Source organism: Priestia sp. YIM B13552 (assembly GCF_042787775.1).
Classification (GTDB): Bacteria; Bacillota; Bacilli; order Bacillales; family Bacillaceae_H; genus Priestia; species Priestia megaterium_E.
In genome coordinates this window covers 691,787-807,129 of sequence record NZ_JBHZOU010000001.1, presented here as the reverse complement: position 1 = coordinate 807,129, position 115,343 = coordinate 691,787, and the positions used below count along the sequence as shown (strand labels likewise).

Genomic DNA, 115,343 nt, shown 5'->3' with positions numbered 1-115,343 from the left:
GCGGTTTGAAGGGAGCTGCTTGCTGTCATGCAAAGGCAGCATTTTAACGGAAGTTCCAGAAGTGTTTGATGTTTATAAAAAAGCATGTGAAAAAGAAATAAAGCATATCCAGTGGGCAACACAGCGAGTATCATCTGCTAAAGGAGCTTATCAGCTGTTCATGAACGAGTATAAATAGAGAAAAAATGATGGTGGAAAAGGCAGGGGATCACAGTGAACTTAAATCATATCTTAACAGAAAAACGCAATCCGCAAACCTTAAACATTGATGAATTATCAAGTCTGGAAATTGTAAAAAAAATTAATGAAGAAGATCATCAAGTGCCTCAGGCAATCAATAAGGTGCTGCCCGTTATTGCTTTGTTAGTAGATGAAATTGTCAGTGCTTTTAAACAAGACGGACGTCTTATTTATATCGGAGCAGGTACAAGCGGGCGGCTAGGTGTGTTGGATGCATCTGAATGTGTACCAACATTCGGTACACCTGCCGAACAAGTAATTGGGATCATAGCCGGGGGAGACAAAGCGCTCCGGCATGCGTTAGAAGGAGCAGAAGATAATAAGAAACAAGCGATAGAAGATTTGAAAGCGATTAATTTATCAAATAAAGATATTCTTGTAGGTATAGCTGCAAGCGGAAGAACTCCGTATACACTCTCAGCGCTTGCGTATGCAAACAGCCTGGGGACAGTAACGGGCTGCGTTGTCAATTCTCCTCAATCACCTATGGAACAAGAAGCAAAATATGCAATAGTAGCAGAATCAGGGCCGGAAGTTGTAACAGGTTCAACAAGAATGAAAGCCGGAACTGCCCAAAAGCTTGTTCTTAATATGCTGACGACCGCTTCTATGATTCAAATTGGTAAAGTCTATAGCAATCTAATGGTAGACGTACAGCCGACTAACGATAAACTCGTACAGCGTGCTAAGAATATTATTGCGGAACTAACAGGCGTCTCATCAGAAGAGGCAGCGGAAAGTTTACAAACCTACAAAACGCCAAAAGCCGCCATTCTTGCGCTTCTTACTTCTACAGAAGGTGATGAGGTGCATCGGCTGCTTGATAAACATGATGGACATTTAAAAAAAGCCATTGGAGAAGCAATGAAACAGCAGACTAAAGATTAACCCTTAAAAGAAGTGCATACAGCACTTCTTTTTTTATTGAGTACATTTTTTGCACAATGTATGTGGGTGAATTCGGTCTAATCATTTTGTAAGACCCGTAGTATAGTAGAAACATAAAGGATAGTAAGTATTTCAATTTGTGCACGAATTGGACTGAAGGTGATTCATTTGTTAGACAAACGCAGTACGGCCGTATTGCAAGTTTTGCTTCAAGCCGCAACGTTTATATCAGTACAAGAGTTAATGAAGCAGTTTCAAGTGTCAAGGCGTACCATCTATTATGATATTGAGAAAATTAACGATTGGCTGTGTCAGCAAGAATTAGAGTTTGTTCAGTACACATATGGGAAAGGCTTTTTTCTAAACGATCAAGCAAAGGACCAAGTTGCTAAACAAATTTCTCATGTTATGCCATCTGCTTACTTATCAGTTGAGGACCGGCAAATATACGTTGCTTTGATGTGTATACTTCGAGGCGGGAAAATCGGAACTCAGCAGCTCATGGATGAAACAGAAGTTAGTCGCAACACTGTCTTACAAGATATTAAAGACTTAAAAAACAAGTGGATAAAGAAAGGCATATCTTTAACATATAGCTATAAAGATGGGTACGAAGTAAAAGGATCTGAAAGCGACATTCGAAATTTGCTTTATATACACATCACAGAATTATTAAGTCAACATCAAGAAGAATTGCTGAAAAGGGTCATGAAAGCAGATTACGAATATTCAATGATTTATAACTGGCTTGTAGAGTGTGAAGATAAACTGGGAATGGCGTTTACAGACAAGATGCTGACGCAATTAGCCTATATGCTCACGTGCTGTATTCAGCGTATTGGAGGCAAGCGCTATGTAGACGCCTCGATTACTAGAAAAGAAGAATTAGAAAAAACCAGGCAGTACAAAGCGCTCCAAGAAATTGAAAGCGTTTTAGAGTTTGATTTTCCACCTCACGAAAAACATTATCTGGCCACGGTTTTACTAAGTGCAAAAGTAAATGTAGTAAATCAAGCAGATAGTGATGATTGGATGAGAAGCATTGTAAAAGAAATGGTATCACGGTTTCAAGCATATGCTTGTGTGGTATTTGAAGATCGAAATCGTCTTGAACAAAATTTATATATTCATTTGAAGACGGCTTATTACAGGCTTCTCTATAATATTCACCTCCCTAACCCTATGCTTTCGGCTATTCAAACAAAGTATCAGGATATAGTGGAACTGACAAAAAAAGCGTTGCTTCCTTTGGAAAACAGCCTTCAAATACGTATTAATGAAGACGAAATTTCTTATTTTGCTCTTCATTTCGGAGGGTGGATGAAAAAACAAGAGGGAAGTCAAAAACAAAAGCGTATTGTTATTGTTTGTGCCAATGGAATTGGAACGTCCCGTATGCTTCAGTATCAGCTTGAACAACTGTTAACAGATGCTGAATTGATAGGGCCAATGACGGTAAGAGATTATGAGCAGTTTAAAGAAACCTATGATTTAGTTATTACAACTACGCCATTAAAAAAGCGAATGAATGTGATGCTTGTGAATCCTATTTTAACGGATGATGAAAAGCAGCGGTTAATCGACTTAGTTGAACCAGCTTCTTCTCAGCTAACCACGCAAGCCATCATGGGTATTATTAAGCAGCATGCAAATATTCAGGATGAACCAGCTCTGTTAGCTAATTTAAAACTAGTGATACAGCAATCTAAAAAAATGGTAAGAGAGGATAAAAAGCCAATGTTGCATGAAGTATTGCAAGAGCCATTCTTGCAGCTTACAGATTCAGCAGATGATTGGAAATCAGCTGTTAGGCTGGCTGCCAAGCCTTTGTTGAACTATGAATATATTGAACCTTCTTATGTAGAAGCAATGATCAAAAGTGTAGAACAGTTAGGCCCTTATATTGTTATTGCGCCAAAAGTGGCGCTCCCTCACGCAAGGCCGGAACAAGGTGTAAATCGTGTGGGTATGAGCATGCTTCGTTTAAAGGAGCCGGTCTATTTTTCTACTGAAAAACAGCACGGAGCGCAGCTTATTATTGTACTTGCTGCTACTGATAATGAAACCCACTTAAAAGCACTGTCACAGCTTTCAATGATGCTATCTGAAAACGATAATATTGACAAGCTTATTGCTATGAATACAAAACAAGAAATGCTTGCATTAATTGAAGCGTACTCAAATTAAAAGGAGAGATAAAAAATGAAAAAGATTTTAGTTGTATGCGGAAACGGTTTAGGAAGCAGTTTTATTGTGGAAATGAATGTAAAGAAAATTTTAGTAGAGCTTGGTGTTGAAGCACAGGTATCTCATACGGATTTAACAACTAGTAAAACGGAGCAGGCAGATATCTATTTAGGATCTGCAGATATTGTAAATCAATTGGATGATGGCACTCGCACGGTCGTGGCACTGCAAAACATTTTAAATCAAGCGGAAATTAAAGGAGCACTGCAAAAATACTTCGTGGAGGCGTAAGCCATGTTTGATTTAATTATGAAAGATATATTAGGAACACCCGCTATTCTAGTAGGGTTGTTTGCACTGATCGGTTTGTTGCTTCAAAAGAAAAAAAGTGCAGATATTGTATCGGGCACCTTAAAAACAATTATGGGTTTTCTTATATTAGGAGCGGGAGCTAACATATTAATTGCTTCACTTGAAGCGTTCGGAAAAATGTTTAATAAAGCGTTTTCCGTTGAAGGCATCATCCCTAATAATGAAGCAATTGTAGCTGTAGCTCAACAAACTTTTGGTACAGAAACAGCGATGATTATGCTTTTAGGTATGATTGTAAATATCATTATCGCGCGCATCACGAAATTTAAGTATATCTTTTTAACTGGGCATCACACCATGTTTATGGCTTGTTTGATTGCAGCAATTTTGTCTACAGGCGGGTTAACGGGAGCACCTTTGGTTTTGATCGGTGCACTATTATTAGGTATTTTAATGGTTTTATTTCCTGCACTGCTTCAGCCGTATGTACGTGAAATTACAGGGTCAAACGATATTGCCGTTGGTCATTTTGGTTCCTTAGGCTATTTAGTAGCAGGGTTTATCGGCAAGCGAGTAGGAAATCGTGAAAAAACAACAGAAGAAATTAAAGTTCCTCAATCCTTAGGATTTCTTCGGGATACATCCGTTTCTGTCTCACTGACCATGACCGTTTTATTTATTGTTGTTGCTCTTTTTGCAGGTCCTGCATTTATCGAAACAAAATTAAGCGGGGGTCAAAACTTTATTGTGTACTCGCTAATTCAAGCAATCACCTTTGCAGCAGGAGTATATGTCGTGCTGGCGGGTGTTCGTATGCTTTTAGCAGAAATTGTACCAGCATTTAAAGGAATTGCTGACAAAGCGGTACCAAATGCCATTCCAGCTCTAGATTGTCCAACGGTGTTTCCGTTTGCTCCTAACGCAGTGGTCATTGGATTCTTTTCAAGCTTTATCGCAGGTCTCATTTCAATGTTCTTTTTGCCTCTATTTGGTCTAAGTATTATCGTGCCAGGCCTCGTTCCGCACTTTTTTACGGGAGCAGCTGCCGGAGTATTTGGAAATGCGACGGGGGGAAGAAGAGGAGCAGTGGTCGGGTCATTTGCCAATGGAATCTTAATTAGTTTTTTACCGGCTATTTTACTGCCTGTTCTCGCGTCGTTAGGTTTTAAAGGCACAACATTTGGAGATTCGGACTTTAGTGCGGTAGGTATTCTTCTTAGCATGCTAATTAAATTATTTACGTAAAGATAAAAAACTCATGTTACGCTAGTAGCATGAGTTTTTTTATGATATTGGAAGTGGAGGAGCAATGAATGAAAATTGGGTTAGCGCAAGTGAGATTTCCAAAATCAGCCTCAGAGGGTGTAGAAACGGTAGAAAATTATATGAAACAAGCAGCAGAAGAAGGGTGTAACCTTGCATGTTTTCCAGAATCAATTGTGCCGGGACTTAGAGGAGTGGGTTTTGAAGTTGAGACATACAATCACGAAATTCAACAAAATACGCTTTATAGAGTTAAGTTGCTTGCCAAACAGTTAAAGCTCAACGTAATTTTACCACTGGAGTGGCGCGACGAACTTGGTATGCATTTAACTGCTTTTGTAATTGATGAAAATGGAAAAGAATTAGGGTATCAAACTAAAAATCAAATTGATCCAGCAGAAGATCAATTTGGTTATAAGCCTGGAAATGGCCGCCAGTTGTTTGAAATAAACGGCGTGAAATTCGGTATTGTCATTTGCCATGAGGGATGGCGCTATCCTGAAACTGTCCGATGGGCTGCTATAAGAGGAGCAAGCATTGTGTTTCATCCACAGTTTACTGGTGAAGTACCAGATCCGAAGTTTTATGATTATGCAATGATTGCAAGAAGTACGGAGAATGGTATTTACTTTGCAAGCGTGAATTATGCCTTAGAGAACCAAAAAAGCACGACTTCTCTTCTTTCTCCAAAGGGTGAATGTTTGATAAAAGCGAAAGCTGAAAAGCAAGAACTACTAACGTATACGCTAGAGCCCGGTGAGGCTAACCGGCTGTTAGCTCAGCGTCTGTTATCAAATTTACTATTGTAAAAAAGTTTATTTTCTCTAGTTAAATTAGCATGTGCGCTCATATAACCCTTTGGTTATTTCTCCTTATGACGACATAAACGTCAATATGGTATTATCAAAAGTTAAAGGGGTATTAAAAGGTGTGTGGAAACAATGGATCGAAAAAAAGTCGCATCAGTAGCCGGAGCATTGGTTATTGCCGTAGGAATTTGGCTATTTCAAAGCGGGAAATTTAAAAGTGAAGCGCAGGCAGATAAGTTTACGAGTACATTTTTGGTCGATCATGAACAAACAGACAATGGATTTGAATTATTTACTTCGGATACCAATCAATATAGGATGTGGTTTCCGCTTCAGTATGTTATTCATAAATCTTCTTATAAAAGCAGTGAAGATGAAAGTGAAGTATGGACAGCATCAACGAAGGAAAATGATTCATACAATGCTGGGAAAATAACGGCTTTATTTTCTAAGAAAAAAAGCAAAGCAGCTCAAAATAAAATAGATGCGTTTCAGCCTGATTACATGTTAAAAGGTAAAAATGCAACGATTTATGTGAAAAAACAAACAAGAGATGGAAAGCATAGCATTTATCATGCTTATGTGAATGATGATTATTCAGACAAGTATATTTACTATACGTTTGAACTAAAAAGCAGCGAACAGACAAACAGTACAAAACAGCAGTATTGGGTAGAAAAAATTCTTCTAAATACACAGTTTCAAAAAAACTCAGCTGAGTAGTCAGCTGAGTTTTTACGTAAGGGTTCATAATGCTTTTGCTTTTTTATGTAAACGGGTACAATATGAGTAAGGAGGCCTTTGTATGATTGAAAAACAAGCAGTTGGTGAAAAAGCAGCACAATTTGTTGAAGATGGAATGATTGTAGGGCTAGGGACAGGTTCAACAGCTTATTATACAATTGTAAAACTAGGTGAACGAGTAAAAAATGGATTACACATCAAAGCGGTTCCTACTTCTCAAAAAACAGAAGAGCTGGCAAGGAAACTAGGTATTCCCATTGTTACTTTAGCAGATGTTGAATATATTGATATAGCAATTGACGGAGCAGATGAAGTAGATAGCGAACTTTCTTTAATTAAAGGAGGAGGAGGCGCGCTGCTTCGAGAAAAAATGATTGCGTACGCAGCGAAGCGGTTTATCGTGATTGCAGATTCTAAGAAAATAGTGAAGACGCTAGGAGCTTTTCCTCTTCCTGTTGAAGTTATACGTTTTGGCTGGGAAATGACGGCGAAGCACATTCGCAGTGCAGGTTGTGTACCGCAGCTTAGGCTTTTAGATGATCATACGCCGTTTATCACCGATAACGGAAATTACATTCTAGACTGCCATTTTTCAGAAATTGAAAATCCTGCTGAGTTGGAAAAACAGCTGATAAGGATCCCAGGCGTAATAGAAAGCGGTTTGTTTGTAGGTATGACGGAGGAAGTCATTACCGTACAAAACCAAGATGTTCATATCATAAAAAAATAGAAGCTTTGGCGTCGGGCCTAGGCTTCTATTTTTTAATTGGAAAGAACGTTCCAATTTTTCTCTAATTGATATATGTATTGAGACGCGTTCAGTACATTTGGATGAACGAAAGTATCAATTGTTTTTTGCGGACAAGCAAATCCGTATAATGAAAAAATGATAAGCTTGCTATGCTCGATTGGTGATACAACGTGAGATAAACAGCGATAAGAAGGATTTATTAAGCTTTTTACCATCTCATGGATATCTTCTTTGTCGTAAAAATCGACTTCAATTTCCGTCTTTACTAAATAACGGCTTTCAATGGCGCTGCTTCGGTAATAATTGTAGCGTGCTCCTATGAAGTAGGACGGATCTGATGTTGAAACGTCCAAATTCGTATATGTTTGATCCTGCTTGCTTTTATAAAAAATAGAATCATGAGTATGCTTCATGAATTCTTGATAAGTTGTTCCATCTTCCCACAGAGCTAGAATACACGCATCTGTTTCATCTTCCACGTTCCAACCCCCTAATTGGCCAATGAAACCATTCACGTGTGCAAGAGCAGCCCAATGCTGTTGCGTATATGAAAAAGATGCTTTTTTATCAGTCGGTATGCTGCATTTCACAATTTTTGTCAACATTCTCCCATCACCTCAATTAATTACTTCGATAAATGAAGGAAAAATCCTTCTAAAAAGAGGAAAATCATAGACATATCCCCCCTTTAAAAGCCATACATTTCAAATAGGACAATGTTAGGGAAAGAAGGGGAAATGAATGAAAGTTTTTCGTGCAAAAGCCTGTCAATCTCCTATGCGAAAAGGCTGGTCAATTATGTTTCAGCATCCGTTTAAAAAAGATGAAAGAGGAAGATCCCACCCGTTTGTTAAACGGTTTATGTATACAGAGCAACACGATGAAATTGACATTCTGGTTGAAGAGATGAATGAACTGCTGAGAGTACAGGATTTTTGGACAAGTACTGCAAAAGGAAGAGCAAAAGCAAGATATGATGAACGAGTAGTGAACGCTTTTTATAACGATATTGAAAAAAGGACGAGCGAACAAATTGACAGCGAGTATGAGTACATTCATGTAATCGGAGAACAAGGAAGCGGCAAAACAGCCTTAATCCGCCAGCTTCTTGGTATAAAAAAGGAATGTGGCTTTCTAGGAATAGGCAGTAAAGGCGCTTATTCTGCTACGTATAAGGTGAAGGATTCCCAACACTATGAAGCTGCCGTCTCTTTTTTTACGCGAAGTGAAGTGCAAAGGAAATTGGAGAATATCCTACTAAAAAGCGCTGAAGTGTATGCTGAAGGAGGCACGGATTATGACTTGGTCTTTGAGTTGTTACACGGAGATTCCTCTTTTAATCTGCGCGCTCTTTTGGGAGATATCCCATACAAAGCCCGTTATTTTAATGATGATGTTCCTTTAAGAATGAGCGACGAAAATAGTTCATTCAAACAATTTGTAGATGCAATTAAACGAGAAAGTGAAATAGTAAAAGACGCTGTTGATCAAGAAGGAAGAGATTTTGCAGAGGGATGGCACAAGCGGCTTGAATGCAGGAAAATCACCGAGCAAATGCTTCTTGCAATCGAATCCCGGTTGAAAGAATACAAGGAAGGAACATGGGAAATAGGAGAAGACGACTGGCCAATATCCTGCCGTCTCATAGCAAAAGAGCTGTCTTCCTTTGGGGCGCTAACAAATGAAGAAGAAGAAAATAACGGACGTCTTATTTATCCATTGTTTCGTAGAATTGAAGTTTGCGGCCCTTTTTCTTTTAAAAAAGGAGTAGCGATTTGCGAGCATGCGTGTTTTGAATATACGAGCACCATCCACGATTCTTTTAAACAAGCAGCTTCTATTTTATACGTACATCATGGGCTTAAAGAATTAGATATTCAATTTCTTCAACAGCTCATCGTACATGGTCACGGTGCTAAGGTAAACGTTTGTGTTACACACGGAGATTTGCTGACCTCTCCAAGCTGCCGTACGGATTATGCTAAAAAACATGCCATGGCTAAAATGATAGATTATGGGCTTAAAAGCGTTTCACCTCTTATGAAAAAGCAGCTTCACTATTATTTAACAGTAGGGAATACGACTATTTTAGAACGTGTACACGAGGAATTCAAAGAGAGTCACCTTCTGTATAAAGACTTAAAGGCAGCTTTAGTATCAGAAACGAGAAAAAAGCAGCAAGAGCTGCATCCTATTTATTTAAACTTGACTGTCTCTCAGGCTTTTTATGAAGCGATGGAGTCGCTAAACATTCCTTATATGGATAGAGAAACATGTTTGAACATTTCCTTAGGAGAGCATGAAGGGCCTGTGCCAGTCATTGCGTCCGCTTTTATTTCATCTGTCTACGAGCATTTTCTAATCCAGCCGTCTGGGTGGTCAAGTACCTATCATTCGGTCACCGACCGACAGCAGGTTATTCAAGAATTGGCAGGTGAGTTTGCATCCGTTGTTTATTCCTATTTCAACGAACAGCTGCTTGAAAAATCTCGTAATGACTGGCTCGCTCTTTATAAACAAAAAGAAGACGATCAAGCCTACAAATATAGCAGACTGATAGAAAACGTAATTCCTGTCAAAAATGATATCTATCAGCAGCAAATTCTTATGAGAACGGTTTATCAGCTGATTAAGTATGTCATAGAAAAGAAAGACGGCGTACTGGTTCATTAAGGAGTCAAGGCGCGACTTAAAAAAGGTTTATCAATAAAAAAACAGAGCCTGAAATCAGGCTCTATTAGCGTTTAGAAATAGCAGTTAAAGTATTAGGTCCGGCAATGCCGTCCACTGCTAGCTTATTGTCTTTTTGAAAATTACGTAGAGCTGCTTCCGTATTAGCACCAAAGATACCGTCCGTGCCTTTTGTATCATAGCCAAGCGACGTTAATTTCTTTTGAAGAGCTTGAACATTGCTGCCTTTGCTTCCTTTTTTAAGCGTTTGTTTTGTGTTAATTGTTGTATCTGCCGGTGGATTTGTTGGCTTTGGATTTGTTGGGTTTGTTGGTGTCGTCGGGTTCGGTTTCGTTCCTGAACTTCCTAAAGCTTTATATGTTGATGGGCCAACAATGCCGTCAGCCGTTAAGCCGTGGTCTTTTTGGAACTTACGAACAGCTGAATCTGTATTAGCACCGAACACACCGTCCGTACCTTTTGTATTATAGCCAAGTGAAGTTAGTTTCTGCTGAAGTTCTTTAACTGCATTTCCTTTGCTGCCTTTCTTTAAAACAGTTCCTGTAGAAGGAGCTGGAGTAGAACCTGAGTTTCCAGAAACGTTGTATCCGTTTGCTGCTGCAATGTCATTAAATGATTTAGAAGAAGTTGTAATCACAACCGGTGTACCGACGGTCACTTTACTAAATAACCATGCGACTTCTTCATCGTACATACGAACACATCCGCTGCTTACATATTTGCCAATGGAAGCAGGATTGTTATTTCCGTGAATAGCATACGTCGTGCCGTATGTACCTCTCGCATTTAGACCTAGCCAGCGATTGCCAAGAGGGTTTCTAGGATCTCCACCAGGAATGTTCCCTGAGTAATAAGGGCGATTGACAATTTTATTCACTACTTTGAAATGCCCTTCTGGTGTAAGAGACTGCGTGCGCCCTGTTGCGACTGAAAACGTTCGGACAAGTGAACCATTTTGGTAATAAGCGAGTTTATTTGTTGCTTTGTTAATGATAATTAAATGAGATGGTGTTGAAGCAGCTTCTGTTTTTGGAACTCCTACAAACAAGCAGGCTAGAGCTAAAATAGCCGCTATGAGTACGATTGTTGTTCTTGATATTCTATTTGCCATGTGCTGCGCCTCCTTAGGCTGCATTAATGAAAAACGTATGGTGCGGCAGTGCTATAAATTCTTCACTAATAAAATAAAAGACGAATAGCTGCATTTTCTATACCTGTATGTATGCGCTTAATAAGGAAATCATTAAGTAGAAAGACTTTACTAGCGGGAATTTATAATAATAAGAATAACTAAGTTTTTCTTGATGTTTTGCATAATTTTACTAATATAAGTTTACTAATCTAGCGGATTTATATTTACATAAGCAGCACATCCTTTCCAGTTCTTCATTTTCGTGTAAAGAAATGAAAGCGTTATACAGATTGTTTTGTAATCATATTGTAACATAGTTGTATTTTTTATACCATAAAAAGACATAAAATAGTATAAAAATACTTTATATGGGTTTTATGTACAAAAAATTCAAAAGTTCAGGAGAACGAAGCTATTATTAGATATACGAAACTGGAAAAGAAGTATGCGTAGTTTTGCGGAAATAGATAAATATTCTTATTCGAATATAGGGAGGAACAGAGTAAAAAAACTACTTGCAAAGAGACAAGTAGTTTTTAAACCGTTATTTTTGAGCATACATTACAACAAAATTAAAAAATTTATAAATGCAATCCACTGTGCTGAACCCGCTTGCTGTTAACCAATTTAACTGATCATGTAAAGTTGCCATTTTATCTAACTTCGTACGTTCATGAGCAGCCTCAATTTGCTCATGAGTTAATCCGCTTGCGGCAATTCTTTCACTCCAGTCTTTTTTATATAACTCTTCAATAATAGAAGAATGGCCTAATACTTGATCGGCATTAATAAATATTCCTCCTGTATGCAGCAAATTATGAATTTGTTCATACAGCTTTTGTTTTTGTTTGTCTTCTAAATGATGGATAGCAAGTGAAGAAATCACAATATCAAATGAGTGCTCAAATTTGTAGCTTGTTATATCTGATACGATAAATTCTATATGCTGTTCATTTTTAAAGCGTTCCTTTGCTTTTTCAAGCATTTGATCTGAGACGTCAAGCAACGTGAAATGCGCATCTGGGTACTTTTCTTTAACAAAAGAAGAAAACAAGCCTGTACCTGCTCCGATATCAAGTATGCGAAGCGGCTTTTTTGAAAAGTGAAGAAGCGAAACGGGAATAGAATAAAAATCAAAAAAACAAGGAATGAGTTTGCGGCGCTGCTCATCATACTGAGAAGCATGAGCATTAAATTTTTCTTTAACGTTATTTTTCATTTTTACAGCTCCTTTATTTGGTAATATTGAGATACATATATCGTATAGAAGTTTGGTAGAAAAGAAAATAAACAAAAATAAGCAGTATTGATTCCAGTTTGTTATGAATAGAAAGAGATGGAGAGAAGAAAATGGAGATCAAATGGTTAAAAACATTCATCATAGCAGCTTCTTATGAAAATTTCAGGCAAGCGTCTGAAGATTTATTTTTAACGCAGCCTGCTGTATCAAAGCATATTCAGCGACTGCAGCAAGAATTAGGAGATGAGCTTTTTGAAAAAAAAGGTAAATATATCGCGCTGACTGAGGCAGGCCGCTTTTTTTTGCCTCATGCTCAAAAAATGGTGAGGGCATACGAAGAAGGAGTAGGAGATTTTAAGTTATGGAAGCAAGGATATAACCGAAAATTGACTATATCCGCTGCTCCTCAAATAGCAGCATCTGTTTTACCAAGCCTCATCAAACAATTTGTAGAGAGATATCCCCATATTGAAGTCACGGTTAATATCACAAATTCGTTTCAAGTGGGAAAAGACATCAGCGACAGAAGGTCAGATATTGGATTAACAAGGATGCTTCCGGGTCAGGCAGACGTTTTTTATGAGTTAATTCACAAAGAAAAAGCAGTCTTAGTTGCCCCGTTTTCTGCAGAGGCACGTACGGAACAGGAGCTGTTATCTTCCTACCGGCTGCTTACGAATAATCATCCTGTTTATTGGGAAGATTTACTCCTTCAAATCAAGGCTTGTTATCCTCACATTCAGCTGCTTCCTGTGACGCAAGTAGAAATTACAAAGCGCTTTATTGAAGAAGATTTAGGCGTATCTTATTTGCCATTTTCTATGGTGAAAAAGGAAGTTGAAAATCAAACGTTAAGCGTCATTTTACAGCAAAAAATTATCCGGCCTTCTTCACACACGTATATCGTAACAAAAGGGGAAACAGAAGAAATAAAGCAGTTTAAGCACTTTGTAGCTGAGACCTTAACAGAAATGAGCTGAAATAATACCATAAAAAGGAAGGGGAGATGACGATGTATATATTGATCATGCTAGTAGGAGCAGCAGTCGTAGTAGATTTTATTTTAAGAAAAGTGCTTGATATACCTCGCAGCAAATTTTGGGGCCAATATGAGTATGAAAGTCTAGCTTTACAACGTTGGGATAAATATGTAATGGTAGCTTTTGTTCTTTTTCTGATATTGGATATGATTTTTATGGTTGTAGAGCCTTATATCGTATCTTTCCTATTCTTAGTCGTGAATATTTTGCTGAAAAGTATAGATGAATGGAAATATAAACAAGAAACAAAAGAATACGTAACAAGCTTTGTACAGATGGGATTCTTCTTTACGGCTTTTGTTCTATTAGCCAGCGGAAGGATATAGAAAAAGAGGTGAGACATAACTACATTAATCCAATCTAAAAACGAACAAATTGGATACCTGAGCTGAAACGCTTGTGACACCGCTGTTGATTTCCGTGCAAGGCTTCGCTTTCCGCGGGCGGCTGGTGAGCCTCCTCGTCGCTTACGCTCCTGTGGGGTCTCACCTATTCCGCTTTTCCCGCAGGAGTCTTCGTCTTACCCTCCAATCAACAGCTAGAAGCAGTTAAACGTATGAACTCTACGTTCACCATAACAATAAAAAATTCGAACAATCAATTGTTTCGATTGATTGTTCGAATTTCCCTTCAGCTATTTTGTCCGAGCCTCTTTATATTATTTGAAAATATGATCAATGTCTTTAATTTCGGAAGAAGTGAGCTGAACAGCTAATGTTTTTAAGTTATCAAGTACTTGCTCAGCGCGTTTTGCTCCTGGAATTAATACATCAATTGAATCGCGGGTTAAGTACCAAGCCAGAACAAGATGAGCTACTTCTACGCCTTTTGCGCTAGAGATTTGACGAAGACGCTCTACTTTTTCTAGATTTTGCTGAAATGCTTCCCCGATAAAATGAGGCATATCTTCGCGCAGGTCATTAAACTTTGTGTTTTTATCATATTTCCCAGCAAGTAAACCAGCAGCTAGCGGAAAGTATGGAATAAATGAAATATGATTTGCAGCCGTATAAGGTAAAATATCGTTTTCTGCTTCTCGCTGAATTAAGTTATATTGGCCTTGTACCACGTCTACATAACCATCTTTATTTGCTTCTTTTAACTGATCTAACGAGAAGTTTGATACGCCAATAGAACGGATCTTTCCTTGATCTTTTAATTCTTTTAACGCACCGACCGCTTCGTCTTTAGGTGTGTTTTTATCTGGAAAGTGAATATAATATAAATCGATATAATCTGTTTGAAGGCGTTTTAAGCTATCTTCAACCGACTGTTTTAAAAATGCAGGAGAATTGTCTAGCAGTACTTCATCTCCAACAATTTTATGTGCTCCTTTTGTAGCGATCACCGCTTCTTCACGATTTCCGCGTTCTTTTAGTACTTCGCCAATTAATTCTTCAGAACGTTTAGGACCATAAATGAACGCTGTATCAAGTAGGTTTATGCCATTATCTAGCGCCTTATGAACAAGGTCTTTGCCGACTTCTTCGTTTAGGTTAGGATATAAGTTATGTCCTCCTACAGCGTTTGTTCCAAGTCCAATAGGGTTAACATATAATTCGGATTTTCCAATCTGCACTTTTTCTGCCATGTCTAACGTCCATCTCCTTTTTTATATCTTCTTTTTTACTATAGCAAAATATACCATGAATCGAAAATAGTACGCTCATATGAAAAGCAGCTTTAAAAAAATATGTGAACTTGAGTTACATGTAAATAAGGAGTATATTCTACAGGGCTCTATTTCAATAGCAGAAATAAAAAAAGAACCTCTTTTAAATAAGAGACTCTCTTTTAGTCATGGTAATATGATAGCTTTTTGACAGCTGAAATGTTTCAGCGAGCTGCCTGCGTCCTTGCGCTCCTTGTTCGCGCACATAGTCTAATTCGTTTGGTGTAAGAAGCTTCATGCTAATCAGTTTAATAGATTCGTAAGGTAAAGAGAGGCTAGCTGAAACAGAAGGAGACTGAACGCCTAGCAATACACCAATTTCTCCATTTTCATTTACAAAATGAGATGGTACGTCCAAATCAGTAAATTCAATTGAAAGAATATCGTGCTTCATAAATAGTTCTAGCATATTAGGGTGAGCGGCAGCATTTTGACTCATTTGATAAAGAAGGTCAAATGCCCAGTGATCCTGAATATCAGATAAAGGTCCGCGCAGAGATTCATCATCGCATTCGATATAGAATTCTAAACCTTTTCCTTGCTTTCGGCTCTTTTCTTCGGGGGATTGAAACGGATCGGACAAGCCGTCGCTTGCTAAAATAACCGTCTCTGTTTTTTGGACGCGAATAAATGTTTGACGTCCAGATGGCCAAGCAGGCCCGCCAAAAAACATGGGATTTAATAAATGAGTTAATACATCTCCGTCTACATGTCCAATTGTGTTCCAGTAGTCTTTTCTTTTTGAGATTGATTCCTCAAGAACACGCTCTGCTTCTTTTTCCTGCTTCTTTTGCTTCCACTTTAAAAATAATGACAAGTATCCCACACCTCTTTACGACTTCATAGTACCCAATATATACCTCATTAAGGGAACTCGTAAACCATTATTTAGTGCATGAAAGTAAATTATCCCTTTAAATTATAAAATTTCCAAAGTTTTCTTAGGAGATTATAAAACTTTGTCTTTAATAAATCAGTTGAAAAATCAAATAAGCCACATAGACGGCCTGTACGAAAAATAAAAAACCCCAAAAGCGTGCTGAAAGATGGGTAAGCTGCTTTAAACTCGTAGCATCACCTGCATCGTTTGGATATTTGATGCTTAACACAAAAATAATAAAGGCAGAAAATAGAGATTCTACAAGTAACAGCGCACCAACAAACATCATGCTGTAGCGCGTAAGCAGTGGGTCTTGTAAATAATAAATACCTCCGAGGATCAAACCGATAGAAAAAAGCCATACAATTCCGTATCCGTTCCGTACCCAAAGCAGTAAATTAATAACAACAACACTTCCTAACCCGTAAAAAAGCCAGTCGTAGTGATGGTGAACGAGCAGGTAGAAAAACAAATAAGCCATTGCCGAGCTGAACGGGTAGCCGGCTAAAGCAATAATGACGCGCGGCAGCCATCCACGAGATCCTGCGTAGGTGGCAGTCACAGCTACGCCTTCATTATTAGTATAAAGCTCAATGCGATTGACGCCTTTTCCGACAATAAGCCCCATTAACGCGTGGCCATCTTCATGAAACATCGTATTTAAATTTGAAAAATAACGTCCAATATGCCGAAGCAGCTGATTAATGCTAGGAGCAAATGAACCTATAAATGGAATGCCTCTTGTTAGCACAAAAGCTAATAAAATAAATAAGAAAAGCGTAGTAGATTGTTCCATCGCGATAGTCCTTTTCGTAAAATGATATGTTTCTACTTTACTCGCAAACGTGCTAAAAGGGAAATGAAACGGTTAGTTTCTCTAGGAAAAGAGAAGCTGGGAGATTTACATAATATTAATGTTAATAGACCTGACACATTCATTGACCAGCTTATTCCAAATTTTATATTCTAAACAGATATAAGAAATGAGGAGATGGTTGAATGAAAGATACGTGGAACGCATTTGTAGACAGTGATCTTTACGTACCTCCCACGGGAACGGGAATGTTAAATAACTTGAGTTTTGCTTTAAAAGACGTATTTGATGTACAAGGACATATATTAAGTGCGGGAAATCCAGATTGGCTCGCCACGCATCAGCCTGCAAGCGAGCATGCAGACGTAGTAGCCGCTCTTTTAAAAGAAGGAGCCGCACTAAAGGGAGTTACGCATACTGACGAGCTTATGTACGGATTAAATGGAGAAAACGTGCATTACGGAACACCGGTAAACCCAAAAAGCGCAGATCGAATTCCAGGAGGTTCTTCGAGCGGATCAGCGGTTGCTGTCGCAGCAGGAATAACTGATTTTGCGATTGGAACAGATACGGGAGGATCGGTTCGAATTCCTTCGAGCTACTGCGGTATTTTCGGGTATCGTCCTTCTCACGGACGCATTTCTACAAACGGTCTGATTCCACTTGCTCCAAGCTTTGATACAGTGGGTGTAATGGCTAGAGACGGCCACACTCTGCAAAAAGTAGGAGCGGTTTTATTGAATTCAACGTCGCGTGCTAGTGGATTTACACGGCTGTATGTACCAACAGATGTGATGGAACTTGTGGATGAACAAAGCATGCGAGCTCTTGCGCCGTCTATCAACCACGTAATGAAGTCTTTCTCTACTATAGAAGAGATAGCGATTGCTCCTCAGGGTTTTTCTACATATATGGAAACCTTCCGTTTGCTGCAAGGAAAAGAAATCTGGCAAACGCACGGAGAGTGGATTCAAAAAGAAAATCCAACCTTTGGAGAAGACATCGGAAGCCGCTTTCAATGGGCGAGCACTCTTACATTATTAAATATGAATTATATAGAAGAAAAGCGTCGTGAACTTCGCTATTTTATGTACTCACAGCTTGGGGAAGAAGGAATATTAGTACTTCCTACAGCTCCAGGACCCGCGCCTGTAAAAGATGCAAAAGGACCGGAGTTAGAAAACAGAAGATTGCGAACACTTCAAATGACGTGTATTGCCGGTCTAAGCGGTCTTCCACAAGTTACGATACCTGCAGGAGAACTAGACGGTTTGCCAATCGGCTTATCTTTTATTGCAGGATACAACCAAGATGAAAAATTATTAAATTGGGTAAAAGAAAACAGCGGTCGTATCATTCAAGCATCGGTAAGGAGCGTATCATGAAGTTAGTAAATATAATAGAGCAAGGGAAAGAACAAGCAGCCATTTTAGACAATGACAGCATTCTGCTTATAGAAGATATTAATACTAAATATTTAACAAACTGGTCTACAACGATTTGGGCTCTGATTCAATATAAAGAACTTCGCCACCTTGAAACATGGTACGCCCATAATAAATTTGGTATGAACAGCTCTTTTCCTGTAATGCACTTGCAGGGCAGAAAAACAGCTCCTATCATTAGTAATCCGTCGAAATTATTAGGCATTGGGTTTAATTATGCCGCTTCTGAAGAAAAACTAAAAGACTACGACCGTGCCATTGATCCAGTTAGTTTTTTAAAACCCGCAACCGCCATTATTGGACCAGACGACAGCATTCGTATTCCAAAGCAGTCCTACAAAACAACGGCTGAAGCGGAACTAGCGGTGGTAATCGGCGAAACGTGTAAGGATATAGAGCCAGATGAAGCCATAAACGTAATTGCTGGTTATACGTCAGCCATTGACGTAACCGCAGCTGATATTCATGCGGCGAATCATCGCTACTTGATGCGAGCGAAAAGCTTTGATACCTTTTGCAGTATAGGCTCAGAATTTATCACAAAAGAAAGTATATCAAACGTAAAATCACTTCAAGTGCGCACATTGCTAAATGGAGACATGCAGCATGAAAATACAGTGTCTAATATGATTTACGACATCGCATACTGTGTTTCATTTTTCTCAAAAGTCATGACGCTGCATCCAGGTGATATCATTCTAACAGGAACGCCGGGACCGGCTGTTATTGAAGACGGGGACTCTATTGAATGTCATATTGAAGGGATGCTTCCATTAAAAAATAAAGTAAAAGATATGAAGAAAGTGCCTCAGCAAATCTAGCAGCGTAGCCCCTGTTTTTGCAGGGGTTACGCTGCTGTTTACTTCGAAACTGGAAGCGTTTGTCCGCTGTCTTTTTTTGGAATGGGAAACGCACCCAAAAATAATGCGTTAGTAAGCAGAAATTGTTTGAACAATAGATGAAACATTAAAGGAATCAATGTTCCCATTACTATGTACAAAAAGACAGTAGATATGCCAGTATATTTTTCTATTAAAATAGTAACCGGTACGTGCAAAAACATAATGGTAAACGAGGATCTTCCTACGTATTCGAAAGGTTTACTCCACTTTGTTAAGCTCATTTTTTTGCTTATGTATACAAGGATGCTTGCTGCGCAAAGAGGAATAATCAAATCAAGCAGCCATGTATAAATGTTTGCTTTAATATCTAATGTATAAGAAAGAACGTTGAGCTTTTCTAAAGCTACAATCAATAAGATGATCAAGCTGCTCAACATTACAGTGCTTTTTCTCTCAACAAACGAAAAAGCTTGTCTGCTGTAATATCCAATTGCGTAATAACAAATGGATAGCAAAACGGAATTGGCGCTCCATATAATGTTTTTTTGCTGAAGAAATGGAAAGCTGACATAAATATGAGCGATAAAATAGCATAGAGCTAAGAAAAGAACCATTGAGCTTTTTCTTTTAATCAGTAGAGCTGCATAGGCAAAAATAAGGTGAGTTAAGAATAAACAAGTGACAAACCAAAAAACGCCGTAATAATATCCGAGAGTTCTCCCGCCAATACATAAATGGTAGATGTTCAGTAACACTTCCCGAACATTAAATGTTTGAAGAAAAATAAGGGCTGCTATTAACAGGCCAAAAGAAAAATAAGGAACGAGTAAACGCATCCATTTTTTCAAAATCCATTCTCGTACTTCTTGTATTCGAGAACGTGGGTGAAACAGATAGCCGCTAATCATAAAAAAGAGAGGCATGTGAAACCAAAAGAAATAATGATGAAAAAAAGGGCTGCCAGAATGTCCTGCCACTACTGTAAGGATACATAATCCTTTTAGCGCATCTAGCCATGAATGGTGTTTGCTCATTAAGCTTTCATTCCTTTAATAAGTAAATTAGTTCCTGCTATATTATCTAATTCTCTGTAAAAAAGAGCAATAAAAATTTACTTCACTCTTCTTCATAATGAGTTCATATTGATTGTCTATACTAATAAAAAATATAATCGTATCGCTGCAGGAGACTGAAAAATGAAATATTTACAAATGGAAAAGAAACGGGTACGATATCTGTAGCGACACTTAATAAAAAGGAGCTGACTGACAGTATGATTTTAGTCATCGGAGGAGCAGGCTATATCGGAAGCCACCTAGTAAAAGAATTAGTGAAAACAAATGAAGTTGTGGTACTTGATAATCTATCAACGGGTCATCGCTGGGCAATCGATGAGAAAGCGGTATTCGTAGAAGGAAATCTAGGTAATGAGAAAGATTTAGAAAGCGTATTCACAAATCATAAAATTGATGCTGTCATGCATTTTGCTGCTAATAGTTTAGTAGGGGAGTCAGTAACAGATCCTCTTAAGTATTATCAAAACAACGTAGCTGCCACGTTAACCCTTTTACAAACGATGATGAAGCACAATGTGAAAAAGTTTATTTTTTCATCTACTGCTGCTACATATGGGATTCCTTCTGTAGATATCATCACAGAAGATACGGCAACAAACCCAATTAATCCGTACGGACGTTCAAAGTTAATGATTGAACAGATTTTAGCTGACTTTGCAAATGCTTACGATATGGAATATGTGGTGCTTCGTTACTTCAACGCAGCGGGTGCTTACGAAACAGCGGAAATTGGCGAGTGCCATGATCCTGAAACGCACTTAATTCCAATCATTCTTCAGCACCTTCTTGGTGAGCGTGAAAACATCTCTGTATTCGGCTCAGACTACGATACTGCAGACGGAACGTGCATCCGTGACTACATTCACGTAACGGACCTAGCCAACGCTCACATTTCAGCGCTTCAAGCACTGTTAGACGGCACGAAGAAAACAGCAACGTACAATCTTGGAAACGGCCTTGGCTACTCTGTAAAAGAAGTGATCGAAACGTGTGAAAAAGTAACGGGTAAAAAAGCGAATGTTGTGATGGCAGACCGCCGCGCTGGAGATCCGGCACGCTTGGTCGCATCTTCTGATAAAATTCACGCAGAATTAGGCTGGAAAGCGCAAATTTCATTAGAAAAAATTATCGCATCAGCTTGGAACTGGCACCAAAACAGCGCAAAAGTAACAAATTAATAAAAAGGCCTCTTTTTTCTTTGAAAGAGGCTTTTTTATTACGATTAAACTGATTTATGTTCTAAATAATCATTTTTAAAATCCAGTGTTTTAGCCCACAAACAAGCCTTCTTCTTTTCGGACATTTTGGCTAAACAAGCACGACTTTTATTCTTTTCCATATGATGTAGGTAAATATACCATTCACAACTATCCCCGTTTATAAAATAGTCCGCAAGGAGGTTATGATATGTATTACTGTGTAAGATGCTCCAAATTTCATGACGAACAGGAAAAAGAAAACATCTTTCAAAATGGTTTTTACATTGATCCCTATTTGCTTCAAAAAGTTCATCTGGGCATGTGCGTACACAAATCCCCATCAATCAAACAAATGAGAGCTGTAGAACGATTCGAAACGAAAAAGATGTAGAATTCACATTCATTAATAAGAAGCTAGATCTAATCAGGTCTAGTTTTTTCAGTGAATAACAGCTTTCTTCAGCTATCTTTCATGTAATATTAAGAGAAATTTAAGACAAGCCCGCTATACTAGTTAGTAGACGTATACATAGGATATGGTACGTTAAGAAATTGAAACAGCAGTCCGTTTTATAAACTAGAAAGGATGGCGTCAAATGATTTCTGAAAAACGATCTCTTTTGTTGAAAGAACAAGCAAAGCTTCTCGCATTAAAAGAATATAAAGGTATTGTCAAATCCATATCGCTGAGTAAAATACTCACTCTTCCTATTTATACAGTAGACATCCTTACGTTAAACGGAGAAGAGCACAAAGTAAAAATTAACGCCGAAACCGGCAATGTTTTGAAAGAAAAAACGATTCCTTTAACTAAAAGCCGTGCAAAAGCATATGCATTAAGACAGCATAAAGGTATTATCGAATCGATTGTCCTTGCTAACAAGCAGTACGAAATTGTGATTCTTGGACTTGATGGAAAAACCCACAGCGTGAAGATTGACGCTGAAATTGATGTGCTAGCGCAAGAAGAGCGAAACATTCAGTAAATGGCCTATATTATGTAATCAACCTCACTTTTTTGAAAGTGGGGTTTTCTTTATTGAGAGAAATCATTAATAACGGTAACAATGATAAAAAAAGAAACGATTATTTTTTTAATAGAAAGGGTAAGTGATAGTAAAAAATAACCACTTCCTAATTATGGTTCTTTGATTCGTTCTGCTTATGACTCTCCCATTATAAGTATGATAGTATCGAACATGTATAAAACATAGGTTATAACATAACTAAAAGGGTGTGCGACAATGAAAAAACGTACGAAGACCATTATTGCAGTCATTGCAGGAGCTGCTATTTTAATAGGAGGAATATGGATGATAAACGAAAGCCGATACCCAAACGTCCCTGCTTTTGATGATCACTTTACGCGTGAATTCTTAAACAAAGATAAAAAAGTAGACGATGGTTTTTATGAGTTTAAGTCGAAGACAGGACAGTATACGATGTGGTTTCCGGAGGAGTATCAGTTGTTGCATGAAAATGAGCAACAGTATGTAAGGGATGGAGATTTTTATGAAAGATGGAAAGCTTCATCCGTTAAGAATAAAGAAGAAAATCAGTTGAACTATTTACAAGTAAAGTTATCAGAGAGCAATCCTGATGATGAATCTATTTACGTGGAGAGTTTATTTAAAGATGAGTTTGGAGTAAATAATCCTCAAAAGTGGGAAACAGCTAATACACGTATATACTTTGATACAGGATATCTTTATTTTAAGGGAACAGAAGAACATGTTATCTATGATAAAAATAAACATGCTCCTAATACATATATAGCATACGTAGCAGATAAGAAGTCTAGTAAAGTAATAGAATTATGGTTCGATGACAGCCTAAATAATCAAGTTGGTAGGGAATCTGACAAAAAAGATTGGTTTGTAAAAGTACTGAATAGTATTCATTTTAAAGAGGGAAAGAAGCATGAATGATAAATGCATTTTAGATGATAGTTTAAGAAATAAAATAACTCAACTTGAATATAAAAACTTATCTAATAAAGAAAAAGAAATTAAAGAGATATACAAAAAACATACAGGGAGAGAAATTCCTAATTTTGAAATTTACAGTAGCTCAGAGATGGGGATTGGAAAAAAGTCTGGATTTGACGGAGCTGCTATTCATTTTTATGATAAACAAAGAAATATTAACGAAGTCTATTATATTTTTAGAGGCACTGAGCCGTCTAAGGACTTTGGAGATGTTGTTTATGATGCTTTAGGTGTTGGAGCTGGAAAAAATAATGCACAGATTAACGATGCAGTAAAGATGTATAAAAAAGTAGAGGCAAATTTAAAAGGCTCCAATGTGAAAGTAAAAAGATATGGCGATGGGCATTCTTTGGGAGGCCACCTTATAGTAACATTGAGCTTGATAACGAAGAATTTTACAGGTGTAAGGGGCCTAAATGATGCACCTGTTAATGTAAAGCAACTAGTGGAGCTTGATCAGACCTTTGCAAGGTACGTGGAGCATCAAGTAGGCAGAGAAAATAAAATATCTGCTAAAAGGCTAACAGAACTAGCCAACATCTACTATGAGAGACAAAAAGCTGCTATCAGCCATACTTGGGTGAAAGGTGAACCAATGCATGCACAATCGTTTCCTGGCAGCTGGTATGCAGGTAACAAAGTGACGATGCTTGGAGATTTAGATACAGAAGAAATGATTAACATTGGGAAATATCCTTTTCAGACAGAAGCAAAATGGAACCCAGTGTATATGATAGACCAATTTCGCTATAATCTTGGAGTAAAAACGATACTAGGTGGCTTAGGCTTTGTTAATGGTCATGTGAAACAAGAAACGTTGCTTAACCTGCCAGAAACACGTGATCAATATCTTGAGAGTGTAAAAAGATATCCTTTTCTTCATTTTGGAGAGATTAAAGCAGGTATAGGAGTAGGTGCAGCAGCAATGGTAAATACATTTACTAGCCCTGGAGCAACATTTCAGCTTATTAAAGGAATATCTCAAAGTAAACAAGCAAAACTCCACGGAATTAATTATGTTGTCAAATGCACAGAAGCTAATGCTATGAAGACATATTATCAGGTTTTTGATTCAGGATCTCAGGAAGAAATCTTGCTAGATTATGAACAAATGAAGAAGTTTGTTTATTACTGTGCTAATGCTATTAAAGACAAAGAAGCAAACTTAAATACACTAAAGCAGTATTTACATAGTGAAATTAACGAAGTCTTCGAAGCTAAGAAGAAAAAGTTAAAAATGAAAATATCCAGAGAAGAAGCTTCTCCCCAGTCATTTATGGAAAAGGCAGATAAAGACGGCGCTACTCTCGCATGGTTTGGACAAAAGCGTGTGGCTGAAAAAGTGACGTTTGATAAAACGTTTGACCCGCTAGACGATAGTGTATTTACCCCTGTTGAAGAGATTATTTCTTCTATTCAAGAGGAAGTTACATACTATCAAAAGTTTCTTGAAGCGTTCTTTCAAAATTTCGAGAAGATGATGGAAGCAGACGAATCGGTAGCTTCAGATATTAAAAGCATGAAAGAAGTAGTAGGGGGGATTTAATTGTTTGATTTTGATTTTACACACACAGGAACAACGAGCGGTAAATACACGTTTGAATTTGATGGTGATGACTTCAAAGACGAGCAGGCAAAAAGGATTAAAGAGTTAATCAAGAAGGATCAAGAAGTAAATGAAAAGCTTTGGCATGCTAAAAGCTATTTAGAAAACCAAACGGGTGAGTTTGCGGATGCGGTTAAAAGTAAATTAGAAGCAGCTGAGCGGGGATATACGCTACGAGCTCAGCAGTATGATACTGGAGCATTTCAGCATATTATGAGTTTTATGCATTCTGTTAAAGATATGCATAAGAGAGAGTACGAAATTCGATATAAAGAATCAATGGATGAAAGTGAATTAACATAAGGGATACTGCTATTCCTCAGACAGTGGTCTGAGGGATTTTTATATGTTGAACAATTTACATTAAGTCCCGTTTATTTCAAAAGAGTAATAAAGGGAGTGTAGGACAATGAAAAAACGTACGAAGACCCTTTCCGCAATCATTATAGGAGTTGCTATTTTAATAGAAGGAATATGGCTGATAAACGAAAGCCGCTACCCAAACGTCCCTGCTTTTGATGATCACTTTACGCGTAAATTCTTAAACAAAGATAAAAAAGTGGATGATGGGTTTTATGAGTTTGAGTCCAAGACAGGGCAGTATACGATGTGGTTTCCGGAGGAGTATACATTACTGAGTGAAAATGGTGATTACGCTAAAGATAATAAAGATTTTGAACAATGGGAAGCTGTTCCCTCAAGTGAAACCAAGGCGCATAGAGGAGCTATATATGTCAGGATGGCTAAAGATCACAAGGGAAATTACCAAGATTATCTTGAAAGCTTTTTTAAAGATCATTTAATTTCTGAACAGCCAAAGCTTATTAAAACAGGTAAAACTGAAATTTATTTTTCAAGTGCTCATTTTGAGATAAATGAAAAGAATCAAGTAGTAGAAGATATTAAGCAAAAACCCAATAGCTTTTATGCATATATTATAGATAAAGCTTCTAACAAAGTAATTGAATTTTCTTTTGAAACGAGCGGATTTAAAAATAAACAATTTGAGGAAGAGAAACAGAGAAAATGGTTAATGAAAATCTTAAGAAGTGTTCAATTTTACGGTTAAGTTAGCTATACATCACGAAGCAATTTCGGGTAATAGTATTCGGTAAAAACTATTTAATAAATAGGAAAAGAAGTTTGTTTCAAATAATGAGGAAGGGTGTGCAGCTATGAAACAGCATACAAAGACTATTATCGTAGTAATTACAGGGGCAACTATTTTAATAGGCGGAATATGGATCATAAATGAAAGCCGCTACCCAAATGTTCCAGCTTTTAAGGATCATTTCACTCGTGAGTTTTTGAATAAAGATAAAAAAGTAGACGATGGGTTTTATGAGTTTAAATCAAGGACAGGACAGTATACGATGTGGTTCCCTAAAGGCTATCAGCTTATAAAGGAGAACGGAGAAGATTACGTAATAAACGGTAATTCTTATGAAAGGTGGATAGCCAAAGAGGGGAATAACAAAGCTGGAAATGCTGGGGGAAGTTATATCGAAATGACATTTTCAAACGCAAGAAAGGCTGAAAATGAATCCTTTACTGTAGAAAATATGTTTAAAGAACAGCTAAATATTACTAAGCCTAATGCGTTTGAAACTTCTAGTACAAGAATCTACTATGATTCAGCTTATACATATTTTAAAGGAACACAAGAGGTAAGTATGCATCCTAATAAAGAACATGCTTCAAATACATATATAGCATATGTAGCGGATAAACATTCTAACAATGCAATTGAACTGTGGTTTGATAAAAGTGAAAAAAGCAGAAAGAATGATGAAGTAGTAGAGAAAAAATGGTTCCTAACAATATTAAAAAATATTAAGTTCCCTGAGGGAAATGAGGCTTAATAAAGCTCATGTTAAACGATAATTTAAGAAATAAATCAATTTTAACTTAAATACCAAAACCTATCTAGTAGAAATAAAGAGGATGTGCAGCTATGAAAAAAAGGACGAAGACCATTATTGCATTCCTTGCAGGAACGGTTATTTTAATAGGCGGAATATGGCTAATAAACGAAAGCCGTTATCCAAATGTTCCAGCTTTTGATGAGCATTTCACGCGTAAGTTCTTGAACAAAGATAAAAAAGTAGCCGATGGTTTTTATGAGTTTAAGTCGAAGACTGGACAGTATGCGATGTGGTTTCCAGAGGAGTATCGATTAATACATGAAAATGATGAAGATTATGTCGTAAGTGGAAAAATGTACGAAAGATGGGTAGCAGCTTATACCAAAGAGCATAAAAAGGAACATCAAATTAATTCTATCAGTTTAAAATTTTCAGAAGGAAGAGATCCAGGAGATGAATCTTTTAGCGTAGAAAGTCTTATGAAGAATCGTTTTAATGTAAGTGAACCAAAGGTAATAGAAACTTCTAATACTAGAATTTACTATCAATCTGCTTACATTTATTTTAAAGGGCCCGAGAAGCATGTGATAAATGACAGTAAAGAACATGTCCCAAATACATACGTAGCTTATGTGGCTGATAAGGAATCGACAAAGGTCATTCAATTATCAATGGATCAGGTTGGAGATTTTATAGAAGATAGTAACTTGGAAAAGAATACATGGGTTTTAAATATGTTAAAGAGTATCCATTTTAGAGCAGAAAATAACGGAGATGCCAGAAGATGAAAAAGCATACTAAGACTATCATTGCACTCATTATAGGAGTAACTATTTTAATAGGCGGGGTATGGATAATAAATGAAAGCCGCTATCCAAATGTTCCGGCTTTTAATAATCACTTCACGCGTAAGTTCTTGAACAAAGATAAAAAAGTGGACGACGGGTTTTATGAGTTTGAGTCAAAGACAGGACAGTATACGATGTGGTTTCCAGAGGAGTATCAAATCATACATAAGGATGCTTCGGATTATGTTAAAGATGATACATATTATGAATTTTTGAAAGCCTCTAATAATAGCCGCGATGGATATAAAGGATATATTAATATTGAGCTGTCTGAGAAAAAAACTAATAAAGAAAAGATATATGTAGAGGGCTTATTTAAAAACCGTTTTTATATTAATGATCCTCAAAAATTACAGACAGATACAACAAGAATTTATTACGATAGCGCGTATATCTATTTTAAAGGCACAGATAAAAGAGTAATTACGGATTTTAATAAACGTACCCCAAGTACATATGCTGGCTATATTGCGGACAAAAACTCTGAGCGGGTAATTGAATTTTATTTTGATAGTACAGAACACCTTTCTGAAAAATCAGCAGAAGAACGTGAGGAATGGATTATAAAGATATTAAAGAGTATTACCTTTAAAACAGAATAAAAACAAGGTCTACTCATTCTGTTTTAAACAATAGCTGAAGAAAATTTCTTAATTTTAAAGTTTGTACGAGCAAGGGCAATAAAGGATGTGTGGAATGATGAAAAAACGTAAAAAGACTATTATTGCAGCAATCGTAGGGTCATCTATTCTAATAGGTGGAATATGGCTGATAAACGAAGAACGTTGCCCCAATGCCCCAGCTTTTGATGACCGCTTTACACGTAAGTTCTTGAATAAAGATAAAAAAGTAGACCACGGGTTTTATGAGTTTGAGTCAAAGACCGGGCAGTATACGATGTGGTTTCCAGAGGAGTATCAGCTGTTGCATGAAAATGAACAGCAGTATGTTAAAGAAGGAAAGTTATATGAGCGTTATAGAGCTGTATCTAATAGCAATGAATTAGAATATATGACAGTTGAATTTTCAAACAAAATAAAAAAAAATGAATCTATTTACGTTGAACGACTGTTTCAAGAGCAATTTAATTCAAATAAACCTTATAAAATAGAAACTAGAAATGTAAGTATTTATTATGATAAGGCCTATACTTATTTTAAAGGTACTCATAAGCAAGTAAATAGAAAAAAAGAGGGCTACGTACCTAATGAATATGTAGCCTATATAGCAGATAAACATTCTAATTCAGTTATTAAATTTTATTTTGATAACGTAAAAGCAGAATTAAACGAGAGGCAAGGAAGAGAGCAAGATAAGAGGATTATGAAAATCTTAAAAAGTGTTCAATTTGATGATTTTAAAGATACTAGAAATTAAAATCTTTTTTTGTGGAATAAGAGCGAATCAAAAAAATATATACTATCCAATTTATAATAAGTCCCGTTTATTTCAAAAGAATGAAGGGAGGGTATAACGATGAAAAAGCGTATAAAACTCATTACTGCAGTTATTGCAGGAACAGCTATTTTACTAGGAGCCATATGGCTGATAAACGAAAGCAGCTACCCAAACGTCCAAGCTTTTGATGATCACTTTACACGTAAGTTCTTGAACAAAGATAAAAAAGTGAACGACGGGTTTTATGAGTTTAAGTCAAAGACAGGGCAGTATACGATGTGGTTTCCAGAAGAGTATCAAGTTTTACATAAAAAGAGAGAGGATTATGCTGTAAATAATGATTCTTACGAGAGCTGGTGGGCTGTTTACAATGAAAAAGTTGAAGGTAAAACACAAGCGAATTATATAAAAACTGAGTTTTTAAGCAGTAATCCTGCAGATGAGAGTATTCACGTTGAGGCTTTATTTAAAAGAAGATTTGGATTAAGTGTTCCTAATAAGATTGAAAACTCACAGACGAGGATTTACTACCAATCAGCTTATATTTATTTCAAAGGAACAGAAAAGCGTGTAATAGTAGATAAGAAGAAACATATTCCTAATACATACTTGGCATATGTAGCAGATAAGCGTTCTAATAAAATATTACAGATTTCCTTCGATAGCAGCGATAAATATAAAAGCGGTGATGAAGAAAAAAAGCAAGAATGGTTTTTAAAAATGCTGAAAAATATTCGTTTTAATGAGGGCAAATAGTAGAGAATTTATAGAGAGGAAGAGGTAACAAGTTAGATGAAGAAAGTTATAGGATTTGCTTAGCTGTAGGTGCAATATTTTTTGTAATGTCTTGAATGGGCTGTTATCCTTGGTTTTCCAACTAGCATCTATTTATCAACATGAGCAATTTGTCTATGATTACAAACTAACGATAACAGGTTATTGTGCTAAGTATCTGGTAAACGTAAATTTCACATATTAGATGCTTCTAGCGGTTTATTGGAGGGAAAGGCGAAGACTCCTGCGGGAAAAGCGGAACAGGTGAGACCCCGCAGGAGCGTAAGCGACGAGGAGGCTCAGCGGCCGCCCGCGGAAAGCGAAGCCATGCACGGAAATCAACCGCGGTGTCACAAGCAGTCCAGCTCCTTTATCCAATTTGCTCATCTTTAGATAGGGTTGAGTTACTTATGTCTCAATCTCTTTTTTGAAACATCCTTTACAGCCTATCTATCAAAAGCATAAAATTCTCTAAAACACTTCTTTGTTGCTATCATAAGCCTCCAGCAAGTCTCAAAATACCTAAATCGCCTAATGGAATATCTTCCTTTTAATGGACAATTATCTGTTTTTAGGATATATTTTTATAAGTTTAAGTTGTGGAAGAAATAGTATATTGAAAATGAAAGGTGATTAAACGAAAGAATGGATGCTCATGTTTTAAAGGAACTGACGTATGAAGACTTTCAGTTTGTATATCAGCCTATTTATGCATTGAATTCGTGGGAGACGCTGGGTTTTGAGGCTTTGCTGCGCACGGCTTTCGCAAAAGGGCAAATTGAAGAGTTGTTTTCACTGGCAAGACGCCATAATTATTTGTACAAGCTTGATACGATGGCAATTGAAGGAGCGATCAAGCACTTTCCGTTTGATGTGTTGAAATCAGAGGATGTATTTATCAATGTGTTTCCATCTACTCTTCTCCATCCGCGTTTTCAATTGTTTTTAACGTATCTGTTAAACACCTATAAAAACGCGAAGCATCGCATTGTATGGGAGTTAAATGAAACGCTTCATGAAAAGATTTTATGGGAATCGCCTGCTCTTTTTGCTCGAGTAATGAGTTTGAAAGAGGCCGGTTTCAAAATTGCGATTGATGATTTTGGAGCAGGGGCTGCAGCGATGAGACAAGTGAGCATGTACGAGCCTCACTATATGAAGCTGGATCGAAGCTATGCTGAAGGGCTAGCCGACTGCAAGCAAAAGAAAGATCTGATTGATTTGCTTGTTAACTATTATCCGCATACGAATCTCATTTTAGAAGGCGTTGAACGAGATAAAGATTTAGCCGCAGCGATTTCGTTAAACCTACATGCTGCTCAAGGCTATTTGCTGGGCACGCCGCAGTTGATCTCTTCCTACTTAACTTATAATAAGTACCGCAGTTTATTCAGACGAGAAAGGCTGCTGAACTCTTAAACCATACACTTCACTAAATAGATAATTTATCGTAATATGAGAACGGGTAATTAGACTTATATGCAACGCAGATGTCTTGAATTTTTATAAAATTATGTGATTTTGTGCGATTGTTAAAATATTTTAAGGGGTAAAGAAGACGCGTTGGTTTGGGAGAATGAGTGAATTGCATATCAAAACAAGACGTTTAGTGAAATTCCAAAGGCAGATGGAGGATATTTAGTATGTATAGTGAAGGGGTATTCCAATTTTATTTTATGAATATGCCGCAGCCTGTTATTTTAATTCAGCAAGAAAAACATCAGCTATATTATAAAGAATGTAACAAAGCAGCTCAGCAATTCTTTGACAAAATGGAAGACAAGATAATCAATAAAGAAGAAAATCTGCTTTTTTACACACTTTGTGAAAAAGCTATTGCCATGAAAGAACCGATTCAATATCAATACATACAGCTTTTTCAGCCCGACCGGCATGCATATGAAGTAACATTTACCCCTCTTTTTAATCAAGCGACAACCCCTTCACATGTCCTTGTCATGGCTCAAGAAATTCATTATAAAAAAACGCAGGAAGAGAGCACGCGTTTACTCGATGCGTTTCTAGAAAACACGGTAGACGCCATTCTAATTGCTGATTGTGATGAGAAGGTCTTAACAGTCAATGGTGCATTTGAAAAGCTATTTCAGTGGAGAAAAGAAGAAGTTATAGGAAAAAGCCGTCAAGAGATGAACATCGTGTCAAAGAAAGAGGAAAAAGAAAACCTTAAATTAATAGCAGAATTAAAAAATGGCAAGACGCTGCCTCCTTATGAAACAGTCAGGTACACAAAAAGCGGCGAAAGCGTGTGTGTATCTGTGAGCTGTTCACCGATTTATGACTATCAAAATCAACTGGTCGCCTATTCGGTGATTTACCGAGATATCACAGCTATTAAAAGATTAGAATTGGAGCTCATAAAAAGTAAGCAGTGGTACAAATCGCTATTTACCAACCACCACCACGCGGTTTGTATGCTGAATTTGGATGGCACGATTTTAAATATCAACAGCGCATTCTTAGAAACGCTGCAGCTTTCTGCAAGCGATGTGCTGCATCAAAATTACCGAGATATTGCTAAAAGACTGGGAGCCTGTAATTACAAGTCTTGGAATGTATATGAAGAAATTAGCTATAGTACAGAACTAACATTCCGCAGAAGCCAACATTCTATACAACATGTGTATATTACAACGATTCCTGTTAAAGTAAATAATCAAACGGTTGGCGCCTATGCAATCTTACACGATATTACGCCTCAAAAAGAAGCAGAAGAACAGCTGGCTTATACGCTGAAAGAACTTGAAAATATAAAATATGCGCTTGATGAATCAGCTAGCGTTATGATTATAAATGCAAGTGGAATTATTACCTATGTAAATGATATGTATGTACAGTATTCAGGTTATGAAAAAGAAGATTTAGTAGGGATGTATTATCGAGATGCAGAGCTTCATCATGACCACCATGAGCTGCTTGAAGCAATAAAAAACGGAAAAGTATGGCGAGGGCAGCTTGAAATGGAGACGAAGCATCATCAGTCATACTGGGTATCGAAAACAATTGTGCCGTTAAAAGATATAGACGGAAATATTACTCATTATGTATCCATTCATAATGATATTACTGAACAAAAAGCGCTAGAAAATAAACTTCATTTTGAAGCCACTCACGATAGTTTAACAGGTCTTCCCAACCGGGCGATGCTATTAAAAGAGTTAAACAAAGTAATTGAAAATGGGCAGCGGAAAAGCGATGAGTTTTTTGCGCTTTTGTTTCTCGACTGTGATAATTTTAAGCAGATTAACGATGAATATGGCCATCATATAGGCGACGAATTTCTAAAAGCATACACGAAGAGATTAAAAAGCTGTGTACGGAAAGGCGATCGCATCTATCGGTTGGGCGGAGACGAGTTTATCATTATTTTAAACGTCACAAATGGACGGGAAATTGAACAAATTGCTGGGCGAATTCACGTATCTCTTCAGCAAAGCTGGAATGTACGGGGCTATTGTTTGCGCACAACAACTACCATCGGGGTGTCTATTTATCCAGAGGACGGGGAATCGGCTGCTTTATTATTAAAAAATGCAGATGATGCGTTATACAAAGGAAAAAGAGAAGGGAAAAATAATTATATCCTCTATCAAACGTAAAAAAAGCCTCGCTGGAGGCTTTTTTATTTTATCCATGTTTTTGCCCACTTACTGACGGGCCCTAGGATCATACCAAGCTCTGATCCTTTTTTGGTTAAGATATATTCAATGCGAACGGGACGTTCAGGAATAACGTGCCGGATCACAATTCCTTCTTCTTCCAGCTCTTTCATTCGTTCGGTTAACATTCGTTTACTTAAAGAAGGAATGCTGCTGTGAATTTCACTAAAGCGTTTAGGACCGCTCATCAGAACATAAATAATTAGTCCGTTCCATCTTTTTCCGATTATATCAAATGTTTTCCATACTTTTGGACATAACTCATCAAAATCATTCATTCATGCCACCTACTTTATCGTATATAGGATATTAAAAGTAACCACTATAATGTTATTATATACTAACATTTGGATAATGAAAAGGCTATCTTTTTTTATTTTCAAAACTTTCAGTAGCTTGGAAACGCTGTATTGTAAAGTATTTAAAAAAAGTCACAAAATCGACATATTATTGTTGACGTATCAATAAAAAAGGTCTAAGATTGGTTACATAAAGTTACCTAGTTAAATAAAAGGTACTTTAAATTTACAATTACATCAAGAGTTTGAGAAAGAAGGTTAGTATCAAATGGATATCCTTTTGGCTATTCTTCCTGCGATTTTCTGGGGAAGTATTGTCCTGTTCAACGTTAAATTGGGCGGAGGTCCTTACAGTCAAACGCTTGGGACTACAATTGGTGCGCTGATCTTTTCAGCCGTTATTTACTTCGTAGTTCATCCCGTATTGACGCCGCTTATTTTTATTGTCGGAATCGTTTCAGGATTATTTTGGGCAGTTGGGCAAAGTAATCAGTTGAAAACGATTGATTATATTGGTGTTTCAAAAACCATGCCAATTTCAACTGGTATGCAGCTTGTGACGACATCATTGTTTGGTGTTATCGTATTTCACGAGTGGTCAACAACAACAACCGTTATTTTAGGCGTGTTAGCTCTTATCTTTATTGTTATTGGTATTGTGTTAACATCACTAGAAAGCGAAAAAAATGCAGAGCAATCTGGACAATTCAAAAAAGGGATTATTACCCTTATTATTTCAACAATTGGATACTTAGTGTATGTAGTTGTCGCTCGTTTATTTAATGTAGACGGATGGTCGGCGCTATTCCCACAAGCTATTGGTATGTTAATTGGTGGACTTATACTTACTTATAAACACAAACCGTTTAATAAATACGCAATTCGCAACATTATTCCAGGGCTGATTTGGGCAGCTGGTAATATGTTCTTATTTATTTCTCAACCTAAAGTAGGGGTTGCAACAAGCTTCTCATTATCACAAATGGGAATTGTTATTTCAACGCTTGGCGGTATCTTCTTATTAGGAGAAAAGAAAACAAAGCGTCAGCTTATTTCAATTACGATTGGTATTGTGCTCATCATTTTAGGTGGCGTATTCCTCGGAATGGCTAAAAGTTAACGTTTACGTAAAAGTTAATAATAGTATGTATGAATAAATGAAAACACTAGGAGGATTTTATTATGTATACAGATTTAAAAGATAAAGTAGTTGTAATTACAGGTGGATCAACAGGTTTAGGACGTGCAATGGCTGTTCGTTTCGGTCAAGAAGAAGCAAAAGTTGTTATTAACTATTACAACAATGAAGAAGAAGCTTTAGATGCGAAAAAAGAAGTAGAAGAAGCAGGCGGACAAGCAATCATCGTTCAAGGCGACGTAACAAAAGAAGAAGACGTTGTAAATCTTGTTCAAACAGCTATCAAAGAATTTGGTACATTAGACGTTATGATTAATAACGCTGGTGTTGAAAACCCAGTTCCTTCTCATGAGCTATCTCTAGATAACTGGAACAAAGTTATTGATACAAACTTAACAGGCGCATTCTTAGGAAGCCGTGAAGCGATTAAATATTTCGTTGAAAACGACATTAAAGGAAATGTTATCAACATGTCTAGCGTTCACGAAATGATTCCTTGGCCATTATTTGTTCACTATGCAGCAAGTAAAGGCGGTATGAAACTAATGACGGAAACATTGGCTCTTGAATATGCGCCAAAAGGTATCCGCGTAAATAACATTGGACCAGGTGCGATGAACACACCAATTAACGCAGAGAAATTTGCAGATCCAGAACAACGTGCAGATGTAGAAAGCATGATTCCAATGGGTTACATCGGTAAACCAGAAGAAGTAGCAGCAGTTGCAGCATTCTTAGCATCATCACAAGCAAGCTATGTAACAGGTATTACATTATTTGCTGATGGTGGTATGACGAAATATCCTTCTTTCCAAGCAGGAAGAGGCTAATATAGTTTAGAATCGATGTAGAAAAAAAGACATGGCAAAATCGGCCATGTCTTTTTTTCTATACCTAAGCGAATGCCACCCCCCTTGCGGGGTTGGTGGCATTCGCCTAGGTAAAACCTTTTAAGAACTTTTTAAAACCTTTTTGAGAAGAGTAAAGGGAGCTTTTTGATCCCTTATAAGTTTGTTATATTAGCCAGCCATTTTTTTATCAGACGATGGCTGGTTTTTGTCTTTTAGTTTGCTGAAGATAAAGGCTAGAACTGAGCCTGAAATGTTGTGCCAGACGCTGAAGATGGCGCTTGGGACAGCGGCTAGCGGCGAAAAGTGAGTGGAAGCGATAGTGACGCCGAGCCCTGAGTTTTGCATGCCAACTTCCATTGCCACTGCTTTTTGTTTAGCTAGATCCATTCCGCATAAGCGGGCAAAGAAGAAGCCGATTGTGAAACCAAGAATGTTGTGAAGAACAACTACGGCAAAAATGATACCGCCTGTTTTAGCAAGCTGTGCTTGGCTTCCTGCCACAACGGCAGATACGATCAAGACAATCGCGACTACTGAAACAAGGGGAAGAGCTTTGGAACTTGCTTCTGCAGCTTTTCCAAAAAACTTTTTGATCGTAAATCCAAGAGCAAGCGGAATGATGACAACTTGTATAATGGAAATAATAAGAGACATGATATCAATATCGACCCACTTGCTTGCAAATAATAAAATGAGAAGCGGTGTAACAATCGGTGCTAAAATGGTTGAAACAGAAGCGATAGCAACTGCGAGCGCAACGTTTCCTCGAGCCAAAAAGACCATTACGTTTGATGATGTGCCGCTTGGACAGCAGCCTACTAAAATAACGCCCACTGCTATTTCTTTTGGTAAATCTAAGCCAATCGCCAAACCGAATGCAAGAAGCGGCATAATGATAAAATGTCCCACCACGCCTAGTGCTACTTCTTTCGGTCTTCGAAATACTTCGCTGAAATCAGACGCTGACAGCGTTAATCCCATTCCAAACATGACAATTCCTAAGAGCGGAACGATGTACTTTCCAATCCATACAAAGTGCTCTGGGAATGAGTAGGCAATAACGGAAATTAAAATAACCCAAAGCGTAAACGTTTTTCCTGCAAATGTACTGATTTTCTCTATTGTTTTCATCTGTACGATACCTCCTGCGAACTATAAGAAGAAATTATACTATTTATTCAGAAAAATGAAAACAGTATTTTTGTAAAATAGTACAGAATATTTTATCTTTTGGAGATTATTTCAGTTTAAATGCAAGCATTCCTTCATTGAATACACGGAATATGTGGTAATATAAAGAAGTTAGTTTTAGAAAGTCGGAGGAGTTTAGTCATGAAATTTATCTATATTTTGTCTGTCCTTCCGTTCGTAGGCATATTAGGTTTTCTCCCTTTTGTTAATCGAGTCACTCCGTTTGTTCTCGGTATGCCGTTCAATATGTTTTGGATGGTGATATGGGTGGTGCTTACGTCCATTATTTTAGGGGTTATGTATAAGCTTGATCCCAGAAATCGGGAAGGGGAAGAAGAATGAATAGTGCACTTATTATTATTTTACTATTTTTAGTGGCAGCTATTTTTCTTGGCATACGATCAACCAAAGGCAAGGATATGAACTTGGAGCAGTGGACGGTAGGCGGACGCGGTTTCGGGGCGGTTTTAGTGTTTGTGCTGATGGCCGGAGAAATTTATACAACGTTTTCGTTTCTAGGCGGAAGCGGATGGGCTTATGGAAAAGGAGCTCCTGCACTTTATGTGTTAATTTATATTAGCTTATCATATGTCTTATCATACTGGCTTCTTCCTGTTATTTGGAAGTATGCAAGAGATCATAAGCTCGTCTCGCAGCCTGATTTTTTTGTAAGCAAATATAAAAGCCCTTACCTTGGTGTGCTTGTAGCTGCTGTAGGAGTGATTGCTGTCATTCCTGTTATTGTTGTGCAGTTAAAAGGATTGGGGATTATTGTATCACAAGCATCATACGGCGCCATTTCAATGCCGGCAGCCATTTGGATGGGAGCTATCAGTTTAACGCTGTATGTTATGATATCCGGTATCCACGGTTCTGCATGGACGGCCGTTATTAAAGACATTATGATGCTTGCTGTGATTGGATTTTTAGGCATTTATTTACCTTTTCATTATTACGGAGGATACGGTCCGATGTTTGAAGCGGTGAATACAGCGAAGCCAGGGTTTTTAAAGTTTCCTGAGCAAGGATTGAGCGTCTCGTGGTTTATTTCGACCGTTATTTTACTAGTACTTGGTTTTTATATGTGGCCGCAGGTGTTTAGTTCAAGCTATACAGCGAAAAATGCAAAGGTATTTCGTAAAAATGCAATCATTAGTCCTCTTTATACGCTGATGCTGCTCTTTGTATTTTTTGTTGGATTTGCAGCTATTTTAAAAGTTCCTGGTTTAAGCGGAGGAGACGTGGATCTTGCGCTATTACGGATCTCAATCCAAACTTTTGATCCTTGGTTTATTGGAATTATAGGAGGAGCGGGTTTGCTGACAGCGCTTGTGCCGGGGTCGATGCTGTTAATGAGTGCGTCAACGCTGCTGGCTAAAAACATATACAAACCGTTTGCGCCTCAAGCAAGCGAAGCGCGTATTGCTCGTTTAGCCAAAAGCTTTGTACCGGTTGTGGCTCTCATTTCTGTTTACTTTACCCTAAACGGAGGAACGACGCTGTCAACGATTATTTTAATGGGCTATAGTCTAATGACACAGCTGTTTCCATCTCTGCTTTTCAGCTTGAAGAAAAATAACTTTGTAACGAAACAAGGAGCAGCGTGGGGGATTGTTGCTGGAATTATTGTAGTGGCCTATATTACAATCAGCGGATCTACTATTGGTACGTTGTTCCCGTCACTGCCTCAGCAAATGAAAGATATCAACGTCGGATTTATTGCGCTGCTTATCAACTTTATCGTAATGTGGGGAGTCAGTATGCTCACAAAGCAAAACGAGGCTGGGACAAAAGTATGTTAGACGAAGTGAAAAACGAACCATTGATCAACACGTTTGATTAGTGGTTCGTTTTTTTGTTAGGGTCAACGTTAGATCCTTCTAGCAGTTGATTGGAGGGCAAGACGAAGACTCCTGCGGGAAAAGCGGAACAGGTGAGACCCCACAGGAGCGCAAGCGACGAGGAGGCTCAGCGGCCGCCCGCGGAAAGCGAAGTCTTACACGGAAATCAACTGCGGTGTCACAGGCAGTTCAGCTCATGTATCAGCCTAGTTTTTTCTAATCAAACAGCAAAGAGCCAAAGGAACTGGATCATCCTTTGGCTCTTTATGTGGCTTTTAACCAATAATTTGTAAAATTTCCTACATCAACTGATTTACGCTAAAGCGGGAACTCGGTCGTTATAGTAAATAACTTCCGATAGGATCTTACACCCTTTAATCTCCTGAAACGTCTTTTTTGCCTCTACCTCTGATTCAAATTCAAACATAGTCGGACTTTGGTTTTTCGAGTAAACGGTAATGATCCACATTGTAAAATAAGCTCCCCCTGTAAAATAATAGTTTTCCTTTTTAGTGTAGCTATCAGGTGATGTAATAATAATTGAATAGTTGTGATACAGCCTCACATTTTAAAAGGTACTTCTACTATACAACAAAAATTACAAAATAAAACAAGAAAATCTAAAAAACTACAGAGAATAATGAAAGAGAATAAATAACCGTTTATATATGGGCTATATTTATAAATGGAAGTAGGGATGTAAAAAAATATAGAGAAGAGCGATTGTCTTTTAGATTGCTAAACTATATACTTATGTTCAAAAAGTGCAGGAAGTGAACGATGAAAGTTGATACGGTAGTAAAAAAAGATGTTTTACTCATTCTGGTAATGATAGTCGTTGTGCCGCTAGCAGGAGAGCTTAAATATTATCCTTTTCATGATACGTATAGAGTTAGCTTTGCTGTGCCCATTTTTTTCTTTTCACTGCTGCTTTTAAGAAAGGTATCTCCTGTAATACCAGGTATTTTAGTTGCGAGTGCTATAGTGGGCTTTCGGATGTACCTTGACTGGTATAACTACGAATCATTTGATTTTCTGCATTCTTTGCAGATCAGGTGTTCAGCGGGGATTTATTATCTCGTTTATGCCATTTCTTTTTCGTGGTTTAAAATTAACGATTTTCATTCAAAGCCTTGGATTATTGGCATATGGAGCATCATTATCGAAACGGTTTCAGGCGGGATGGAATTGCTTTGTATGTATGTGATGGTTCACCATCATATTGTGTTTCCAGAGTTCATGCAAATTTTTATTGTAGGCGTCTTTCGAAGTTTCTTTGTTTTATGCCTGTTTAGCATGATCAAACTTTACGAAGGGCAGCTGAGAGAACGACAAATCTCTCAAAAAAATGATCAGCTGCTTGTTGTGCTTTCAAATTTATATGAGGAATCCATTCATTTGAAAAAAACGCTGCAGGACGCTGAAAGAATTACGAAAAAGTCGTATGATTTGTATGAAGAATTACACGAAGCGGATATAAATCAGCTTACTTCACTGCACGATTTTAGCCAAAAAGCATTACAAATTGCAGGAGAAGTACATGATATTAAAAAAGACAACCAGCGGATATCAGCAGGACTGTCCAAGGTCATTACAAAAGAAGAATTTTCTGAGTATATGGAAATCGAAAGTCTGCTTCAAATCGTCATGCGCAGCAACGAAAAATATGCGGCGATGTTAGCAAAAGATATTCATTTTTCATATTCGATTTTAGGAGAGCATCCTCGCTATCACGTGTACTTGTTTTTATCATTAATTAATAACCTAGTAACGAATGCGGTCGAAGCGATTGAAGAAGAAGGCGCGATTATTATCGATGTATGTCGAGAAGAAGACCGCATTTTATTGTATGTAAGAGATAGCGGTCCCGGAGTGAAAAAAAGGCATGAACGTCTCATTTTCAAAGCGGGATTCACATCCAAATATGCAAAGGACGGAACGCCTTCTACGGGTCTTGGGCTTGTCTACGTTAAGCAAATGACCGAGCAGCTGGGAGGGAATATTCAATTTGTTAATCTGTCTCCAAGCCCCGGTGTTCAATTTGCTATAGATTTACCTATTTCTACGTTAATGGGGGATAAGGACTAATATGCGATTTTATATCATAGATGATGACGAAGTCTTTCGTTCAATGTTAGCCGAAATTATTGAAGATAATGATCTAGGGGAGGTTATAGGAGAAGGAGAAGACGGGATCGTGTTAAATGATCAAGTTTCTTTATTGCAGCAGATCGATATTTTATTTATTGATTTATTAATGCCGATTCAAGATGGAATCGAAACCGTGCGCAAAATAAAGGATAGTTTTAAAGGGAAAATTATTATGATGTCACAGGTAGAAACGAAAGATTTGATTGGAAAAGCCTACTCGCTTGGCATTGAATACTATATCACGAAGCCGCTTAATCGTATGGAAGTGCTCATGGTCATTCAAAAAGTAATTGAACGAATTCATGTTCAACAATCAATGGAGAAAATTCAAGAATCGTTAAATACCGTACTTAATATAGGAAATCAGCAAAAAACGCCTTCTTTTGGTAAAAAAGAAAGCGATCCGGCAGAAGCGTGCAGGTTTCTTTTAAGAGAACTTGGGATTTTAGGAGAAAGCGGAAGCAAAGATTTGATTGAAATCATCAATTACTTGCATCAAACGGAAAAAAGCACGATGTATGAACAGCATTTTCCTTCTCTCAAAGAGATTTTTGAGAAAATTACCGTGAGAAAGCTTGGTTCATCTTTTTCAGAAGACGTGCTGCAAAAAGAAATGAAAGCAGCTGAGCAGCGAGTAAGAAGAGCTATTTATCAGTCTTTAAATCATTTGACTTCTCTTGGTATGGTTGACTTCTTTAATCCTAAATTTGAAAATTACGCTTCTAAGTTTTTCGATTTTTCAATGGTGCATCAGCGCATGAGAGATATAGAAAAAGGGACGGGAAAAAGCAGCACTCCGAGTCGTATAAACGTAAAAAAATTTATTCAAATGCTCTATTATGAAGTCAAACAAACGCTGTAGTAAAAAAACTACAGCGTTTTCATTTTGTAATTTTCTAAAAACTTTTTGTTAGTTTCAGTAGGTTTTTGTTAGATTTTGTGATGCCTATGATAATGTAATCTTATGAATAAAAGAACTACTTAATAAACAGTTCTTAATGGAATTGTATCTGTTGAATACATTAAGTGCAAATAAACAGCTTTGAGCTGTTAGAAAAAAGAAGGAAGGTGCAAAGATATGTTCAAAAAGCTTGGATTAGCAGGACAAATTCTAATTGGTTTGATTGCAGGTATTATTGTAGGGGCTATTTTTTACGGAAATCCTAAAGCAGTTGAAGTGCTCCAGCCAATTGGAGACGTATTCATTCATTTAATTAAAATGATCGTGGTGCCGATTGTTATATCTAGTATCATTGTGGGCGTTGCAGGTGTTGGTGATATTAAGAAGCTTGGTAAATTAGGCGGAAAAACAATTCTTTACTTTGAAATCATTACAACGGTTGCCATTGTTGTAGGCTTATTAGCAGCTAACTTGCTTCACCCTGGTACTGGTGTGGACCGCAGCGGTCTTGAAAAATCAGATATCAGCAGCTACACATCAACGGCAGAAGCTACAGAGCAAAAAGGATTTGTAGAAACATTTGTTCACATCGTTCCAACGAATGTATTTGAGTCAATTGCTGCAGGCGACATGCTGCCAATTATTTTCTTCTCGGTCCTATTTGGACTTGGAATTGCATCAATCGGTGAAAAAGGCAAGCCGGTTTTAAGATTCTTTGAAGGCACGGCAGAAGCGATGTTTTGGGTAACGAATTTAGTTATGAAGTTTGCACCGTTTGGCGTATTTGCATTAATCGGTGTAACCGTATCAAAATTTGGACTAGCGTCTCTGATTCCGCTTAGTAAGCTTGTAATTGTTGCTTACGGCACAATGATTTTCTTTGTGTTAGTTGTGCTAGGACTTGTAGCTAAATGGGCTGGCGTTAACATCTTCCACTTATTAAAAGTGCTAAAAGATGAATTGCTGTTAGCATTTTCAACTGCAAGTTCAGAAACAGTATTGCCGCGTATTATTGCGAAAATGGAAAAGTTCGGATGTCCTAAAGCAATTACATCTTTTGTTATTCCGACGGGATATTCGTTTAACTTAGACGGATCTACTCTTTATCAAGCGCTTGCTGCGATTTTTATCGCGCAAATGTACGGTATTGATATGAGCATCACACAGCAAATTTCACTGATATTAATTTTAATGGTTACATCTAAAGGAATTGCAGGAGTTCCAGGCGTATCGTTTGTTGTACTGCTTGCAACGCTTGGATCTGTAGGACTTCCGGTAGAAGGGCTTGCTTTTATCGCTGGAATCGACCGTTTGTTAGATATGGGACGTACAGCGGTAAACGTAATTGGAAACTCACTTGGTGCGATTGTCATTTCGAAGTGGGAAGGTCAATTTAACGATAAAGACAAGGAAGCTTACATTAACGAAGTAACAAAAAAAGTATCGTAACAACAAAGAGTCTGGGACAAAAGCATTGTAGTTGAAGAAAGATCCGAACGATTATTCGTTCGGATCTTTTTTATATTGATGTAGATTTTATCTGTGCAGTTGCTTCTAGTTGTTGATTGGAGAACAAGGCGAAGACTCCTGTGGAAAGCTAAATCTTGTATGGAAATCAACGGCAGTGCAACAAGCTATCCATACCAGCTCATTTATCCAACTTATTCGGCTTTAGATGGGATTTATTTCGTTATGTCTCAATCTTTTTTCGTTTGAATTTGCTTTGGGAAATTGGGAATAGTAACTAAAGATGAAAAACAAATGATTGATACAAGGAGGTCTCAACATGGGAAGAGCAAATAATCACAAATCATCACATAACAACAAAGGGTCACTGCCTCAAACACCAAAAGAGTTAAAAATTGCTCCGGATCAAGCAAATGAAGAATTTTCACGCGAGTTAGCGCAGCATCATGATGCTAAAGCAAAACAGGACTTAATTTTGAAACAACAAAAAGAAAAGTAAAAGAAAAAGAGTCTGGACAAAAGTGTTTTAATTGAAGGGAAATCCGAACGATGAATGGAGATTCTTGATGGAGAATCCAACTCGTTCGGATTTTTTATTGGCAGAGTGAACGAAGGTTTCATTTCTATAGTTGCTTCTAGCTTGTGATTGGAGGGCAAGACGAAGACTCCTGCGGGAAAAGCGGAACAGGTGAGACCCCCCAGGAGCGTAAGTGACGAGGAGGCTCACCGGCCGCCCGCGGAAAGCGAAGTCTTGCACGAAAATCAACTGCCGCGTAACAAGCGATTCATACTAGCTCGTTTATTCGTCTGTAGATTCGATTGACTTAGGTATGTTTCAATCTCTTTTATACATATCTAAAGATAAAAATACCTCAGTAACCATTTTGTAACATTATTTAATCATAGCGTAATAGTTTTTGAGGCTTTTTTCATTATAATTAAACCGAACATATTGAAAAATAAGTTCTATAGAAACGTAACGTTCGGTTACATAATGGAGGAGAAAAATGAAAAAAGCCATCATTGGGTCTATAGCGGCAGCGGCAGTCTTATTTAGCGGAGCCAGTCCGTTTATTGCACCTGCTCAAACAGTAGAAGCAGCGTCATATTCATACAAAGACACGGCTATCGCTACTGGTAAAAAATTAATGGGTGTTCCTTATAAATGGGGAGGTACAACAACAAAAGGTTTTGACTGCTCAGGATTTATTCAATACATTTTTAAAAAGGCTGGAAAAACACTTCCGCGCACAACGGAACAAATGTATCGAGTAGGGACAAGCGTTTCAAAAGCAAAGCTTCAAAAAGGAGATTTAGTTTTCTTTCAAACGTATAAAAAAGGTCCTTCACATGTAGGCGTGTACTTAGGAAATAATCAGTTTCTTCAGGCTTCTACGTCTAAAGGCGTGACGATTACATCTCTTAGCAACAGCTACTGGAAAGCACGTTATATCGGTGCAAAACGGATTTAACTATCCGTCATTTTTTTGGAAAACAACACTACATTATGTAGTGTTGTTTTTGTTTGCATATACATAACATATTGCCAACATTATTTTTAACGTTTTATACAAAAAAATCCATATTCTATGAGATAATAACGTTAACACATTTTGTACTTTAACATAAGGAATATCCCACTCTATTCGAAAGTTTGGTGAGCGAAGATGAAGCGCTTAGTATGGAGTTATGGAATAGGTATTGTTGCAATAGTAGCAGTACTCTCATTTTTCTTTATGATGAAAGGTCAAACAGAGAAAGCTGTCGTTAGCGGAAATGTACCAAAAGCTCATGCGCAGGGAGAAAGAGTGAAGCAGCCCATCTCACAGTTTCAAGCAGTACAGCCTCATGAAGCAGATAATGAAGTGAAAAATGTAAAAAACAACATGCCTGAAAAAGCGGATCCTCCTCCTTTTTTAGTCTACATTGACCCTGGTCATCAATCTCAGGCTAACCTAGAGAAAGAGCCAATCGGACCGGGATCAGCAGAAACGAAAATAAAGGTTTCCGGAGGCACATCAGGCGTAGTGACCAAGAAGCCGGAATACAAGCTGACGTTGGAAGCCTCTATAATATTAAAACAGCTGCTCGAAGAAAAAGGCATAACCGTAAAGCTTACTCGGAGTGCTGATAATGTAGATATCAGCAACCGGGAACGAGCGGAGCTTGCGAACAATTCAAAAGCTGATCTGCACGTACGTATACATGCAGATGGTTCTGAAAATGCTTCTGTAAAAGGATTTTCTGTGCTTACTCCTGCAGAAGATAATTCCTATACAAAGTCTATTTATCAAAGCAGTCTGCAGGCATCTCAAGCTATACTCACAGAGGTGAAAAAAGATCAGTTTGTCGAAGCAGACGGCATTCGCTATCGCAGTGATCTTTCAGGATTTAACTGGTCGACTGTACCTGTAACGCTAGTTGAACTGGGATATATGACGAATCCAGAAGAAGACCGGAACCTGTCTGATCAGGCTTACCTTACAAAGCTGATGAATCATATTGCAGATGGTGTAGCGGCATATGAAGAAATGAAAAAATAAAAGGTGAAAAGACCTATAAAAGCGTGTGACTAAATCAATTGATTTATGTCACACGTTTTTTTTGTCGTTCATATGATATAAAGAAGCGTTTTTTCGACAAAAAAATGGACGAGCAGAAAAGAAAACTAGGTAAAATGCTTTAATTTTTATAAAACTGTGTCGATATAACGAGTGATATTAAAATGCGTTAGACAGTACATGAAAATGGGGGAACAAGATGAGAAAGTTAACGGCATTTGCTTTAGTACTAAGCATACTGCTGTTTCAATTCACGCCGCTTGCTAGCGTGAAAGCTGAAACGGTAGAACCAGTTGTGTCTGTAAAATTAGTAAACTATTTAGGAGATCATCATGCAATTACAATTAAGCCGTCTTATTTATACACTATTAAAAACTCGGATTTGGTCTTAAAAGCAAATACAGAGTATACGGTAACAGCAACAACTCAAGGTGTCACTCTAAAACAAGGAAGCACTGTATTAGGTGATTTTACAAGCTTTGAAATTACACCGTCTCTTTATAAAAATCCCATATCTATTAACGGCAGACAGTACTTAGGAGACGTTGCGTTTACAAATGAAAAAGGAACGTACGTCAGACCTATTAATACGCTGCCGATTGAAGACTATTTAAAAGGCGTTGTGCCAAATGAAGTCTATACATCTTGGAATCTGCAAGCTTTAAAAACTCAGGCAGTAGCAGCGAGAACATACGCAATGAGCTATGCAGGAAAAGTAATCAATGACACGGTAAGCTATCAAGTATACGGTGGCTATACGTGGTACGACAGCACAAACAAAGCAGTAGATGAGACATTCGGACAAGTAGTCACCTACAACAATAAATTAATCAACGCCGTTTTCTCATCAAGCAACGGGGGAAGAACCGAATCAAACAGCAACGCCTGGGGAGGAACTCAGCTTTCTTATTTCCCGGTGAAAGAAGATCCATACGATAAGCAGACGCCGTGGACGTTAGCTGTTCAAAAAACGCAAATTGATTTAACCGGAAAAGATTTAGCTAACTATAGCGCTTGGTGGAATACGGTTTCTGAAAAAGATAAAACCGTTACGGATAATTTGAAGTCATGGTTAGTAGCCAATAAGCATCCTGGTAAAACGATTAAAATTACCTCTATTCCAAAGGTGAGTTTTTATGCTCCTTCATCAGGAGGACGTGTGACTAAAGGTGCGATTACAGTGGACTACCTTGTTAAAGGAGATGTAGACAGTGCGCAAAAACTAGTGGTTCATCATTTGGAATTAACGGATTTAACATCGACGAAGCTAAAATCGATGTTAAACAGCCGTGCGATGCTTAGCCTGCTTGTAACGGAAACAAATGAAACAAGCACATCAACAACTTTTAATGGCAAAGGAAATGGCCACGGTGTTGGAATGAGTCAATACGGTGCTCAAAAAATGGCAAGCCTAGGAAAAGACTATCGTGAAATTTTAGATTTTTATTATCCAACAACTACTCTTTTAAGTTTTTATACAACAAAATATCCGCGAAAAGAGCAGGAGCAAGAACCACCGAAAGATACGGTTGCGCCTGATGCACCTTCAGTTAATGCACTAGGAGACAACGAAACATCGCTTACGGGCGTGACAGAACCAAATGCTTCTGTTATTGCAAAAGTGGAAAATGAAGTAATTGGAACGGGTCTTGCTGACGAAGCTGGAAAATTTGCAATTACGATTGCCAAGCAGCCAGCAGATACAAAAGTATCGGTGACGTCTAAAGATGCAGCTGAAAATGAAAGCACGGCCACAGTAGTGACCGTAACGGATCAAACGCCGCCTTCTGTTCCAATTGTAAATGAAGTAAGTGACCAAGATACGACCGTAACAGGCGTAACAGAAGCAAACGCTGCCGTGACGGTAAAAGCGGGGGACGCAACGTTCTCTGCAGTAGCGGATGGTAACGGTACATTTACTGTTTCAATTCCAGTACAAATAGGTGGAACAACAATAGCGGTAAGTGCAAAAGATAAAGCAGGAAACGAAAGCCAAGCGCCTTCTTTTGCGGTTAAATCTACGTTAAAAGCACCGCTTGCACCAAAAGTAAATGAAGTAAGTGATCAAGACACAATGCTTAAAGGAACGGCTGAAGCAAATGCGACGGTCATCGTTAAAAACGGAAGTCTTCAGCTTGCAGCAGGCAATGCAGATGCCAAAGGAAATTACAGCATCTCAATTGTGAAACAAAAAGCGGGAAGCACGCTGTCTGTAACGGCTCAAAATGCAGGTGGAACAAGTTCAGCCACTGCGGTAACCGTACAGGATAAAACGGCACCAGCTGCGCCAAAAGTAAACGCAGTAAGTGATCAAGATACAAAAGTTACAGGTACAGCAGAAGCAAATGCGACGGTTACTGTAAAAGTCGGAACAACAACCGTGGGAACGGCTAAAGCAGGTGCAAATGGAGCGTTTTCTGTTGCCATTTCTCTGCAAAAAGCGAATACAAAGCTAAGCTTACAAGCAAAAGATGCAGCAGGAAATAGCAGTACTGTATCGACTATAACCGTTACGGCAAAGCCAAAAGCTCCGGTCAAACCAACAGTTAATGAAGTGAGTGATCGAAGTACAGCCGTTACGGGTACCACAGAAGCAAATGCGGCGGTTATCATTAAAAACGGAAGTCTTCAGCTTGCAGCTGGTAAAGCAGATGCTAAAGGAAATTACAGCATCTCGATTGCGAAACAAAAAGCAGGAAGCAAACTGTCTGTAACGGCTGGAAACGCAGCGGGCGTAAGTCCAGTTGTAACGGTAACCGTGCAGGATAAAACAGCACCCGTTACACCAAAAGTGAACGCTGTAAGCAATCAAGATACAGTCGTAACGGGAAGCACAGAAGCAGGCGCGGAAGTGCATGTGAAAATTGATAAAAAAGTAATTGGCAAAGGAAATGCCAAATCGGATGGAACGTTCAGCATCACCATTCCAAAGCAGCCTGCTGCTACAAAATTAGCTGTTATTGCAAAAGATGCAGCTAATAACTACAGCTCCAATGCGTTTGTAACGGTTAGTGCCTTACAGACAAAACCAGCGCTTCCAACCGTTAATACGCTTACTGAAAAAAGTACAGCAGTAACGGGAACAGGAGAAAAAAATGCGTCTATTTATATTAAAGTAGGCGGAAAAATTATTGCGAGTGGGAAAATTGATGGAAACGGCAAGTTCAGCGTGAAAATTCCTGCTCAAAAAGCAGGAACAGAAGTAACAGCCGTTTTGCAAAATAAAGTAGGATACAGCCCGTATAAAATTGTAAAAGTACAAGACACAACGCCGCCGGCACCTCCGGCGGTTGATGCTGTTACGTCTTTGTCCACATTTATCTCGGGAAAAACAGAAGCAAATGCTGTGATTACGATTAAAAATGGTACAAAGCTGATCGCATCAGGCAAAGCAGATAGCAAAGGGCAGTTTAAAGTCACTATTCCAAAACAAACACCAGGCGTAAAACTGGCTGTGACGGCAAAAGATGCAGCCAATAACTACAGCTCCAACACGTTTGTAACGGTTAGTGCCGCGCAGACAAAACCAGCGCTTCCAACCGTTAATACGCTTACTGAAAAAAGTACAGCGGTAACGGGAACAGGAGAAAAAAATGCGTCTATTTATATTAAAGCAGGCGGAAAGATTATTGCGAGCGGAAAAATTGATGGAAACGGCAAGTTCAGCGTAAAAATTCCTGCTCAAAAAGCAGGAACAGAAGTAACGGCCGTGCTGCAAAATAAAGTAGGATACAGTCCGTACAAAATTGTAAAAGTGCAAGACACAACGCCGCCGGCACCTCCGGCAGTGAATACCGTTACGTCTTTGTCCACCTTTATCTCTGGAAAAACAGAAGCGAATGCCGTGATTACGATTAAAAGCGGTACAAAGCTGATCGCATCAGGCAAAGCAGATAGCAAAGGGCAGTTTAAAGTAACTATTCCAAAACAAAAGGCAGGCGTAAAGCTGGCTGTGACGGCAAAAGATGCCGCTGGAAATACAAGTTCAGCAGTCAATATAAACGTTAAATAAAAACAAAAAAGAATTCTCTGCGGAGGATTCTTTTTTTAGTGATTTTTAAGTGGGATAGCAGGTTACTAAAAAGTTACCTTAGAACTTTGAAGTGCCTAACTTACTTTAAAGTGGGTTCTATCTTTTTCTTTTTTTCTGTTTCATAATAACAAATGTAAAGAAATTAGCAGGGGGTTTTTTATAATGAGTAATCATTTGCAAGATACAGTAACACTTCACAACGGAGTCAAAATGCCTTGGCTTGGACTAGGTGTATTTAAAGTAGAAGAAGGGCCTGAATTAGTGAACGCGGTGAAAACAGCTATCGTCAAAGGCTATCGCAGCATTGATACGGCAGCTATTTATGGAAATGAAGAAGGTGTAGGAGAAGGAATTCGCCAAGGTCTGAAAGAAGCAGGTCTTTCACGCGAAGACATTTTTGTTACATCAAAAGTTTGGAACGCAGATTTAGGCTATGAAGAGACGCTGGCTGCTTACGAAACAAGCTTACAAAAGCTTGGCTTAGAATATTTAGATCTATACTTAATTCACTGGCCGGTAGAAGGTAAGTATAAAGCAGCGTGGAAAGCATTAGAAACGCTTTATAAAGAAGAAAAAGTAAGAGCCGTGGGCGTAAGTAATTTTCAAATTCATCATTTAGAAGACTTAATGAAAGATACAGACGTTAAGCCTGTTATTAACCAAGTGGAGTATCATCCTCGTTTGACGCAAAAAGAGCTGCATGCTTTTTGTCAAAAGCATGATATTCAGCTAGAAGCATGGTCTCCTCTTATGCAAGGAGAATTGCTAGATAACGATGTGTTAAAAGAAATTGCTGAAAAACACGGTAAATCAGTTGCTCAAATTATTCTGCGATGGGATCTGCAAAACGGAGTTGTAACGATTCCAAAATCGACAAAAGAACATCGTATTGTTGAAAATTCATCGTTATATGATTTTGAATTGGATGCTGAAGATGTAAGTAAAATTAATGAATTAAACCAAAATCACCGAGTAGGTCCAGATCCGGACAACTTTGATTTTTAATAGAAGAACTAAGAAGCTGGGAGAAAAGTATTTTAGCCCAAGTGCAAAACGAACCATTGATCAACTAGTTTGATGAGTGGTTCGTTTTTTTTGTTATGGTGAATACAGCTTCATCTGTTTTGTCCCTTCTAGCAGTTGATTGAAGGGCAAGGCGAAGACTCCTGCGGGAAAAGCGGGACAGATGAGACCCCGAAGGAGTCAAGCGGCGAGGAGGCTCAGCGCCCGCCCGCGGAAAGCGAAGCCTGGCACGGAAATCAACTGCGGTGTCATAAGCGGTTCAGCTCATGTATCTCATTTGTTCGTCTTTAGGCTGGATTCATTTAGTTATGTCCCGGCCTCTTTTTATGCGTTATTACATAAATTTAACATTTTCTTCACAGTAAGCTAAAGGACGGGCCGTATGATAAAGAAAGGTCGTGAAAGATAGAGAAATCATTTCATATTTAAGTGTAAAATAGGCGGTGTAACGATGACAAAACAAGCTTACTCTCACATACAATGTAAAAAAACATCAATGATTGATTTATTGCTGGATGCAGGGGTTTATAAAAAAGGAAATAAGCAGTTATATGAGCTTACGCTTCAAGAGCTAGAAACAGAATACGAAGCTATTTCACAACAGCGCATATCCCGATGAAATTTTGATACATTGCTAGAATTTGTTATAATAGAGGAAAGGATAGGAGTTGATTTATATCGAAAAGCACCCGACAGACTCGCAGCCCATCCGTATGGATATCCTCGATTCTATATTTGCTAAAATGGTATTAAATAAGGCTATCCGAGATTTTAGAAGAGATCAAATTTTACGTGAAGTCGATCAAACATTAGAAGAAAGAAACAAAGAGAAATTTTTTCAATTAATTGAAGAATTAAAATCAATTTCGTAAAAGGCGTTTGCGCGATAGAATTTGATTTTATCATTTTAGCATATAAAAACAGGTAAGAAGCGGCATGCTTAGTTACCTGTTTTTTTGTTGTCTTATTGCAAACGAAGGCCTTACATAAGAAATGAACCTTATCACTGAACAGACAAAAAGAGCAAGTCTAATGTACTCACTCTTTTCAGAAAGGTATGGGTGTTACTGAGAAAATGAATGTCACTCTCTAAATGTTGCGTGTGGGGTTTAGAAAGTTCTATGCAACTGCATATTTTCTAATTCATTCGCTCTATGTATTGTTAAAGTAACAATATAACCATATCTTATCACATGAACGAAATTCGATTCAATATATTTATTGATTTTCTTTTTAAATTGTTCTAAATAATTAGTGAATGTAAAAAAATGTTTTTATTGGGTGAATGTGTATCTATAAAAAAACATTAGAAAAATATAGTGGGTTTTTATAGGAGACATTTGTTTATTTCTGACGGACTGTAAGCTTCAAAAGAGTACAATCCGTCCTGTAAATCAGTATTAAGAAAAAATGAGCTGAACCCAGTAGAATAGGAGGAAAAGCGTAACGATGGTGGTAAGCGGGATAACGATAAGTGATACTTTTAAATAATCTTTCCATTTTACCTTGATATGATTTTCTTTTAAAATATGCATCCAAATAAGAGAAGCCAGTGTTCCAATTGGCAATAAAAGCGAGCCCATATCACTTCCAATAATATTAGCAAGGTAAATAGTTTTAAGAGTAATAGGATCGAGCCCCATTTCAGTCAAGGTAATGGTTCCGACCATTAAAGCAGGGTGATTGTTAAACAAGTTAGAGAGAATGGAAACAAGTCCTCCCATGATAAAGCTTGCTTCAAAAAGCCCTCGATTCACAATTGGTTCGCAAATTTTTACAAGTAGATCTGTCAATCCTACGTTATGCAATCCGTAAATAATAACGTACATTGAAAATGCAAAAACGAAAATGTGCCACGGCGTTTTCTTTAAAATATCAATTGGGTTTGTACGTAAGTGATACCATCTCCAAATAAGCAAGATCAATGAGCCCAGTACAGCAACCAATTCGATTGGTATGCCGAAATAAGAGGCGACAAATAGGAGACAGCGCATAACAAACACAAATAATAAAACTTTCAGCATAAATTGTGTGCGTTTACGTTTTGTTTCAACAGAAATGCTTCCTTTTAAGGGGTGAAACTGTTTCGTAAAGAAACTCTCTTCTATATCTTTTGAAGCATGCGGCAGTTTTTTTGGCAAATGGCGTTTTACGACCGTATACATGAGCCAAGACATAAATAATAAACCAAGTGTCGCCGGTACAAACATCATCGCTGTGTGCATATAAAGCGACATATGAACAATTTTTAAGGCAATCAAATTGACAATATTACTTACACCTATAGGCGCGCTGGAAGCGGTAGCAATAAGCGCTCCACTTAAAAGGTAGGGGATCTGCTGGTGGGGTTTTAGCTGAAGGTTTTTCAAAAGTAGAATTAAAATTGGAGTGGTAATTAAAATACTGCCGTCATTATTAAATAGTAAAGTCATTAAAAAGCAAAGCAGTTGGATGTACCAATATAATCGGTACCCTGAGCCTTTGGATAAACTCACTAGCCGTGCAGCTGCCCAGTGGAAGAATCCGAAGCTTTCTAATATGACGGCCATGACAATGGTGGCAATAATGGTGATAGAAGCGCCGCTTATCTTTCCGAAAATATCAACAATGTCTGATTTGGATACAATGCCTGTAAGCAGGATAATGGCTGCTCCTATGGATGCCGGCCATGCTTCATTGATGCCGTTTGGCCTCCAAAAAATGACGAGCATTGTCATTGTAAACACGAAAATGGCAATTCCAATTTCAATATTCATCAGTATGCTCCTTTCTTCTAAAATTTGTAATGAATATACCCTTGCATGTCCCTTACACTCTATTTATATTCATTTATTACTAGAAGGATTGTGCATAAGACCATTTTTACTAATATGTTTGTTTATCTTGCCAAGGCACGTGTCATATTGGGAGAGACGCCTATGAAAAAGAGGCTGGGACATAACTAAATCTATCCAATCTAAAGAAAAATCAATTGGATAAAGGAGCTGGTAGGCATTGCTTTTTAAAACGCTGTTGATTTTCATGCCAGACTTTGCTTTCTGCTTGTCCCGCAGGCGTCTTCGTCTTGCACAGATAAAAGCCGCTATATACATGAAACCTACGCTCGCCATATCAATAAAAAAATCCGAACTATTCATCGTTCGGATCTTCCTTTAACTAACATACTTTTGCTCCAGTCTGTTTAAGATTAGCAAGTATAGATTTTTTCGTGTAAAGTTAGCGCTTGTATCTGATCGTGATCAGGTTCGTAGCCGATGCCTGGTGTATCAGGAACGGAAATAATCCCGTTGTCGACCGTGATTTCCGGATGAACGATATCACGCGGCCAGTATTTAGAGGATGCGGCTGTATCTCCGGGAAGCGTAAAATTGGCAAGTGTGGTAATGGCAATATTATGTGCTCGTCCGATACCGGATTCCAGCATACCGCCGCACCATACGGGCACACCGTGAGTTTGACAAAGGTCATGAATTTTTTTTGCTTCTGTTAGTCCGCCTACTCGTCCAATTTTAATGTTAATAATTTGTGTGCTTCCAAGTTTAATAGCTTTTCGAACGTCTTCAGCTGAATGAATACTTTCATCTAAGCAAATGGGCGTGCGCATGCGGACCTGCAGTTCAGCATGATCAATTAAATCATCATGAGCCAACGGCTGTTCAATCATCATTAAATCAAACTCATCAAGCTGAGCAAGGTGATCAGCATCTGCAAGCGTATAAGCAGAGTTCGCATCAACCATCAGGGGAATAGAAGGGAACTCGTTTCGAACTGCGCGCGTCAAGTTAAGATCCCAGCCCGGCTTAATTTTAATTTTGATGCGCTTATATCCTTCATTCAAGCCGGCTGCAATTTTGCGAAGCGTTTCGTCAATAGTAGGCTGAATGCCAACGCTGAGACCAACTTCAATTTGACTTTTACTGCCTCCTAGCGCTTTAGATAGAGAGAGGTTTTGCCTGCGCGCATACAAATCCCAAACTGCGCCTTCTAACGCCGCTTTTGCCATGTAATTGCCTCGGATATGAGCAAAGCGTTGAGATACTTCGTCAGGGTGCTGAATTTCTTTCTGTTGAAGCAAAGGAATTAAAAAATCCTCCATAATGTGCCAGTTTGTTTTGAGCGTTTCTTCTTTATAAAAAGGATCGGCGCACGCTACGGATTCAGCCCAGCCGGATCGTCCGTCTTCGTCTTGAATTTCTACTAAAATAAAGTCTCGATCCACTTCTTTCCCAAGGCTTGTGGTAAAAGGGTGAAGTAAATCCATTTTTAAATGCCGTAAAATGACGTGTTTTATGTTCATTTTTGCACCTCTTTTTTCGTTAAAATATAAAAATGAACGGGTGCGCTGCTTTCTGGATACTTCATGAAGTCTGTTACTTGGAATCCTTTTGCAAAACACGTTTGAAATACGCGTCTTGTTCGCATACGCCAGTCCAATGCAAGAGAAGGAGAGACTTCTTTCATTTGCTGAAAAGCAGACGGAATAGCTACAGACACGATGTCATGATCCAACCATTTTTCATCAATATCTGTAACAGAAGGGAACCCTTCATCCGTTAACGTCCATTGAATGAGCGATGCGTCCATTATTTGATCTGGCGTATAAAGAAGCTGAGCTCGTTTTGTATCTTCTGCGGATGCCCATTCTACAACGAATCGATCAGAAGGCAAGTCAGCATTTAACGGATCATTCATGTCTCCGTAGCAGTTTTCAATATAGGTAGAACAAACGGCTCCAAGCTTTCCAATATTTAAATACCCGTTGGCGCTTTCTAGAGGATCATACGTCCAGCTGATATATGAATAACCCTTTTTTTTACTTTCCTGGCGCTGCGCATGCTTAAGTTTGGCACCGATACCCATGCTGCGATAGGCAGGGTCAACTGCTAATATATGAGAACATAAATAGACGCACGTTCCGTCAAACCCTGGAAAACTATATTGAAAGCCAATCAGCTTTTCATCTAGAAACGCACCAAGAACAAGACCTCCGTTTTTAACAGCGGTCAAGGTTTGATGAACGGGCGTGGCTTCTTCTTCTCCCCAGACGCGGCTTTCTAATGCGCGTACGTCTTCTAGTTCAGTGGTTGTTGTGAGTGAACGAATCGTTAAGGCTTCAGTCATATTTTTACTTCCTTTCTTTTTATCATCTATTCTAAAAAGATGCCTTGCTCGGCATAGAGCTTTTCCAAGTGTTCTTGTCGTTTTCCAGCCGTTTTTTCATCTCTTTTTTGCATGCTGCTAATGACAATTTGAGATAGGGCAAGAAGCGATAAAATATGTTCGGTTGTTCCGGCTAAAAGCGTGATATCAGCGATTTGACCTACCGGAGACAAACGGCGGTCTGTAATGGCAATTACTTTCGCTCCTTGTTTTTTAGCCTGCTGAGCTACTTCAAGCGCTTCTTTTGTATAGCGCGGCAGTGAAAATACAACAACAGCAGACTCACTAGTAAGATTGCATAGCGTTTCAAGCAAAAATCCAGTTGGAAAAGATAAAAGAACATGATTGCGAAGCTGATTCATTTTATAATACAGCCAGTAGGCTGCCGTATGAGATTCGCGGAAACCCGCAATATACACTTGATCACTTTTGATAAGCGCCTCTACAGCTTGAGATAATTCTTTTTCGTCAACTGGAGAGAGCCATTCATCGAAGATTTTCTTTTCTTCCGCTGCAGAATCAGCTGCAGGTTTGCTAGCTGCTTCTTTTGATTCGGCAGAAGAAAGCCATTCTTTTCGCATTAGCTCCTGCAAATCGGAAAAACCATTTAATCCAAGTGCGTAAGCTAGACGAATAACGGTTGTTTCACTGACACCTGCTTCTTTGCCGATTTGCCCGGCCGTGTACAGCGAGCCTTTTTCCGTAAAATTGACGAGAAACTCCGCCACTTTTTTTTGACCGCGAGAAAGGTCAGGAAATTTATGTTTAATTAATTCTTGAAATGATGGATTCATATAGCCTCCTAAAAAAAGAAGTTATAACTTCATAAAAATATATTAATGCATTTTTAACTTCATTTCAATTGCTGTTTCAAAATAAAAAGAAGTCCTCGTGATATAATAAATTGATTATTCAAAAATAAATGCCGTTATTCAAAAACGAATTGTATTTTATTCAAAAATGAATAGAAAGCAGGGAGCATACATGAATTCAGAATGGAATGAAAATCAGTGGATCCTTCATTCATTAAAAGATGATTTGCTTGTCACGGATGAAAAAGGCATCATTGTCCGAATACATGAAGGAACGGGAAACATTTACGATGTAAAAGCTGAAAAACTGTTGGGGAAGTCTGTTTATGAACTTGAAAAACAAGGACTGTTTACGCCAATCGTCACGCCAATTGTGCTTGAAACAAAGAAGAAAATTACGCTTGTACAAACAACTAAACAAGGCAAGCAGGTACTCGTTACGGGCATTCCTGTCAAAGATGAAAAAGGAGAGATTAAAAGAATCGTCAGCTATTCTCATGATGTGACGGAGCTTATGGAAATGAAAACATATCTTGATGCGATGGAAGGCGAAATGCAGCGCGTAAAGAGCGAGCTTATGCTGCTGCGGAACCAAAATCTATCAACAGAAGGAATTGTGTGCAACAGCGAAAAGATGCAGCACGTTCTTCGTACGGCTGTTCACGTTTCGAATGTAGACGTAAATATTTTACTTTTAGGGCAGTCAGGAGTAGGAAAAACGCACTTAGCTAAGCTGATACATAACAAAAGTACAAGAAGCAAAGGGCCGTTTATTGAAGTGAACTGCGGGGCGATTCCAGATCATTTATTTGAGGCCGAACTGTTTGGCTATGAAGCGGGTGCTTTTACCGGTGCATCTAAAAATGGGAAGGTGGGACTGGTCGAATTAGCAGATGGAGGTACGCTTTTTTTAGATGAAGTCGGAGAACTGTCACCGGCGCATCAAGTGAAAATTTTAAAGCTCATTCAAGAAAAACAGTTTTATTCCGTTGGCGGAAGAAAGCCTAAAACCGTGGACTTCCGCTTAATTGCAGCGACGAACAAAGATTTAGAAAAAGCCGTTGCTGAAAAAGAATTTCGAGAAGATTTATATTTTCGTTTAAGCGTCGTACCGATTACCATTCCATCTTTGAACGAGCGCCCTGAAGATATTTTTCCGCTGCTCACACATTTTGTCGAGCAGTTTGAAAAGAAATACAACCGAAAAAGAACGTTTGATAATGCGGTTATTCACGCACTGCTTTCCCACGAGTGGAAAGGGAACGTACGAGAGTTAATTAATGTGATTGAACACGCTGTGGTTGTATCTTCGCAAACGCTGATTACAATGGAGCATTTGCCGCATTCTCTGCATAGAAAAAAACGGATTCAAAACGTTGAAGAACATGGGGAAATGAAGCTTAATGACGCGTTAAACGAGCTGGAAAAAGAGATATTAGTAAAAGCAAAAAAACAGTATAAAACGACAACAGAAATAGGGGAAGCACTTGGAATCAGTCAGCCTTCAGTTGTTAGAAAATTAAAAAAACATTCCGTTTTTTAACGTCTTTGGCACGCTCTTTGCATGTAAAACAAGTACAAACACATTACTTGATAGATTGCGAGGAGGAAGTCAGATGACGCAGGCATCACTTACACAGTTAATGAACAGTTTACCCGATTTACTAGCACCAAGCATGGCGAAAGATCATCCTAATTTACCCGTGGTAAAAGCAGAAGGCTGCTACTACTACGGAGCTGACGGAAAAACGTATTTAGATTTTACATCAGGTATTGCAACAGCGAATACAGGTCATCGTCACCCTAAAGTTGTACAAGCGATCAAAGAAAGCGTTGACCATCTTATGCACGGCCCGTCGGGTGTGATTATGTACGAATCTATTTTACAGCTTGCCGAAGAATTAAAAACAGTATTGCCAAGAGGGTTGGACTGCTTTTTCTTTGCTAACAGCGGAACCGAAGCAATTGAAGGAGCGTTAAAACTGGCAAAGTACGTTACGCAAAGACCTTATACGGTTTCGTTTATGGGCTGCTTTCACGGCCGTTCTCTCGGAGCGCTTAGTGTGACAACATCAAAAAGCAAATACCGGAAATTTCTTCAGCCATCGGGCTTAACGTATCAAGTGCCTTATGCAGACGCGACTCAGTGTCCAAAAGGAGAAGATCCGGAAATCTACTGCGTGGAAAAGCTGGAAAGAGATTTTGCCACTTTGTTTAAGCATCAAGTAACGCCGGAAGAAGTAGCATGCATGATTGTAGAGCCGGTTCTTGGAGAAGGCGGCTACGTGATCCCTCCGAAAGCGTGGCTGCAAAAAATAAGAGAAGTGTGTGACAGACACGGCATTCTGCTTATTTTTGACGAAGTGCAAACCGGCTTTGGACGGACCGGCGAGTGGTTTGCAGCTCAAACGTTTGACGTGACGCCTGACATTATGGCAATCGCAAAAGGCATAGCATCAGGACTTCCGTTAAGTGCGACCGTAGCTTCCAAACAGTTAATGGAAAAGTGGCCGATTGGTACACACGGAACAACTTTTGGAGGCAATCCTATTGCTTGTTCAGCAGCACTTGCGACTCTGGACGTATTAAAAGAAGAAAAGCTGATTGAAAACTCAAAAGCAATGGGGAAATATGCAGCGGATCAGCTTCAGCATGTAAAAGCGAAGCATGAAGTGATCGGAAGCATTCGTTCAGTAGGACTAATGATTGGAATTGAAATTATTAATCCGAAAACAAAGCAAGGTGACGGAAATCTTCTTCTTGAGATCCTAGACAAATGTTTGGAAAAAGGGGTGCTGTTTTACCTTTGCGGAAATAGCGGAGAAGTGATTCGAATGATTCCTCCTTTAACGATTACAAAAGAAGAAATTGATGCCGGGCTTCGGGTATTAGATGAAGCATTGACAGAAATCACAAGTCTTCACGTGATCTAAAGCTTTAGGAAGCTCTTTGTTTCCATGAAAGATAGATTGACCCACAATAAGGAGGAATCTGTTATGAACGGACTGGATATGACGGTTATGTTTGTCTATTTTGGCGTATTGGTTGTAGCTGGTATTATTGGCTCGTTAAAAGCAAAGTCATCAGAAGATTTTATTTTAGCGGGACGAAACTTAGGGATGTTCATGTATTTAGGGTGTTTGTCTGCCGTTATTTTAGGCGGAGCGTCGACGATTGGAACGGCTCAGCTTGGCTATGAGCACGGGCTGTCTGGCATTTGGTTTGTGACGATGATTGGACTTGGGATCATTACGCTTGGCACGATTTTTATTAAGCGGATTTCGTCGTTGAAAGTGACGACTATCAGCGAACTGCTAGGAAAAAGATATAACGCTCAAGCGCAAATTATCAGCGCCGTTGTTGCAGCTATTTATACACTCATGGTATCAGTCACTCAAGTGATTGGGATGGGAACGATCATTCATGCGCTGCTCGGATGGAGTATGACGGCATCGATGTTAATTGGCGGTTCGATTGTTTTGTTCTATACGATTTTAGGCGGAATGTGGAGCGTAACGGTTACTGATATTATTCAATTTGTTGTGATGACGGTGGCGATTTTTGGATTTATGCTTCCAATGAGTGTATCAGAAGCAGGAGGTTTCAAAGCCCTTGCCGGAGATTTGCCATCATCTTATTTTGATTTTTCATCCATTGGATACGGTCAAATCTTTCAGTATTTCCTCTTGTATACGCTTGGTATGGCAGTATCTCAAGATATTTGGCAGCGGGTATTTACGGCGCGAACAGAAAAAATTGCCCGAAACGGCTCCATTTTTGCAGGCGTGTACAGCATTGCCTACGCGATTGCCGGAAGTGTAATTGGAATGTGTGCATATTTGCTGCTGCCAAACGCAGAAAGCAGTCAAAGCATTTTTGCGACGCTTGCGATTCAAATTCTGCCTCAAGGGTTATTAGGTCTCGTGCTGGCAGGCGTTTGTTCGGCGCTGATGTCAACTGCTTCAGGAACACTGCTTGCGTCTTCTACGCTGATTAGTAATGATATTATTAAAAAAGTGTGGCTTAAAAATATTTCAGAGAAAAATTATTTAATTTTAACCCGCGTGAATACACTTATTGTTGGTGTGCTTGCTATTATCTTTGCTCTTTGGATTCAAGACGTGCTTGTTGCTTTAGATGTTGCGTATGCCATTTTATCAGGAGCGATTTTTGTTCCATTTGTTGTGTCGCTGTTTTGGAAAGACATTCATCCAAAAGCAGGAGTTTCAGCGATTGTTGTCAGTACGCTAGTAGTACTTGGAGGTCTATTGATTGAAGGACTTTCTTCTACCACGCCAATCCTATACGGAATTTCAAGCAGCATCATTGTAATGGCTGGATTTGCGGTTATGGCTCGAAACAAAGAACTGTCTGATCAAGAAAAGGTTCAAGAAGATATGTGAATAAGGGGGTAAAAAGCTTCTCATAGTAAAGTGAGAAGCTTTTTAGCATTTTGTATGCATAAGTATAGACAACAAACGGCAAGGAGGAGTACACTAGACGCTCAGATTATAGGGATAAGGAGATTGTTACATGAAAAGCAGAACGTCTGTAATGGTTAGTATTGTGCTGGCAATGCTAGTGGCTTCGCTTGATTCAACGATTATGAATACGACGATGCCCGTTATTGCAAAAGAGCTTGGAAGATTTGATTTGTACGCGTGGTCGTTTGCTTCGTACATGATTGCAAGTACGATTTTATCTCCGGTAGCGGGAAGATTATCGGATTTATTTGGCCGCAAAAAAGTATTTGGGTTTGGAATTATTGCTTTTTTAATTGGTTCAATGCTTTGCGGCGTGGCAAATACGATGATTCAGCTTGTTCTTTTCCGTGCGGTTCAAGGAATAGGAGCCGGGTTTATGGTGGCGTTTCCCGCTATTATTGCCGGAGACTTATTTCCCGTCGAGAAACGAGGGAAGATTCAGGCGCTCTTTACAACGATGTGGGGATTATCAGCTGTATTAGCTCCGCTTTTAGGCGCTTTTTTTGTGGATTATTTAACGTGGAGATGGATTTTCTTTATTAATTTACCCGTATGTATTGTTTCATTTCTGACATTAATGCCCTATCAAGAAAGCTATAAGCCGAAACGAGCAAAAGTCGATTACATCGGTGCTATCTTGTTTGGAGCGGGCGTTACATCACTGCTGCTCGTTACGGTAGTGGAACAAAACCGAGTTGTGTATACAGTCGCGGGACTTATTTTATTAGTGATTTTTTATCTACATGAACGAAAACACGCTTCACCAATTGTACCCCTGTCCATGTTCCAAAACAAAACGCTGTCATGGATTAATATTAATGCGTTTATTGGAACGGTGGCTTTATTCGGTACGTCAAGCTACATTCCGTTATTTTTACAGCGAGTAGCGCATCTGTCACTGTTTATGAGCGGAGTTGCGCTGTTAGGAACGGCGGTCGGGTGGATGTCTGTATCTGTGCCTGCAGGTAAATGGATTTTAAAACACGGCTATAGAAAGCTGTTGTTAATCGGAAATGTGCTGCTGGTTGGCTCTGGAACACTGCTGCTTATGCTAAATGAAAGTCACGGCTTCTTTTACGTGTTTTGCGTCATGATTGTCCAAGGACTATCGTTTGGACTGCTTTCTACGGTTGGCGTCATTGGTGTACAGCAATTAGTAGGAGGACATGAAAGAGGTATTTCAACGTCATTTTTTATGTTTTGCAGAAACATGGGAACAGCCATCGGCGTTACCATTATGGGTGCGTTGCTGACTTCAGGCGGAAGCTTCATGGCAGGCATTCATCACTTGTTTTTATTTGGCTTTGCCGGAAGCATCGTGGCTTTATTGACTTCCTTAAAAATTCAAAACGATACGGAATCAAAGCACAGCCGAGCTGCTAGTTGAGGGAATTTATGCTAAATATGTTTATTTCATAAAAAAACGGGAAGAAACCAAATAAGGTCATAGAATTGCCTGAGAAATCGTAGGCATATTCTTCTTCTTCTTTCACTTACTACATGTGGGACGCCGGGTATCGGCGTCTTTTTTTTGTGCTGTAAAGGAGCTGCTTATATTATCCATAAATAATCTCGTTCAAATAATGGGACTTTTTACAAAAATAAGTCTTTAAATGGTAAGGAACATTAGGTATAATTTAGTGGTTATTTAGCATATTTTAGAAATGTTTGGCTAAGTTTGTACGAAAAAGTGAAAGGGGAAATTTCATGTCTTGGCTCACCAAATGGTCGTTCAAAAATAAAGCGGCTATCACCATTATGTCTATTTTAATTTTAGCTTTAGGAGTCATTAGTTATTTTACACTTCCGATGGAATTCCTGCCGACCGCTGATCAGCCTCAAGTGTCAGTAGTGGTTATGGGGCAAGGAACGGATGCGGACTCTATGGAAAAACAAGTTACGTCACCGATTGAAGAAGCGGTAGCCGGTGTTAAAGGAAAAAGCAACGTGTATTCGACGACGGGAGACGGCTATTCTAAAATCGATCTTTCATTTGAATCCAAAACGGATATGAAAGAAGCAAAAACAAACGTCCAAGAAGCACTGTCTTCGGTGCAGCTTCCAGCCAGCGTATCAAAGCCTAATGTTATTCAATTAAATACCTCTATGATTCCCATCGCAGATATTTCACTCACATTTAAAGAAGGATTAACAAGAGACAATCTGGATCTTGCAGAGAAAAAACTGATCCCTAAATATAAAGACGTTAAAGGCATTGCGAGTGTTCAAACGTATGGAACAGCGGATTCCTACGTGTCTATTAAAGTTGATAATAAAAAATTGTCACAAAAGAACGTGACGATTGATAAAGTCATCAGCGTGTTAGAAGGAAAAAACACGTCGCTTGCAGTTGGCGAAAAAGTCATTAATAACAAGTCGAGCAACATCAATGTAACAGGTAAAATTGACAGCTTGGGCAAAGTGAAAAAGCTGCCGGTTGCACCGAATGTAACGCTGGGCGACCTTGCAAAAGTAGAAGTGAAAAAGCCTGAAGGCGTCGTGACGCATATTAACGGAAAAGATGCACTTTTACTTATTGTGACAAAAGACAGTCACTCAAACGCCGTTAGCATTACAAAAGAAGTAAAAAAACTGTCTCAGCAAATTAACAAAGACTATAACAATGTGAATGCTTCTGTATTTTTTGCAACAGGAGACAGCGTACAAAACTCTGTTCATTCCATGATGAAAGAAGTGTTGCTGGGCGCACTTTTTGCGACCATTGTAATCATGCTGTTTTTACGCAGCGTTCGCTCTACGTTTATCACAATTGTATCCATTCCGCTATCGCTTTGCTTTACGCTTTTTTTATTATCCAAATCAGGCGTTACGCTTAATATTTTAACGCTTGGAGGAGTAGCGGTAGCGATTGGGAGATTGGTAGATGATAGTATCGTTGTTATTGAAAACATCTTCCGGAAAATGCAAAAAGAAAAGTTTTCGCTTGGGCTGATTATTGATGCGACAAAAGAGGTAGGTTCTGCTATTACCGCTTCTACGTTAACGACAGTAGCCGTCTTTTTACCAATCGGCCTTGTAAACGGAGGGCTTCAGGACTTTATGCTTCCGTTTGCTCTAACGCTGACGTATTCATTGCTGTCTTCACTAATTGTCGCACTTACGGTTGTGCCGTTAATGAGTGCAGGATTATTAAAAAATGAAAAAATTCGCAAGCACAAGCAGCCGGTTCGTTTTACAAAGGTCATTACGTGGTCGCTTAATCATAAATGGGTTGTGCTGCTGCTTTCGCTGCTTTTATTTGTCGGATCTATTGGCGCGTACACGATGATGCCTAAAGGAGCGGTTGATAACTCTTCATCTGACTTTGTAGGCACAACGTTAAGCTATCCAAATAACACGCCAATTAAAACCGTAGAAGAAAAATCACTGCAGCTTGAACGCTATATTTTAGCTCAAAAAGAAGTAAAAGAAATATACATGCAGCTTGGTAATACGGACGAAGGAGCCAAGTGGGGAGACGTTGGTTCACCTACTGAAGCTACGTATACGATTACCGTAAAAGACAGTGGAAACATTGATTCACTAATGAAACGAATCCAAAATCAAAAGAAGCTCTATGACGGAGGGGATCTTAGCGTAAGTGCTGCTTCACTAATGGGAGCGTCTACTACTTCCATTACCGTTGATGTAATTGGAAATGACATGAACAAGTTAGAAAAGACGGCAAGCAGCATTAAGAAAGAAATCAGCGATATAAAAGGAGTAGACAAAGTTTCTACGAACCAAGACGAAAAGAAAACGATTTACTCTTTAGACGTAGATCCAACAAAAGCGAATACGCAGCAAGTAGCGCAGCAGCTTGGCGTTATGCTGAACAAAACGCCGATTGGAGCGATAGATTTAGAAGGCAAGCAAGCAAACGTACTTCTTGAATCTGTCCTAAATCCAACATCACCAAAAGAGTTAAAAGATATTTCCATTATGACAGAGACAGGACCGTCCCCTGTTTCAAAAGTGGCTTCGCTAACGCAAGCTGAAAAGCCAACCAATCAGTTTCATAAAAATGGAGACCCTTATATTCAAGTAACAGCGGATGTCAATCCAGAAAAGCTTTCAGAGATTAATAAAAACATCCAAACAGTGATTTTTGGAGACGGTAAGAATAAAGGACTGTCGATTTCAAAAGATGTTGACGTTGTAATCGGAGGAGCAAGCACTCAGCAAGGAGAAGACTTCTCTGACTTGTTCATTACAATGCTTGTGTCGATTGGTATTGTGTTTTTAATTATGGTGATTACGTTTAAAACAATCCGCACGCCGTTTGCCATTTTATTTTCACTTCCGCTTGCTGCAATCGGTGCCGTTTTAGGATTATTAATCAGCCGCATTCCAGTAGACGTAACGGCTTTACTGGGAGCACTGATGCTGATTGGTATTGTTGTAACCAACGCCATTGTACTATTAGACCGCGTGAAGCAAAATGAAAAGAAAATGATTATGCGCGATGCGATTGTTGAAGCAGCCGCTACGCGTATGCGTCCAATTGTCATGACGTCTGCTGCTACGATTTGTGCGATGCTGCCACTATTATTTAAACAAAGCGAAAGCGGAAGCCTTGTTTCTCAAAGTCTTGCAGTCGTTGTAATCGGAGGATTAGCTGTTGCGACTCTTCTTACGCTTGTAGTCATTCCGGTTGTATATGAACTGCTTCATTTCAGAAAATCGAAAAAGCAAAGAATACAGCAAAAACAGCAGGAAGACGTAACGCCCCTATAATGTTTAAAAGAGGCGAGGACATAAGTATGTTAGTTGAAGGAAGATCCGAACGATGAATGGTTCGGATTTTTTTATTGGTAGAATGAACGTAGGTTTCATGTCTGTAGTTGCTTCTAGCGAGGGTTGATTTGGTTACGTCCTAGCCTCTTTTTTATGAAACCTTTTGGCTGGTAAAACGTATAGTTATACAAAGAGATGGAGGGATAGTATGTTTGGAATAAAAGAGCGATGTTCCGTTTGTCAAAAAGAAATTCAGCCGAATGAAGAAGTATGGATGCGGATGAAGTATCCAAGTAAGAGAGGCATGACCGAAATTAAAGCTTTCCTACATCAAGAAGCGCAGTTTGTATGCATGGACTGCTTTGAAAAAACAAAAAAATGAGTCAAATGCAGATGTTCTCTTTTTAAAATATTGACATATTATATTTTATAGTTTAATATTTAGATAATTATCTAAATACTTAAATATGATGGAGATGAACTTCAATTGAATGAAACGTTTAAAGCTTTAGCGGATCCCACTCGCAGAAAGATTTTAGAGCTGCTAAAAGAGCGGGATTTAACCGCAGGAGAAATTTCCGAGTATTTTAATATGACCAAACCAAGCATCTCAAATCATTTAAAAATCTTGAAGCAAGCGGACCTCGTTCAAGATGAAAAAAGAGGGCAGTTTGTGATTTATTCATTAAATACAACCATTTTTCAAGATTTAATCGGCTGGTTTTTCAGCTTTCAGAAAGGAGAGAGTTAAATGAAAAAGCACGTATTTCCTTTAGGCATTACTCTTTTAACACTGGTTGCATGGCTGATTGCACTGCCGCATCTTCCAGCTACGATGCCCATTCACTGGGGAGCAAATGGAGAAGCAGACGGATTTGCAACGAAGATAAATGCAATGATCTTAACAGTAGGCATCATGGTACTTATTTATTTTATCATCGCATTTGTTCCGCGAATTGACCCGCGTAAAGAAAATTATAAGTACTTTTCAAAAACGTATAACATCGTGTTAAACGCCGTACTGCTATTATTCTTTTTTGTAAATATGAGCACTATTTTACAGGGGCTTGGCTATAACGTGCCGATGTCGTACATTGCTCCGATTATGGCTGGACTCGTTTTTATCATTATCGGAAACTACTTGCAGCGCGTGCGCTCGAACTATTTTATGGGCATTCGTACACCGTGGACATTGAGTAATGAAATCGTATGGAAAAAGACGCATCGTTTATCTGGAAAGCTCTTTTTTATCGGCGGACTGCTAATTCTTATTAGCGCTTTTTTACCTGATGGATACAAGTCAGTTATCATGTGGGGGAGTATCGTTCTGTGCGTGGCGATTCCTTATCTGTATTCGTACTTGGCGTATAAAAAAGAAATGAATATGTAAGCATACCAAAAAATCCGGTGAACACACCGGATTTTTTTATGGATAACATATCAGCCGTAACGCCACCGTTCGTGTCACGCCGGCTGATGAGAATAAAAACAGCATAAAGTATGAAACGCGTTTCAGGTCAAGAGTTGCTGTGAAAAAACTTACACTTGCTTACGATCGCTTGCTTCAGGCGGCTTTTCGATCCAGCCGTTTTTAATCATCACTTCGCTGCAGCGCCCCGCTACTTTTAAGTCTCGTAAAATACACGCTTCACAGTGCCCGACAATATCAAGCCTCATGCTGGTGGTCATTGCCGTTGCGTAGTAAGTAATGGCTACTTTAAACATTGCGCCTGCGTGAAACGTCATCAGCTTTTCTGAAAAAGGCGCGTGCGTAGACGTCGTGATTTCATTATCCAAAAGCGGAGGCGTGTGAAGGTTTTCCTCGTGCATGATAGAAGAATAAAGCTCAATATGCTTGTGGGCCACATCAAGCCCCGTCTCCATGACTTTCTTCACATCTTTTCGTTTGCTCACTTGCTTAAAGGCAATCAAAAGAGCTTTGGTTGCCATGCTTTTGCGTAAGTTAAAATAAATATTACCGGCTTCATTTGCGTTTAAAAGACGCTGCTTTCCGACAAAATCAAGAGCGTAAGTCAAATCTGTGATGTGCTCTTGTTGTTTCGGATTTAAAAAATAAGGAGCCGGTACATAAAGATTTTTTGCTAAAAGCAGATCGAGCGACCGATTATAGATCTCCATCGCATCTAAATTGCACTGATGATAATAATCTCGAAGATCTCGGCGAACCGAAACGCTAAATGAAATGCCATACCCTGACAAGCCGTGAATCGTCATGTCGTGAAGATACTTGAGCCAAAACGAGTCTGTAAAAAGCGGAGGTGCGTGCAAGTCCACATCTTCATCTGTAAATCCATTCGGCAACGGAAAATGTTCGGCCTGAAAAATGGCAGTCAGTATCTCAATATGTCTTTCAGATAACTTTAGCGAAAAAGCAAACAGCGACCGAATCTCGGCATCCGTCACCGTTGCAAGAACGTGTTTTGCGACACAAATCGCCAGCGTATCCTGATGGTACTGCGCGCATAGACTCGTTATTTCAGTTGAAGTCAAACGCTTGCTTTCTGCGTTCAATGAGTTTCCCCCTATCTATAAAAATGGTACGTATCTACGAAAAACAGATAAGTATAGTGTGGACAAGGTTGTGTTAAATTATTCCATGAGTAAATTGAAATCAAAATAGAAAAAGATCTGCCCGGTAAAGAGCAGATCTCTATGTATTGGTTATTTTTTATTCATTTCTTTTTCAATTTCAGGATAGGTAATGCCGTATTTTTTAGAGACGGTAACTAAACTCATAATTTCTTCCTCAGCAGGCGGTCCTACTTGCGGCAGAGGAGCACTTTCTGGAACGGAAATACCAAGTTCTTTAACGAATGAATCAAAGCCTGCAGGAGAAGCAGTAAGGATAAATTCCGTTTCTTCTGGTCCGGTTACAAAGCGGTGCTGAATACCTCGAGGAGCAAAAACATAATCGCCCGCTTTTGCTTCAATTATTTCTTCTCCTATGTAAAAAATCATCGATCCGCGCTTTACGTAAAACGTTTCATCTTCATGTTCGTGAAGGTGAAGCGGTGGTCCTTGATTTGCTGGTTTCACTACGTGCGCTACGGCGTAAGCTCCGTTTGTATCTTCACCTGATACAAGAAGCGTTACTTTTTCATCAAGAAAATGAAATGTGTTTTGATCGTGTGGTGTACGGTGAAAAGCGTTTGTTAGCTGATTATGAGTTGCTGTCATCCTTTTATCTCCTTAAAAAACATATTTTGAGATTATTGTATACTAATATGGACGTTTTGTGTGCGGGAAAATAGTTAAAAAGAATTATTTTTTTACATTTATTATCTTTTTATAGTTCTATTGTTATTGATTGTGGATTTTCAATAGAATTCCCTCTATCTATTTTCCAAAACTACCCAGTATGCTAACATAAAGATAGAATTTCTAAAGAGATAAGTGATATATGAGGTGTAAAAGGAGAGTTTCGATGAAGTTGTTTAAGGATGCTTCTGAACGTGAGCATCAAAATTGGAATAAAGCTGTGTCGGCAGGTTTTTATATCCTTTTATTGCTGCTGTTTGTGAACGTAATAATGTATACCTATAAAGGTGCCGAGTTAGTGTCGTCATTTTCGATGTTTTGGACAGGGATCGTTGTGACGTTTGGCTATCAGTTTATTTTAAATAGAAAAAGTGAGGAAAAATGAAAAAACATCCTTGGTACCGTTCAGAAAAATTTCTGCTGCTTCTGTGCTTTTTTGCGCCGCCCATTGGTTATGTGGCGGTGATCGTGAATAGGAAAAAGCTAAGCCGAGAACAGTGGCTGAGTAACTTAACGGTAGCGACTATTATCATGTCCATATGGCTGCTGAAGTTTTTGCCGCATCAGTGGGGAACGATTATTTTACTAACGGGAGCCGGAATCTATTGGTATCACCGAATGTTAAAGAAGTTTAAAAAGTAGCAGCAGGGATAAAGAAAGTTAAATTTTACGCATTGATATTTTGACAAAAGAAGTTAAAATATTATAGTAATACAAATTTGTTCTACCCATGTAAATAAAAGTATTTATTTGCTGTGTTTTATAATTTAGTTAAGAATAGAGCCAACCAAAGCGGTTGGTTTTTTGCATGAGTTCATTCTTTTTTTGTGGAAATTGAAGAAGAGTATCCGATGTAAAGCTAGAGCATATAGGCAGGTTTTAAAACTGTCGGATCAGTTCTTTAAACAGGAGGCCATCACTAGTGTCGATAAAGAAAAAGTTGTCCGTATTCTTTACTTTGCTGGTATTGTGTATTCTACTAGCGAATAACACCTTGCACTACATTCGATCAAAAAATAGATTAACAGAGTTTAATCAACGGGAAATCACGCTGGTCACAGAAGAAATTGCGTACGAAGTCGAAAATTCTAAAAATAGTGCCTCCTATATGGAAGATCGGATGGCACAGGAATTACGAACGGCTTCGATTGCGATTCAACAGTCTTTGCCCGCTGATTATCATGACGTCAGCAATGACGAGTTAAAACAGTTGGCTAAAAAACTGAGGGTATCTCATATTACATTATTAGCACCCGTAGAAGGTGATATTATAGGCGTAAAATCTTCTGATCCTAAGGAAATCAATATGTCTACAAAAGAGTGGGGCTATTGGTATACATCTTTTCAGCAGCTTCTTTCTCAGCAGCCGGTCACGACAACAAAAGGATTGACTTTACCTCACTTTTGGAGCGGGCCGATTGAAGTAGCTTCTAGCAACCCTAATCACATTGACAAGTGGGGCTATTATTACGACGGGTCTACTAATTATATTATTGATCCTTATTTTCGGGATCAGCACGTCCTCGATTTTGAAAAAAGGTTCGGCCCTACGAACGTGATGGACCGCTTTACGGAAAATCTTGAAGGCGTTCTTGAACTAACGGCTTTTAACCCGAAAAATTTCGGAAAAAGAAATCAAAACGTATATTTAAACGGCAATAAATATATTAGAATAAAAGATCAGCCGATTTGGTACGGTACCTACACGTATCAAAATACCGAACGTGATAAAATGTCCATTCAAAAGGCTTTAAAAACGGGAAAATCACAAAGCTATACTGCTAAAATTAACCATAAAAAAGTATTAAAAACACTGGTACCGATTAAAGAAAAAAACTCTCCGGCTTATGTAATAGGCGTAGTTTATGACTACGGACTTATTGAAAGAGAGCTGCAGCAAGAATTAATCAAACATTTACTGCTGTCTCTGCCGTTTATCTTTATTGTCCTTATTATCAGCTTTGTCTTCTCTACATCCATTACGCGGCCAATTAAACATATTATGGAGCACGTAAATCAAATCGCCAAAGGCAATTTTGGCAAGGTGCTGAATGTAAGAAGAAAAGATGAGCTGGGAGGACTCGTAGCAAACATCAACCACCTTTCTCACTTTTTAAAAACATATGTGGACGATTTAAAGAAAAGTCAGGAAGAAAGTGAGTATCATGCGTATCACGATTTTTTGACAGGATTGCCAAACAGAAGATATTTTAAAGAAGAATTAAACAGGCGCTTAATTGAATCGAAGGAAAATTCCATTCGTCACGTAGCCGTGTTATTTATGGATATAGACCGGTTTAAAGATATTAATGATACGCTAGGGCATTCAAAAGGAGATCAGCTTATACAGCTGATAGCCAACCGTATTAAAGAGTGTCTGCCTCCTGCTAACAATTTTCTTACAAGGCAAGGAGGAGACGAGTTTGTTATTTTATTCAGCGATTTTACACCGGAAGAAGTTGAAGGTATTACCGAGAAGATCATGGCGTATGTTCAGCAGCCCTGCTACATTGACAGTGATGAAGTTTTCGTCAGTATCAGCAGCGGATTAAGCTTTTATCCGGAGCACTCTACGAATTTGGACACGCTTATTACGTATGCAGATGTCGCCATGTATGCTTCAAAAAGACAAGGCGGCAGTAAAGTAAGTATTTATCATGATTCATTAAATCAAAAACAAGCTGAAAAAGTTCACATCGAAACGCGCTTACGAAAAGCGATTCAAAAAGGTGACATTGACGTTTACTATCAGCCGAAAATAGAAGCAAAGCGCAATGTAATAACCGGTGTAGAAGCATTAGTTCGCTGGAATGACGCAGAGCTTGGATTTGTTTCTCCAGAAGCGTTTATTCCTATAGCAGAAGAAGCGGGTTTGATTCAGTCTCTATGGGAAGTTGTCATGAAGAAAGCTTGTTCTCAAGTCAGCAAATGGAACAAGAACCGAAATGAAAAAATGACGCTAGCGGTTAACTTTTCTCCGCGGCAGTTTCAAGATCCGATTGTGTTGGTTAATGAAATACAGCAATTTCTTTCGCACCATAGATTTGATCCCGCATGGTTTGAAATGGAAATTACGGAAAGTACTTTGCTGATGAACGCGGAAGAAACGATTAAAGCTTTACATCTGTTAAAGAAATATGGTATATCAATTTCTATCGATGATTTTGGAACCGGATATTCTTCATTAAGCTATTTAAAAAAATTACCAATTGATTGTTTGAAAATCGACCGGTCTTTTATCCAGGATATTCAAGAAGATTACAGCAACAGTGAAATTGCGCAGGCGATTATCAGCTTGTCTCAAAGCTTAAAGCTGCAGGTAATCGCAGAAGGTGTGGAAGAAGAATATCAAAAAGCGTTTTTAATGGAAAATGGCTGTGATCACATGCAGGGGTACTTGTTTAGTAAGCCTCTTGCTGCAAAGGATTTTGAAGCAGCATTTTTAAATAGCTGAAGCAAAACCATCATTTGAAAATAAACTTACTAAGAAAAGGGAAGAGGATATAAAAAGATGGCACTTAGTACACAAAATTTAATTGCTCAAAAATTTTTAGAAACAGTAGGCACGAATTCAACTGAAATAGATAAAAAAATAGGTCAAGCTGACACATTTATGAATGCGGTGAAAGAACTGATCGATTTATGCGGAGATAATCCGGAAAGAGACGGCCTTGAAGAGACGCCGTACCGCGTGTTAAAGGCATTTTTAGAATACACGGAAGGCTACCGAGAAGATCCGAAAGCTCATTTGGAAAAAACATTCGATGTGAATCACAATGAACTGGTATTGATACGAGATATTGAATTTCACTCAATGTGTGAACATCACTTTGCGCCGTTCTTTGGCGTTGCCCACGTTGGGTATATACCGGATAAAAAAATCACAGGTTTATCTAAAATCGCTCGTACGGTAGAAGGATATGCAAAAAGATTTCAAGTTCAAGAACGTCTAACAAATGAAATTGCAGATGCAATTGAAGGAGTGTTAGAGCCAAAAGGAGTTATGGTGATTATTGAAGCAAAGCATATGTGCATGTGCGGAAGAGGAATTAAAAAATCTTCAGCTTCTACAGCCACTTCATCCGTTCGAGGAACGTTTATGGAAAAACCAGAGGTTCGCGGAGAATTTTTATCTCTTTTACAGCGACAAATGTAAAGAAACAACAAGCCATATAAGCTGAGAAGCAGAAGCGAGGTGAGCTGTATGCAACACGTTGACGTACTGATTATTGGCGGAGGGCCCGCTGGCATCTCTGCTGCCGTGTGGTGTAAAAGGCTAGGCGTTGAGTGCTTGCTTCTTGAAGAGCAGGCACAGTTAGGCGGACAGCTGTTTACGATTTACAATGAGATTATTGATTATCCCGGAATACAAGCGGAAAATGGAATCGAAATGCAGCGTAAAATGGTTCAGCATTTTATCGATATGGACTGTTTATATGAAGCGAATACAAAAGTAATTTCCATTGACGAACGTTCTAAAACAGTAAAAGTAAAGCAGCAAGAAACGGAAAAGGAAATTGGCTATACGTATCTTATTTTAGCAACGGGCTCTAGTCAGCGAAAGCTGGGAGTGCCGGGTGAACAGCAAATGATTGACCGAGGAGAAGTATACTCTGCTTCAGCAGACGGAGAACGGCTAACAGGCAAAAGGGTTGCTCTCATTGGCGGAGGAGACCGAGCGTTTGAAGGAGCACATCTTTTAGCATCAAAAGCAAAAGAAGTATATCTGATTCATCGTTCTACGCATTTTAAAGCAAGAGAACAATACGTTGAAAAAGTGCTTTCCGACCCCGGTGTTAAAGTGATGACAGACACGGAAGTGACGGCTATCCACGGAAAGCATCACGTCACATCGATCGATTTAAAAAGTAAAAACAGTGACTGCGAGAATTTATTGGTAGACGCAGTGCTGATCAGACTAGGCGTAGCGCCCAATGTTGAACTTATTAAAGAAAAAGTCACGACTACACAAAGCGGGCTCATCGTCATCAATGAAGTGCATCAAAGCAGCAATCCATCTATTTATGCCATTGGAGACGCCTGCACGACTCCCTTGTTTTCTAGTATCAGTTCTTCAGCCGGTCAAGGAGCGATTGTAGCCAAGCATGTATCGAGTCTTTTGAATGATTGATAATATAAGAAAAGCATCTATCAAATTGATAGATGCTTTTTTACGTAACATAGTAAAAGAAACATAGCAGAAGTACGTTCACAGGCAGACAAATCGTTTGGAAAAAAGCAGTGTAGTTTTTCGGAGCGGCGCTGATTCTTTTTACTAGAATACATTCGGTAATGAAATTAAAAAGAACCATGATAGAAGCGACCGTTATATATGCCCAGACGTTCTGCTGAAACAAACGAGTAAAAAGAGGCGAGAAAAGAAGCAGAAAAGCAGCGGTTTGAAAAGAACCTCTAGAAAATAAATCATGGTTTTTAGCACTTTGCGTCACGCTATCCCTCCTTTATATGTTTTATTTTACCAAATGAAAAAGACTTTAAAAACCTTTTCGGCTATCTTTACCTGAGATGTTCCTCATTTGGGGAAAGTAGGGTAAAATATATGTCAAATGTAACTTATTCTACTAGTATAGAAGAAATGGATAAAAGGAGGCAGCATGAGACCTTGCCAGATAAAAATACGGAGAAGGAGCAGTCGATCATGATCATGAAACATCTTGATCGTTTGAACACGCAGCTTTTGAAAGAATACAGTGAAGGTATTTTTTTTATCAACTGTGAAGGGGATATCATGTTTAGCAACGAGGCAGCCTTCAAGCTAACAGGAAACGAACACAAACAAAAAAGCCAGCAGCTGACAGCTCTTATACATAAGTCGAAACAACAGCAGGCCCAAGAGCTTTTTCAAAGGGCTTTAAAAGGGGAAAAAGTTCATTTTTCAACGACAATCAATCATAAAACAAAAAAAGAACTTCATTTATATATTACGCTTATTCCTATTATCGTAAATGAGCAAGTAGCAGGTGTCTATGCCGTATGCAGAGATGATTCAAAAGAGCAGGAGCGATCCAATCACATTTCTCAGTTAGAAACGCATTTGAAAATGGAGCAAAAGCTTGCGAATGTGGGAAGCTGGTATTACGACGTGACGGAAGATAAAAGCTATTGGTCACCTCAGCTGTATAATATTTACGGATTAAATCCTGGTCAGCTCTTTACTCCTTCTTTTAGAGATGTTCTTCAATTTATTAAAGAATGTGACCAAAAAAGGTTAAAAAAAGCAGTTACAGAGGCACTTTCAACGGGAGAAAGCTATAAAATTGAATACGCGCTAATGCGGCCAAATGGCGAAGAACGTACGGTGTTTGAGCAAGCGGATGCAGTAGCAGATGAGCAAGGAAACGTCATACAGCTGATTGGCGTTGTTCATGATATTACCGAATCAAAAGTGATTACGAATGAATTAAAGCAAAAAGAACAGCAGTTTCAAACGATTTATAACAATTTGGATGCCGGAATATGGTCCGTTGATGTGCCAAGCAATAAAATGATTGTATGTTCAAACGGTGTTAGCCACATTTACGGAGAAGATGCAATTAAATTTTTAGAAGATAGAGATCTGTGGGAAAGCTTTATTCACCCTGAAGATAAACCAGCTGTGGCAAAAGCGCAGCATCAGCTGCAAAAAGGAAAAACGATTCGTCAGCAGTATCGGATTTATACAAAAACAGGAGAGATGAAATGGGTAAAAGATCGATGCATTCCAACACTTGATGAGAACGGTAAGCTGGTGCGCATAGACGGCATTATTGAAGATATCACCGCAGAAAAAAAGTACATGGATCAAGTTGAATATCTTGCGACTCACGATCATGTAACAAACTTACCGAATCGAAGAAAGTTTGAAAAGAAATTAAAAAATTTCATTCGGCAAATGAAAAAAGAAAAAGATTCATTAGCGGTTTTTTATGTAGGACTGAATCGTTTCAAACATATTAATGATACATTAGGCCACGACGTAGGAGATCGCCTGATGCAGCATATCGCCAATCGGTTAAAAAAGTTCGTTGCGCCAGATGTAATGCTAGCTAGAGCAGGAGAAGACGAGCTTGCGATTTGTTTTTTATCTCTTGCACATATAAATGAATGTCAAAAGCTAGCCGCAGCACTTTTTCAAGAAATCGAAAAAGAAATTACCATTGACGACTTTTCTCTGTACGTCACAGCCAGTATAGGAATCAGCATCTACCCGCATGACGGTGAAGATGTGAAAACCTTATTAACGAATGCCAACCTTGCTATGCGCCGTGCCAAAGAAATCGGGAGAAGCTACTGGCAGCTGTATTCGCCGTTAATGGACAGCGAGACGTATAAAAGCTATCATCTGGAAAAAGGACTGCGCAACGCACTTCTTCAAAATGAATTTTTTATTGAATATCAGCCAAAGGTTCATACAAACAGCAGAGAGATTGATAGTATCGAAGCATTAATTCGCTGGAATCATCCGGAATGGGGACGCGTATCACCGGAAAACTTTATTCCATTAGCAGAAGAAACTCATTTAATTATTGAACTCGGCGACTGGGTAATTGATCATGTGTGCAAGCAGCTGCAGCAGTGGAAGAATCAAGGGTTACAAACCGTGCCCGTTTCGATTAACGTCTCGTCTAAACATTTGCTGAAACGAGGGTTTGTGGAGCACGTTCAACAAACGTTAGCTCATTACAATATCGACCCTTCATTTATAGAATTTGAAGTAACGGAAAGCTCTATTATTCAGTATGAAGAACACGTAAAAAAAGTCATGGACGAATTAAAGAAAATCGGCGTAACGTTTGCTTTAGATGATTTTGGTACGGGTTTTTCTTCGTTATCACATTTAAAAGACTTCGAATTTAACACGTTAAAAATCGATAAAACGTTTATTCAACACGCCACTGATAAAGGAAAGCAGCAGGCGATTACAAAAAGCATTTTGTACTTAGCTCATGCTCTTAACATGAAAGTAATCGCAGAAGGCGTTGAAACAAAAGAGCAGCTCGCCTTTTTACAAAAGCACGAATGTTCCTTTATTCAAGGCTATATTGTGAGTCAGCCGGCTGCGCCTCAAAAAATTGCCGAATATTTAAAGGAACGATTTCTATAAAAAAAGTGATGTCTCCACGGAGACATCACTTTTTTTACGCTTGAATAGGTTTTCGAAGCGTCCAAATTTGGTAAAACATATAAAGAGACTGATAGATGGTCAAATACGTGAGTAAGATCCAGCCGTTCATTAAGTACGGATAAATGGCTTGCTGTACGGAAGGGCTCGTTAAGTAGTCACGGAAATAAATGCACAGGACAACAATCATTCCTGTAAACGCAAACCCCGTTAAAATGCCTTGCCCTAATTTACTGCGCGTTTTCCCGTTTTCCGCGTTGTATTGATTCGCCCAGCCGTCTTTTTTATTAGCCGCAAGCCTTTCCATCCATACTTGACCAAACGTAATTAAATTTACCCACAAATAAATTTCCGGACTAATCAAAAGACCGGCCAGTATTACATCAATCGGCCTGTGCATCGGCGTTTTGACAGCGAGCATAATATTTAAGACAGAAGCTAACGCGATTGGAATGACCCAAAGCCACGACCAGTAAAATTGATCGGTCGCAAGCGCAGCCGATAACAATAAAATAAACAGCAGGCGAATAAGTAAATCACACAGCGTTTTGATCTGTGAACGCCACAGCTTTCCTTTATGCTTGGTTCTGACGTCCAAGTTTCCGTTTGTTAGTAAATCCACGGTCCCGGACTTCCATTTATTACGCTGTTCACGGTACGTGTGATAGCTTCTCATTGAGTCCACGAAGCAGCGAGCGCCTGGACTGATTAACGTTTTCCAATTGGACTTTTGCAGCTGCCACGTCAGAAGCATATCTTCAACGTCGCTGTCATTTTGCCAAGGACCGTCAAGCTTATTTTCTTCCACTATATTTTGAAGCGCTTCCGGGCGAAACAGCGTAGCCTGACCGCCGAGTACGTACGTGCTTCCGCCGTGATACTGAAGATCTAACAGCCAGCTTGCCATATCCTGCTTTTGCTGATGCGTCCACCACCGGGCGATCGGTCCGCCGTACTCGCCGCTTGCAAGCTTTTCTTCGTAACGCACGTCATCTTTTGACAGCGAGCTTTTCTTTTTAGGCATTCTCATCGTATATTTTGCCATTACGCCGCCGATGTTTCGGGATGTCATTAAATCTTCCCATAAATTAATGAGTGCTTTTGGAGCTAAGCGGCTGTCTGCATCCATCCCTAAAATCGCTTTAATCGACTCTTTATACAGCTGCTGATATTTCGTCAGCGTCGTATTATATAAATCCAGTGTATCTCCATATATCTTTTTCCAAGCCGTATTTAACGCGCCGACTTTTCGTTGTTTATTGCCTTCAGTGACCAGTACCTTTACATTTAAATCAAATTCATCTCCGGCCAGCTCCGCCTTTTCTTTCGTGCGGTCCGTACAGTTATCTGCAATCACAAATACATCGAGCTCCACATTATTTGGAAGAAGCTGATCGCCTAACCCAGCCAAACAGTCGCGAATTGATTTCTCTTCATTGTGCGCCGGAATAAAAGCCACGATGCGCGGCCTCATATACGAAGCTCCAATACTTCCAGTAACGACACGCTGATTGTTCATGTTTTCCTTTACCCCCTGATATATCAGGAAACCCAGCTATCCTAGTCCTAAAGACCTTAGACCTGAAGTTTTGCGTCCCAGCCTTTCGACTGGTTTGCCTTTAACTGAACAAGTTAAGTTCACTACTTTTGTTTTCTTTAAAGAACGAAACATCCGAAATGATACTATATAACGAATATCTTTTTTAGATTTTACCATAAAAATAGGTTGAATTACCCTAAAAAGGTTCGACAAATTTCGATAAGGAGTAAATTGTAAAATAAAGATATAGCCTTATATCAGTTACTGGTTGCCTATGTAGCCTTGTTTTTGTGAGTCAAAAAGGTGGAAGGAAGAAGTGAAGAAAATAAAGAGAGTAATAGTTAAAATCTTGTTATGTATGGCCTGTGAACGGGGTGGGTAGAAGAAAAAGAGTTGAAGCAAAAAATGCGGGAGATGAACTCTGGAAAGCGATAAATTAATAGGTAAGTGAATATGTAAATGAATATGTAAATTACTTTATAATTACATATAATAAATTTTTCGGAGTAAATATGTTAAAAATTCTGACAAAATTAAAGACAAAGAAAAATCTATCGATTATAATGATAAAGTAATGAATGATAGTCATTCATTATTCTTGTGGTTATTTTTGAATTGAAGTTATATCGCCTCATAAATGAATGATAGTCATTCATTTATAGGTATTAGAATTAGAAGGGGGTATTATATGAAAATGATACTAGTTAAGCAGGTGAAACAAGATGAAAGGTAATCAAAGTGCTACATTTGCTCGTACGTTAACGCTTCGATCACTTGTTATTTTAGGGCTTGCATATATGGCTCCAATGACAGTGTTTACTACATATGGAGTTGTGGCTCAAACTACGCATGGCATGGTTTCTATGGCGTATGCTTTTGCTCTTGCAGCCATGCTATTTACCGCATACAGCTACGGGCATATGGCTAAAGAATATCCTTTATCAGGATCTGCTTATACGTATACTCAAAAATCTATAAGTCCTCATATAGGATTCCTGGTCGGCTGGTCTGTGCTTTTAGATTATCTTTTTTTACCAATGATTAATTTTTTGCTAGCAGGAACTTTTTTATCCGCTGCGTTTCCGTCTATTCCATCGACTTTTTGGATTCTACTTTTTATTGTTATTATTACTTGTATAAACGTGTTTGGTATTCAAATGACAGCAAAAGTGAACGGGATACTTGTACTTTTTCAATTTCTTATAACAGCTCTATTTGTTATTTTATCCATTAAGAGAATGATAGAAGGAGAAAGTGATATTTTGTTCTTTTCTTCTTTGCATCTCTTTGACTCAAAGGATTCTTTTTCTTTCGTTCTTTCAGGAGCTTCAATTCTTTGTTTATCTTTTCTTGGGTTCGATGCTGTGACTACGCTTTCTGAAGAAACGGTTGATCCAAAGAAAAATGTACCAAAGGCTATCCTTCTTGTAGCATTTATAGGAGGAATACTTTTTATACTCGTTTCATACATTACCCAGCTTGTTTATCCAAACTATCATTCATTTAAAGTTGTAGATTCAGCTTCGTTTGAAATAGCAGCTTATATTGGAGGAACGCTCTTCTCATCCGTCTTTCTTGCCGGAATTATCACTTCAACGATTGCATCAGGAATTTCTTCACACGCCAGTGCTTCACGACTGCTTTATGCAATGGGCAGAGAATCAATGCTGCCTAAAAGGCTATTTGCCTATATACATCCCAAATATAAAACACCATCGCGAAACGTGATCTTTATTGGGGTACTCTCATTAAGTGCACTAGTAATGGATGTCGTTACAGCCGCTTCCTTTATCAATTTTGGTGCGTTGATTGCATTCACATTTGTAAATATCTCTGTTATCTTTCACTATTATATCCGTGGAAAACAAAGAGATTTTAAAAGCACATGCCGTTATTTAATCAGCCCTATTATTGGAGCGGTCTTTACAGTTTGGCTATGGACGAGCTTAGATATAAAATCTATTTCGTTAGGGAGCATTTGGGTTGTTATAGGCTTTATTTATCTATTATACAAGACGTCATTTTTTACAAAGGCCCCGCCGCAGTTTACTTTTGATGAAAAAACAGAGCCAAACAAATTCAAAACCGAACATATATCTTGATAAAGTACGTTGGTTATTATCTGAAATTTCTAACATAAAAGGAGAGGTTAAAATGAAAGAAACAGTAAAAGTTGGTCTTATTCAAGTTAAGTGTGAAGAAAATGTTGAAGCTAATATTAACTATACGCTCAATAAAATTAAAGAAGCGGCCTCAAATGGAGCTCAAATTATTTGTCTACAAGAACTATTTAACGCTCAGTACTTCCCTCAAAGTGTTTCACCTGCAGGATATGAACTAGCTATACCAGCAGATAGCTCCATATTAAAAGAGATGGCAGACCTTGCAGAAGAACTGAAAGTTGTATTAATTGTTCCTTTTTATGAAAAAGCGGCTAGAGGCGTTTATTTTAATAGTGCAGCCGTATTCGATGCGGACGGAATTTGCTTAGGAATTACAAGAAAGAACCACATTCCTGACGGGCCGAATTATCATGAAAAATATTATTTTGTTCCAGGGAATACGGGATATCCTGTATATGAAACAAAATACGGAACAATTGGAGTAGGAATATGCTGGGATGAGTGGTTCCCAGAAGTAGCGCGAATTTTATCCCTGCAAGGAGCGGATATTCTATTTTATCCTTCTGCGATTGGTTCAGAGCCTGATCACCCTGAACTTTCAACTCGTCCCGTATGGGAAAAAGCTATTTCAGCACACGGGATTTCAAATGGAGTCTTTGTTGCTGCGGTGAACCGAGTAGGAACGGAAAAAGAGATGACATTTTATGGAGGTAGCTTTGTAAGCAATCCGATGGGAGAAATTCTACAATCTTTAACGGATGAAGAAGGGATTTTGATTCAAGAAGTTGATTTGAAAGAAATTGATTCGGCCCGTAATTTGCTTCAGTTTATGCGTGACAGAAGACCAGATACGTACGAATTATTATTAAGGAAAGAAGCTTTCCGTACACCTTCAAACGTATAAATTTAACTCTTACTATAAAAAGAAAGGAACGAGACGATATGCTATCTAAAACAAGCTGGATTTGGGATGAACGATTTCTACACCATGATACAGGAAAAGTTCAGTACATATTTGAAGGTGGAGAAGTAGTAGAGCCTTGTGACGAGTTTGAAAACAAGCATCGCATGACTGTGATTAAAGAAATGATTGAAAAAAGTGGTTTAGCAAAGCACTTAGTTAGACAATCACCCTATGAAGCAACGGATGAAGATTTACTGCGGGTCCATACTAAAGATCATATCCAGCGTGTTCAAAAAGCATGTAAAGCAGGAACAAGGGAAATTGGACCTGAAGCTTATGCATCTCCTGAAACAGAAGGGATCGCGAGGCTATCCGCAGGTGCCGTCATGAAAGCAGTAGATACCGTAATGGAAAGTGAAACAATAAGTAAAGTCTATGCTCAAATACGTCCACCAGGGCACCACGCGTCTTCAGACCAAGCAATGGGCTTTTGTTTTTATAACAATGTAGCTGTAGGTGGTGCTTATGCAATTGAACATTACGGGTTAGAAAGGGTTGTTATCTTGGATTGGGATGTTCATCACGGAAACGGAACGCAAGACATCTTTTATGAACGTGACGACGTACTTGTTATTTCCATTCATGAAGAAGATTATTTTCCATTGGAATCCGGGCAGGTACATGAAATCGGACAAGGAAAAGGGGAAGGATATAATATAAATATACCAGTGCCTCCCCTGACTGGAGATGAAGGTTATCAATATGTATTCGAATCTATCATCGCACCAGCTATTAGTCAATTTAAGCCGGAGCTTATCATAATATCAGCGGGGCAAGATGCAAATGCATTGGATCCGATTTCTCGTTTAATGGTGACAAGAGAAGGGTTTAGATATATGGCAAACAAGATTCGAGAATTAGCAGAAACACATTGTAAAGGAAGGCTCATTGTAGCACAAGAAGGAGGATATAACCTAGCATACCTTCCTATTGCAACCATGGGAGTTATTGAAGGCCTTACCGGTGTAAATGTGAACTGGAAAGATCCGCACGTTTTGCCGCAAAGAAATACACCACCTGCTTTATTCGAAGCAGTAGATAACGTTATAAACTATCAGAGAAGTTTTTGGAAGTTTGCTGAGAAGAAAAGCTTTTGTTGAGAAGTAGGGATGTAAGCTGTACAGCTTACATATGTTGGAGATAAATAGTGGAGAAAAAGAGAAGGGGAACCTTCTCTTTTTTGTTTGGTTTTCTTGGCATTATCTATTTAAGGTGTGTAAAAAATTACTTAAGGCTTCTTCCGTTTTAAATTTAAACGAATAGCCAAAAGAAATTGGCTGTTTGCCTCCGTTTAACCGCTTTGGAAAATGTTTTAACGCCGTACTATGAACTTTTCCATCACTTTGACTTAAGTCCACATCAAATGAAAGAGGACTCACTACAAGGTTTATTTCTTTTGTTGGAAGTAAATAGATAATATCTTCAGTCTCTTGATGTCTGTATTCAAGTCCTTTTGTTGTTATGTTTGTTAGTGCAAAGTTATGAGTTTTAAAAATGTGTTGTAGAATGTGCATGATGAAGGCTCCTGTCTTTTTAGTAGTTATAAATAAGTATTGTACAAGAATATGAGGGGTTTTTGAAGGAGAGGTAAGTAAAGTATTCTTTTTATGGTAAGTAAATAGAGAACAGTTCTAGCAACAGCGTCTATAAAATTCTAAAAGAAAATGAACAGAGAATATAAAAATTTAATCTACATATAGATACATACTATAAATAAGAGATACATATTTGAGGCTTAATGGGTTGTTAGATAGTAAAGAGTTGCTAAATGTCTGCGTATGGTTTATCAATCATCGGTTGATATCCATACTATAGAATTAAATAATCGACATTTTTTAGGGACTTGGATAGAAATACCGGTTTTATCATTAAGTTCTGTAAAAAGGTAGAATAGGTAGTTATTCTACCTTTTTTGGTATTGATAAAATTAAAGGCTTTATAGCTGTAAATATGGACAAGATGCAGAGTGTTTTTTAAGGGGATTTTCTACAAAACTATACAGTAACAGTAGAGTTAGTAGCTATAGTAGATTTATAACAATTTTCTAATATATTAAATCGGCTGTCTTTGAAAAGGTAAAAATAAAATAAGGAATTATCTTAAATATAATCAAATTTAATTCTTAAGTACTTTTGTTTAATAATAAAATATTTATTTTGTTAAAATTTATTAGTTAATAATCTTTTAGATTCATATATTTTAATAAAAATAATGTAAAAAAATCTCGAAAATATAGTATAATTATCCTTGTATAAATTTACTATAAAGAAGATTTTATTTACCGTTGTATATATAGTCATAGGATAAAAGAGATACAAATGAGTATTTAAAGTTTTAACAAGTAGGAGAGGGTATATTGAAAACATATGAAGTTGTATATGTAGACCATGAGAATGAATATAAAGTTATGGAATATAAGGCCGATGATTTACGAGAATGTTTAGATCAATTTAATAATCATTTTCAACATAAAGTTGATATTGCCTGTATTCAAGAATTCAATAAAGGTTATTTTAATAAAGTTTTTAAATTTAAAATTTCCGAAAAAAATTTGCAGTATTTTATTGAAGAAGCCAAAATGAAATCCAAAAAAACAGATAAGAATGTCCAAATTATTCAGATGAAAGCAGGAAGAAAAAGGGAATCTCAGTCTTCAGGTAGTGGCTGTTTAGTTTGGGTTGTTGTGCTTATCGGAGGCTATTTTCTTTTTAAATATATTTTCTAGTACATATTTTAAATTGGTTTTGGCGAATATTTATAAATTTAAATTAACTCCAAACAGTGTTGATTCACCGTTTCGTATGTAAAACGGTAAATCAACATACAAAGGACAATATTATTGTTATGATAATCCGTAATCTTACTTTTAGGACAAATGCTCATTCTATAGTTTACCTAATTGTTTTCTTAATTCTTGTTCTTTTATTTCAAGTTCTTTTTTTAATGCAGCTCGTATCTCGGCATTTAAAATGTCTTGATTCGGTTTCTCATTTAAAAGGCTAGCAATAGTATGAATCATTTTTTGCTTAATCACATTATTTAGAGAATGATCACCTGAATCGCTTTCAAAATTACTCTCCGTTAATGTCAGTTGAAATCCCAAACTTTCAATTACGATGTGTTCTGTACTAGCATATTCAGTTTCCAAATTTATATATTTTGTTAAGTCAACACCTAGTTCGGTAGATATTTTTTTCAGCGTTTGAAGAGTAGGTTGACGTAATCCGTTTTCAATCATGGAAATAGCACTTTGTGAAAGTTCTGTTTGATCAGCTAGATTTTTCATTGTTAATTTTTTTTGTTTTCTAATCTCTTTAATTTTTTGTCCGAGAAGAATATATTTTTCATCATTATCTATCATAGTATCTCTCCATTTTTCTTTATTTCATTGTGATTTATTACAATTATAACAGGTTTCACAGAGTAAATAAATTAATCTAACGTATTAATTCAAAAGAGAAGTAAAAGGTGCAAATAGTATGGTATATAAACAAATAAGCCGTAAATAGCTGTGATTTTTTATCATAAATCGCTTTTTTAAAAAATATTTATAAAAAATCACAAAAAAATATTTACAAAAATATCACAGTGAGTTATATTTTTACTTGTGAACAACATTTTACGATTTAGAGGAGGAATAATTTTGAACCATACTAGTCCGGAACAACTCAATGGCCTGAGCTCTATAATTGAACAGCTCTCTCAGGAGACAATTCATTATTTAAAGCATCAGTTTTCTTTACCAATAGAACAAATAGAAAATGCAACTTTATATAGTGCATTAAACTATGAAGCAGTGAAAAATATCACTCCAACTGAACTTAGTGATTTTTTAATTTATTTGACGCAAAACTCAGTAGTGTGTGATTTGGTTAAATTAAATTTATTCTCTAAACAAAAAGATAGTGAAAAATTAATTTCATACTATGTAGACATTGATGTAATAGACGGTGATTATACACATCAAGTAGTTTTATATAATAAATTTTTTGATGCTAGCTTTGCAAATCATTTATATCCAGATAATGCTGATGAGTATCGTTTCCGATGGTTTCAAGAAATTTTAGTAAGAACTGCAGTAATTTCGCATTTTGTGAGTGAGAATCGCGTTCTAGAACTCACTGACTATTTAGTTCAGGAACTTACTCAATTAATACTACAAGATTCATCAACAAGTGAAGTTAACAACGAAGGAGAGATCGAATTGGACATGTTAAATCAAGAGAGAATTAAATTTGATTCACAAGAAGACGACTTATTATTTCAAGACGACAATAATTTTAATTTAGAAGAGCAAGAAGACTGGGCAGTTGATGAAGATAAAGTAGAAGATAGTGAAGCAGCTGAGATCGAGCTTGATAGGGTTCATAGTTTAGTAACGGAACTATATAAGTTAACATCATCAACAGAAAATCGTCAAAAATTGAAGGGTTTAAAAGGAGATATTTTTGAGTTAGAAATGACGTTAGATGAGGACGAAACGAACGTTTATCCCGTTGTGATTGAATTACAGTTAAAAGTACTTTCGTTATCAATGGATACAAAAGAAGAACAGGAAATTCAGATAGAATTGGCCAAAGACTTAATTCAAATCATTCATCAGTAATCTTTTCCTATTAAATAAGTCTTGAATTTAAAACTAGAACGTACACAGGAGCTGATACTGGTGATTATTCATAATATTAATCTACAAAATTATATTTTTATTGCCGACGCAAATGCCTTTATGCATGATCACTTTTGCAAATTTTTAAAAAACGATTTGATTTTAGCTATAAAAAAAGCAAGAGAAACTACGAATGATCAAAATTCCTCTATCTATGTTCCGAGAACAGTGATGGAGGAACTTAAGGATTTAAGTAAGCGTTCAGGTACTGAAAATTTGCAAGTGAGAACAGATGCACTTAACGGGTTAAGAATTGCAGAAGCGCTAATTACAAAAAATTATGGTCATCTGATGAAATCGGATTTTATTGGCACAGTAGAAAAATTTAATGATGTTGCGATGCTGACTATTTTAATGGAAGCAAGAAGACATTCTAGTTTGGCGATATTAACAAACGATCGAAACTTTGCCACAGATATTTTGAATTTAAATTTGATGAAATCTGTTAAATCCAAATACAATTTGAAGGCTTTGTTTATTGATAAAAAAAATCATAAATTAACCGACTGGATTCTTGATAGTGAGACACGAGAAGCCAAGAGATTTAAGTGGGAGTAAAGAGGAGGAGTAAATTTGGTTGAAACATTTCGCATAGATGAACACAATGATTTTATGCTAGCTGATCATTATTTTTTTACAGACATGCTACGAGTTCAGGCAGCTGAAGATAAAAAGAAACTAGAAAAAGTAATGAAGGATACACTTCCAATCATTATTAACAAAGCAAGGGAAGTTAATCCTAATTATAGATTATTTATTCCTGAATACTGTGCAATCCCCTTTGAAATGCAACATAACGAGAAATTTATCAAGATTGTGAATGCCTATTTAGAGAAGTTTGCAGATTGGTTTCCTTCAGCGCAATACTTTTCAACTGGAGAAGATCCAGGTGAGAGTGGAATGCATTTAGACGAAGAAATTGATTTCTTTAAAAACTTTATCCAAGCTATGCGCACTGATGACCCCACTAAAAAAGCAGTTCTCCTTACAAGTTATTCTCATGCGCTTGAACTAGCGGATCGATTGGTTAATGCAGGTATCTCTAGAGTGATTGGATTTTCACCTGAAGATGGTTTTGTAGAGTTTCGAGCTGTAGAATTAAACGAAAATGACATTGTTTATGTTAGAAACAAGCAATGTAAACTAGGTAAAGAGATTGGAAATGGAGGGGAAGCAAAAGTTTTTGAACTGTTTCCAGGTTATCTAGCGAAAATTTATAAAACGTCTATAGATCCAAAAACTTTCTTACCTAACTGTGTCAAGTTCCAAGAACAAATGAAGTTACGTAAAAATAAATTTAAAGCTTTCTTTACTAATGAAAATTATCGCATCAATGACCCTAATATTATTTTGCCTCTTGAAGAGATTTACGATCAGTATGGAAATATGATTGGTATCATTATGAAGAGAGCAGAAGGTATTGATTTGTTCGATATTGTTGCAAAAAATCAATTTCCTTTTTCAGACTTTAAGCGCAGCGAGTTACTAAAAATATCTAAAGAGATCGCTAAAAAAATAAAGAAACTGCATGAACATGGCATTGTTATGGGAGATATGAATTTAAATAATTTTTTAGTAGACGCAAAAAGTCCAGAAAATATAAAAGTTTCTGTAATTGATTTAGATGGCTGTCAAATTAAAGGTTATCCCTCTCATTATGAAACGCCAGAGTTTAGTGATCCTCTATGGCTAGAAAGAGTTCAAAAGAGAGGAACAATGGAACGAACTTTTGAAAACGAATGTTATACACTGATGATTATTATCTTCCACGTTCTTTTTTCTGGAAGACATCCTTATCAACAAATTAAAACGAACAATTGGAAAGAAAGTATGTTAAATCGGGATTATCCATACAAAATTAACGAATCAGACATTAAGGTAATTAAAGAAAATTATGGAATTATTCTTAATAGAAAGGCATTAGAAACTAATTTGGTCGCTCCAGCTGATGCAAACTATATCAACTCCCATTTAGATAGAAAAATGAAATCTTTATTTTATCTTACTTTCGCCAATCAAGGAAAAGATTTCCGACCATCAATAGAACAAATCGTCGAAGCCATTGATGATAACCTTACCTACACTGAAAAATGGCCCGATAATAACAAATTGAAGTTTAATAATTTTGGAATGAGCACGAGAGATCGTTTGTATTTCAAGTGTTCAAAAAAAGATTGTCAAAAAGACTATTACTATCACGTTAATAAAGTATTCACAGCAAGAGAAAGAGGAGAAAAATATTTATATTGTAATGAATGCTTAACTATGTTTGAAAACTGGATTAAAAAGTACTTAATTGATCCTGAAAAAACTAAAGAAGAAAAAGATGAAATTAACAGCATGTGGTTCTCTAGCCTGTTTCCTCAAGATTTAGATACCTTATTAGCGGAATTTTACAATGATTCTACTAAAAATCATAACAACATTGAACGTTGGCAAGCTTTGAATGCATCCAAGTTCGTTGCTTCTACACGTGAAAACAGTTTTAACAAAAAAACAAGTTCAAAAAGTTCGGTAGACATAAAAAATTCACCGCCTCTAAATAGAACGAAGAGTCAAACCTCAACTAGGGTAAGAAATCAAAGTGAAATACCAACGCGTCCAAGACCAGCTCCGCCTAAACCAAAGCCAAAAAGTGAACCAGATCAATCTTCTTCACTTCAAGGAATTTTAAATTCTATAAAAGGTTTTCTAAAATAATCAAATTAAAATAATCGAAATGAGGTATAAGAATGTCAGATTTAATGCGTAAGTTAGAAAAAATTAATATGAAGAAAAAAGGGTTACAAAATCGTTTAGGAGCTAAATTACCACTTTGTATTTTAGTAGATACGAGTGGATCAATGAAGAAGAACAATAATATCGATAAGTTGAATGAGGGATTAAACATCTATCGTCAGCAAATGTTATTAGATAAAGTTGCTTGTGATCACATTGAAATTGCTCTTATATCTTTCGGTAACGGAGGGACAAATTTAGCTGTTGACTTTGAAGATATTAAAGACCAAAAATTCCCTGTTTTTACTGCCGATGAAGGGACACCAATGTGTGAAGCTATCAACTTAGGTTTAGACACTCTAGAAGAGCAAATGAAAATTTATGCGGAAGAAGGAATTTCTAACCATCCTCCCCACTTAATTATTATGACAGATGGTTATCCGACAGCTTCTGGTCAATACGACAGTGAAGGTTATGCAATTCCTTTAGAGAAAGACAGTCTAGAGCTTAAGCGTACATTAGTTAAGTTTGAAAAGTTTAAAGCTGAATATAACTTGGTTTCAATTGGTGTAGGAGTAGAATTGGATGATCGTTATTATTTAGATTTATTTGCATCGTCTCCGGAGAACGTTTTAAAAATGGGGGATGAAGAAAACATCGTAGAATTCTTTAAATTATTAAGTAAAAGTTCTTCTGTCTTGTCTAGAGCAGTGCCTAATCCAAATAATAAGATAGAGCTTAAAAAACAAGATGACCAAGGGTTATTCAAACCATGGCAAAAAATTAATTCTTAAAAAGTGAAAAATTTTAAGGGTAAGGTTAATCATCAGGAAGCCTTCTGATGGTTAGCCTTATCAACGTATTTTCTATAACTAAGCATTTTAGGGAGGATGAATGAAATGGAAACAACGAAGTCCGTGGATTTTTTGGAACGTTTACATAGAAAAAGAATGAAATCAATTGGTATTGATAATCGAAAAGGAAACAAATTACCTCTTACTATTTTAGTAGATACTAGTGGCACAATGTCCTACAACAATAATATTGACAAACTCAACAAAGGATTACAAGACTTCCATCAAGCACTTCTTTCAGATGAAAAAGTATGTGATCACGTGGATGTTTCAGTTATCTCATTTGGAAAAGGCGGAGTTAATTTAGAAGTTGATTTCGATGATATTAGGAAGCAAACGTTTCCTGTGTTTGAGGCAGGAGATAATACACCTTTATGCCCAGCTATTAATCTTGCAATAGATAATATAGAAGATCAGATTGATATATATCAAGATAAATCTATTGTGAGTCATCCTCCAGTAATGGTTATTATGACGGATGGGGAGCCCTCTACTATGGATTACGATAAAGAGGGGTATCCTATCCCTTTAACAAAAAAACATAAAGAATATATTCAAGCTAAAAGTAAATTTGATCGATTTGTAAATATAACCAATATGAATGTGTATACAATTGCTATGGGTGATCATATAAAAGATACTTACTTTTTGGAACGATTTTCCACTGGAAGAGCGAATGTGAAAAAACTAGAAGACACAAACATTCTTGAGTTTTTTAAAGTATTAAGTCAGTCCGTTACTGCACTTACAAAATCAGTTCCTAATCAAAAGTCCATGCTGCATATGGAAGAAGTAAACATCTTTGATCAATTTACAAAAAAGTGACGATGGAAAAGCCCATAAATCATTCATTGCAAATGAAGAGCAGGTTAGGTTTAGCGGAATAGGAGGAACAAAATGCAAATTAATTGGAAATCTTCTAGTGCATATTTGGAAGGTGTTAGTCATGGGAAAGCAAATATTCCATGTCAAGACCATGCCTTACACAGAATGAGTGATGGAGTTCACGTCATTGTGCTAGCAGATGGAGCTGGATCATGTAAATTATCCCACATAGGAGCTGAAACCATATCAACCAACATTTCTGCTTTTTTATGTAATTCATTTGATGAGTTGTATATGGAAGAAAGTACAGAAGAAATAGCTCAAAAGTTAAAAGTGATTACAGATCAAGCTCTAGAAGAATTAGCAGTAAAACATCATGAGCACCGAGAAGTTTTTTCTTCTACCTTATTATTTGTTGCAGTAAAGGAACAGAAGTTTCTTGCTGGACATGTAGGAGATGGGATTATTGGGCAGTATTCTGAAGGCACTGTAAGTGTTCTTTCGCATCCTGAAAACGGGAAGTTTGCTAATGAAACTTACTTTGTTACAGCAGAAAATCTTATTGAACATTTTAGAATCTATAAAGGTGATGTGAACGAAAAGTCTGGATTCGTTTTAATGTCAGACGGGGCTTCAGCTTCTTTTTATTTACAAAAAGATCGCCAATTAGATCCAACAAATATAGAAATTATTTTTGAACATATGCAAGATGAAAACTTGGATACATTCAAAAGTGATTTAATTCAATTACTTACATTCTTAAAAGAAAATACAGATGATGATTGTTCTATAGCTCTTTTAAAAGCAACGGGTTTGACAGAAGAATTAAATTTAAGTGCAGAAACCCCATGTAATGATGAAAAGTGTGAGAAAACAGAGGTTGTTTCCAATTCAGAGCTTGAAGAAAATAACGTATCTATTCAAGTCAAAAAAGATGATTCAAATGAACAGGTAGCTTCTAGAAGTTTAGATGGCACGTCAGCTGTCTCAGATACTCTACGTTCAGACTCTGATTCATATAAAGAACAATCTGAAAATATAGATGTTCAAAATTGTAGTGAGGAAAATATCGGAATATCCAATCAATACACGAAAGTAGTAAAGGAAGAATCTGTGACTTGTGATTGTGTTGGAAAACAAATACTAGATAAACCTATAATGCCCAAGAAGGGAAAAAAAGTATTTATTAAACGATGGATACTAAAGAAAACAATGAATATTAAAGCATTTATTGTTTCAAAATTCTAAAAGTATAAAGGAGCTGTAAAATGATTCAAGAATTTATAAAAAAACGTCATAATCTAGAAAAGGTTTTTGAAGAAATAAAAAAAGACCCATGTATTCAACAAGAGACCATTGAGGAATCTGGCATAGAGGATACGCTAAAGCAGTTGCAAGAAGAAACTTTTAAAATGGCTCTTGTAGCTCCATTTTCAGCTGGGAAATCTACATTTGTTAATGGATTAATTGGCACAGATTTGTTATCGATGGATGTGCTAGCTGAAACAGCAGCAATCACAACATTAAAATATAGTGAAACTCCTCGTTTAGAAGTGTTTTATTACGACGGTACAAAAGAGGTATATGATGGACTTTCATATACAAAAGAAGATTTAAAAAATATATTAAAGTCAAAAACAACGGTTAATCGTCAAAATGAGGATGAGGTTGGCACAGAAAGAAAGCGGATGAGGGTAGAAGAGACAATTCGAGCTGTTGATGTGTATTGGAACTTAGAACTATGTAAAGACGGTGTAGAAATTATAGATACGCCTGGATTGTTTGCTAGGCATAAAGAACATGATGATATTACAGCTAAGGTCCTTCCACAAGCAAATGCTATCTTGTTTCTCATAGAACCGGATAATGTTGGAGAAAGAAATTTTTTAAATGTCATTACAGACTATGTTCAAAGTGCAAAACGCAGTAGTTTACATGAAGATGGCCGCCACATCTTTTTTGTTATCAACAAGATTGATAAGTTTTCTGAAGAACAGCTTAATAAAGCCAAAGAAGAACTTCGTACGGTTTTAGCAAGTGTTCTAGAATACCCTCAAATTATTGAAGTTTCTTCTTACTTTGCCATGAAAGCTAGAATGTACGAAAATCAAGAACTTTCACTTATGGACTTAAAAAGAGATCAGTTTATCTCATTTAAAGACAAAGATGGATTTATTGTATCAGGGCGTCAGTTGATGGAAGAAGATGTTCCTACCATTAAAGCAGTAAGTCAAATAGAGAAAGTAGAGCGAGCTGTGTCTACTTTTTTTGAATTCCAAATAAAGCGGTTTGTAAAAGAGGCAGAACAATCTATTCTTACTATTTATAAAAGAGAAATTAGTAACAATGAGCAAGTCATCAATTTTTTTAAAGATCACCTCAACAGAGACGAGCAAGAATATCAGCAAAAGTTAGAGCTGTTTGAAATGAAGTTTGAAAACTTAGCTAAGAGATTAAAAGAGCAGATAACCCGAGAAATTAACGATTATTTCGAAGGGAATTCTTCTGGGGGATCGCACATAGAAAAAGCACTTAAGCAGGTAAAAGACGATACGATTGGGGAAGTAGTAGCGAAACTAGAAGGAGAGACAGTGAATTTTTGGCAACAAGAACTAGCTGTTTTAAGTGAAGAAAATAGTGAGGAAATAGTAGAAGGTGTGTTTAAGAAATTAATATTAACTTTGGAAACACAAAAGAAGACGGTAATTCAAAAATCTTTCATTTCCTTGAATGAAGAATACACATCATTCTCTAATAAACTAATCCAATCCCTACAAAATTTTGAAACGGAAGTTAATAAAACATTCGTGAATGACTTAGATCTATCTCGTATGAATCAACAAACATCTTTTTTTAACCTGGATGAAATTTTAATAAAAATAAATAAAGATGTCGAAAAACTGTTTGAAGAAACGAGTTTAAATGTGCCAAGCAAGCTAAAAGAACAAATCGAAAAAATAAAAAATCAGCATATCTTATACGAGAATGCACCAGGCCTTTTTAATGCAATTCGAGGTATATTTGGTAAAGCAAAATTACAGCGTTACTTTGATATCCTAAGCTTCAAAGAAGAGTTAAATGAAATGTTTGAAGAAGTACTAGATAATGCCTGTGAAGAACTAAGAAATGATGGAAATGTAATCTCTATGGAAATCAGTAAGAATTTACGTAGAGTGAATCAGTCGTTTGAAAAAGAATTAGTTAAAAAAATTCACTACTACGAAGCATGGCGTAAAAGAAGCAGTACACAAATAGTGAACGAAATGAAAAAGAAAAAAAACAATACATCTCAAAGTATCAAAGAACAAGAAGCAATGATAATCGAGCTTAAAGGTAGAATGAAGAGAGTAGAAACTCAACTTAAGAATAGAAAGAAGGATCTTGTTCATGCATTTCAATAAAATTCAAGAAAATGCGCAGGAATATATAAATAACTTCTATAATGAGTTAGCAGATGAATTGAAAAATCGTCCTGTAAGTTCCTATCCTGTTATTTTTGAAGATGAACATGCACGCATTAACCGCTATATAAGAGCTTTAGTGAAAGAGGTATCGTTTCTTGTAAAAGATGAGATAGACGAACGTTTCACAGAGGACGAAGCAACTCGCTATTTCGCTCAATTTTCTAACGAATATTTGGAAGAGAGACCCGTAAAAAAAATCTTTTATCGTGTACCAACAAGTGAAAAATTATCGAACAACATGTTAAACTCTACGACGCATGTACTGATTAAAGAAAATAAGAATAAAACTGTAGTGATGCGTCGTGCGGCTATTGGAGGAGCAGTTGTAGGTGGAGGGACAGGAACAGTTTTAGGCTCTACTATGCTAAAAGCGTTAGGATTTGCAGGGTTAGGTGCGCTGAGTGGAGGGATATTAGCTAGTACAGTCACGTACTATTACTTCAAACATTATTCTAAGCAAGCCACACAAGAAGCAAAGGCAGTACACTCTGTTCCTAAGACAAAACCTTCTCTATCTCCTTCTACTCAAGAACTAATTAATAAGCGTAAACAAGAAGTTCAACGGCATGTTAACGAATTATGTATAAAAATGAATAAAGAGTATCAACAATTATTTCAATTGATCTAATACTAACCGTGGGCAGTGTGTTACACAATCTATATGTTAGATTTTTAAGTTTCAGATCTTAAAAACTCAAGACCAACCGGATGTAAATAGCCGGTTGGTCTTTTATGTATATGATATGTGAAATTTTAAGTGGAAATTAACAATTCATCTAAACAACCTCATCTTCCCGTCGATATATAATATGAGCATATTCTTCTAAATAATATATGTTCAATAGTAGTACTCCTCGCTTAATTAATCAGTAAGCGAGAACCTTCTTGAATACAAGGATGTAACTAAGAAGTAAAACCAAGTTATATGGAGGTAAAGGAAAATGAGAATTAATCACAATATTGCGGCGTTGAACACGTATCGCCAGTTTAACAATGCGAACAATGCACAAAGTAAATCAATGGAGAAATTGTCTTCAGGGCTTCGTATTAATAGTGCAGCAGATGATGCTGCAGGCTTAGCAATTTCAGAAAAAATGCGTGGACAAATTCGTGGGTTAGATATGGCTTCTAAGAATGCACAAGATGGCATCTCTTTAATCCAAACTGCCGAGGGTGCTTTAAACGAAACTCATGACATTCTTCAAAGAATGAATGAACTTACTACACAGGCTGCAAACGACACTTTACAATCAGAAGATAGAACTGCAATTGCTGATGAGTTAACTGAGTTAAATAGCGAAATTAACAGAATTGCTTCCTCTACTCAATTTAATGGAAAAACACTTTTAAATGGTTCATTAGGCGTTCAAATTGATGCATCATCTGGTTTAGCAGCAGGTTCTGACGGAATCACGGCAATTGATGTTGCTGGTGCTGATCCATCAGAAACGTATACTATTGCCGAGGGTACTGTAGGTGGCCCTGGAACGATTGAACTATCTGACACTGCGGGTAATAAACAAGAAATTACTTTTGCTGATAATACAGCTGGTGTATTGAATTTTGATAAATTAGGAATAAAAATTACTGTTGACAATACTTTCACTGTTGCCGGAGCAGCTGCAGCTGGTACATTGGAGACAACTAATGATGCGGCTGTAGATATCCAAATTGGTGCTAACACTTCTGATGGTGAAAGATTATCTCTCAGCATTTCGAAAATGGATAACACGGAAACAGGTTTAAATACTGCTAGCATTGATGTTTCTTCAGCAAGTAATGCAAGAACTGCCATGGACACAATTAAGACTGCTATCTCTAAAGTTTCTTCAGAACGTTCTAAACTAGGTGCTAATCAAAATAGATTAGAACATACTATTAATAACTTGAGTACGTCTTCTGAAAACATAACTGCTGCAGAATCTCGCATTCGTGACGTAGATTATGCTTTAGCTGCATAAGCAGTGACAAGCACAGTCGTCCTAGCTGGTAACGGCTAGTGATTATAATCGGGTGAATTGCTGGAAACCCCTTAGAACTTTTCTTGCCACAACGTAGTTGGAAACGACAAGCGTGATGGCTTTGAAAAAAGAAAAGATTGGGCAATCAGCAGCCAAGCTCCTGTCTTGAAAAAGTGGAGAAGGTTCAACGACTAGGATAGACCATCTAAGGCAAATGCTATGATGATGAAATCCATAGGTGAAACAATAACCATCAGTATTGTGAATCCGAAGTGCCCGGCCCCTACTGATATAAGAGGGTGAAGATATAGTCTAGTCATTTATGAAAATAAATGTTCGCACGATGGCGAAAGAAATGATGGAACAAACAAAGAATTCAATTCTTTCTCAAGCATCACAAGCAATGTTGGCTCAATCTAACCAGATGCCTCAAGGAGTTCTACAACTCTTGAGGTAATTGATTAAAGGGCGTCTAGCTTGGTAACGAGCTAGAGTATAACTGGGTGAATTGCTGGGACTTCCTAAAGCTTTATCAACCACAACGTAACTGCAAACGGTAAGCGTAACGGTTTGAAAATGATGAAGATAACACAATGGATAATCAGCAGCCAAGCTCCTGTGAGGAAACTCTGGAGAAGGTTCAACGACTAGAGAATACGGTCTAAGGTGAAAACTATGATTATGAATCTCGTAGGGTAGTGAAAACTGTTCGAAGTGCCCAGCTCCATGAAAAAACATGGATGAAGATATAGTCTATTCTGTAACTGAAAGGTACAGTCGCAAAGCAAGCGAATCAACAACCACAAGGAGTGTTACAACTTCTTCGTTAATTTTAAATATAAAAGAGGCTCTAGGTTTTCTAGGGTCTCTTTTTATCTATTTGAGACAAGTAAATTAATTAGGGCATTATATTAATTTTTAGAGGAGATGAATTACAAACATTCTCATTTTAAAACAGTCTGGTTGGAGGAACCGATGGAAAAAGGTGAGCTAGAACGTAAGAAGTTTCTTGAACAACAGCTTGAGTGGTGCAAAGAACAAGATTATATTTTAGAAGAGATAGAAATGAAGCTTTATGAGATGAAAAGGATAGCAGAATATGCTTTTAGCCATGAACTTACTCCCCTAGAAATTCATCAGATGAATGATCAGTTGAAAGAACTGAAAAGTGAAGTTCATTTGCTAGAAAAACAGCTATCCTTTGTTGTTCATTAGAAGAAAGGTGGTTTTTTATGGATATCGCACTTATGTCAATGTCATTAAGCCAAGGGAAAGTCCAACAGCAAGCTTCTCTATCAGTTATGAAAATGGCAATGGGAAACGCTGAACAGCAAGGAGAAGCTGTTAAGGAATTAATCAGCACTTCCAATGTAAAAGCACTTCAACAGGCCGCACAACCGCATCTAGGCAGAAATATTGATTTGAAATTATAGTTTCATTACTGCTAGATAAATGAAATATAAGGGCATCGAATATAATGTCTTACTATGCAAAATGACCTTACCAAGTAGAGTAAGGTCATTTTTTTATAATATAATGGTATCGTTTAAATATTATTTTTAATGCGTAGTCCCACCCGAAACCACAACATCCTCTTCAACCAAAATCGTCGTCTTCACCACACTCAGCAATCCCTCTACAATCAAATCCAAAGCCATACTCGCTTTCCCCGGATGATTCACGGCCTGTTCAGGAAGATAAGGGATATGAACAAACCCGCCTTTAATACAACAGTTTTGAATCATGTTCATCAGCCCGTAAAATACGTGGTTACAGACAAACGTTCCAGCGGTTTGAGAGACGCTGCTTGGAATGCCTGCTTGGCGCAGGTTTTCGACAGCGGCTTTAATTGGCAGTGTCGAAAAGTATGCGGCTGGGCCGTTTTCGATAATAGGGCGATCAATAGGCTGCTGGCCGATGTTGTCAGGAATCCGCGCATCGTCTACGTTAATGGCAACACGTTCGACCGTAATTCCTTCTCGGCCGCCTGCTTGTCCAACGCAAATGACGATAGAAGGGCTGATTTCTTCTATATACGTATGAAGCTTTGCGATTGATTCACCAAACACAGTAGGAAGAGGCTTAGCGATAATGTGATAGTCTTCAACAGCTACACCGTCTAAAGCTTTTACAGCTTCTAAGGACGGATTAATACTTTCACCTTCAAATGGTTCAAAGCCGGTTAGTAATACAGTTGTCATTCTACTAGTCTCCTTTAAAAGTGATATACAAGGTAGTACATTAATAGCGTATTCACAACAAAAACGGATAGCGCAATCGGTACTTGCGCTTTAATCACGGCGTTTTTGTCTTTTAATTCAAGCAGCATGGCAGGAACAATGTTAAAATTCGCTGCCATTGGTGTAAGAAGCGTTCCGCAGTATCCAGCAAACATGCCGAGCGCTGCCATAATCGCTGGATTTCCTCCGTGCATGTGTACAATCAGCGGAAGTCCAATGCCGCCAGTAATAACGGCAAATGCCGCAAATGCATTTCCCATGACAATCGTAAATAGCAGCATCCCCAAGCAGTAAGCAAGCACAGCAACAAACGCATAGTTCGTTGGCAATATATCACTTACAATATCTGATACTACCGTTCCAACGCCTGATTTTGAAAAAATGCCGCCAAGCGCTGCCAGCATTTGCGGTAAAATAACCGCCCAGCCGACCGCTTGAAGCAAGCGGCTTCCTTCTTTAACAGGCACGTCCATTTTTGCTTTAGTGACGCCCATTGAAGCGATAAACGCAATCACAGCAGCGATTGCCAGTGAAATTAACGTGACTTTTTCTGGGTCGATCAATGTCCAGTTTCCAAACTTAATTTTGCCAAAAAGAAGGGTGCCGATAATCGTAAAAATAGGAATAAATAAAGCCGGTAAAAAGATTTTGTTTTTTAACCTTTGCGCGTGGGCTACTCGTTCTTCAGCAGGCGTTTCGGCTTCATTAGATTTAGTGACGCGATTAAATGAAGCAAGCAGCACCATAATAATGACCAAACATCCTACATAAAAAGGCGGAATCACGTTGCCAAATAAAAACGTAATAGAAAACAGCGCCCAGAATAGAGAAGATCCTAAACGGTTAGGGTGGTTGTGGTCGCGTGCGATTCGAATCGCGATAAAAGCGACAATAATACCGAGTAAGTAGTAAATCGTATCAAGCGTCAAGATGCTTTTCATTTAACTCGCCTCCGTCTTTGAAGATGATGTTGGTTTGTGTTTGGTCATTTTTTTGTGAATACGTCGGTCTAACTGACGGAAACGAATGGCGCTGATCAGCAGTGCTGCTATGGCTGTTGGAATACCCCAAAGCGCCATATCCCAGACGTCAACGTGAATCCCTACAGAGTCGAAGAATCCTTTCATTAAAAGAATTCCACCCGTTGCAATAAAGATATCTTCTCCGAAAAACCAGCCCGTATTTTCAGCTGCCGCTGCGTGAGCGCGGATATCTTCTTTGACTTTAGGCGGAAGCTCTCCATATTTTGCACGGGCTGCGCCTTCAGACATAGGTGCCACTAATGGACGCACGGATTGAGCATGTCCTCCGATATTTAAGCCGACTGCCGCTGAGATTTCACGGATAAAAAGATATATAAGTAAAACATTTCCAGAAGAAGCGTTTTTCGCTTTTTTGATCAGGACTTCCGCTTGTTCCTTTAACCCGTATTTTTCTAATACGCCAAAGATAGGAAGAGTAAGTAAAATAGCCATAGACATATAGCGGTTATCGACAAAAAACTGACCGAACATCGTAATTACTTCATGCAGTGATAAACCTGATACAAGGCCCGTCACGATGCCTGCAACAGTCACAACAAGCAGTGTATTTAAACGAAATAGAAATCCCACTGCCACTAGCAAAACCCCAATTAATTTCAACATAAAAAATCCCCCTTGAGTATGTATAGACCGTGCTGCAAATTCACCTCCTTTGTTTTTCTAGAAAAACAAAGATGTTTCGAGTATAAACAATTCTGAAAATTAAAACAAGATGCTTAAGGCATAAAATAGTTTTATTGGTGAAACAAAATTATAGAAGGAAGATTTATATAATGTGCATGGACTCAGAAATAAAATAAAGAATTATGCGCGGGAGTTTGGATAGTAATTTTTTTAGTTGATCCGTTAAAAACATTCCTCCTAAAATACCAAAAATGGTGTATAATGCTAAAAGGTATGAATATAGAATTATATAGATTTCAAAAAAATAAATCTATATGACTATATTTTAAACAATTTATTGAAGGGGGAAGGAGTATTTGAATTGTTCAAATTGCGGCCATTTTAACGATGGCGGGAAGTTTTGCGTGAAGTGCGGTCATAAACTACAAGAAGAGGCAGCTGTCAGCCAGGCGGCAGCAGCATCTGAATATCAGCCTCAGCCGCAACCAGCGTATGCGCCTCAACAGCCTAATCAGCGTGTCCGTCAGGCGAAAAAAGTGTCAAAATCATTTTTTAGTTATTTTGCAGAAGGAATTAAAAATCCAACAGCTACAGCACAAGCAGCAGGCGAAAGCCAATTCGTTAATGCTCTTATCACCGTCATTCTTTATGCTCTTAGCATACCTATTATGCTGTATGTAGGCTGGAAGCTATTGTTGATTCAATTTGTTCGAAGCATGTTCAAGCTTCCTATTATCAGTGAAGAGTTGGCTCCATCTGACATGGAGGATTTTAATACAGGCGCTGATTTGATAAAAGCCACAGATATAAACAGCATCATTCACTTCAATTTTACCGATTTTGTCTTTAAACAAGGGATTTTCATTTTTATTGGACTTGCGGTTATTATTGGAGCAACATATGTTGCAGCAAAGTTTGGAAAGGTAGATGTTTCTTTTAAAGAATTCTTCTCACGCTTTGGCACGTTTTTAATTATTCCAACAGCTCTTCTTTTAATTGGGCTTGTGCTTGCATTTCTCCATGTTGAATACTTCTCTTATTTTATGAATTTTGGTTTGCTGAGTATTTTCCTTGTGGTTCCATTTACCATTGCTAGCTTTAAGCAAAGCGGAACAAATGGGCTTGATCGTATCTATAGCACTCTTATTGTATATGTAGTCATTACGATTGTACTGACGTTCATTGCGAATGGTTTAGGAGAAGAAGCCAAAACCATTATTACAAGAATGGGAAACAGCAGTGAATTGAATGATCTATTTTAAGTCGACAGAAAGCATCGTGTACAGCGGTGCTTTTTCATACCATTATAAAAAAGGAGTGTAGAAATTGGGATATTGCAGAGAGTGTGGCCATCAGTTAACAAATGAGCATGAATTTTGTCCGGAGTGTGGACATCCCGTCGAAAGGAAAGCGGCTTCTAGTGAAGGAGCAAAAACACAGCGTTACGTAGAACCCGCATCAGCTTCAGTAGAGGAAGAGAGAGAATCGGTAAAACCTCCGAATAAAAAAACAAAGATTATTGCGATTTCGGTTATAGCAGCAGCTGCTATACTTGGCGGCGCTTATTACGGAATAGATAAAACAATGATGGCGCCTAAAGCCGTGTCAGAAAAATTTATTGCTTCAGTAAAGGGCAATGATGTTGATAAAGTAAAAAAATATGTAAATGATGGTCAAATTCAATTAGAAGCCAACAATGAGCAAACAAAATCATTTATTACATATCTGCATGAAAATCCGGATGTAATGAAATCAATCTCTGAAGGTTTAGCGGCAGATAGCAGAGCGCTTGAAGCAGGAGTTCCAAGCGAAGATCACTCTTCATACGCTAAGCTAGAACAAGACGGAAAGAAGTGGGGAATCTTTGATCATTACACGGTACAAATAAACCCTGTATATGCAAAAGCTCAGTCTACAGAAGATGCGACAGTAGTATATATTGACGGTCAAAAAGCTGGAACGGTAAGCAGTGACTCTTCTAAAAAGGTTGGTCCATTTTTACCTGGTACGCATACTTTAAAAGGTGAAGTGCAAAATGATTACGGAAAAGTTGAAAACGAACAAGAGATTGAAGCCGCCAACGGAGAAGATGTAAACGTCGAGTTTGATTGGTCAGATCATGCAGTACACATCTCTTCAGATTATGATGACGCGACGCTGTTCGTTAATGGTAAAGACACAAAAACAAAAATTAGCGATATTGATTATTTAGGCCCGCTGCCAATGGATGGGTCAGTAAAACTATATGCAAAACGTGGAGAAAAGAAAACGGAAGAAGTATCAATTAAAAAAGGCATAGAAGATGTTGCGCTTAATTTTGACGAAGAAAACACGGCAGAAGCATCGACAGCTCCATCAACGAAAAAATCTAATGCCGGTTCCAATTCCAAATCCAATGCTTCTAAAAAAGAAGTGGATAGTTCAGAGGCTCAAACCCCTACTTACGGTGGTGGTATCACAGATTCGGAAATTGAAAGAGTTTCGTCGTTCACTGAGCAATATATGAATGCAACGATTGCCTCAATTGCAAGTGAAGATTTTTCTGTTGCCTCTCCATATATCGATCCAAACGGGCCGAAGTATAAAGAACAGAAAGACTATACGGCTTATTTAATCAAAAAAGGGATAAAGGAAGATTTATTGAATTTTGAAGTGAATGATGTTTCAAAAATTGATAATTCTACTTACAAAGTAGCGACGTTTGAAGAATACAATATTACCTATGGCGATGGATCAGTAAAATACAAAAGATTTCATAGTGTCCATAAAGTAAAGCGTTTGTCTAATGGCGATCTAGGCGTTTATCAGCTTGTTAGTTCAACAGAGATATAAAATGGCTTAATAGTAGTCATACTCGAGGCTTTTCTTAAAGCTTAGATTTATCAATAATTTCTAAAGCAAGTTCATAGCCGGTCATCTCGTCAATTTCACTGATGCCCCTATCAAGAAGGCAGGGCGATTGGTTGAATAGAAAATCAATCAGTATCAACGATTCCCTTACATCTAGAACTAGGATAGGAAAGTGATAAAAACTTTGTGTATCAAACAGCAAAAAACACAGTAGGTAAAAACAAATAAAAAAAGACGTCTTCTATGAGAAGACGTCTTTTTTATGTATGAGTCCAATGTCAAACCCAATACTTGGGATACTGCCGATCTTGAAATAAATTGTTATACGCAGTAGAAATCAATACAACTACACACGCACAAATCATAATAATACCTAAATATCCCCAGCCTGCTTGAGTATTAATGGCTACAATCGCGCTAGCTGCAGCGGGAGGATGAACGGTTTTAGTAAGAATCATTAAAATAAGAACAAAGGCAAGCACAATCGCAATCGTAATAAGACTTCGATGAAATAAACTCCAAATAATAAGTGCAGAAACCGTTGCGAGCAAGTGCCCTCCAAGCACGTGGCGAGGCTGTGATAAAGGCCCTTTATGAGCTCCGAAAACAAGCACGCAGCTCGCGCCAATCGGAGCAAGTGCCATTGGATAACCAAGCGCTAGTGCAATCGCGCTGCTGATGATAATCGCAATTAAGCCTCCAATAGAAGAAACGACCGCGTCTCTATAATTGATTTTCGGTTCTTCTTTTAGTTCTCCTTTCATCTTTTTAGCATAAGAGCTTAAGTAAGACAGAAAGGGGCTTTTTGTTTGAGCAAAACTTTTTTCAATCTGCATTTCTTCTTTCCTTTCTCTTTTGTAAGTAAAAGTTGTTTGTCAAGTTGTATGTCAGAACATCTGCTATATTAAGTTAGTTTATAAGAAAAGAAGGATTACTGGAAGAGGAAAAATATCTTTTTTTAGTGGAAATTCTTTTGATGAACGAAAAAAGGTGGGGGAGGCGGTAGAAGGGTCTCTATGTGCAGTGAGGGCAAGAGAAATGTATAATAGATTTAGAGGTGACTAAATTATGTATCTAGTAGACTACCATCATCACACGAATAATTCATTTGACTCACAGGCAGTCATGAAAGAAGTGTGCGAACAAGCTGTAAAAAACGGCATAAACGAAATTTGTTTTACCGAGCACTTTTCATTAAATCCATTAGCGCCAACGTACGGTCATATGGATTTTGATAAATATGAACGAGAACTAGTGGAATGCAGAGATCAATTTCGAGACCAGCTAGTGATTAAAAAAGGAATCGAAATTTGTGAGCCGCACTATTTAAAAGAGAAGTATCAAGAAACGATGAAACAAGAGAACTTTGATTTTATTTTAGGATCGGTTCATAACATTAATAACATCAAGCTTCGTAAACATTTGGAGCTGAACGATAAAGAAGCAATTTACCGCGCTTATTTTAAAGAAATGTACAAGCTAGTAAGCGAAGCGGACATTGACGTGTTGGCTCACTTAGATTTAATGAAGCGCTATGCGTTTGAACAGTACGGCATTTACGACTTTCATCAATTCAAAGATATTCTTGCAGATATTTTGAAAAAAGCAATTGATCGTAATATCGGAATTGAAATTAACACTTCAGGTATGAGAGGGAAGCTGGGCGAAGCGTTGCCGGCACTTGAAGTTGTTGGGCTGTACCGCGATTTGGGCGGAGAAATCTTAACGATTGGATCTGATTCACACTTTTCCGAAACCGTAGGAGCACATATGAAAGAAGCAGTTGAAATGGCAAAACAGTGCGGCTTTACGGAGATTTATACATTTGATGAGCGTCAGCCAAAAGGAATTCGTATTTAATAGAAGCGGATTTTACTTTCTTCTAGAATAATAATAACTGAAAAAAGCACGCTCTGATTAGAGCGTGCTTTTTTAATTTAGTTCCGCTTAAGCTCCGACAAAAATCTCCGGACTTCTTCGATAGTCAGCCCCAGCGCGCGAGCTGATTCCATAAGACTTACCCACTCTTGATCGATTGACAGTACATGTTCTTTTTTCATTACGACTCATCCACCCTTTGCCAGGGAACCCAGCTATCGTAGCCAAAAGAGGCCTTAGACCTGAAGCTTTGCGTCACTATTTTTCAATAGTTTTGCCCTTATCTGGATAATTTGTAATAGTATTCTTAGTATACAGTTATTTTACAAGATAATATTTGTAAAAGATGTCGAAACAGGTCGATTATAACAAAAAAATTAAACGTTCATGAATGGACCTATCAGGTTGTTTTTCGGAACTTTAAATAATACTGAAATTCAATAAATTCTTCTTTGGTCATGCCGTCTTGAATGGCTCGCTCAATTAAATGAAGCCACTCTAGATTGAGGACTGATTTTGAAGTTAGAGCTGGACAGCTGATGTCTCCTTCGATTAATTCGTCAATCGTTGTATGAAGAGAAGACGCAATTTTATCAAGCATTTGAAGGGAAGGATTATTGTTTAACCCTTTTTCTAAATGAGATAAATATGATTTTGAAATATTAGCTTCTTCAGCTAAGCGTGTAATCGAATAGCCTTTTTTTAGTCGCAAATTCTTAATCTTGTTCCCTATCACATTCAGTTCATCCTCTGCTTATGGATTTTTTTGTTCATTATAACGCATAAACGTACATGTTGTGTAGATTAAAATATAAAATTAATAATATTTCGTTCTTTATAAAGAATAAAATGAGTGTAAATACCTATTTTTGGGGCAGGTATATTATGCTATACTTCACTTACAAATTGTTCTTTATTAAGAATATTTGTCGATTAATCACCTTTTTATTCGTTATAGTGAACGTTTTATATAGTATGCTAGCACTATTTAAGATGAGCGCTGTGCGATGAAGGGATGACATCATTTATTACATTTTGGATAGGAGATTACATGGAAAAAAGATATGTAGAACTTGATGCGTTAAGAGGATTAGCAGCTCTTTTTGTTGTGATAAATCATTACCTCATGATTTATCCAAGCTTCAGTGAGTATAGGTATGACGGTGATTCTTCTTTTTTACTGTCCATGGTAAAAGAAAGTCCGCTCCGGCTATTGTTCAGCAGTGGAAATGAATCAGTTGTTTTGTTTTTTGTCTTAAGCGGATTTGTTTTAGCACTGCCGTTTTATGGACGTTCTTCTTTTCGATACGAGAACTATCTTGTAAGAAGAATTTGCCGAATTTATCTTCCTTACTTGTTTGCGGTGTGTGTAGCTATTCTATGCAAAATCTTGTTTAGTCAAGGCGGGATTTCACAGGTAAGCCACTGGTTTAATAACTCATGGATCACAAACGAGTCGCCAAGTTTACTTCTTCAGCACTTCTTTTTAATTGGCACATTTAACACAGATGCTTACAACAATGTTATTTGGTCGCTTGTTCATGAAATGAGAATTTCAATTATTTTTCCTCTTTTAATGATTCTTTTGCTGCGAATGGACGCAAAGAAAATCGTGATGCTATTGTTTTTCGTGTTTGTTTCATCATCAGCGCTATTACTGCTTAATCAATCAAACTTAGAACCTACGAACTTCTTGCTTTCTTATCATTATTTGCTTTTATTCGCCGCGGGTGCAGTTACGGCGAAATACCGAGCCTTTTTTATCCAACTTTATCTGAAAATTGGCACATTTAAAAAGAGTCTTATCGTTCTGATTGCATTTACCTGTTATTTATCTGAAGGCATTATGGGAAATTACGCGATTACCAATAACTTTTTATGCCGCAATCTGGCAGTGATGCTAGGGAGCTGTATGTTTATTATTATCGCTTTAGCATCGCCGGCAGCTTCAAAGGTTTTACGCACAGGAGTGCTGTCATTTCTAGGTAAGATTTCGTACAGCTTATATTTAACTCATCTCATCGTGCTGTTTTCAGCTATGTATTTGTTACACGGGCTTTTGCCGTATTGGAGCATTTTAAGCATTTGTTTCCTTGTATCACTGGCGATGGCTTCCGTCACGTATCATTTTGTTGAAAAGCCTTCCAGCAGATTAGGGAAATTCCTCACAAGAAACAAAGTTGTTTTCGGCGGAGCAGTGAGTCGTAAGTAACAGAGAGATAAAGCGTATGGAGGTAAGTTTACGATGCAGGATAAAATTCAGCTAAAGGATTTTTTTCGAATTTTAAAAAGAAGATGGCTTACGATGCTTTTGGTCATAGTCATTACGAGTATGAGCATCACAACCATTTGTTTCTATTTACTAAAGCCTACGTATCAAGCATCTACTCAAGTGCTTGTTAATCAAGCAACATCTAAGAATGTAGATGAAATTGCTAATATTACGCAGCTGAATACCCAATTAATTTCTTCGTATATCGATTTTATTAAAAGTCCGATGATCATAAACGGTGTAAAAGACGAATTGAATTTAACTATTTCTAATAAAAAGCTGAGTGAACAAATTACGATTGATCATAACGAAAACTCTCAATTTGTCACGATTACCGTAAGAAACGAGAATTCGAAAACAGTAAGTGAAATCGCAAATAAAGTAGCTCTTCTTTCAAAAGGTAAAGCGATGAAGTTAATGAAAGGAAGCAACATTCAAGTATTAACCGAGCCGTCGCAGAGCCTTAAAGTATTTCCAAAGCCGCTGCCGGTTGCAGCTATTACTATCTTGGTCAGTCTGTTGGTAGGAATAGCGGGAGCGATGCTAAGAGAATATCTTGATAGCACAGTTCGAAATGAACAAGATATTCAAGAACTTATCGGACTTCCGATTATCGGACATATCGAGCTTGAGCCTCGAAAAGTGAAGCGAAACCAAAAGCAAGGCAGTGATCAGGAAAAGGCAAGGAGGGAGAACCTTGAGTTTTAAACAAAAAAAGTATCCATTTTCACTGTATCAAGATGCCAAAACGATTAACCAAACAAATATGATTCGAAAAAATGTTGAGGTGCTGCTGAATAATGAAGTCAAATGCCTGACAATCACATCAGCGGAAGTGAACGATAAAAAGCCTCTTATAACGGCAAAGCTAGGGATTTCATTTGCCGAACAAGGAAAAAACGTTCTTCTTATTGATGGAAACGTGCACTGTCCTTCTCTTCATCAGCTCTTTGATCTTGGAAGTTCAGAAGGATTAACGGATGTATTAGTAAACGGGAAAGGCCGTCATGTACCGATTAAACAAACGTCATACAAAGGACTAGACGTGCTTCCAGCCGGATCTCACTTTCGAAATGCATCCACACTATTTGTTTCTAAGTATTTTGATGAGCTCATAAAAAGATGGAAAGAAGAATACGATTTGATTCTTTTTGAAACGCCTCAGTTTTTAGAAGAGACGGATTCTCATATTCTTGCAGCAAAATGTGATGCGACAATGCTCGTTGTGGAAGAGCGTAAAACAAAAGCAGATGCCGTTGTTAAAACGAAAAATATGCTGGAAAAAGCGCGTATTGATGTGCTAGGCGTTATTTGGAGTCCGTCTCACTAGCTCCTCACTTTATATAGAAGGAAGTGAAACGATGAATCAAATTGTCTCGAAAACGACCGGTGATTCCGATGTGCTAAAAAAAGAATTTCCGCTTTTTTACTCGCTGTGTAAACGCGTATGTGATATTACAATTTCGCTTATGGCACTTGTGGTATTACTGCCTGTTATTTTGTTATTTGCGCTTATTGTGATGATTGAAACACCGGGTTCACCTTTCTTTCTTCAAGAGCGTTTAGGTCAAAGAGGCAGACCATTTACCATTATGAAGCTGCGTTCGATGTACAGTGACGCGGAAAAAAACGGAGCGCAGTGGGCCGTTAAAAATGACAGTCGCGTTACCAAAGTAGGAAAGCTAATTCGCCAAACGCGAATTGATGAACTGCCTCAGCTGTGGAATGTATTAAAAGGTGATATGTCGATTGTAGGGCCACGACCTGAAAGAGCCGTATTTATAGAAGAGTTTCAAAAAACACTTCCTTCGTTTAGCCAGCGGCTTGCTGTTAAGCCGGGACTAACAGGCTGGGCGCAAATTAACGGAGGATATGAGCTAACGCCAGCAGAAAAGCTGGAGCTTGATCTTTACTATATTCACCATACGAATATACGGTTTGACGTGAAGATTATGATAAAAACGCTAAGAGTCATCGTAACAGGAGACGGATCAAGATAGGAGAGGGATAACATGAAAAGAGTATTAGTTACAGGCGGATGCGGTTTTATTGGATCACATATGGCAGAGCTTCTTTATCAAAATGGATTTGAAGTAAAGATAATCGACAATCTCTCAACAGGGAAAATAGCAAATTTAGAAAATCGAGGCATTTCTTTTCACTACGGAGATATTGTGAGTGAAGAATTAGATAAAGTATTTGCCGAGTTTAAACCTCATTATGTTGTTCACCAAGCGGCTCAAGTGAGCGTGGCTCATTCCGTTACTAATTTTCATCATGATGCCAACGTAAATATTCAAGGAACAATCAACATTATTAATGCGTGCAAAAAGCACGGTACCGAAAAAATCATTTTTGCTTCATCAGCGGCCGTGTACGGAAATACGAACGTCACTCCAATTTCACTTACTCATCCAACGAGTCCAGCTTCACCGTACGGACTGTCAAAGTTTACGTCTGAAGAATATTTGAAGCTTGCCAAGCAGCTGTATGATATTGACTACGTCATTCTTCGCTACAGCAATGTATATGGCCCGCGGCAAAATTCGCAGGGTGAAGGCGGCGTGATCTCGATCTTTTTTGACCGGTTTGTTACGAACCAGCAGCCGATTATTTACGGAAGCGGCCGTCAAACAAGAGACTTTATTTACGTGGAAGACGTGAGCCAGGCGTGCTTACAAGCAATTCAGTATGAAGGATGCGGCACGTTTAATATTTCCAATAACAGCAGCATCAGCATTAACGAACTTTTTTTCACGATGAAAAGCATATCAGGCAGTCAATTAACACCTGCTTACCACAGCGTGCGTGAAGGTGATATTGCAGACAGCAGGCTGTGCAATAAAGAAAGCATCAAATTATTGAAGTGGTCGCCTGCTTTTACGCTTGAAAAAGGATTAGCTAAAACGTATGACTACTACCATGAAACGCTAGCTCAGCAATTTGCTAAAACGATGGAGTAAGAGGGATGTATGAAGAAAAATTCCATTTGGAAAAACATTGTTCACTTATTTATTAGTACCGTTGTATCACGTTTGTTAAATGCAGCTGCGCTTATCGTGCTGGCACAGTATTTAAGCGCAGCTAGTTACGGAAGGTTCAGCGTAGCGTTAGCTTTTGCGATGATATTAGGCTACTTTACAGACGTTGGCTTAAGTAACACCGTGCTTCGCGAAGGCTCTAAAAAGCGAGCTGACGTGGATCATCTTTTATCCTCGTATGTGAAAATGAGGATTTTGCTTTTACTTGCGACGTTTGCAGGAGCATATATAGTAATTTCCTTGTTTTATCACGAAGCATCACTTGTAAAAATGATGTACTACTTGATTGTGCCGATGGTCACAGGGCTTGCGATGCAAAGCATCGGGATTACGTATTTTCAGCTTACTGAACAAATGCACTATTTAGGGGCGATTCGAATCTATTCAGCTCTTTTGCTGGTGGTTCTGCTGACGATTGGAATGCTGATGCATACAAGCGCGTTTTTTATTTCGTTTTTATTTGGCTTTTCCTATCTTTTAGCAGGAGTGTACGGACTTTGGATGGTGGGGAAAAGAGTATCATTTAATTTTAAAAAGCAAATTCAACGCGGGCTGCTAAAAAATATTGGCTCTTTTATTGTAAGCGGCCTGCTGATTATGCTGCTGCCGCAGCTTGGCCCAATCGTATTAGAAAATACAATTCCGCTTGCAGCCGTCGGCGTGTTTGCCGTTGCGTACCGCATTCCGTCGGCGCTGTATCAAGTTCCAGGAATTGTGGCAGGTGCTTTTTATCCAGTGTTATTTCGCCACTATAATCATCAGCAGACAGACAAACATTTAGAATTAAACATTCTTCAAGTGAAGCTTATGAGTTTAGTAGGGATGCTAACAGCGCTTCCTTTTTATCATTTATCCGATCTTGCCGTGTCGTTATTGTTTGGAGATAAATGGGCTGCAGCCGGAGATGCGTTAAAGTGGCTATCGCTCATGCTGATTTTCCAAGGCTTAAGCGTAGCACTGGCAGATGGCTTAACAACAAAAGGACTTCAAGGAAGAAGAACGGGCGTTCAGCTCGTTGCGGTTGTTTTGGGAATTGTTTTTTACTACTTTTTAAGTTCTGCTTATTCTGTAATGGGAGCCGTATACGCTGCGCTTTTAATTGAAGGCATTTTATTTATTGGCTGCTGGTTATGCAATCCGGAAAGACTGATCATCATGCGTAAAACCTTTCCGATTTTTGTTTGTTTATTTGGCAGTACAATTGTATTTACCACGCTGCTATTTTCACAGCACCCGTTTATTGCGCTGTGTGTAAACATGCTGCTTGTGTTTTTGTTAACGCTGCTAGATAAAGAGATTAGAAATCAAGCGTTAGGATACCTGCAAAAAAACAAACCACTAAACGTAGAGAACAGAAAGGAGGCACAAAATGGATAGTGTCTACGTGCAAAATCGAAAACCGACCGTTTTGTTTTGCCTTTTTGTTCTTGTTACATTAAGTAAATATAACGTCAATATTGGCTTTTCATTAAAGCCGTACATGATTTTTTTATTTGCGCTTCTGCTGCTGAGCTTTGCTTCTTTTTACGTCTATAAGCTCCAGGCGTATGAAGTGCTGCTGCTTTTATTTTATCTTTTTTACTGTATGACCGGAGCGTTTTCTCTGTACCCAGAAGCCAGTCTTCGTATTATGCTAGGCGTTTTGCTTATCCTTGCCTGCTACTTTTTAATGAAATATGTGATAGCAGAGTTTCATAGCGGCAGTATCAAACGTGCGTTAACCGGAGCGGGCATTCTTTTTAACGGCGTGAGTTTACTGCTCTACATTGCGGGTCTTCAAGCCGTTCATTTTCAATTTGCCTCCGAAGTAGAAATTATTAAATGGGGCGTAATGATTGACCGCAGCTATCCGCGTTTGATTGGCGTACTGGACGATCCTAATATTTACGTATTTTATAATACGCTGTTTTTTACTTACTTTTTAACCAATAGCGATAGTACTAAAAATAAAGTCGGACTTTTGCTTAGCACATTAGCAAGCGTATTAACGTTTTCCCGAGGCGGATTAATTGCCATGGTCGCCGTGTTGATTCTGTACTTGCTCATTACTCGTTCGCTTAACAGTCTTAAAACAGCTCTTTCGTTTGTGTTTTTATTTGGTGTACTTGCTCTTATCGCTCATTTCATGACGAATTTTAACGTGTTCACCATTTTAACCGAACGAGCCGATGACTTTTTACATGACGGAGGAAGCGGAAGGTTTTCGCTGTGGAGCCGGGCATTCGAGTTTTTTTCATCGCATCCGTTTGCCGGAATCGGCGCTTTTAACTTTTCAGAGTATAACTTGTTTTACTACGGCGAAGCGCTGTACGTTCATAACACGTTTTTAGAGATTTTATCAGAGACGGGTATGATTGGCTTTTGCCTATATTTTAGCTTTTTACTTCTTGTGTTGCTTCAGCTTTTAAAACAAAAAATTCATAAAAAAGAGCCGTACTTATTTTTAACGTTTGTTGGTTTTTTGCTTCAAATGATGTCGCTTTCGTTAATTGTAAATGAGCTGTTCTTTTTATACTTAGCGCTGCTGTCAGGCTATTTACGAAATCACCAAAGTGAGGAGAATGCAAAATGAATAACTTCAAATCTCAACCGAATCAGCCCCTCGTTTCAATTGTTACACCTGCCTATAACTGCGCAGCCTTTATTTCATCAACTATTAAATCCGTTCAGCAGCAAACCTACCTCAACTGGGAGCTGCTTGTGATTGACGACTGTTCGACAGATGAAACGGCTGAAGTAGTAAAGAAATTCAGTAGAAAAGATCAACGCATTCAGCTGCTTCAGCTCACAAAAAATTCAGGAGCCGCAGCCGCACGCAACGAAGGTATAAGCGCAGCAAGCGGACGGTTCCTTGCTTTTTTGGACAGTGATGATCTATGGCATAGGGGGAAGCTTAAAAAGCAAGTCGCTTTTATGCTTGAAAAAAACTGTGCTTTTTCCTATACGGGCTACAGCATTATCAATGAAAAAGGTGAAAAAACAGGTGTTGAAGTAAACGTTCCGAAAAGTGTTGACTATAGAATGCTAGCGGGGAACACCATTATCGGCTGCTTGACAGTCATGCTTGATAAAAAACAAATTTCCGGGATTTTAATGCCAAACATTCAGCCGGAAGACACGGCGCTTTGGCTGTCACTGCTGAGAAAAGGCTATACTGCTTACGGCCTTCAAGAGTCACTTGCTTATTACCGTCTTGTATCTCACTCGGTTTCTCGCAACAAGCTGAAAGCAGCGACGAGGTACTGGAAGCTCCTTCGCAAGCAAGAAAGGCTGCCGCTATGGAAAAGCGCCACTTATTTTGTGCAGTACAGCGTGAATGCGTACGCTAAAAGTAAAAACCTCTCAAAATCGTAAAGGATGTGGAGTCTTGAAAAACGTACTTTTAATCACGGATAAATTGATTACAGGCGGAGCAGAAACGTATTTTTGTAAGCTCGAAAATCAGTTGAATCATCCGGATATCACTGTGTATACAGCAGCTGCAATGGGAGAACTGTACAGCAAAATTCAATATAAGAAACGGTTCACGCCTTTAAGCAGAAAAAATCATCTTCACAATCTTTATGTACTTTGGAAAAAAGTTCGAACGTGTAAAATTGACATTATTCATGCCAACAGTCTGCGTATGGTGATGTATGCAGTATGCGTGAATCGAGTGCTGAGGAAAAAAGTAAAAATACTTTATACAAAGCATAATGTAACGGTGCTGGAACAAAAGGCAAAAAGCTTTTTTTGTAAACTCGTAAACTCTTATGTGCATGGAGTGATTACGGTCAGCCGTTTTGAACAAGAACAGTTGATGAACCTCGGCGTGAATAGTGGTAAAGTAACAACGATTTATAACGGAGTGGATTTAAATCAGTTTGTATTTAAAGAAAAGTCTGCTTCACTCGACTGTCATATCGGTCTGTTGGCAAGAGCTTCAAAAGAAAAAAATCACGAGCTGTTTATCGAAATTGCCTCGCTGCTTCGAGATCATGAACATATGAAGTTTCATATTGGAGGAGGAGGTCCTGAGCTGCAGCGAATTCAAGAGCTTATCCAGGAGCAAGGCTTGTCTGAAAAGATAAAGATATGGGGAGAAGTAGAAGACCCTGAAGCATTTATTACGAAAATGGATATGCTTCTTTTAACTTCTCATCGTGAAGTCTTTCCAATGGTTGTTTTAGAAGCAATGGCCGTTGGTACACCGATGATTTCAATTGATGTAGGAGGCGTGAAAGAAGCGATAGCAGACGGAGACACGGGCTATTTAATCCCGACTTATTCACCTGAAGCATTTGCGGAGAAAATTACGGAGCTGTACGCCGAGCAAGAGCAAAAGCAGCGGTTTGCTAAAGGCGCAAGAAAAAAAGTCGAGCAGCACTTTACGTCGAGTCAAATGATTGCGTCCACTGCTGATCAATATGTAAATATGAACGCAAAAAGCTTCTAACAAGGAAGCTTTTTTTCTATGAAAACAGTGAACCACAGGTAGTCAAAACGCATAAAGTAATACAAGCAGTACATGCTTTACAGCTGCTGAGAAAGCGAGATGAGTTTAATGGAAAACTGCAGTGAAGAAAGAATAGTCGACGCCGCTTGTTTTGGTGTAAAAAGAGACGGCGTGACGGATGATGCACCTGCGATACAGCAAGCAATTGATTACGCAGAGGCTAACAAGTTATCACGAGTACTCCTAACAGGAAACTATACGTATGCCATCGCATCGCCGATTGTGATTAAACCGTCTATTTCGTTTGAAATAGACAGTGGAACCAAACTTAAAGTAACCGGAAATTATCATGTGTTTACCCTTCAAAAAGATGCCTCCATTTCAGGTGGAACGGTTGAAGTGACCGACCCATCA

At 38.0% G+C, this 115,343-nt stretch carries 112 protein-coding genes, 1 pseudogene and 2 riboswitches (2 of these 115 running past the window's edge); of the genes and pseudogenes, 87 read left to right on the top strand and 26 right to left on the bottom strand.

The features are described 5' to 3' along the window. The 8 genes from ACFX40_RS03970 to rpiA all read left to right on the top strand — a co-directional run. Positions 1-178, top strand: the final stretch of a protein-coding gene (locus ACFX40_RS03970; RefSeq protein ID WP_336128321.1) for a BadF/BadG/BcrA/BcrD ATPase family protein. The gene continues 764 nt to the left of window position 1, outside the view; the window shows 178 of its 942 coding nt (coding positions 765-942); its start codon lies off the left edge, out of view; its stop codon occupies positions 176-178. A gap of 35 nt (positions 179-213) precedes the next feature. Next, the gene (gene murQ / locus ACFX40_RS03965) at positions 214-1,128 is read left to right on the top strand and encodes an N-acetylmuramic acid 6-phosphate etherase (protein WP_208756073.1); all 915 of its coding nucleotides are present in this window, start codon (positions 214-216) and stop codon (positions 1,126-1,128) included. A gap of 168 nt (positions 1,129-1,296) precedes the next feature. Next, positions 1,297-3,315 carry a BglG family transcription antiterminator gene (locus ACFX40_RS03960; RefSeq protein ID WP_136790240.1) on the top strand — a complete coding sequence of 673 codons (2,019 nt, stop codon included), beginning with the start codon at positions 1,297-1,299 and terminating at the stop codon, positions 3,313-3,315. Between the two features lie 15 nt (positions 3,316-3,330). Further along, the gene (locus ACFX40_RS03955) at positions 3,331-3,606 is read left to right on the top strand and encodes a PTS sugar transporter subunit IIB (RefSeq protein WP_013055730.1); all 276 of its coding nucleotides are present in this window, start codon (positions 3,331-3,333) and stop codon (positions 3,604-3,606) included. A gap of 3 nt (positions 3,607-3,609) precedes the next feature. After that, entirely contained in the window at positions 3,610-4,872 is a 1,263-nt protein-coding gene (locus ACFX40_RS03950; RefSeq protein WP_013055731.1) for a PTS ascorbate transporter subunit IIC, read from the top strand. Positions 4,873-4,940: 68 nt separating this feature from the next. Next, positions 4,941-5,699 (top strand): carbon-nitrogen hydrolase family protein, encoded by a 759-nt coding sequence (locus tag ACFX40_RS03945; protein ID WP_098525459.1) that lies wholly within the window; start codon positions 4,941-4,943, stop codon positions 5,697-5,699. Positions 5,700-5,831: 132 nt separating this feature from the next. Next, on the top strand, positions 5,832-6,422 hold the full coding sequence (locus ACFX40_RS03940; RefSeq protein ID WP_043980032.1) for a hypothetical protein: 591 nt from the start codon (positions 5,832-5,834) through the stop codon (positions 6,420-6,422). Between the two features lie 82 nt (positions 6,423-6,504). Beyond that, a complete protein-coding gene (gene rpiA, locus ACFX40_RS03935) occupies positions 6,505-7,173 on the top strand; it encodes a ribose-5-phosphate isomerase RpiA (protein WP_377254257.1) in 669 nt (222 codons plus the stop codon). A 32-nt stretch (positions 7,174-7,205) separates the two neighbouring features. Here rpiA and ACFX40_RS03930 read toward each other — a convergent pair whose 3' ends face one another. Beyond that, positions 7,206-7,799, bottom strand: coding sequence for a YdbC family protein (locus ACFX40_RS03930; RefSeq protein ID WP_377254254.1), 594 nt, complete (start codon positions 7,797-7,799; stop codon positions 7,206-7,208). Positions 7,800-7,935: 136 nt separating this feature from the next. On the opposite strand from ACFX40_RS03930, the gene ACFX40_RS03925 reads away from it, so the two are divergent. Then, entirely contained in the window at positions 7,936-9,867 is a 1,932-nt protein-coding gene (locus ACFX40_RS03925; protein ID WP_377254251.1) for a hypothetical protein, read from the top strand. A 64-nt stretch (positions 9,868-9,931) separates the two neighbouring features. On the opposite strand, the gene ACFX40_RS03920 is transcribed toward ACFX40_RS03925, so the two are convergent. Both ACFX40_RS03920 and ACFX40_RS03915 read right to left on the bottom strand, forming a co-directional pair. Then, a complete protein-coding gene (locus ACFX40_RS03920) occupies positions 9,932-10,996 on the bottom strand; it encodes a L,D-transpeptidase family protein (protein ID WP_377254248.1) in 1,065 nt (354 codons plus the stop codon). A gap of 565 nt (positions 10,997-11,561) precedes the next feature. Continuing rightward, positions 11,562-12,236 carry a class I SAM-dependent methyltransferase gene (locus ACFX40_RS03915; RefSeq protein WP_098332396.1) on the bottom strand — a complete coding sequence of 225 codons (675 nt, stop codon included), beginning with the start codon at positions 12,234-12,236 and terminating at the stop codon, positions 11,562-11,564. Between the two features lie 131 nt (positions 12,237-12,367). Between ACFX40_RS03915 and ACFX40_RS03910 the strand changes: the two genes are divergently transcribed. Together ACFX40_RS03910 and ACFX40_RS03905 are read left to right on the top strand one after the other, a co-directional pair. After that, positions 12,368-13,237: a LysR family transcriptional regulator gene (locus tag ACFX40_RS03910; protein ID WP_377254245.1), complete on the top strand. Its 870-nt coding sequence runs from the start codon at positions 12,368-12,370 to the stop codon at positions 13,235-13,237. A 32-nt stretch (positions 13,238-13,269) separates the two neighbouring features. Next, positions 13,270-13,623 (top strand): DUF4181 domain-containing protein, encoded by a 354-nt coding sequence (locus ACFX40_RS03905; RefSeq protein WP_286127988.1) that lies wholly within the window; start codon positions 13,270-13,272, stop codon positions 13,621-13,623. Between the two features lie 332 nt (positions 13,624-13,955). Here ACFX40_RS03905 and ACFX40_RS03900 read toward each other — a convergent pair whose 3' ends face one another. The 3 genes from ACFX40_RS03900 to ACFX40_RS03890 all read right to left on the bottom strand — a co-directional run bounded on the left by ACFX40_RS03900 (position 13,956) and on the right by ACFX40_RS03890 (position 16,645). Then, positions 13,956-14,888 (bottom strand): aldo/keto reductase, encoded by a 933-nt coding sequence (locus ACFX40_RS03900; RefSeq protein WP_098248566.1) that lies wholly within the window; start codon positions 14,886-14,888, stop codon positions 13,956-13,958. Positions 14,889-15,072: 184 nt separating this feature from the next. Next, positions 15,073-15,795 (bottom strand): suppressor of fused domain protein, encoded by a 723-nt coding sequence (locus ACFX40_RS03895; RefSeq protein ID WP_272767574.1) that lies wholly within the window; start codon positions 15,793-15,795, stop codon positions 15,073-15,075. A 139-nt stretch (positions 15,796-15,934) separates the two neighbouring features. After that, the gene (locus ACFX40_RS03890; protein ID WP_028407712.1) at positions 15,935-16,645 is read right to left on the bottom strand and encodes a M50 family metallopeptidase; all 711 of its coding nucleotides are present in this window, start codon (positions 16,643-16,645) and stop codon (positions 15,935-15,937) included. A gap of 203 nt (positions 16,646-16,848) precedes the next feature. Here ACFX40_RS03890 and ACFX40_RS03885 point away from each other — a divergent pair, with 203 nt between their 5' ends. Next, complete coding sequence (locus tag ACFX40_RS03885; RefSeq protein WP_377254241.1) at positions 16,849-18,048, top strand: amidase; 1,200 nt, start codon at positions 16,849-16,851, stop codon at positions 18,046-18,048. Further along, complete coding sequence (locus tag ACFX40_RS03880; protein ID WP_377254238.1) at positions 18,045-18,929, top strand: fumarylacetoacetate hydrolase family protein; 885 nt, start codon at positions 18,045-18,047, stop codon at positions 18,927-18,929. Before ACFX40_RS03885 ends, ACFX40_RS03880 begins: the two co-directional genes overlap by 4 nt. A gap of 38 nt (positions 18,930-18,967) precedes the next feature. Here the strand turns inward: ACFX40_RS03880 and ACFX40_RS03875 are convergent, their stop codons facing one another. Next, positions 18,968-19,984, bottom strand: a complete 1,017-nt coding sequence (locus tag ACFX40_RS03875; RefSeq protein WP_377254235.1) for an acyltransferase family protein — start codon at positions 19,982-19,984, stop codon at positions 18,968-18,970. Between the two features lie 239 nt (positions 19,985-20,223). On the opposite strand from ACFX40_RS03875, the gene galE reads away from it, so the two are divergent. The 15 genes from galE (at position 20,224) to ACFX40_RS03800 (ending at position 33,321) form a co-directional block, all read left to right on the top strand. Then, positions 20,224-21,204, top strand: coding sequence for a UDP-glucose 4-epimerase GalE (gene galE / locus ACFX40_RS03870; protein WP_074678814.1), 981 nt, complete (start codon positions 20,224-20,226; stop codon positions 21,202-21,204). Between the two features lie 229 nt (positions 21,205-21,433). Beyond that, positions 21,434-21,616 (top strand): DUF3973 domain-containing protein, encoded by a 183-nt coding sequence (locus ACFX40_RS03865; protein WP_013055747.1) that lies wholly within the window; start codon positions 21,434-21,436, stop codon positions 21,614-21,616. A 205-nt stretch (positions 21,617-21,821) separates the two neighbouring features. Further along, the gene (locus ACFX40_RS03860) at positions 21,822-22,211 is read left to right on the top strand and encodes a PepSY domain-containing protein (protein ID WP_217599536.1); all 390 of its coding nucleotides are present in this window, start codon (positions 21,822-21,824) and stop codon (positions 22,209-22,211) included. Between the two features lie 258 nt (positions 22,212-22,469). Next, on the top strand, positions 22,470-23,153 hold the full coding sequence (locus ACFX40_RS03855) for a hypothetical protein (RefSeq protein ID WP_121944530.1): 684 nt from the start codon (positions 22,470-22,472) through the stop codon (positions 23,151-23,153). After that, positions 23,146-24,759 (top strand): DUF6792 domain-containing protein, encoded by a 1,614-nt coding sequence (locus tag ACFX40_RS03850; protein ID WP_263034519.1) that lies wholly within the window; start codon positions 23,146-23,148, stop codon positions 24,757-24,759. The genes ACFX40_RS03855 and ACFX40_RS03850 overlap by 8 nt, the downstream gene beginning before the upstream one ends. After that, positions 24,760-25,122, top strand: coding sequence for a hypothetical protein (locus ACFX40_RS03845; RefSeq protein WP_071276514.1), 363 nt, complete (start codon positions 24,760-24,762; stop codon positions 25,120-25,122). It begins immediately after the preceding gene. A 106-nt stretch (positions 25,123-25,228) separates the two neighbouring features. Continuing rightward, positions 25,229-25,888, top strand: a complete 660-nt coding sequence (locus ACFX40_RS03840; RefSeq protein WP_377254231.1) for a hypothetical protein — start codon at positions 25,229-25,231, stop codon at positions 25,886-25,888. 106 nt (positions 25,889-25,994) lie between these two features. Next, entirely contained in the window at positions 25,995-26,681 is a 687-nt protein-coding gene (locus ACFX40_RS03835) for a hypothetical protein (RefSeq protein WP_121944534.1), read from the top strand. A gap of 92 nt (positions 26,682-26,773) precedes the next feature. Beyond that, positions 26,774-27,472, top strand: a complete 699-nt coding sequence (locus tag ACFX40_RS03830) for a hypothetical protein (RefSeq protein ID WP_377254228.1) — start codon at positions 26,774-26,776, stop codon at positions 27,470-27,472. Continuing rightward, positions 27,469-28,134 (top strand): hypothetical protein, encoded by a 666-nt coding sequence (locus ACFX40_RS03825; RefSeq protein ID WP_034269895.1) that lies wholly within the window; start codon positions 27,469-27,471, stop codon positions 28,132-28,134. The genes ACFX40_RS03830 and ACFX40_RS03825 overlap by 4 nt, the downstream gene beginning before the upstream one ends. 94 nt (positions 28,135-28,228) lie before the next feature. Next, positions 28,229-28,909: a hypothetical protein gene (locus ACFX40_RS03820; protein ID WP_377254225.1), complete on the top strand. Its 681-nt coding sequence runs from the start codon at positions 28,229-28,231 to the stop codon at positions 28,907-28,909. A 99-nt stretch (positions 28,910-29,008) separates the two neighbouring features. Further along, a complete protein-coding gene (locus ACFX40_RS03815; protein ID WP_377254222.1) occupies positions 29,009-29,686 on the top strand; it encodes a hypothetical protein in 678 nt (225 codons plus the stop codon). A 239-nt stretch (positions 29,687-29,925) separates the two neighbouring features. After that, positions 29,926-30,135 carry a hypothetical protein gene (locus ACFX40_RS03810; protein WP_263034701.1) on the top strand — a complete coding sequence of 70 codons (210 nt, stop codon included), beginning with the start codon at positions 29,926-29,928 and terminating at the stop codon, positions 30,133-30,135. 214 nt (positions 30,136-30,349) lie between these two features. Then, positions 30,350-31,123: an EAL domain-containing protein gene (locus tag ACFX40_RS03805; RefSeq protein ID WP_377254219.1), complete on the top strand. Its 774-nt coding sequence runs from the start codon at positions 30,350-30,352 to the stop codon at positions 31,121-31,123. A 224-nt stretch (positions 31,124-31,347) separates the two neighbouring features. After that, complete coding sequence (locus ACFX40_RS03800; protein WP_377254216.1) at positions 31,348-33,321, top strand: PAS domain S-box protein; 1,974 nt, start codon at positions 31,348-31,350, stop codon at positions 33,319-33,321. Between the two features lie 23 nt (positions 33,322-33,344). On the opposite strand, the gene ACFX40_RS03795 is transcribed toward ACFX40_RS03800, so the two are convergent. Then, the gene (locus ACFX40_RS03795; RefSeq protein ID WP_028407725.1) at positions 33,345-33,659 is read right to left on the bottom strand and encodes a winged helix-turn-helix transcriptional regulator; all 315 of its coding nucleotides are present in this window, start codon (positions 33,657-33,659) and stop codon (positions 33,345-33,347) included. A 289-nt stretch (positions 33,660-33,948) separates the two neighbouring features. On the opposite strand from ACFX40_RS03795, the gene ACFX40_RS03790 reads away from it, so the two are divergent. Beyond that, entirely contained in the window at positions 33,949-34,800 is an 852-nt protein-coding gene (locus ACFX40_RS03790; RefSeq protein WP_025749619.1) for a RhaT/GlcU family sugar-proton symporter, read from the top strand. Between the two features lie 62 nt (positions 34,801-34,862). Then, the gene (gdh, locus tag ACFX40_RS03785) at positions 34,863-35,648 is read left to right on the top strand and encodes a glucose 1-dehydrogenase (RefSeq protein ID WP_025749618.1); all 786 of its coding nucleotides are present in this window, start codon (positions 34,863-34,865) and stop codon (positions 35,646-35,648) included. A 189-nt stretch (positions 35,649-35,837) separates the two neighbouring features. On the opposite strand, the gene ACFX40_RS03780 is transcribed toward gdh, so the two are convergent. Further along, positions 35,838-36,800: a bile acid:sodium symporter family protein gene (locus ACFX40_RS03780; RefSeq protein WP_013082056.1), complete on the bottom strand. Its 963-nt coding sequence runs from the start codon at positions 36,798-36,800 to the stop codon at positions 35,838-35,840. 201 nt (positions 36,801-37,001) lie between these two features. Here ACFX40_RS03780 and ACFX40_RS03775 point away from each other — a divergent pair, with 201 nt between their 5' ends. The 14 genes and pseudogenes from ACFX40_RS03775 to ACFX40_RS03710 all read left to right on the top strand — a co-directional run bounded on the left by ACFX40_RS03775 (position 37,002) and on the right by ACFX40_RS03710 (position 51,709). Continuing rightward, a complete protein-coding gene (locus ACFX40_RS03775) occupies positions 37,002-37,202 on the top strand; it encodes a DUF3311 domain-containing protein (protein WP_013055761.1) in 201 nt (66 codons plus the stop codon). After that, positions 37,199-38,662, top strand: coding sequence for a sodium:solute symporter family protein (locus ACFX40_RS03770; RefSeq protein ID WP_075421387.1), 1,464 nt, complete (start codon positions 37,199-37,201; stop codon positions 38,660-38,662). The genes ACFX40_RS03775 and ACFX40_RS03770 overlap by 4 nt, the downstream gene beginning before the upstream one ends. Before the next feature lie 85 nt (positions 38,663-38,747). Further along, positions 38,748-38,921 carry a hypothetical protein gene (locus tag ACFX40_RS03765; protein ID WP_169305226.1) on the top strand — a complete coding sequence of 58 codons (174 nt, stop codon included), beginning with the start codon at positions 38,748-38,750 and terminating at the stop codon, positions 38,919-38,921. Between the two features lie 560 nt (positions 38,922-39,481). Further along, entirely contained in the window at positions 39,482-40,789 is a 1,308-nt protein-coding gene (locus tag ACFX40_RS03760) for a sensor histidine kinase (protein ID WP_330533537.1), read from the top strand. A 1-nt stretch (position 40,790) separates the two neighbouring features. Next, complete coding sequence (locus tag ACFX40_RS03755) at positions 40,791-41,714, top strand: response regulator (protein ID WP_028407729.1); 924 nt, start codon at positions 40,791-40,793, stop codon at positions 41,712-41,714. Between the two features lie 216 nt (positions 41,715-41,930). Continuing rightward, positions 41,931-43,202, top strand: a complete 1,272-nt coding sequence (locus ACFX40_RS03750; protein WP_028407730.1) for a cation:dicarboxylate symporter family transporter — start codon at positions 41,931-41,933, stop codon at positions 43,200-43,202. A gap of 337 nt (positions 43,203-43,539) precedes the next feature. Next, a complete protein-coding gene (locus ACFX40_RS03745; RefSeq protein WP_013055768.1) occupies positions 43,540-43,719 on the top strand; it encodes a YfhD family protein in 180 nt (59 codons plus the stop codon). A 508-nt stretch (positions 43,720-44,227) separates the two neighbouring features. After that, on the top strand, positions 44,228-44,692 hold the full coding sequence (locus ACFX40_RS03740; protein WP_060746550.1) for a C40 family peptidase: 465 nt from the start codon (positions 44,228-44,230) through the stop codon (positions 44,690-44,692). Between the two features lie 195 nt (positions 44,693-44,887). Further along, on the top strand, positions 44,888-45,763 hold the full coding sequence (locus ACFX40_RS03735; protein WP_377237458.1) for an N-acetylmuramoyl-L-alanine amidase family protein: 876 nt from the start codon (positions 44,888-44,890) through the stop codon (positions 45,761-45,763). A 217-nt stretch (positions 45,764-45,980) separates the two neighbouring features. Then, positions 45,981-49,793, top strand: a complete 3,813-nt coding sequence (locus tag ACFX40_RS03730) for an Ig-like domain-containing protein (protein WP_377254213.1) — start codon at positions 45,981-45,983, stop codon at positions 49,791-49,793. A 183-nt stretch (positions 49,794-49,976) separates the two neighbouring features. Next, positions 49,977-50,819 (top strand): aldo/keto reductase, encoded by an 843-nt coding sequence (locus tag ACFX40_RS03725; protein ID WP_082178425.1) that lies wholly within the window; start codon positions 49,977-49,979, stop codon positions 50,817-50,819. A 135-nt stretch (positions 50,820-50,954) separates the two neighbouring features. Next, positions 50,955-51,202, top strand: a pseudogene (locus ACFX40_RS03720) (hypothetical protein). A gap of 86 nt (positions 51,203-51,288) precedes the next feature. Next, complete coding sequence (locus ACFX40_RS03715; RefSeq protein WP_013055774.1) at positions 51,289-51,456, top strand: Fur-regulated basic protein FbpA; 168 nt, start codon at positions 51,289-51,291, stop codon at positions 51,454-51,456. Positions 51,457-51,505: 49 nt separating this feature from the next. Then, positions 51,506-51,709, top strand: coding sequence for an IDEAL domain-containing protein (locus ACFX40_RS03710; RefSeq protein WP_016766443.1), 204 nt, complete (start codon positions 51,506-51,508; stop codon positions 51,707-51,709). Positions 51,710-52,237: 528 nt separating this feature from the next. Here the strand turns inward: ACFX40_RS03710 and ACFX40_RS03705 are convergent. The 5 genes from ACFX40_RS03705 to ACFX40_RS03685 all read right to left on the bottom strand — a co-directional run bounded on the left by ACFX40_RS03705 (position 52,238) and on the right by ACFX40_RS03685 (position 56,791). Further along, entirely contained in the window at positions 52,238-53,593 is a 1,356-nt protein-coding gene (locus ACFX40_RS03705; protein WP_025749607.1) for an arsenic transporter, read from the bottom strand. Between the two features lie 69 nt (positions 53,594-53,662). Then, positions 53,663-53,974, bottom strand: a complete 312-nt coding sequence (locus ACFX40_RS03700) for a hypothetical protein (protein WP_377254210.1) — start codon at positions 53,972-53,974, stop codon at positions 53,663-53,665. A gap of 50 nt (positions 53,975-54,024) precedes the next feature. Then, a complete protein-coding gene (gene menC, locus ACFX40_RS03695) occupies positions 54,025-55,134 on the bottom strand; it encodes an o-succinylbenzoate synthase (RefSeq protein ID WP_377254207.1) in 1,110 nt (369 codons plus the stop codon). Then, the gene (locus ACFX40_RS03690; protein ID WP_377254204.1) at positions 55,131-55,958 is read right to left on the bottom strand and encodes a GNAT family N-acetyltransferase; all 828 of its coding nucleotides are present in this window, start codon (positions 55,956-55,958) and stop codon (positions 55,131-55,133) included. The genes menC and ACFX40_RS03690 overlap by 4 nt, the downstream gene beginning before the upstream one ends. Positions 55,959-55,984: 26 nt before the next feature. After that, complete coding sequence (locus ACFX40_RS03685) at positions 55,985-56,791, bottom strand: MurR/RpiR family transcriptional regulator (protein WP_114324372.1); 807 nt, start codon at positions 56,789-56,791, stop codon at positions 55,985-55,987. Between the two features lie 190 nt (positions 56,792-56,981). On the opposite strand from ACFX40_RS03685, the gene ACFX40_RS03680 reads away from it, so the two are divergent. From ACFX40_RS03680 to ACFX40_RS03645, 8 genes are all read left to right on the top strand, one after another. Next, positions 56,982-58,352 (top strand): sigma-54 interaction domain-containing protein, encoded by a 1,371-nt coding sequence (locus ACFX40_RS03680; RefSeq protein WP_098433511.1) that lies wholly within the window; start codon positions 56,982-56,984, stop codon positions 58,350-58,352. Between the two features lie 73 nt (positions 58,353-58,425). After that, positions 58,426-59,742: an aspartate aminotransferase family protein gene (locus tag ACFX40_RS03675; protein ID WP_377254201.1), complete on the top strand. Its 1,317-nt coding sequence runs from the start codon at positions 58,426-58,428 to the stop codon at positions 59,740-59,742. Between the two features lie 63 nt (positions 59,743-59,805). Next, positions 59,806-61,212, top strand: a complete 1,407-nt coding sequence (locus ACFX40_RS03670; protein ID WP_176526458.1) for a sodium:solute symporter family protein — start codon at positions 59,806-59,808, stop codon at positions 61,210-61,212. A gap of 130 nt (positions 61,213-61,342) precedes the next feature. Beyond that, the gene (locus ACFX40_RS03665) at positions 61,343-62,680 is read left to right on the top strand and encodes an MFS transporter (protein WP_114324371.1); all 1,338 of its coding nucleotides are present in this window, start codon (positions 61,343-61,345) and stop codon (positions 62,678-62,680) included. Positions 62,681-63,000: 320 nt separating this feature from the next. Beyond that, on the top strand, positions 63,001-66,030 hold the full coding sequence (locus ACFX40_RS03660; RefSeq protein WP_377254198.1) for an efflux RND transporter permease subunit: 3,030 nt from the start codon (positions 63,001-63,003) through the stop codon (positions 66,028-66,030). A 208-nt stretch (positions 66,031-66,238) separates the two neighbouring features. Continuing rightward, complete coding sequence (locus tag ACFX40_RS03655; protein ID WP_029324973.1) at positions 66,239-66,412, top strand: hypothetical protein; 174 nt, start codon at positions 66,239-66,241, stop codon at positions 66,410-66,412. Between the two features lie 105 nt (positions 66,413-66,517). Further along, complete coding sequence (locus ACFX40_RS03650; protein ID WP_377254195.1) at positions 66,518-66,781, top strand: autorepressor SdpR family transcription factor; 264 nt, start codon at positions 66,518-66,520, stop codon at positions 66,779-66,781. Continuing rightward, the gene (locus tag ACFX40_RS03645) at positions 66,782-67,420 is read left to right on the top strand and encodes an SdpI family protein (RefSeq protein ID WP_377254192.1); all 639 of its coding nucleotides are present in this window, start codon (positions 66,782-66,784) and stop codon (positions 67,418-67,420) included. A 149-nt stretch (positions 67,421-67,569) separates the two neighbouring features. On the opposite strand, the gene ACFX40_RS03640 is transcribed toward ACFX40_RS03645, so the two are convergent. Next, positions 67,570-68,562 (bottom strand): DUF3231 family protein, encoded by a 993-nt coding sequence (locus ACFX40_RS03640; RefSeq protein ID WP_377254189.1) that lies wholly within the window; start codon positions 68,560-68,562, stop codon positions 67,570-67,572. 150 nt (positions 68,563-68,712) lie between these two features. Next, on the bottom strand, positions 68,713-69,228 hold the full coding sequence (locus tag ACFX40_RS03635; protein WP_377237471.1) for a cupin domain-containing protein: 516 nt from the start codon (positions 69,226-69,228) through the stop codon (positions 68,713-68,715). Positions 69,229-69,475: 247 nt separating this feature from the next. On the opposite strand from ACFX40_RS03635, the gene ACFX40_RS03630 reads away from it, so the two are divergent. From ACFX40_RS03630 to ACFX40_RS03610, 5 genes are all read left to right on the top strand, one after another. After that, positions 69,476-69,694 carry a hypothetical protein gene (locus ACFX40_RS03630; RefSeq protein ID WP_377254187.1) on the top strand — a complete coding sequence of 73 codons (219 nt, stop codon included), beginning with the start codon at positions 69,476-69,478 and terminating at the stop codon, positions 69,692-69,694. Continuing rightward, a complete protein-coding gene (locus ACFX40_RS03625) occupies positions 69,691-69,951 on the top strand; it encodes a hypothetical protein (protein WP_377254185.1) in 261 nt (86 codons plus the stop codon). The genes ACFX40_RS03630 and ACFX40_RS03625 overlap by 4 nt, the downstream gene beginning before the upstream one ends. Positions 69,952-70,231: 280 nt before the next feature. Then, positions 70,232-72,763 (top strand): putative bifunctional diguanylate cyclase/phosphodiesterase, encoded by a 2,532-nt coding sequence (locus ACFX40_RS03620; protein WP_377254183.1) that lies wholly within the window; start codon positions 70,232-70,234, stop codon positions 72,761-72,763. A gap of 57 nt (positions 72,764-72,820) precedes the next feature. Beyond that, positions 72,821-73,465 (top strand): GTP cyclohydrolase I FolE, encoded by a 645-nt coding sequence (gene folE / locus ACFX40_RS03615; protein WP_377254181.1) that lies wholly within the window; start codon positions 72,821-72,823, stop codon positions 73,463-73,465. Positions 73,466-73,513: 48 nt separating this feature from the next. After that, positions 73,514-74,440, top strand: a complete 927-nt coding sequence (locus ACFX40_RS03610) for an NAD(P)/FAD-dependent oxidoreductase (protein WP_377254179.1) — start codon at positions 73,514-73,516, stop codon at positions 74,438-74,440. Positions 74,441-74,480: 40 nt separating this feature from the next. On the opposite strand, the gene ACFX40_RS03605 is transcribed toward ACFX40_RS03610, so the two are convergent. Then, the gene (locus ACFX40_RS03605) at positions 74,481-74,759 is read right to left on the bottom strand and encodes a hypothetical protein (protein WP_377254177.1); all 279 of its coding nucleotides are present in this window, start codon (positions 74,757-74,759) and stop codon (positions 74,481-74,483) included. Positions 74,760-74,968: 209 nt separating this feature from the next. Here ACFX40_RS03605 and ACFX40_RS03600 point away from each other — a divergent pair, with 209 nt between their 5' ends. Next, positions 74,969-77,413 (top strand): sensor domain-containing protein, encoded by a 2,445-nt coding sequence (locus ACFX40_RS03600; protein WP_377254175.1) that lies wholly within the window; start codon positions 74,969-74,971, stop codon positions 77,411-77,413. Between the two features lie 34 nt (positions 77,414-77,447). Here the strand turns inward: ACFX40_RS03600 and ACFX40_RS03595 are convergent, their stop codons facing one another. Then, positions 77,448-78,950, bottom strand: coding sequence for a glycosyltransferase family 2 protein (locus ACFX40_RS03595; RefSeq protein WP_377254173.1), 1,503 nt, complete (start codon positions 78,948-78,950; stop codon positions 77,448-77,450). A gap of 23 nt (positions 78,951-78,973) precedes the next feature. Continuing rightward, a riboswitch (cyclic di-GMP riboswitch) is annotated at positions 78,974-79,059 on the bottom strand. Positions 79,060-79,693: 634 nt separating this feature from the next. On the opposite strand from ACFX40_RS03595, the gene ACFX40_RS03590 reads away from it, so the two are divergent. From ACFX40_RS03590 to ACFX40_RS03580, 3 genes are read left to right on the top strand one after another with little or no spacing between them, the layout of a single operon-like run. Next, on the top strand, positions 79,694-81,073 hold the full coding sequence (locus ACFX40_RS03590; RefSeq protein ID WP_098333721.1) for an APC family permease: 1,380 nt from the start codon (positions 79,694-79,696) through the stop codon (positions 81,071-81,073). 52 nt (positions 81,074-81,125) lie between these two features. Beyond that, a complete protein-coding gene (locus tag ACFX40_RS03585) occupies positions 81,126-81,998 on the top strand; it encodes a carbon-nitrogen hydrolase (protein ID WP_377254171.1) in 873 nt (290 codons plus the stop codon). A gap of 38 nt (positions 81,999-82,036) precedes the next feature. Continuing rightward, positions 82,037-83,158 carry a class II histone deacetylase gene (locus tag ACFX40_RS03580; protein WP_377254169.1) on the top strand — a complete coding sequence of 374 codons (1,122 nt, stop codon included), beginning with the start codon at positions 82,037-82,039 and terminating at the stop codon, positions 83,156-83,158. A gap of 99 nt (positions 83,159-83,257) precedes the next feature. Here the strand turns inward: ACFX40_RS03580 and ACFX40_RS03575 are convergent, their stop codons facing one another. Beyond that, the gene (locus ACFX40_RS03575) at positions 83,258-83,572 is read right to left on the bottom strand and encodes a hypothetical protein (protein ID WP_377254167.1); all 315 of its coding nucleotides are present in this window, start codon (positions 83,570-83,572) and stop codon (positions 83,258-83,260) included. 842 nt (positions 83,573-84,414) lie between these two features. Between ACFX40_RS03575 and ACFX40_RS03570 the strand changes: the two genes are divergently transcribed. Continuing rightward, positions 84,415-84,783 (top strand): hypothetical protein, encoded by a 369-nt coding sequence (locus ACFX40_RS03570; protein WP_377254165.1) that lies wholly within the window; start codon positions 84,415-84,417, stop codon positions 84,781-84,783. A 159-nt stretch (positions 84,784-84,942) separates the two neighbouring features. Here ACFX40_RS03570 and ACFX40_RS03565 read toward each other — a convergent pair whose 3' ends face one another. Next, positions 84,943-85,419, bottom strand: coding sequence for a helix-turn-helix domain-containing protein (locus tag ACFX40_RS03565; protein ID WP_377254163.1), 477 nt, complete (start codon positions 85,417-85,419; stop codon positions 84,943-84,945). 282 nt (positions 85,420-85,701) lie between these two features. Between ACFX40_RS03565 and ACFX40_RS03560 the strand changes: the two genes are divergently transcribed. From ACFX40_RS03560 to ACFX40_RS03505, 12 genes are all read left to right on the top strand, one after another. Continuing rightward, a complete protein-coding gene (locus ACFX40_RS03560; RefSeq protein ID WP_377254161.1) occupies positions 85,702-86,664 on the top strand; it encodes a hypothetical protein in 963 nt (320 codons plus the stop codon). A 60-nt stretch (positions 86,665-86,724) separates the two neighbouring features. After that, positions 86,725-87,282: a PIN domain-containing protein gene (locus ACFX40_RS03555; RefSeq protein WP_377254159.1), complete on the top strand. Its 558-nt coding sequence runs from the start codon at positions 86,725-86,727 to the stop codon at positions 87,280-87,282. Between the two features lie 15 nt (positions 87,283-87,297). Continuing rightward, positions 87,298-89,424, top strand: coding sequence for a protein kinase domain-containing protein (locus ACFX40_RS03550; protein ID WP_377254157.1), 2,127 nt, complete (start codon positions 87,298-87,300; stop codon positions 89,422-89,424). Positions 89,425-89,456: 32 nt separating this feature from the next. Continuing rightward, on the top strand, positions 89,457-90,236 hold the full coding sequence (locus ACFX40_RS03545) for a vWA domain-containing protein (protein ID WP_257041224.1): 780 nt from the start codon (positions 89,457-89,459) through the stop codon (positions 90,234-90,236). A 105-nt stretch (positions 90,237-90,341) separates the two neighbouring features. Then, positions 90,342-91,121, top strand: coding sequence for a vWA domain-containing protein (locus ACFX40_RS03540; protein WP_377254155.1), 780 nt, complete (start codon positions 90,342-90,344; stop codon positions 91,119-91,121). A 72-nt stretch (positions 91,122-91,193) separates the two neighbouring features. Continuing rightward, positions 91,194-92,369, top strand: coding sequence for a PP2C family serine/threonine-protein phosphatase (locus tag ACFX40_RS03535; RefSeq protein WP_377254153.1), 1,176 nt, complete (start codon positions 91,194-91,196; stop codon positions 92,367-92,369). A gap of 20 nt (positions 92,370-92,389) precedes the next feature. Continuing rightward, positions 92,390-94,522 (top strand): dynamin family protein, encoded by a 2,133-nt coding sequence (locus ACFX40_RS03530; protein WP_377254151.1) that lies wholly within the window; start codon positions 92,390-92,392, stop codon positions 94,520-94,522. After that, a complete protein-coding gene (locus ACFX40_RS03525; protein WP_377254149.1) occupies positions 94,509-95,213 on the top strand; it encodes a hypothetical protein in 705 nt (234 codons plus the stop codon). The genes ACFX40_RS03530 and ACFX40_RS03525 overlap by 14 nt, the downstream gene beginning before the upstream one ends. Before the next feature lie 313 nt (positions 95,214-95,526). After that, positions 95,527-96,546, top strand: coding sequence for a flagellin N-terminal helical domain-containing protein (locus tag ACFX40_RS03520; protein ID WP_377254147.1), 1,020 nt, complete (start codon positions 95,527-95,529; stop codon positions 96,544-96,546). 322 nt (positions 96,547-96,868) lie between these two features. Then, positions 96,869-97,003 carry a flagellin gene (locus ACFX40_RS03515; RefSeq protein ID WP_080743190.1) on the top strand — a complete coding sequence of 45 codons (135 nt, stop codon included), beginning with the start codon at positions 96,869-96,871 and terminating at the stop codon, positions 97,001-97,003. Between the two features lie 518 nt (positions 97,004-97,521). Next, the gene (locus ACFX40_RS03510) at positions 97,522-97,761 is read left to right on the top strand and encodes a hypothetical protein (protein WP_377254145.1); all 240 of its coding nucleotides are present in this window, start codon (positions 97,522-97,524) and stop codon (positions 97,759-97,761) included. Positions 97,762-97,778: 17 nt separating this feature from the next. Beyond that, positions 97,779-97,979, top strand: coding sequence for a YjfB family protein (locus ACFX40_RS03505; protein ID WP_377254143.1), 201 nt, complete (start codon positions 97,779-97,781; stop codon positions 97,977-97,979). A gap of 126 nt (positions 97,980-98,105) precedes the next feature. Here ACFX40_RS03505 and pcp read toward each other — a convergent pair whose 3' ends face one another. From pcp to ACFX40_RS03490, 3 genes are read right to left on the bottom strand one after another with little or no spacing between them, the layout of a single operon-like run. Further along, complete coding sequence (gene pcp, locus ACFX40_RS03500; RefSeq protein WP_377254141.1) at positions 98,106-98,747, bottom strand: pyroglutamyl-peptidase I; 642 nt, start codon at positions 98,745-98,747, stop codon at positions 98,106-98,108. A 14-nt stretch (positions 98,748-98,761) separates the two neighbouring features. Then, positions 98,762-99,727 carry a DUF979 domain-containing protein gene (locus tag ACFX40_RS03495; RefSeq protein ID WP_328240347.1) on the bottom strand — a complete coding sequence of 322 codons (966 nt, stop codon included), beginning with the start codon at positions 99,725-99,727 and terminating at the stop codon, positions 98,762-98,764. After that, complete coding sequence (locus ACFX40_RS03490; RefSeq protein ID WP_016766474.1) at positions 99,728-100,432, bottom strand: DUF969 domain-containing protein; 705 nt, start codon at positions 100,430-100,432, stop codon at positions 99,728-99,730. A 377-nt stretch (positions 100,433-100,809) separates the two neighbouring features. Here ACFX40_RS03490 and ACFX40_RS03485 point away from each other — a divergent pair, with 377 nt between their 5' ends. Together ACFX40_RS03485 and ACFX40_RS03480 are read left to right on the top strand one after the other, a co-directional pair. Beyond that, positions 100,810-101,715: a zinc ribbon domain-containing protein gene (locus ACFX40_RS03485; protein ID WP_377254139.1), complete on the top strand. Its 906-nt coding sequence runs from the start codon at positions 100,810-100,812 to the stop codon at positions 101,713-101,715. A gap of 64 nt (positions 101,716-101,779) precedes the next feature. Next, positions 101,780-103,285 (top strand): zinc ribbon domain-containing protein, encoded by a 1,506-nt coding sequence (locus tag ACFX40_RS03480; RefSeq protein ID WP_377254137.1) that lies wholly within the window; start codon positions 101,780-101,782, stop codon positions 103,283-103,285. Positions 103,286-103,581: 296 nt separating this feature from the next. Here the strand turns inward: ACFX40_RS03480 and ACFX40_RS03475 are convergent, their stop codons facing one another. Further along, complete coding sequence (locus ACFX40_RS03475) at positions 103,582-104,139, bottom strand: HPP family protein (RefSeq protein ID WP_098332157.1); 558 nt, start codon at positions 104,137-104,139, stop codon at positions 103,582-103,584. A 232-nt stretch (positions 104,140-104,371) separates the two neighbouring features. Here ACFX40_RS03475 and ACFX40_RS03470 point away from each other — a divergent pair, with 232 nt between their 5' ends. Then, positions 104,372-105,163, top strand: a complete 792-nt coding sequence (locus ACFX40_RS03470; protein WP_377254135.1) for a histidinol-phosphatase HisJ family protein — start codon at positions 104,372-104,374, stop codon at positions 105,161-105,163. A 77-nt stretch (positions 105,164-105,240) separates the two neighbouring features. Here ACFX40_RS03470 and ACFX40_RS03465 read toward each other — a convergent pair whose 3' ends face one another. Further along, positions 105,241-105,363 (bottom strand): anti-repressor SinI family protein, encoded by a 123-nt coding sequence (locus ACFX40_RS03465; protein WP_098333700.1) that lies wholly within the window; start codon positions 105,361-105,363, stop codon positions 105,241-105,243. Positions 105,364-105,383: 20 nt separating this feature from the next. Continuing rightward, a riboswitch (cyclic di-GMP riboswitch) is annotated at positions 105,384-105,470 on the bottom strand. A 111-nt stretch (positions 105,471-105,581) separates the two neighbouring features. Further along, positions 105,582-105,917, bottom strand: coding sequence for a helix-turn-helix domain-containing protein (locus ACFX40_RS03460; protein ID WP_336099453.1), 336 nt, complete (start codon positions 105,915-105,917; stop codon positions 105,582-105,584). Between the two features lie 315 nt (positions 105,918-106,232). Here ACFX40_RS03460 and ACFX40_RS03455 point away from each other — a divergent pair, with 315 nt between their 5' ends. The 10 genes from ACFX40_RS03455 to ACFX40_RS03410 form a co-directional block, all read left to right on the top strand. Then, complete coding sequence (locus ACFX40_RS03455; protein WP_377254133.1) at positions 106,233-107,393, top strand: acyltransferase family protein; 1,161 nt, start codon at positions 106,233-106,235, stop codon at positions 107,391-107,393. Between the two features lie 33 nt (positions 107,394-107,426). Then, on the top strand, positions 107,427-108,161 hold the full coding sequence (locus ACFX40_RS03450) for a YveK family protein (RefSeq protein ID WP_377254131.1): 735 nt from the start codon (positions 107,427-107,429) through the stop codon (positions 108,159-108,161). Further along, positions 108,151-108,783, top strand: a complete 633-nt coding sequence (locus ACFX40_RS03445; RefSeq protein ID WP_336098075.1) for a CpsD/CapB family tyrosine-protein kinase — start codon at positions 108,151-108,153, stop codon at positions 108,781-108,783. The genes ACFX40_RS03450 and ACFX40_RS03445 overlap by 11 nt, the downstream gene beginning before the upstream one ends. A gap of 31 nt (positions 108,784-108,814) precedes the next feature. After that, positions 108,815-109,453: a sugar transferase gene (locus ACFX40_RS03440; protein WP_377254129.1), complete on the top strand. Its 639-nt coding sequence runs from the start codon at positions 108,815-108,817 to the stop codon at positions 109,451-109,453. Between the two features lie 12 nt (positions 109,454-109,465). After that, positions 109,466-110,416 (top strand): NAD-dependent epimerase/dehydratase family protein, encoded by a 951-nt coding sequence (locus ACFX40_RS03435; protein WP_377254127.1) that lies wholly within the window; start codon positions 109,466-109,468, stop codon positions 110,414-110,416. A gap of 9 nt (positions 110,417-110,425) precedes the next feature. After that, a complete protein-coding gene (locus ACFX40_RS03430; RefSeq protein ID WP_377254125.1) occupies positions 110,426-111,871 on the top strand; it encodes an oligosaccharide flippase family protein in 1,446 nt (481 codons plus the stop codon). Continuing rightward, positions 111,864-113,066 (top strand): O-antigen ligase family protein, encoded by a 1,203-nt coding sequence (locus tag ACFX40_RS03425; protein WP_155008368.1) that lies wholly within the window; start codon positions 111,864-111,866, stop codon positions 113,064-113,066. Before ACFX40_RS03430 ends, ACFX40_RS03425 begins: the two co-directional genes overlap by 8 nt. After that, positions 113,063-113,848 carry a glycosyltransferase family 2 protein gene (locus ACFX40_RS03420; protein ID WP_377254123.1) on the top strand — a complete coding sequence of 262 codons (786 nt, stop codon included), beginning with the start codon at positions 113,063-113,065 and terminating at the stop codon, positions 113,846-113,848. Before ACFX40_RS03425 ends, ACFX40_RS03420 begins: the two co-directional genes overlap by 4 nt. A 13-nt stretch (positions 113,849-113,861) precedes the next feature. Then, positions 113,862-114,929 carry a glycosyltransferase family 4 protein gene (locus ACFX40_RS03415; RefSeq protein WP_377254121.1) on the top strand — a complete coding sequence of 356 codons (1,068 nt, stop codon included), beginning with the start codon at positions 113,862-113,864 and terminating at the stop codon, positions 114,927-114,929. Positions 114,930-115,028: 99 nt separating this feature from the next. Then, a protein-coding gene (locus ACFX40_RS03410) for a hypothetical protein (protein WP_377254119.1) crosses the window boundary here: on the top strand, positions 115,029-115,343 show its start. Its footprint extends 1,218 nt past the window's final position; the window shows 315 of its 1,533 coding nt (coding positions 1-315); it begins with the start codon at positions 115,029-115,031; its stop codon lies beyond the right edge, outside the window.

Excerpts from the sequence above, each read along its gene's own strand:
- ACFX40_RS03820 (WP_377254225.1), top strand. The coding sequence starts at position 28,229 with ATGATGAAAAAACGTAAAAAGACTATTATTGCAGCAATCGTAGGGTCA.
- ACFX40_RS03735 (WP_377237458.1), top strand. The coding sequence starts at position 44,888 with ATGAAGCGCTTAGTATGGAGTTATGGAATAGGTATTGTTGCAATAGTA.
- ACFX40_RS03840 (WP_377254231.1), top strand. The coding sequence starts at position 25,229 with ATGAAAAAACGTACGAAGACCCTTTCCGCAATCATTATAGGAGTTGCT.
- ACFX40_RS03565 (WP_377254163.1), bottom strand. The coding sequence starts at position 85,419 with ATGATAGATAATGATGAAAAATATATTCTTCTCGGACAAAAAATTAAA.
- ACFX40_RS03525 (WP_377254149.1), top strand. The coding sequence starts at position 94,509 with ATGCATTTCAATAAAATTCAAGAAAATGCGCAGGAATATATAAATAAC.
- ACFX40_RS03745 (WP_013055768.1), top strand. The coding sequence starts at position 43,540 with ATGGGAAGAGCAAATAATCACAAATCATCACATAACAACAAAGGGTCA.
- ACFX40_RS03580 (WP_377254169.1), top strand. The coding sequence starts at position 82,037 with ATGCTATCTAAAACAAGCTGGATTTGGGATGAACGATTTCTACACCAT.
- ACFX40_RS03630 (WP_377254187.1), top strand. The coding sequence starts at position 69,476 with ATGAAGTTGTTTAAGGATGCTTCTGAACGTGAGCATCAAAATTGGAAT.
- ACFX40_RS03540 (WP_377254155.1), top strand. The coding sequence starts at position 90,342 with ATGGAAACAACGAAGTCCGTGGATTTTTTGGAACGTTTACATAGAAAA.
- ACFX40_RS03510 (WP_377254145.1), top strand. The coding sequence starts at position 97,522 with ATGGAAAAAGGTGAGCTAGAACGTAAGAAGTTTCTTGAACAACAGCTT.
- ACFX40_RS03575 (WP_377254167.1), bottom strand. The coding sequence starts at position 83,572 with ATGCACATTCTACAACACATTTTTAAAACTCATAACTTTGCACTAACA.
- ACFX40_RS03700 (WP_377254210.1), bottom strand. The coding sequence starts at position 53,974 with ATGAATAGTTCGGATTTTTTTATTGATATGGCGAGCGTAGGTTTCATG.
- ACFX40_RS03760 (WP_330533537.1), top strand. The coding sequence starts at position 39,482 with ATGAAAGTTGATACGGTAGTAAAAAAAGATGTTTTACTCATTCTGGTA.
- ACFX40_RS03490 (WP_016766474.1), bottom strand. The coding sequence starts at position 100,432 with ATGTTGAAATTAATTGGGGTTTTGCTAGTGGCAGTGGGATTTCTATTT.
- folE (WP_377254181.1), top strand. The coding sequence starts at position 72,821 with ATGGCACTTAGTACACAAAATTTAATTGCTCAAAAATTTTTAGAAACA.
- ACFX40_RS03775 (WP_013055761.1), top strand. The coding sequence starts at position 37,002 with ATGAAATTTATCTATATTTTGTCTGTCCTTCCGTTCGTAGGCATATTA.
- ACFX40_RS03590 (WP_098333721.1), top strand. The coding sequence starts at position 79,694 with ATGAAAGGTAATCAAAGTGCTACATTTGCTCGTACGTTAACGCTTCGA.
- ACFX40_RS03645 (WP_377254192.1), top strand. The coding sequence starts at position 66,782 with ATGAAAAAGCACGTATTTCCTTTAGGCATTACTCTTTTAACACTGGTT.
- ACFX40_RS03635 (WP_377237471.1), bottom strand. The coding sequence starts at position 69,228 with ATGACAGCAACTCATAATCAGCTAACAAACGCTTTTCACCGTACACCA.
- ACFX40_RS03855 (WP_121944530.1), top strand. The coding sequence starts at position 22,470 with ATGAAAAAACGTACGAAGACCATTATTGCAGTCATTGCAGGAGCTGCT.
- ACFX40_RS03675 (WP_377254201.1), top strand. The coding sequence starts at position 58,426 with ATGACGCAGGCATCACTTACACAGTTAATGAACAGTTTACCCGATTTA.
- ACFX40_RS03955 (WP_013055730.1), top strand. The coding sequence starts at position 3,331 with ATGAAAAAGATTTTAGTTGTATGCGGAAACGGTTTAGGAAGCAGTTTT.
- ACFX40_RS03815 (WP_377254222.1), top strand. The coding sequence starts at position 29,009 with ATGAAAAAGCGTATAAAACTCATTACTGCAGTTATTGCAGGAACAGCT.
- ACFX40_RS03455 (WP_377254133.1), top strand. The coding sequence starts at position 106,233 with ATGGAAAAAAGATATGTAGAACTTGATGCGTTAAGAGGATTAGCAGCT.
- ACFX40_RS03790 (WP_025749619.1), top strand. The coding sequence starts at position 33,949 with ATGGATATCCTTTTGGCTATTCTTCCTGCGATTTTCTGGGGAAGTATT.
- ACFX40_RS03805 (WP_377254219.1), top strand. The coding sequence starts at position 30,350 with ATGGATGCTCATGTTTTAAAGGAACTGACGTATGAAGACTTTCAGTTT.
- ACFX40_RS03520 (WP_377254147.1), top strand. The coding sequence starts at position 95,527 with ATGAGAATTAATCACAATATTGCGGCGTTGAACACGTATCGCCAGTTT.
- ACFX40_RS03515 (WP_080743190.1), top strand. The coding sequence starts at position 96,869 with ATGAAAATAAATGTTCGCACGATGGCGAAAGAAATGATGGAACAAACA.
- ACFX40_RS03665 (WP_114324371.1), top strand. The coding sequence starts at position 61,343 with ATGAAAAGCAGAACGTCTGTAATGGTTAGTATTGTGCTGGCAATGCTA.
- ACFX40_RS03440 (WP_377254129.1), top strand. The coding sequence starts at position 108,815 with ATGAATCAAATTGTCTCGAAAACGACCGGTGATTCCGATGTGCTAAAA.
- ACFX40_RS03690 (WP_377254204.1), bottom strand. The coding sequence starts at position 55,958 with ATGACTGAAGCCTTAACGATTCGTTCACTCACAACAACCACTGAACTA.
- ACFX40_RS03915 (WP_098332396.1), bottom strand. The coding sequence starts at position 12,236 with ATGAAAAATAACGTTAAAGAAAAATTTAATGCTCATGCTTCTCAGTAT.
- ACFX40_RS03830 (WP_377254228.1), top strand. The coding sequence starts at position 26,774 with ATGAAAAAAAGGACGAAGACCATTATTGCATTCCTTGCAGGAACGGTT.
- ACFX40_RS03425 (WP_155008368.1), top strand. The coding sequence starts at position 111,864 with ATGGATAGTGTCTACGTGCAAAATCGAAAACCGACCGTTTTGTTTTGC.
- ACFX40_RS03725 (WP_082178425.1), top strand. The coding sequence starts at position 49,977 with ATGAGTAATCATTTGCAAGATACAGTAACACTTCACAACGGAGTCAAA.
- ACFX40_RS03535 (WP_377254153.1), top strand. The coding sequence starts at position 91,194 with ATGCAAATTAATTGGAAATCTTCTAGTGCATATTTGGAAGGTGTTAGT.
- ACFX40_RS03885 (WP_377254241.1), top strand. The coding sequence starts at position 16,849 with ATGAAAGATACGTGGAACGCATTTGTAGACAGTGATCTTTACGTACCT.
- ACFX40_RS03800 (WP_377254216.1), top strand. The coding sequence starts at position 31,348 with ATGTATAGTGAAGGGGTATTCCAATTTTATTTTATGAATATGCCGCAG.
- ACFX40_RS03825 (WP_034269895.1), top strand. The coding sequence starts at position 27,469 with ATGAAAAAGCATACTAAGACTATCATTGCACTCATTATAGGAGTAACT.
- rpiA (WP_377254257.1), top strand. The coding sequence starts at position 6,505 with ATGATTGAAAAACAAGCAGTTGGTGAAAAAGCAGCACAATTTGTTGAA.
- ACFX40_RS03780 (WP_013082056.1), bottom strand. The coding sequence starts at position 36,800 with ATGAAAACAATAGAGAAAATCAGTACATTTGCAGGAAAAACGTTTACG.
- ACFX40_RS03930 (WP_377254254.1), bottom strand. The coding sequence starts at position 7,799 with ATGTTGACAAAAATTGTGAAATGCAGCATACCGACTGATAAAAAAGCA.
- ACFX40_RS03530 (WP_377254151.1), top strand. The coding sequence starts at position 92,390 with ATGATTCAAGAATTTATAAAAAAACGTCATAATCTAGAAAAGGTTTTT.
- ACFX40_RS03435 (WP_377254127.1), top strand. The coding sequence starts at position 109,466 with ATGAAAAGAGTATTAGTTACAGGCGGATGCGGTTTTATTGGATCACAT.
- ACFX40_RS03545 (WP_257041224.1), top strand. The coding sequence starts at position 89,457 with ATGTCAGATTTAATGCGTAAGTTAGAAAAAATTAATATGAAGAAAAAA.
- ACFX40_RS03705 (WP_025749607.1), bottom strand. The coding sequence starts at position 53,593 with ATGAATATTGAAATTGGAATTGCCATTTTCGTGTTTACAATGACAATG.
- ACFX40_RS03925 (WP_377254251.1), top strand. The coding sequence starts at position 7,936 with ATGAAAGTTTTTCGTGCAAAAGCCTGTCAATCTCCTATGCGAAAAGGC.
- ACFX40_RS03465 (WP_098333700.1), bottom strand. The coding sequence starts at position 105,363 with ATGAAAAAAGAACATGTACTGTCAATCGATCAAGAGTGGGTAAGTCTT.
- ACFX40_RS03740 (WP_060746550.1), top strand. The coding sequence starts at position 44,228 with ATGAAAAAAGCCATCATTGGGTCTATAGCGGCAGCGGCAGTCTTATTT.
- ACFX40_RS03655 (WP_029324973.1), top strand. The coding sequence starts at position 66,239 with ATGTTTGGAATAAAAGAGCGATGTTCCGTTTGTCAAAAAGAAATTCAG.
- ACFX40_RS03880 (WP_377254238.1), top strand. The coding sequence starts at position 18,045 with ATGAAGTTAGTAAATATAATAGAGCAAGGGAAAGAACAAGCAGCCATT.
- ACFX40_RS03755 (WP_028407729.1), top strand. The coding sequence starts at position 40,791 with ATGCGATTTTATATCATAGATGATGACGAAGTCTTTCGTTCAATGTTA.
- ACFX40_RS03875 (WP_377254235.1), bottom strand. The coding sequence starts at position 19,984 with ATGAGCAAACACCATTCATGGCTAGATGCGCTAAAAGGATTATGTATC.
- ACFX40_RS03900 (WP_098248566.1), bottom strand. The coding sequence starts at position 14,888 with ATGGCAGAAAAAGTGCAGATTGGAAAATCCGAATTATATGTTAACCCT.
- ACFX40_RS03910 (WP_377254245.1), top strand. The coding sequence starts at position 12,368 with ATGGAGATCAAATGGTTAAAAACATTCATCATAGCAGCTTCTTATGAA.
- ACFX40_RS03750 (WP_028407730.1), top strand. The coding sequence starts at position 41,931 with ATGTTCAAAAAGCTTGGATTAGCAGGACAAATTCTAATTGGTTTGATT.
- ACFX40_RS03625 (WP_377254185.1), top strand. The coding sequence starts at position 69,691 with ATGAAAAAACATCCTTGGTACCGTTCAGAAAAATTTCTGCTGCTTCTG.
- ACFX40_RS03505 (WP_377254143.1), top strand. The coding sequence starts at position 97,779 with ATGGATATCGCACTTATGTCAATGTCATTAAGCCAAGGGAAAGTCCAA.
- ACFX40_RS03495 (WP_328240347.1), bottom strand. The coding sequence starts at position 99,727 with ATGAAAAGCATCTTGACGCTTGATACGATTTACTACTTACTCGGTATT.
- ACFX40_RS03905 (WP_286127988.1), top strand. The coding sequence starts at position 13,270 with ATGTATATATTGATCATGCTAGTAGGAGCAGCAGTCGTAGTAGATTTT.
- ACFX40_RS03730 (WP_377254213.1), top strand. The coding sequence starts at position 45,981 with ATGAGAAAGTTAACGGCATTTGCTTTAGTACTAAGCATACTGCTGTTT.
- ACFX40_RS03470 (WP_377254135.1), top strand. The coding sequence starts at position 104,372 with ATGTATCTAGTAGACTACCATCATCACACGAATAATTCATTTGACTCA.
- ACFX40_RS03595 (WP_377254173.1), bottom strand. The coding sequence starts at position 78,950 with ATGAACAATCAGCGTGTCGTTACTGGAAGTATTGGAGCTTCGTATATG.
- ACFX40_RS03865 (WP_013055747.1), top strand. The coding sequence starts at position 21,434 with ATGTATTACTGTGTAAGATGCTCCAAATTTCATGACGAACAGGAAAAA.
- ACFX40_RS03945 (WP_098525459.1), top strand. The coding sequence starts at position 4,941 with ATGAAAATTGGGTTAGCGCAAGTGAGATTTCCAAAATCAGCCTCAGAG.
- ACFX40_RS03450 (WP_377254131.1), top strand. The coding sequence starts at position 107,427 with ATGCAGGATAAAATTCAGCTAAAGGATTTTTTTCGAATTTTAAAAAGA.
- ACFX40_RS03660 (WP_377254198.1), top strand. The coding sequence starts at position 63,001 with ATGTCTTGGCTCACCAAATGGTCGTTCAAAAATAAAGCGGCTATCACC.
- pcp (WP_377254141.1), bottom strand. The coding sequence starts at position 98,747 with ATGACAACTGTATTACTAACCGGCTTTGAACCATTTGAAGGTGAAAGT.
- ACFX40_RS03715 (WP_013055774.1), top strand. The coding sequence starts at position 51,289 with ATGACAAAACAAGCTTACTCTCACATACAATGTAAAAAAACATCAATG.
- ACFX40_RS03600 (WP_377254175.1), top strand. The coding sequence starts at position 74,969 with ATGATCATGAAACATCTTGATCGTTTGAACACGCAGCTTTTGAAAGAA.
- ACFX40_RS03670 (WP_176526458.1), top strand. The coding sequence starts at position 59,806 with ATGAACGGACTGGATATGACGGTTATGTTTGTCTATTTTGGCGTATTG.
- ACFX40_RS03940 (WP_043980032.1), top strand. The coding sequence starts at position 5,832 with ATGGATCGAAAAAAAGTCGCATCAGTAGCCGGAGCATTGGTTATTGCC.
- gdh (WP_025749618.1), top strand. The coding sequence starts at position 34,863 with ATGTATACAGATTTAAAAGATAAAGTAGTTGTAATTACAGGTGGATCA.
- ACFX40_RS03770 (WP_075421387.1), top strand. The coding sequence starts at position 37,199 with ATGAATAGTGCACTTATTATTATTTTACTATTTTTAGTGGCAGCTATT.
- ACFX40_RS03685 (WP_114324372.1), bottom strand. The coding sequence starts at position 56,791 with ATGAATCCATCATTTCAAGAATTAATTAAACATAAATTTCCTGACCTT.
- ACFX40_RS03795 (WP_028407725.1), bottom strand. The coding sequence starts at position 33,659 with ATGAATGATTTTGATGAGTTATGTCCAAAAGTATGGAAAACATTTGAT.
- menC (WP_377254207.1), bottom strand. The coding sequence starts at position 55,134 with ATGAACATAAAACACGTCATTTTACGGCATTTAAAAATGGATTTACTT.
- ACFX40_RS03920 (WP_377254248.1), bottom strand. The coding sequence starts at position 10,996 with ATGGCAAATAGAATATCAAGAACAACAATCGTACTCATAGCGGCTATT.
- ACFX40_RS03475 (WP_098332157.1), bottom strand. The coding sequence starts at position 104,139 with ATGCAGATTGAAAAAAGTTTTGCTCAAACAAAAAGCCCCTTTCTGTCT.
- ACFX40_RS03890 (WP_028407712.1), bottom strand. The coding sequence starts at position 16,645 with ATGGAACAATCTACTACGCTTTTCTTATTTATTTTATTAGCTTTTGTG.
- galE (WP_074678814.1), top strand. The coding sequence starts at position 20,224 with ATGATTTTAGTCATCGGAGGAGCAGGCTATATCGGAAGCCACCTAGTA.
- ACFX40_RS03430 (WP_377254125.1), top strand. The coding sequence starts at position 110,426 with ATGAAGAAAAATTCCATTTGGAAAAACATTGTTCACTTATTTATTAGT.
- ACFX40_RS03680 (WP_098433511.1), top strand. The coding sequence starts at position 56,982 with ATGAATTCAGAATGGAATGAAAATCAGTGGATCCTTCATTCATTAAAA.
- ACFX40_RS03850 (WP_263034519.1), top strand. The coding sequence starts at position 23,146 with ATGAATGATAAATGCATTTTAGATGATAGTTTAAGAAATAAAATAACT.
- ACFX40_RS03610 (WP_377254179.1), top strand. The coding sequence starts at position 73,514 with ATGCAACACGTTGACGTACTGATTATTGGCGGAGGGCCCGCTGGCATC.
- ACFX40_RS03860 (WP_217599536.1), top strand. The coding sequence starts at position 21,822 with ATGATTTCTGAAAAACGATCTCTTTTGTTGAAAGAACAAGCAAAGCTT.
- ACFX40_RS03950 (WP_013055731.1), top strand. The coding sequence starts at position 3,610 with ATGTTTGATTTAATTATGAAAGATATATTAGGAACACCCGCTATTCTA.
- ACFX40_RS03585 (WP_377254171.1), top strand. The coding sequence starts at position 81,126 with ATGAAAGAAACAGTAAAAGTTGGTCTTATTCAAGTTAAGTGTGAAGAA.
- ACFX40_RS03835 (WP_121944534.1), top strand. The coding sequence starts at position 25,995 with ATGAAACAGCATACAAAGACTATTATCGTAGTAATTACAGGGGCAACT.
- ACFX40_RS03420 (WP_377254123.1), top strand. The coding sequence starts at position 113,063 with ATGAATAACTTCAAATCTCAACCGAATCAGCCCCTCGTTTCAATTGTT.